Source organism: Paraliobacillus sp. JSM ZJ581 (assembly GCF_044383835.1).
GTDB lineage: Bacteria > Bacillota > Bacilli > Bacillales > Amphibacillaceae > Paraliobacillus.
Window position 1 is genome coordinate 115,344 of the sequence record NZ_JBISEP010000001.1, and the last position, 115,343, is coordinate 230,686.

Sequence of the window (115,343 nt, forward strand, 5' to 3'; positions counted from 1 at the left end):
GATTATGGCTTTCATTTTATCGGTTGAGAGGTCGTAGAAAATTTAAGCTTGTTATTTCAGTCATATCAAAGGTTTATTCGCCAAAAAAATGAATATACTCCCATCCTAAAGGTGACATGTATTTTAGTAAGGCATCTCATAAATTAGAGACTAATTTATTTTACCTTGCATATGAACCTAACTTCCTTATAATCAGTGAACCATTTGTTTCAGCATGCAAGGATCACACAAACTCCACTGAGCAGCATTAGCCATTTGGTAATAAGCAATACCAGTTATAGCATCTGCCATTTTAGTCAAACCAATACTTGTTGCTATTGCCATAAGTAAAGCCATCAAAATAGGTTTTTCCTCTTCCCTTTGGATGTACATTGGTGAAAGCATGCACCAACATTTTATTAGAACCTTCCCAGTGAGTCACCTCCATTAAGAGATCAGTAAACTTTACCTTGGGTAACATATTATACAAGAATTAACTGAAATTTCGTACTTTTTCTGGAGTATCTTTTCTAAGCGATCCAGTCTTAGTTTAGATTTTTCAATGTTTGCCCCTTCAAGAGCATCAAGATTATTTCATATCCATGTAAGTCGTTGAGTTAGTGCTTTTCTCTGTCCTTAAGGAAGCCATTTCATAATAATGTCGATTTATTGTTACCCCTTCATTATAGACCTGTTTCTTCCAACGTTTTGGAACAAACGCTATAGGAACCCCATCTCGTGCTTTTCTTTTCCGGATTTATTCAATAATTAATAATTTTAACAATATATTTAACAAAACAATCCAAATCTATGCTAAAATATGGATGTTGCCATATTTTTTACTAAATTAATATTTCTATAAAGGGAGGATTAAAAATTAACCATACTATTCAAAAAAAGATTCCTTTAGGACGTTATCTTTGAATATCCAAAGAGAATTATTTACTAGTCGAGCTAATAAGGAGAACGTTCATCATTCCAAGATAAACTGGGATTATTAAGGGAATTAGTATCCTTTATGATAGGAGCAAATGTAGATGGAATTGCTATTACTAGTAATAAAACTAAAGCCATTAACGTAATAGTATGGGGAATGAAGCTCGATGAAGGCAGTGAAATTTTGACCACTAATGCTGAACATCTAGGGAACGTTGGCAAGTTTATCTACCTTTCATAAGTTTAGAAATGTGGATATTAAGTTTTCGATTGTTATGAAAATAATATTATATTTGGAATAGATTGTTTCTTTGAAATTATCACACCAAATACAAAATTAATTGTTTTATCTCATGTTCTATGTTTGAAGCAGAACCATTAACCATTACACTATTTCTTACAGAAGTGATGGGAGAACCTACCCCAGATACAGAAATCCATTCCTATAGATGGATTGATATAGATTCACCAGAAACTAAACTACTTGGATCAGGCATCACAGAGTTGACTCTACCATTATTACGTGAGGAGTTTAGTAAATGAGAAAAATTAGTAACTTAGGAGCTACGGTAGCATTAGTAGCAAGAAGTGTCTATGGGGTAAACTCTGTTGTTGTAAAAGCTGCCCATAACAAGGGCGTTACTACATTTGATTTACTAATTTATCAATTTGTCTTTGCTCTTTTATGGTTTAGTGTAAGATATTTAATCTTCAAGAAGAAAAATAAAGCAATTACAGGTAATAGTAAATCTTTTATTACTAACCCTTATAACTGGCTAGCTGCAATTACAACCGTTTTAACTGGTCTTTTTTACTATTCATCCATTCAATTAACTGATCCTAGTATAGCTTCATTAGGTTTATTTCAATATCCATGGATTTTACTCATACTTGGAGTTATTCTTAATAAAGAAATTATATTTACAAAGAATGTTTTGGCTGTATTGTTAATATGGGTTGGGACTATTTTATTAATTGGAGGAACCACAGAAAATATTACAGTAGCTGGGTTAATTTATGGGATATCTGCTGGAGCATCCTTTGCTACATACTTATTCAGTCTACAAAAGATTTCAGATCATCCTATAACTAAATTGTTTATTTTTTTTGTAGCTACAATTTTAGTAGGCATAGTTTGTATATTCAGAATAGAAGAACTAACCGTATTTACAAAAGATGCACTAATTTATGGTTTAATAACTGCCATTCTTGGCCAAGTGCTAACATTTGAACTCATGGCATATGCCGCCAAAAAGATATCATCTGCTGTTATGGGAACATTAACGACTACTGAGCTTCCTGTAGCTATGATTCTAACATGGACTATTTGGGGACCACTTCCAAACCTTGTTAAAATAGTAGGTTTATTATTAATGCTATTTTCTATTCTATGGCTTAAGTACGAACAGTCTAATGAAGAAATAAAAAGTAATTAACGAAGTTTAGAGTCATAATGAATATTTAATGTTAATGGAGGGATAAGTTTGAAAAAATTAGTATTACTTGATTTGGATAATACATTGTTACCGTTTAGTTTTTATTGGGAACAAGCTAATATTGAGATTTTTAATTCATCTAATTTAACCAAGAACTTAGAGTATGATTCTTTTATTGGTTTATATAGAAAATATGATAAAGAATTATGGGGGCTACATACTCAACAGTTAATAACTCTAGATGAGCTCCGACAACAACGACTTATTAAAACGATGAAAGATTTCCAAATAACAGTTAGTGTGGATGAAGCGCAAAATTATTTTGATGAATTCTTCCATAATCTCATAGATCGTATTATTCCTGATTCACGAATTAATAATATGCTTCTTTCCCTACAGAAAAATTACAAAGTAGGTATATTAACTAACGGTAAAATAACAGAACAGAAACAAAAGATTGAAAAAATGAAGCTTAATGATGCTATAAGTTCTAATCAAATCTTTATATCTGACGAAATTGGCTATGAAAAGCCAGATCCTAAGTCATTCCATTACGTTTTAAATGAATTAGGTATGAGAAATGTCGAATCCATATATGTAGGTGATTCATGGGGAAACGATATTGTAGGTGCTATTGATGCTGGTTTAGAAGCTATTTGGGTGAACGAAGATAATGTACTTACTAAAAATAGCTATAACGGTTCGAAAGTAATTGAAATATCTTCCATTTTAAACTTAGAAAATGTTTTACAGTCTATTAACAATACATTGGCAAAATAAAATATTTCTTTCTAAATTACTGGTGGTGTGTAAAAGGGAGGAGAGTTTATAAAAAGCCCTCCCTCTTTTTGTTCGCCCTGCGTGAGCGAGCAAAAAATCACGAAGTTTTACCACTTCTTGATTTCTGGTCTGTCTCCCTTACTATTTCCTTTTTTAAAAGTACGTCTAGCAAGTTCTTTTTTTACTTGGTCTAGTGAAACGCCTTGTTCACTTATTAATACGAATGTATGATAGATTAAATCACTTACTTCAAGTACAACTTCTTCAGGATTTTGATTTTTTGCCGCTAGAACAACTTCTCCCGCTTCCTCAATAACTTTTTTGGATATTTTATCAATCCCTTTATTAAACAAGTAGCTAGTATACGAATTTTTTATCCGATGTTCCTTTTTTTCTTCAATCTCTGACATGATAGCTTCCATCACATTCAACGCATTTGCTGACTCAGTGTCCTGATGTTGATAAACTAGTTTAAAAAAACATGACTCCTCGCCTGTGTGACAAGCAGGGCCATTCGGCTCTACATAAATTAAAATACTATCTTGGTCGCAGTCGAGTGCAATAGATACAACATCTTGCGTATTTCCAGAAGTAGCACCTTTATGCCACAACCCCTTTCTGGTACGAGAATAAAACCATGTTTGATTCGTTTCTAATGTTTTGTTGTAGGATTCCTCATTCATGTATGCTAGCATCAGTACATCTTTAGACTTTGCATCAATAATAATTGCGGGTAACAATCCTTTTGAAAAATCAGGCTTCACGTATATTCACCCCTTGTGCTTTACAGCTTTCTTTCACTTCTGCAATGGTAAAAGTATTTTCATGGAAAATCGAAGCCGCTAATCCAGCTGACACATCTGTTGCTTGAAATACTTCAAGAAAATGATCAGGATGTCCCACACCACCTGAAGCTATGATAGGTATTCTTACCGCATCTACAATTGCTTTCATTAAAGCGAGATCAAACCCGTTTTTCACCCCATCGGTATCAACACTTGTTAATAGAATCTCTCCAGCACCACGTTTTTCTACTTCTTTCGCCCATTCTACTGCATCTAATTCGCTATCTCTCGAGCCGCCATGTGTCATCACATGCCAGCTACCTTTAATTTTTTTCGCATCGATTGCGACAACAATACATTGTGAACCAAAACGAGAGGAAGCGGTTGTGATTAACTCTGGATTATGTACTGCTGCTGAATTAATCCCTACTTTATCTGCTCCGGCTTGCAGTAATCGTGTCACATCATCAATCATTCTCACTCCACCACCAACGGTAAATGGGACAAAAACATTTTCTGCTGTCTCTCGAACAATATCAATCATTGTTTGTCGACCTTCATTCGTGGCAGAAATGTCTAAGAAAACTATTTCATCCGCACCGGCTTTAGAATATGTCTCTGCCATCGCTACAGGATCACCTAATTCTCTTAAACCAACAAAATTTGTCCCCTTTACTACTCTTCCTTCTTTGACATCTAAACATGGAATAATCCGTTTTGCAATCATAAAGTTACTCCCTTCAAGGTTACTTTTCCTTGATAAATCGCTTTTCCTACAATCGCTTCTTTAATTCCGATTTTTTCTAACGCATTAATATCACTATCGTCTTTAATCCCTCCTGACGCTACAATCGTACAGGTAACTGCTTCATGCATCTCCCTTAATCCATCAATATTTGGTCCTGACATCGTCCCATCCTTTGAGATATCGGTATAAACAATCGTTTGTACACCGAATTGCTCCATCTCTTTAGCAAAACTTATCGCATCAATTTCTGATACTGTTTCCCAACCGTGCGTAGCTACTTTCCCATCTTTTGCATCAATTCCAATCACGATCTGTGAAGCGTATTTCGCCAATGCTTCTTTTAAAAAAGAAGCATTTTCAATTGCTGCTGTACCGAGCACTAAACGATCTGCGCCAGCCTCTATTAGCTTTTCCATCGTTTTTATTGATCGAATTCCTCCCCCTACTTGCACAGGAACAGTAGCCATATTACATAATTTTTCGATTAGCTTATATTGTCGATTTTGTTCTCCTTCACGCGCCCCATCTAAATCTACAATATGAATCATTTTAGCCCCATCTGCGATAAAAGTGTTTAATTGTTCGATTGGATCATTAGCAACTTGTTCTGTTTTATTAAAATCACCTTGATATAGCCGAACACACTTTCCTTCAATTAAATCGATTGCAGGTATTATTATCATTTTGTCACCTCTTTTAAGAATACTTGTAAAATGATTTTTCCAACTTCTCCACTTTTTTCAGGGTGAAATTGTATCCCGTATATATTATCTTTTTTTACAATAGCAGTGATATCAGGTCCATACTCTGCTGTTGCCACAACATAATCCGCATTGGTTTGAACCATAAATGAATGAACAAAATAAACGTGCTGATCTTGAAAATGAGAAAAAGCAACATCATCCTTTGCTATATTCAACGCATTCCATCCTATATGAGGCAATAAATAAGATGTTTTTATTTTCTTGACACTACCAGGGATTAAATCTAGTCCTTTTGTATAACTACCCTCATAACCTTCTGTAAAAAGTAATTGCATCCCTAAACAAATACCTAAAAACGGTTTCTCTTTTGCTAATTCTATTAATATATCTCTTAAGTTTCTTTTTTCTATTTCTTCCATTGCTGCTTGGAACGAGCCAACTCCTGGCAAGATAATATGCGACGCTTTTTGTAGTTGTATTGGATCATCTGTTATCGTAACCTCATATCCTAAAGCACTAAAAGCAGTTTTTACACTTGCTGTATTCCCCATTCCATAATTTACTATAGCAATCATTCAATTAACCCCTTGGTAGAATTAACTCCTTCAATAGATGGGTCAATTTTAATCGCTTGTGCTAAGGCTCGCCCTAGTGCTTTAAAAATCGCCTCAATTTTATGATGTGTATTTAATCCATAAAGAATCCGGGCATGTAAAGTAATACCAGCTTGAACTGCAAATGCTTGTAAAAATTCTCGAACAAGCTCTGTATCAAAATCTCCTAACCTTTGATTCTCAAACGTTGCATCTAATACGAGGTATGGGCGACCGCTAATATCTAAAGAGACAAATCCTAATGATTCATCCATAGGAACATATGCGGTACCATATCGTGTGATTTGTTTTTTGTCACCTAATGCTTCTCTAATTACTTGCCCAATGACGATTGCAACGTCTTCAACGGTATGATGACTGTCTATGTGCAAATCACCATCTGCATTCACGATCAATCCAATCCGCCCATGTCTGGCAAATAACTCTAACATATGATTAAGAAAGCCAACTCCTGTTGTGATGGAAACTTGTTTGGGATTATCTAAATTAACTGATACTTCAATGGCTGTTTCATTTGTTTTTCTTGCTTTATTTGCTGTTCTCATTTGAACTACCCTCATTTCTTATTGATCCGCTTCGCTACTGCACTTGCGTGTCCTGTCAATGCCTCTTCATTTGCAATGGTAATAATATCGTTTGACGCTTCTGCTAAAGCATCCTTTGTATAATAAATAAATGTTGTTTTCTTTATAAAATCATCTACAGAAAGTCCAGAAGAAAATCGAGCTGTTCCTGATGTTGGTAAAACATGATTAGGACCAGCATAATAATCTCCAACGGGCTCTGGTGTATAATGCCCTAAAAATACGGATCCTGCGTGTTTAATCTTTCCTAGGTAAGACAACGCATTGTCTAAATGAATTTCTAAGTGCTCAGGAGCAAATTGATTGGATAAATCAAATGCTTCATTCAAGTCTTTACAAAGAACGAACGCACCTTGATTCATTAACGCAGCTTTGGCGATATTTTTTCTTGGAAGGGTTTTGCATTGTTGTTGAACTTCTATTTGTGTTTCTTTGATTAATTGCTCAGAAGTGGTAAATAAACACGCTCTAGCATTAATATCATGTTCTGCTTGCGCAATTAGGTCTGCTGCAACAAAACTTGGTTCAGCTGAATCATCTGCTATAATTGCTACTTCAGATGGTCCTGCAATCATATCTATCCCAACATCACCATAAACAAGCGCTTTTGCAGCAGCTACATAGGCATTACCAGGACCAACTATTTTATCTACACTAGGAATCGATTCTGTTCCATAAGCTAAGGCAGCAACGGCTTGAATGCCACCAATTTTGTAAATTTTGCTTACCCCTGCAATATCTGCTGCCACAGATAAAATAGGTGCAATCATCTCTCCATCTCTGGTTGGTGTTACCATAATTATCTCCTCGACACCTGCAAGCACTGCTGGGATCGCATTCATTAATACGGATGAAGGATAGCATGCTGTCCCCCCTGGAACATAAATTCCTACACGCTCGATTGGTCGAAATAATTGACCAGAAATAATGTTATCGTCACTTTGCATCATACGAGAACCTTGAAGTTGTTTCTCATGAAAAGCTTGAATGTTTTCAGCTGCACGTTGAAGTGCATCAATCGTTTTTTGATCTACTTTCTCCCAAGCTTGTTTCTTTTCATCTTCAGAAACATACCAATTCTCTGGTATAAAGTGATCAAATTTTTTAACATATTTTTTTAACGCTTCATCACCTTGTTGACGAATGGCATGAATGACTTCTTTTGCCACTTGATAATATTGATCATCTGCTTGGCTTACTTGTGTATTTGTAATAAATTTTTTTTGAAAGTCAGCCCGTTTATATGTTGGGATCATACATAGTCCTCCTGTTTTTGGAACGATGCAATAATTGGTGAAAGCACATCTCGTTTTATTTTTAATGAAGATCGATTTGCAATACACCTAGCACTAAAAGAAAAAAACTCCTCCTGCACAACTAAACCATTTTCTTTCAATGTTGTTCCGGTTTCAACAATATCTACAATTCCATCGGCTAAGCCTAATATAGGTGCTAATTCTACCGATCCCTCTAATTTAATAATGTCTACCGATTCATCTTTATTTCTAAAATATTCTTTTGTTATACCGGTGTATTTACTAGCAATCTTCTTCTTTTTGTTAGACCAAACCTTGCCCTTTTCAGTTGCTACCGCCATTCTACAATGTCCAAATGGTAATGGGAATAAATTGAATACATCTGGGTGAAACTCCGCGAGAATATCACCACCAACAATTCCTAAATCAGCAATTCCATGTTCTACATAAGTCGCGACATCTGGCCCTTTAGCAAAAATAAATTCAAAAATTTCTGTTTCAATCCGTAATTTCCTACCTTTTTTTAAAATAGGGTCTACTTCATAATCCAAAGATTCCAAAAATTCAATAAATTGATTTTCTAATCTACCCTTTGTTAATGCAATAATTGGTTTCATCTTTTATCACCTAATCGCTATTGATTTTCTACTTATTCAGATTAATTATTTTATTATACATCTCTTTATCCTTTATTTCATATTGAATATCTATATTGGCGTTACTATACTGATTGCGTAGTTGTTCCGCTTGTACATGGGTATCTTTTGAAGCCACGATACAAATACTTTCTGTTCGTTGATTATTTTTGAACTGTGTGGATAATACATCAAGATCAAACGCCAATCCTACCGCAGAAACTTGTTCATCAAATTGTTCGTATAATTTATCGTATCGTCCCCCAGAAAAGCAACTTTCTCCCTTCTCAGTTAAATAACCTCTAAACATGATGCCACAATAATATGGCAAATTCTTCACTCTGCCTAAATCAAGCAGCACTTCACCACCACCAATAGATTCAATTACGCTAGCTAATTCAGTTAAGTGATTAAATATGTTCGTTAATCGTTGATTGTTGTTCCAAATAGATTGATATTTTTCCAATTCACTAACAGTTCCATATGCATCGATCAAATCAGTCAATTGTTCAGCCTGTTGTATGGAACCACAGTTTAAAGCAATTTCATAAACGATATCTCTGCGCTTGTCGTGCATCGCATCTAATAAACGATTTTCTGTTTTTGGATCTAATTTAAGTGATGCCGTTAATTCTTCGAAAATACCTGTATGACCTAACTCAATCAGATAATTTGATATCTCAAGTTCATTTAAATATGCAACGGCTGTCAATACACTCTCTGCTTCTCCTAAAAAAGGCTCTGTTCTTATCATTTCTATGCCAGCCTGTTTAGACTCTATTCCATCTTTATCATTACGAAAAATTGATCCTTCATAAAACCACTTTGTCTGTTCTGATTTTTGATTACTAATCGCTCTTGCAACAGCAGTAGTCCAATCCGCTCGTAAAACTTCAATGTCTCCCTCTTGATTAAACCATTTCAACAAACTGTGTAGATTCATTCCGACATGTGCATTAGTAAACGTTGTCGCATATTCAACAACTGGAGTAGAAATAGCTTTAAATCCACGCTTTGTTGCAACCTTTCTAAATAATTCAATTGCTTTTGCTGTGTTATCTAAAGACAATCCGATCTCATCTTGACTACCTTCAGGTAAAAACAAAGCATCCCCTCCCGTCACTTCACTATATTACCACTTTACTTCGATAAAGTGTTTGTTTTATATACAATAGCATGAATGTAATGCTATCGTCAATAAAAAAGGCATTTAAGTTTACCTTTTTCCCTCGCGGTTCGTTGTAAAATGAGTATAAGTATTGGTTTAAAAGCCATTAATAATTGCATGATACTTGTTGATTTTTAATTTAACAATCCATAATTGAACTCAGTTAAATATGATACAACCTATTACATTTTATCTAATTTATCAGATGTATTTTGAAAGGATTTCTTAGCTTGATTCACCAATTGATTTCCTTCATTTTGAAAGTTTTTTATTTGAGTTTTAACTTTTGGAACTGACACGTCGTTAACTAAGGCATTCTCTATTTCATAAGAAATTGCTGATACTGCACTAGTTTCTTCTGTATTTGACTGAATTCCCTTATCCTTAACCTCATAATCACTCATTAATTAAATCCCCCCTAGATACTGGTTGAAAATTAATAGAATCATTAAAAAAGACGTCGATTTGTTTATCGAATGTAAATTCTAATTGTTTATACCCTACTGAGCTTCCATCTAAATCACCTCGTCCTTTTAACAATAATGTCGGTGCTTTATCTGTAGGAATATCATATTTTTCCCTTAAAGCTTGAACGTTTTTATCTTCATTAGTTAGTTCATATTCCAACTCATATATAGGGACTTCAGGATTATACATTTTTTTCATATTCTTATAAGTATTCAATTTTTTAAAATTAGCATATTGAACAAAAAACTGGAATTTTTTTATTTTTTCTGCTACGTTATTGTTATTCGAAATACTTTCCTCAAGTTGAAAGCCATCCTTGGTATATACTACAGGATATTCTTTCTCTTCAACAGGCTTACTCAAGTCATTCCATGCTGTCATAGTGTAATATTTCCCCTTTATTTTTTTTGTATTTCGATTTATTCTTACAATCATACCTTCTGTAACTAGTCCACTGTCTTCTGACTTACTTATCGACATGCTTGAATTTAATACCCAAACACCTTTGTCATTTTTATCAAATTCACTGTCTCGGTAACCTTCCATATCGTAGAAGTCTTCTAGATTTTTAGTTGGATACATCGCTAATACTTTATCAAAACTTTGTTCAATCTCTGCTTTATTTTTTGTGGCACAACCTGTTAAACTACTCATTAATAAAATCCCTCCTATGATCAAACCTATTTTTTTCTTCATTTTAGTTTCTTCCTCCTAGTAAACCTAACCATTAAGTCATTAGTTAATTTTAACCATTTTATCATGAAACACAATACACTTTCAATACGTTCAAGTGATTGTTTAAGTATGATAAAATTTTTAAAAAAAATGTTACAATAAACATAAAAAGGAGCTAGTAACTATGCGATTTAATGGGGACTTTCATATTCATACAAATTATTGTCCACATGGCTCAACAGACAGTATGGAAACATACGTTTATCAGGCAATTGAAAAAGGGCTTGATGCCATATCATTCACAGAACATGCGCCATTACCTCCTTCGTTCACTGATCCTGCGCCAAATAAAGACAGTGCGATGCAGCTTAAAGACGTAGATAAATATATTTTAGAAGGTCATAAATTAAAACAGGCATATAAAGATAAATTAAAGATAAACATTGGCTTTGAAGTAGATTATATAAAAGGATATGAATCTGAAACAAGACAATTTCTTAATCAATACGGTGAGCAAATAGATGATGCAATACTATCTGTTCATATGCTCCATACTCCAAATGATGGATTTGTTTGCCTTGATTACAGTGTAGAAGCATTCTCAGATATTATCACATTATTTAGTACTGTTGATGCAGTATATCAAGCATATTATCAAACGATTAAATCCAGCATTCTCGCTGATCTAGGTCCATACAAACCAACAAGAATTGGCCATATCAACTTAGTTGAAAAATTTTCATTACAATTTCCAGCGTCTCATAGACACGAAGAAGAATTAATCCACTTGTTACATTTAATAAAACAAAAAAATTACTCATTAGATGCGAACACCGCGGGATTGTATAAACCATATTATCAGCAAATGTATCCTTCTTCAAAAATAATGGAGGTAGCAAATCAATTGGAGATTCCGTTAGTACCTGGTTCTGATAGTCATACTGCAAGCGCAGTTACTAAAGGCTTTGATCAATATCCTTCTTCGATTATGTTATCAAACCCATCCAATATAACGTAAAAGCGAATGTCACAATAGACATTCGCTTTTCATTAATCACGGATTTGATCAATCGTACCTTCCATATAATTGTTTTGAATCTGCTGTCTTGTAATTTCCATTCCTTCTTTTTCTAATTTTTGTTGTGATTGTTCATTTTCTTGTGCACTTTTTAAGGTTTTCATTTGTTTTTTAGTCATTTACTCTATTCACTCCAATCTTATATTTATTATTGGGTGAATAAATGCTAATTATGCACGTTCAATTAATTTTCATATAGGGCATATGCTCTGTTGTATTAATCTTTCCTAACATTTTTGTGATCCATATGTCCTTCCCGCTCATCCAATCGTTAAAAGCAATCATTGTTGGAAGTCGATTTGATCCTAAAGCGATGCCAACCTCTGCTGTATCCATATCATAGAGTGTTGTATGCAAAGTTCCTGCTGATTGTGTATAATCTATTGAAAAGATATCTTTCTCAGTATTGTTAAACAACTGATAAGCTTCGGTAATTGACAGTGAAGGACTTTGATTTTTCAAAATATCTAGACGACGTTTGGAATCATTCAAATGATAACGATTAAATTCTGAAAGCATATCAAAATGATTAGTACTAAATCGATTTTCTTTTACTCGAATAGCTTGTGCTGTTGCCTCAACAATATGACGAGCACCATGTTTATCTGCTAGAACATAGTTAAAAGCAAATCGGTGTGGTATCTGCTTTATTAAAGCAATAGCTTCTTCATTTGATTGACATTGCTCTAATATGATACGTGTTATAACTGTTGGAATAAAACCATTACCTGCATTTCTTCGATTAACAAAATTGTATCCAACTACAAGCCCTTTTTCGTTCATTCCATCTGTTCTACCTATGATACGCTGCGAAGGTCCGATCGTTGCATAGCCTTGATTAGGCTGATATAAGACAAATCTGCCTTCATACGTTTTTGGGTGATAATCGTAGTTTCGTACTACAAAATGATCACCTGATAGTATCGAACAGCCTGAATCCTTCCACTCTTGCTGATAACCACTGAAATGAGTGATTGTTTGATCTAGTGAAAGCTTCAGCCCTTCAGCTAGCCCTTTTAATTCTTCTATGAAATTAGGTAATAAATAGGATAGCCAATCAAGAGCTTTTTGTTGATCAACAGTAAATGTACTTTTTTTTGTAGCAGATTGATTTGTGTATATGGTGTAAAGTGGAGAGTTTCGTAACCACTCCCCTTGCTGAAACCCAAATGCACCATGGTCACCTCTAAATTGAATAACATCTGAGTAATAAGTTTTCATTTTATTGTCCTTTGTTTTTTGAGTATTAATAGTCTCCGTTGAAGGATAACAACGGACTACTATCTTATATTTTAATATTTGCACCTTTTGCAATAAAAAACGATCACTTGTCCATTATAAGACAAATAATCGTTTCTTTTGAATTAATTTGTTTTATCTTCTTCAAAGACTTTTATATAACTTGCTTGCCTCCAACTATCGATTACGACACCTGTTTCATCCGTATCTAATATAAATGATCCGTTACTATAACGATCACTTACACTTAATTCCATTGGAAACAACGTTTGTTTGTACCCACTTTCCGTAGCTATGTGTACAGTATCTTCTTGGTTCACTAACAGTAGGTTAACTAATCGATGAGGTTTTTGCTTTAATTCACGCAACATAGCTTGGCCTCGTTTTGCCCGAGACATTTGCTCAAAATCATTTAATGTCATTCGTTTTGCTGCACCTCTTTGAGTTACCGCTACTAAATGAACGCCTTGGTTAGATGACTCCCATACCACACCATTGACAACCGATTCATTTTCTTTTAACTGTATTGCCTTCACACCAGCTGCTCGCTGACCGATTGGAGTAAGTTCTGATTCTTTGTACCACAAACCATACCCTCGATTGGAAGCAATAAAAATATTTGCCTGACCACTCGTTTGTTCGACGTTAATCAATTGATCTTCATCTTTTAAATTGATAGCGACTAAAGCTTTGGAATAACGTTGTGCTTCGTATAAAGCTAATTTACTTCGTTTAATTAACCCATTTTTCGTAATAAAGATCAAATAACTTTCATCACTGAAATTGCGAACCGGAATAGCCTTAATTATATATTCCCCTTTATCGATTGCGACAATATTTGATATATGTTGTCCAAGATCTTTCCAACGAATATCTGGTAGCGTATGGACTGGAGCAAAAATATATTTCCCTTTATTTGTAAAAAGAAGCACCGTATCTGTTGTATTCATTTCTAGTAACGCAACAAGATGATCATCCTCTTTAATTGCTAAGTCTTCCCCATTTGAAGCAGCATAAGAACGTAAACTAGTTCGCTTAATATAGCCATCTCTTGTTACAGAAAGTAATACATCTTCACTTGCTACCATCACTTCAAGGTTAATTTTTAACTCTTCAATCTTATTTTCTATTTTTGTTAAACGAGATGTTTGATATTTTTTCTTCATTTGTTTTAAATCTGATTTAATAACAGAAAATAATTTTTTTTCATCAGCAAGAATGGCTTCTAATTCTTCAATTTTAATTCGTAATGCTTCGGCTTCCTGTTGTAAAGAAGTAATATCCGTATTAGTTAAACGATATAATTGTAAATTGACAATCGCTTCGGCTTGAGCTTCTGAAAAGTGGTAAGCAGCCCTGATCCTTTTCTTCGCATCTTGCTTGTCCTTTGACGCACGGATCGTTGCAATTAATTCATCTAAAATAGATATGGCCTTCATTAAACCTTCAACAATATGAGCGCGATCTTTTGCTTTTTTTAAATCATATGTAGCTTGTCTAGTGACTACTTCTTTCTGATGAGAAATATAGGCATCAAGTAATTCGTTCAAACCTAGTAACTTCGGTGTTTTATCCTTAATCGCAACCATGTTAAAGTGGTATGTAACTTGCAAATCTGTATTTTTATAAAGATAATGTAGGATTCCTTCACTTTCAGCATCTTTCTTTAATTCGATGACAATGCGTAATCCGGTACGGTCTGTTTCATCCCTTACTTCTGCAATACCTTCTACTTTCTTATCGATACGTAATTCGTCCATTCGTTTCACTAAAGCTGCTTTATTTACTTCATATGGAATTTCATCTATGACGATCTGTTCTCTATTGCCTCGTAATTCTTGAATAACAGCTTTACCACGAACAACCACTTTTCCCTTTCCCGTTTCGTAAGCTTGTTGTAGACCTTCCACACCTTGAATGATTCCTCCAGTAGGAAAATCTGGCCCTTTAATGATTTTCATTAATTCTTTAATGGTAATAGCTGGGTGATCTATTTTTTTTATTGTTGCATCAATCACTTCGCCTAAATTATGAGGTGGTATGTCAGTTGCATACCCAGCCGATATTCCTGTAGAACCATTAACAATCAGGTTAGGAAATCGTGCAGGTAATACGACAGGTTCATCGATTGAATCATCAAAATTAGGAATATAATCTACTGTCTCTTTATCAATATCTCTTAATAATTCTCCTGATATACTAGATAAGCGCGCTTCCGTATAACGCATAGCTGCTGGTGGATCACCATCAATACTACCGTTGTTTCCGTGCATTTCTACAAGTACATTTCGAACTTTCCACGTTTGACTCAAACGAACCATTGCTTCGTATACAGAACTATCACCATGTGGGTGATAATTACCGATTACTGTACCAACTGTTTTAGCTGATTTTCTAAATGGTTTATCAAACGTGTTTTTTTCTTCATGCATGGCATATAAAATTCTTCGCTGCACAGGTTTTAAGCCGTCTCTAGCATCAGGCAATGCACGATCTTGTATAATATATTTACTATATCGACCAAATCGATCTCCAATAACTTCTTCTAAGGGTAAATCTAGAAACTTTTCTGTTGAAGCCAACTGTCTTTCCTCCTCTTACGTATGAATATTCTCATTATCCATAATATTTGCATCATCTTGTAAACCAAATTCCACATGAGACTCAATCCATTTTCGTCGTGGGGCTACTTTATCTCCCATTAATGTCGTTACACGTCGTTCTGCACGGGCAAGATCATCAATAGTGACTCGAATAAGTGTTCTTGTTTCAGGATTCATCGTCGTTTCCCATAGTTGATCTGCATTCATTTCGCCAAGTCCTTTGTATCGTTGCAGAATATAACCATTTTTTAATTTGTCAATAATGGTCTTCATTTCTTCTTCATTCCAGGCATAATGTATTACCTCTTTTTTACCTTTTCCTTTTGATACTTTATATAGCGGTGGTAATGCAATATATACTTTACCCGCTTCAATAAGCTCTCTCATATATCGAAAAAAGAAAGTAAGCAATAATACTTGAATATGTGCACCGTCCGTGTCAGCATCAGTCATAATGACAATCTTATTATATTGGACATCTTCTAAAGTGAAGTCTCCACCAACTCCTGCACCAATTGTATGAATGATTGTTGCAATCTCTTCATTTTTAAACACATCTGCTAATTTAGCTTTCTCTGTGTTAATTACTTTCCCACGTAACGGAAGCACGGCTTGAAACTTACGATCTCTACCTTGTTTAGCTGATCCTCCAGCCGAATCACCCTCCACAAGATATAGTTCATTTTTCTCTGCATTTCTTGACTGTGCTGGTGTTAATTTCCCGCTTAACAAAGCATCTTTTCGTCTTTTTTTCTTCCCATTTCTCGACTCTTCACGTGCTTTTCTTGCAGCCTCCCTTGCTTCTTTCGCACGGACTGCTTTTCTCAATAGCATGGTAGCTATTTCTGGATTTTCCTCCAAGAAATATGCGAGATTTTCTGACACAACAGCATCTACTGCAGAACGCGCCTCCGAAGTACCTAACTTTCCTTTGGTTTGTCCTTCAAATTGTAATTGTGCTTCTGAAATACGAACAGAAACAATGGCAGTAAAACCTTCTCTTACATCGTTTCCCTCTAAGTTCTTCTCTTTTTCTTTTAACAAGTTCGTTTTTCTAGCATATTCATTGAACACTCTTGTAATTGCTGAACGTGCACCTGATTCATGTGTCCCGCCATCCTTTGTACGTACATTATTTACAAAAGAGAGCATACTCTCTGCATAGCCATCATTAAATTGAAAAGCAAAATCAATTTCTAGGCTTTGTTGTTCACCCTCAAAAGACACAACCGGATGAAGTGTATCTTTTTCTTCATTCAAATAAGAAACAAATGATTTTAATCCTTCTGGATAGCAAAAGGACTCCGATTGTTCTATACGTTCATCTTCTAACACAATTTCCATACCTTTTAACAAAAATGCTGCTTCACGAAGTCTTTCAGCCAAAATTTCATATTGAAAGGTTGTTGTAGAAAAAATCGAAGGATCTGGTTTGAATTGAATCGTTGTGCCTGTTTTTTTTGTTTTCCCAATGATGTCTAAACCAGTTTTCGGTAATCCTCCTTGGTGAAAAGATTGCTGATAGATGCTCCCATCTCGATGTATAGTCACTATTAACCATTCTGATAACGCATTAACAACAGAGGCACCGACACCATGTAAACCACCAGAGGTTTTATACCCCCCTTGACCAAATTTACCTCCTGCATGAAGAATGGTCAAAATAACTTCGGGTGTTGGTCTTCCCGTACGATGCATACCAGTAGGCATTCCTCTGCCTTGATCCGTAACAGAAATACTATTATCTTTATGTACTTTTACATTAATCTTAGTTCCAAAGCCAGCAAGTGCCTCGTCAACCGCATTATCTACTATTTCAAACACAAGATGGTGTAACCCTCTTGCATCTGTACTTCCAATATACATACCAGGTCTTTTTCGAACTGCTTCGAGTCCTTCTAATATCTGAATAGAATCATCGGAATAAGCGCTTGTTTGATTATTCAACGTAAGTGCCCCTTTCTTCTAACACTAGTAACAAACACTATGTTACCATAAAATCGTTAAATATCTATATTTTAGAACGAATGTTTGATTAAATAATTCATGAAACGTAAATTTCATCAACAAAAAAATCTCTGAATTAACAGAGATTTTCAAACTTTATTTTGTTGTCGCATACGCTACCTTTATACAGTAATCCATAATAACCGTAAAGTTACGTTTTTTCAAGCATTGATATACTTCTTGATCAAAAATCCCTTGCTGTGCCCAAAAAACTTTAGCATCTGTTGTTATTGCATCTCGAGCAACATCTTTAAGAAATACGGACCGTCTAAACACATTTATAATATCAATCTGTTCTTGTACATCACCTAAAGAAGAATATGCCTTTTCCCCTAGCGCCTCATCAATTGTAGGATTAACTGGAATAATACGATACCCGTTTTCTTGCATTGCTTTTGCTACTTTATAGGATGTTTTTTCAGGCTTATCTGATAAACCTACAACTGCAATTGTTTGCGCATCTTGCAAAATATTTCTTATCTCTTCTCTATCTGGATGAATATAGTCCACTTTTCATTCCTCCAATTCATTCAACTTGCTCAATTAAAGTAATGTTTATGCTTTCGTAATATATTTCCTATTTTATCACTATTAAAACATCGTTTCTAGTTATTATAAGAATTAACTATACATTATCAGTGCATTTCGTGTTAAAATAACGATACTGTATTTTAGTAAAAGGAGTAGGCATTATGACATATGTTGTTTTATCAATTGTAGCTTATTTAATTGGCTCTATCCCATTTGGCTTAATCGTTGGAAAAGTTGGATACAATATCGACATTAGAGAACACGGAAGTGGTAATCTAGGTGGAACAAACACGTTTAGAGTGCTTGGGAAAAAAGCAGGAATGATTGTTACCCTTGCAGATATTTTAAAGGGAACATTCGCTACATTGTTACCTACACTTATTGGTGTCGGTGCAGAAGTAAGCCCATTAGTAATCGGTGTTTTCGCTGTAATCGGTCATATCTATCCTATTTTTGCGAAATTTAAAGGTGGTAAAGCAGTCGCGACTTCTGCAGGTATGTTGTTAGGAGCAAGTCCATTACTGTTCGGCATGATGCTAATAACCTTTTTCATTGTTTTATTTATTAGTAAATATGTTTCATTAGCTTCGATGGTTACTAGTGTTATTGCTATTATTACAACTGTTTTTTTACATGATCTAGGATTGCTACTAGTAACAGTTATATTAACAATATTCGTATTTTATCGACATCTTGCAAACATTAAGCGAATTATTAACAAAACCGAACCAAAAATAAAATGGATGTAGATAATAATATAAGAGATTTGCTCACGAAGAAGTTGGTGAGTAAATCTCTTTTACTATAATAGTTTATTAACCTAATAAGACATAAAAATTGAACAGGATTACTTTTTAAATTATACTTTTAAAAAGTAGTAAGCGAGAGGGGGGTTATTATGATGGGGTCAAACATAAACAAAAAAAGGGCACTACCCAATAAATATGAGAGACATAAATTATTTGGATCAGTCGAACCCGGTCCTAAAATAAAACCTACAGAAAAAGGGAAAATGGCTGATTTACAAAACACACAAAATGACTTTTTATTTGATTTGGATGCAGTAGGCATTGCAAATGTTAAATATCCAGTCAAAATAAAAAGTAATATATATCCTGCTACACAAACATCGATTGGAGCATTTTCTTTCTCTTCAACTGTTTCTAAAAATAGTAAAGGAACAAACATGAGCCGTTTTACAGAACAATTGCATGCTTATCTTATCGATGGTTCTATTGATGTGAGTCTAGAGAATTTAAAAACTTTTACTAAAGAGCTTGCAGAACGATTAAAACGAAATGACGCCTTTTTAGAAGTTTCGTTTGCTTGGTTCTTTGAACGAAAAAGCCCTTCTGTTGATTATAGCGGGTTTAATCATGCAGATGCGCATATCCGAATTAACTATAGCAAGCAATTTGGTTTTGATATTACTACAGGATTAACTGGAACAATTACAACACTATGTCCCTGCTCTAAAGAAATTAGCGAATACAGTGCACATAATCAACGCGGAAAAGTGACAATGGAAATTGAGCTAAGTGAAGCATTTGATGAGAAAGCGATTGATTGGAAAACAGTTTTGTTAGAAGCAGCAGAAAGCAATGCTAGCGCACGAATCTATCCTGTTTTAAAACGTCCAGATGAAAAAATTGTAACAGAACAAGCATATGAAAATCCCCGTTTTGTCGAAGATATGGTTCGATTAGTTGCAGCTGACTTATATGAACTTGAATTTGTGCGTGCTTTTCATGTCGCTTGTCGTAATGAAGAATCCATTCATTTACATGATGCTATTGCATCTATTACTTATGATAAAACAAACGAATAGAAGTGATTAAATGAAACATCTATTTATTGGATTAATCCGATTCTATCAAAGAGTTATTAGCCCTATTAAACCACCTACATGTAGATTTTATCCAACGTGCTCACAATATAGTTTAGATGCAGTGAAGCGATTTGGCGCTATAAAAGGTGGATACTTAATGGTTAAGCGCATTTTTAAGTGTCAGCCGTTCCATCCTGGAGGATACGATCCTGTTCCAGAAAAGAAGAAGAAAAAATGAGGTGAAGCAATCGCTTCACCTCATTTTTTTATATCGTACTTTTTAAAATTTATGATAACGATAAAATGCAGTACCATGAACACTTAAAGATAAGGCAACTAATCACAAATGAAATCGCTGTATTTGCGCATGTTGCCCTTCTTTAACAAGAATTTCCTTTTGTTTCGATCCAAACAAATCAAAATGTGGATACTTTTCATCTCGATGTATCCAGCTTGGTGATAACTGGTACGTTTCTCCCCACTTAGTTAATATCTCTAAATTATTACACCCTACTTTTGTCACCGTATTACAACCTGGAAACCGATCATCCAACCAGTAATGAGTTAAAAATGCAATCTTTCCATTGGTAACTTTGTTTTTCCATTCATTCAATTCAGATCGTTTTAATCCGAATGCCATTATTTATTCTCCCTCCAACGCTTGTAAATACGCTTGATGCCAATGTGGGAATTTTTTTCTTAATGAAGTTGGTTTAAAATTTTCTTTCTTCACAATAACATGTTTTGTTGTACCAGAAACAGCAATATTACCTTCTTCGTCAGTCACTTCATAACGATAAGTTGTACGAATACCATCATATGAATCTAGAAACGTATTTACATATGCTTTTTGTCCATAACGAATTGGCTGATTAAAGTAAACATGTGCATCAATGACTGGAGAAACAATGCCTTGCTCCTCCATTACAGCATATTCAAAACCAAGCGCTTCAATAAAAGCTGTTCTACCTATTTCAAACCAAACTAAATAATTAGCATGGTAGACGACACCCATTTGGTCTGTTTCTTGATAACGTACTTGTATTGGTGTTGTTGTTTTCAATCTTAGCCTCTTCCTTTCACTGCAAACCATGCTTTTTCAACATCTTCTTTCGTTAATAAAATAAAAGGCGCTTCATCATCTGCTTCTTGTTCCATTCGTAAAGATTGAAATTGAATTGCTTCATCAATTAAATTAACGACAAAGCGAGCGTTTCCGTTTATTTGATTATGTTTATACTGGTCCTTTAAATATGCTTCTGCTTGTTCTGCAAGTTGATATTGATATCTATTAACATGATATTGTGTTATCTCAATTAATTCTTCTACGTTATAATCCTGAAAATGAAAATATTTTTTAAATCGGGAAGCTAGCCCTGGGTTACTATCTATAAATTGCTCCATCTCTTTCTGATAGCCTGCTAATATCACAACTAAATTCTCATTATGCTTTGTCATCTCATCAACTAATGTATCAATTGCTTCTTTACCAAAGTCATTTTTCCCTCTGAAAAGTGAATAAGCCTCATCAATGAATAATACGCCACCAAGTGCTTCTCGAATTTTCTGTTTTGTCTTGATAGCTGTTTGACCTACATATCCAGCAACTAGATCACTTCTCGATGCAATAACAAAATGTCCGCGCTTTAATAATCCACACTCTTTTAGTAGATTGGAATAAATTTTTGCTACCGTCGTTTTACCTGTACCAGGATTACCAGAAAATACAGCGTGCAGTTGAATAGGTACAGATGGATAGCCATGTTGCTTGCGTTTTTGTTGCATTCTTACAAAAGAGGATAGCTTCTTTACTTCTTCTTTTATATTAGATAAACCAATTAATTCATCGAGCGATTCCATCGGATCAGTTGTATGTGTATTTTTCTTCATAAAATCTAAGTCTTGCTGATCGATCCGCATATGGTCTAACCAATTATTATTGTCACCGACAGTTTCTGCTGCACCTTTATTAAATATCCCTTTCAGAACAATATCACGGACAGTTCTAGCGTTTCCAAACGTATCATCTACTTTTGCTTGATCAATCAATGTTTCTAACCGTTTTAACGCCTCTTCGGTAAAGAAATAATCATTACTTAGTGCAGTATTCTCAGCAATATGCTTTAATTCTTCCATTTCAAAATCAGGGAGCATAATAAAGTTTTGTTCTGGAAATCTACTTCTGAGTCCTGAATTTGACCATAAAAATTGACGCATTTCTTCTGGATAACCAGCTAATATAACAGCAAATCTGTCTCCATATTCTTTACTAGTCATGGCAGAAACAAGTGTATCAATGACAGCCTGACCGTAATCATTTCCTTGCTGATCTTGCCTCTTTAGGCTATACGCTTCATCTATAAAAAGGATTCCACCTAAAGATTTTTTTATATAATTAATCGTGTTTTCTTCACTTTGCCCAAGATAAGATCCAACAAGGTGAGAACGATTGACTTCAGTAACCTCTTTTGATTCTAGTAATCCTAACTCATAATATAGCTCAGCTAGTAGTCTTGCTATTGATGTTTTACCTGTTCCTGGATTACCTGTAATGACCATATGTAATCCTTGTTCATCAACCATATGAAATCCTAATTTCTTTCTATCTTTTTGGTATTTAAGGTAGTGATAATATTTTTCAATATAACCTTTCACTTCATCTAAACCAATCATTTCATTCAATTTATCTAGTGCTGTTCTATGTTCGTTTGATTGTAATATAGAAGGAATCGATTGATATAGTTCATGTTTCAAACGAATTAATTCTCGAACATAATTGTTCAATTGTGTTACAGGTATGCCATTACGTTTATTTTGCAACAGTTTCGTTGCATTTTCTAAGTGACTTTTAAAATCAACTATGGTTTGTTGTATATTCTCATATAATTGGTTCAAATCTTTATTTTGTACAGAAATGTCATTGATCTCATTTTCTAAGGATTGCAGCATAGCATGCCATTCCTGAATCTTTTTTAATTTAGCTGGATCAAAGTCTGTCTCTCTTAACGACCATGATTGTAAATCTAACTGTTTTAACTGTAAATAAAATTGAAAATAGGATTTTATTTCTTTAACAGATTGATACGCCTCAATGGAGGAATCATGTGAACTGGCTTTGTCCAATAAAAAATCAATCAATTCATCTTCCTCTGTATGTCGTTTTAAACGATGAAATGCTAACATTGTATAAAGTGTAGCGATCGTTTTGTTTTCTAATTGTATGGTTTGCTCATTTTTTTCATTTAAAATACGTAATACATCCACCTCTGTTAAAGGTGGTAAATCATTTATCGATGTCCAGTTATGAATTGCTGCTTCATCTATTTCTTGTTTTTCTATGGATTGAGTCATATTAGCAACTCCCTTCGCTCTTTACATTCTATCATATCTCGTTCTTTTCTTTTATTATAACGATTTATTTCATTCAATTTACTACTTGTAAAGTAATTTATATCAGAAAAAAAGTGAAGGATTACCTTCACTCTAGTGAGAATTATCTTTATATTCATCTTGTATTTCAGCACGCATGCTTTCAATTGATGCTTCCCTACGCTTGTTTTTATCTTTAATTAGTTGCTTTTCTTCTTCATTTGCAAATTCCATTGTTTCATGTGAAGCTTCTATGTTAGAAATGGTGTTTTGAACCATTTCCTGTAACTTTTCAACATTATCTTCACGATTATCCGGATTCGGCTTATGTTCAGTCATATATGTCTCTCCTTATTTCCCTTTTTGATCAACCAGTTCAGGTGTATGCTCTTCTTTTAATCCCATTTGTTTAGCTTTATTCGCCTTTGCTTTCTTTGGTTGTGTTCCTAAAACATCAGGTCTGAATTGTTCACTATGCTTCTTTGGATTACTCAATTAAATTGCCTCCTTCTCCATTATAGTGTGATTCTTGATCTTTTTTTTATTCATTAAAAAGTAATTATAATTATCAGAAAAATGGAAAAGATAGTAATATAATTGATTGTGTGTTGGGGGTTATTACATGTTGAGAAAAAGAGCAATCCTGAACTTCGAATCACTAGTTGATTCAAATCGCGAGGAGATTTTAAATGATATGAAAAAATTAGCAGAAATAGAAGATCGAATAGATGAAAAAATGCATGCCACATTAAATTTAGAACAGTCATTTAAAATGAACTAAAAAATAGAGACAATTAGAAATAAATACTAATTGTCTCTAAGTTATTTATGCTTCTAACTTATTTCTTAAAACCATTTGAAGTATACCGCCATGGCGGTAGTAATCAATTTCCACTTCGCTGTCGAAGCGAGCAATTACATCGAAAGTGACTTTCTCTCCATCCTGTTTTATTGCAGTAACTTTAACAGGCTGATTAGGCTGAATGGATTCATCTATATCAACATGGAATGTTTCTTTTCCTGTTAAACCTAATGAATCTGCAGTATCATTGTCTTTAAATTGTAATGGAAGCACTCCCATCATTACAAGATTACTACGGTGAATACGCTCGTAACTTTCTGCGATAACTGTTTTTATGCCCAGAAGATTCGTTCCTTTAGCAGCCCAGTCACGTGAGCTTCCCATACCATAATCTTTACCGGAAATTACAAGCAATCCCGTATTATCTTGTTGATATTTCATTGCTGCATCATAAATAGGCATAACTTCATCCGTTGGCCAGTAGGTCGTATATCCACCCTCTGTACCAGGAGCTAATTTGTTTTTAATTCGAATATTTCCAAAAGTACCTCTCATCATTACTTCATGGTTTCCTCGACGTGAGCCATAAGAATTAAAATGGCGAGGGGTGACTCCTTTTTCTTGCAAATATTGTCCTGCTGGCATATTTTTTGCAATCGCACCCGCTGGTGAAATATGATCCGTTGTAACTGAATCGCCAAATAAACCGATAGCACGTAAATTATTTAATGCTGTCACTTCGGTTGCATCTTTTGATAAGCCTTCGAAAAATGGTGGATTTTGAATATATGTTGATTCCTCATTCCATGCATATAGTGGTTCGTCTGTAGTTTCAATCGCATTCCATTTTTCATTTGCATTAAATATATTTTCGTATTCTTTTTTGAAAATCTCAGGTGTAACTACTTTTTCTACTTCTAATCGGATTTCATCGATGGATGGCCATAAATCATCAAAATATACTGGCTGTCCGTTTGTGTCTTGTCCTAAAGGTTCATCCTTAATATCAATATCTACAGTTCCTGCTAAAGCATAAGCCACTACTAATGGTGGTGAAGCTAAATAGTTTGCTTTAACAAGCGGATGAATACGTCCTTCAAAGTTACGATTTCCAGATAGAACGGACGATACAGTTAAATCATTATCTGCAATAGCATGTTCAATTTCCGGGGATAATGGTCCGGAATTCCCAATACATGTTGTACAACCATAACCAACTAGATTAAATCCTAGCTTGTCTAAATAAGGCATTAGGCCTGCATCTTCTAAATAACGTGTAACTACTTTAGAACCTGGAGCAAGGGAAGTTTTAACATATGCTGGTACAGTTAACCCTTTTTCTACAGCTTTTTTAGCTAATAAACCAGCACCGAGCATAACATAAGGATTAGATGTATTCGTGCATGAAGTGATTGCTGCAATTGCAACTGATCCCGTATGCATCGTTGATTTTTTACCATTAGGATGTTCAATCAGTACTTCTTTTTTAAATTCGGACTTATCTAGGCCAAAACCTTGGTTTCCTGCTGGTGCAGTTATAGCGTTTTTAAAAGATTGTTTCATATTAGAAAGAGGAATTAAATCCTGTGGTCGTTTAGGCCCAGATAAATTCGGCTCTAATTCCGAGAGATTTATTTCTACAACGTCTGTAAACTCAGGATCAGGTTGTTCAGACGAATACCATAGATTATTTTCTTTACAATATTTTTGAACTAATGCAATATGTGCTTCATCTCTACCTGTTAATCTCAAGTAATTCAACGCTTCTTCATCTACTGGGAAGAAACCGCACGTAGCGCCATATTCTGGTGCCATATTAGAAATCGTTGCACGGTCAGCTAATGGCATGTCCTTTAAACCTGGACCAAAATATTCAACAAATTTCCCAACTACTTTCTTTTCTCTTAAAACTTGAGTGACTTTTAATGCTAAATCGGTTGCTGTCGTTCCATTTGGGAAGCTCCCTGTAAATTTAACGCCAATTACTTCTGGTGCAGGGAAATATGATGGTTGTCCAAGCATTCCCGCTTCTGCTTCGATTCCACCAACTCCCCAACCGAGAACACCAAGTCCATTAATCATTGTTGTATGTGAATCAGTGCCAACTAATGTATCAGGGAACGTTTCTAATTCGCCTTGCTCATTCTCAATTGCATGAACGACATTTGCAATATATTCTAAATTCACTTGATGGACAATACCAGTTGCTGGTGGAACAGCACGATAATTTTCAAACGCTTTTTGTGCCCAATTTAAAAATTCATAACGTTCTGCATTACGTTCGAACTCAAGCTCCATATTCGCTAGAAGCGCTTGTCTTGTTCCGTATTCATCCACCTGAACAGAGTGATCAATAACTAAATCGACTGGGACTTCTGGATTAATTTTATCAGGTGATCCTCCCATATCAACCATAGCTTTCCTTAGAGAAGCGAGATCTACAACAGCTGGAACACCTGTGAAATCTTGTAATATCACGCGAGATGGTTTAAATGGTACGTCTGTTTTATCTACCTTTCCCCATTGCGCCAATCCTTTTACATGTGATTCTTTTATGACACGCCCGTCAAATTGTCTAATTAATGATTCTAACAAAACACGAATTGAAAAAGGCAATCGGTCTATTTTTGCCACTCCTGCTTCTTCTAGTGCTTTTAACTGATAATAGTGATACGTTTTTTCATTTAAATGAAATTGTTTTTTAAAATTCAAATTTTTTAGATTATCTGTCATTTATTATCCCCCTTGTGATATTACTACGTATGTACTAATATATTTTAATGGAAATAGGCAAAGAAGTAAAATATTTCAGCGATTTCTAGATTACCAAGCCATTTTTGCATAAATTCATTTTATTTACACATACTTTTTATTGATGGAAGAAATTTTAAAATGAAAGGTGTAGTTAGAGTGGATAAACAGAAAAAAAATCAAAAGCCAAATCAACCTTTAAGTGGATCTAAGAAAGTTAAAAATAAAAATCATAGTCGTCAAAAACAACATAGTAAACATGATATGTAATGATAAAAATAGGGAAATATACACTAATAGTGCTTATTTCCCTATTTTTATCATTTAATCCTTATTCGGTAGCGGTAAACTAATCGAAAATATACTTCCCTTTCCGTTCATAGTTTTAATATCAATTGAACCATTGTGATTTTTAATAATTTTATTAGAGATCATCAGCCCAAGTCCTGTTCCTTCTTTTTTTGTTGTGAAAAAAGGTTCGTTAACTTTATGTATCAAATGTTCTGGTATTCCTGAACCTTGATCTATGAATTTAATATAGCACTTTTTCTCATTTGATAACACTTCAATTGTAATTGTTCCCTCTTCTGACATTGCTTCGATAGCATTTTTTATTAAATTTATAAATACCTGTTTGATTTGTGTACGATCACATAAAATGGAGATATTTTCAGTGATTTTAACATTTATAGTAATCTGCTTTCTTTTTGCCTGTGCTTTTAATAAAGTTACGATTTCATTAATCATTGGTGTTACAGATTCTATTTGTCGAATATCTGTCATAGGTTTAGATATAAATAGTAATTCTGCAGTAATCGCATCTATTTTTTCAATCTCATCAATCATAATTTTATAGTAGGCTCCTTTTCGTTCTACATCAGTTTGTAATAATTGAACAAAGCCTTTTAAAGACGTTAAAGGATTTCTAATTTCATGAGCTACACCAGCTGCAAGTTGACCAGCTACAGACATTTTTTCAGAACGAACTAGCATCTCTTCTGCTTCTTTTTTATCCGTGATATCTTTAGCTAATATCAAATATACCATTTCATTATTATTAGCAATATGAATTGAAGCAATAGATAAATCAAACCAAATAAAGTTACCCTCATAATTGCGAATATTGGCTACGAATTGTTGCACTTGGTTAGTCCCGCGATTAAAGTCACGAATAATTGTTTTTCTATGATCTGGAGAAAATAAATCGATCACTCGCTGGCCAATTAAATCAATAGTTGAAAAATTTAACACTTTCTTCACTGACGGTGAAACGTGCAATACCCTTCCAGATAATGTGCACAGTGTATAAAAATCAAATCCGTTTAATTCAATCCATTTGATTATGCTTTCTGGGAAATATGCTAGCGAGATTGAATCAGGAAGTTTTTTAATATGAAAGGTAGCGCGAGTTGTATCAAAATTTAAGACATCATTTTCAATTTCCGGCATCCCAATCACTCTCCTTATTATACAATCCGTTAAACCTTACCATTACTTGACAATTATAACATAGTCTTTATATATATATTAGCTAAATTTGAAATTTATTACCGAATGATTAACAAATTCCACAAATTTATATTTCATTTTATGAGAACGTCTACTAATCAAGAATGAATTTTATTCTTAGTAGAGCTTCGGCGCAATTTCTTAACAAGTTGCTTATATTGAAAATACATGGATAATCTCCAAGTTACAATCATACCAAATGCTAATAAAAAGAAAATTCCGCTTGTTTCACCAAGTGATATCTGAGCACTTACTAACCATTTCAAAAGCAATCTAACAAAGAGTAAACCAATTAATATAAATATAAAATATTTGGATGGCTTCAAATAAATATCCTGTTCTTTTACTTCCATATGAGTAGACTTTATTAAGAATATGGAGAATAGCATCCCAACTAGTAAGGCTAAAATAACTTCCATCGCTGGCACACGAAATTGTGGAATAAAAAACATGAATGCACCAGTGCTCATGAAAACTGGTGGTAATAATATTCGCTTCGCATTTGTTGGTCTTTTCGAAGCCCGTGCTCTTATTATTATCATTGTTGTAGCCATGAATAGGCCTATGGCAGTACTAGCTATAACCCAAAACATATGAACGATTCCTTTCTTACATTGCATGTTAAAATTTATAAATCCCTTGACACCAATAAGGTGCAAGGGATTTATAAATTGCAATGTTATCTATAATGATATTATTTCAATTCATTTTGATTATTCATTGCACGCATCATTTGATTGATTTTTTTCTGTGACGGCTTTTGCCCCATCTGCATCATCATTGTACGTAGCATTTGTTCATTAATCGGTGGGTTTTTTTTAAGATAATTCATCATGTATTTACGAGCAATGAAGAATCCTAATGCCACACCAGCAAGTAAAGCAACTATTGCAATTAAAACAATACCTAAGGTGCCCATGTCTTACTTCCTCCTTCAAATTCTCTCTCATACAGTATAGTAGACAATAAACAAGATTACAATAGTTGAATTAGGAAAGCAAGGGGTGTTTTTTCATTGTAGTTAACCAGCCATAATTACGTCCGCTTTTCTCAATAATAAAACAACAAGAATCAAATTGTTCAAGCCACTGAAAAAATTGAGTATACGCACGTTGTAATGAATCAAATTCAACTTCTACCCAACGTTTCTCGACTTGAGCTGAAGCAGAAGATTCGATCTTATTTTTTTTAAGATCATTCAGTAGTCGTGAGGATTGATGTGGCATTTCATTTTCAATAAAATGAAATAAATTATCTATTTCTATTAACCGAGTAATATAACGAAATTGTTTTTGTAAATCTCTTCGATAAGGTTGAGTGAGAAAAGAATGAAAAAATCGACATAATATATCTGATTTATAGAAATAACTTATACGTACTTCTTGTTCTAAAAAAAACAAATAATATTTTTGCATAGGCTCGTCCCCCACTTTTTTGACATAGTATACCTTATTTCTTTTGCATATACTGTCATATACTGAAGGGAAAAACAATTTATTTTGTCATGTTTAGTTGTAATAAACTAAAATAAGGGGCTGGGACAAAACAACATTTCTCAAGAGAAAAGTCGAACGTTTATTTTAATGTAGCAGAACAAACGCCGCTGTAGAAATGCACTCCCTTTCCGCAGGAGTGTCGTGTATTTCCATAGCTAAATGGTTGCTTCAAACAAAAAGACGAACCTTAATTCTTCTTTTTAGAATTAAAATTCGTCTTTTAATAATCATCTTTTACTTATGTCCCAACCTCTTACAGATTATTTTTTCATCATTTTCTCAAATCGATCAACAACATTTTCTACAGTAAATCCGTATTCTTCCATTATTCTATCACCATTAGCTGATGCTCCGAATGTATCAATAGCAAGGATATCTCCTTGATCACCAGTATAACGTTCCCAACCGAACGGAGATGCCATTTCAATTGCTAGACGTTTTTTGACTGCTGGCGGTAATACTGACTCTTGATACGCTTGATCTTGTACTTTAAAACGGTCCCAAGAAGGCATGCTTACTACACTTACATCGTAGCCCTTTTCTTTTAATTTAGCTTGAGCTTTTACAGCAAGCTGTACTTCCGAGCCAGTAGCAAGTAGTAATGCGTCTGGGGTTTCTTTTTGTGCTGGGCTAACGACATATGCCCCTTTTTTAACACCTTCATATGCATTTTCTTTTGTGCCTTCTAATGTAGGTAAGTTTTGTCTTGTTAAGACAAGCATAGTCGGTAATTTCTTTGATTCTAAAGCCAAACGCCAAGAAGCTTGTACTTCATTACCGTCTGCTGGACGAATAACGGATAAATTAGGCATTGCACGGAATGCTGCCAATTGTTCAACTGGTTCATGTGTTGGTCCATCTTCACCTACGGCAATCGAGTCATGTGTTAACACATAAGTAACAGGTAGTTCTTGAATCGCTGATAAACGCACAGCTGGGCGCAAATAATCACTGAATACAAAGAACGTTCCGCCAAATACTTTTAAACCACCATGAAGTGCCATACCATTTAAGGCAGCTGCCATAGCAAACTCACGTACACCAAACCAAATATTTCTTCCAGCATAATCTAGTTTAGAAAAATCTTTTTCATCATTAATTGTTGTTTTATTGGAACCTGCTAGATCTGCACTTCCACCGAAAAAGTATGGTACAGATTGCGCTACTCCATTTAATACTTTACCTGAAGATGCGCGAGTTGCAACGGTATCTTTCCCGGCTTCAAATACTGGCAAATCTTTTTCCCAATTGGTTGGTAACTCACCATTGATTGCTAAGTTTAATTCTTTCGCTAACTCAGGGTAAGCAGATTGATAGTGCTCAAACAATTTGTTCCATTCTTGTTCTGCTTTTTCACCTTTTCGGACAATTTTTTCGTTGAAATCTTGATAGACTTCTTCTGGCACATGGAAATCTTCATGATCCCATCCATAGTATTCTTTGGTTAATTTAATTTCATCTTTACCTAATGGTGCGCCATGCGATGCAGATGAAGCTGATTTGTTTGGAGAACCATATCCAATCACTGTTTTCACTTCAATTAATGTAGGCTGATCTGTATTGACTTTTGCTTGTTGGATCGCATCTCGAAGCGCTTCTACGTCATTTCCATCCTCAACACGAATGACTTGCCAACCATATGCTTTAAATCGATCTTCTACATTTTCTGAAAATGCTTGGTTCAATTCACCATCTAGCGAGATATCATTAGAATCATAAAGTGCAATTAGCTTCCCTAATCCTAAGTGGCCAGCCAAAGAAGCAGACTCATGAGAGATACCTTCCATTAAATCGCCATCACTTACTAAAGCAAATGTATAGTGGTCAACAACATTGTATTGATCTCTGTTATACTTTGCTGCTAAATGTGCTTCTGCCATTGCCATCCCTACAGACATTGCAATCCCTTGCCCAAGTGGACCAGTAGTAGCTTCCACACCATCCGTATGTGTTACTTCAGGATGACCAGGTGTCTTAGAGCCCCACTGTCTGAAATTTTTTAAATCATCAATGGTAACTTTATATCCTGATAAGTGAAGTAAAGAATATAATAACATTGAACCGTGTCCTGCTGATAAAACAAAGCGATCACGGTTGAACCAGCTTGAGTTTTTAGGATTATGATCCATGAAGTCAGTCCACAATGTATATGCCATTGGGGCAGCCCCCATTGGAAGTCCCGGATGTCCGGAATTTGCGTGCTCAATTGCATCTATTGCAAGGGTTCTTACTGTGTTAATTGAAAGCTGTTCGATTTGTTTCGCCATCTTTGTTACTCCTTTCAATATTTAAAAATTATGTACATATATTTATCCTATAATGAAAAAAGATATTTCACAAGCTTTCGAGACACCAAATTATAATTCATCCTCTTTTTGTAGATCTTTAACTTTTTTTGGTGTGACATCTTCTCCATTAGGATCAACAATTTTCATTCCTTTAAATTGATTTTTAAAGGATTTTCTTACGTTTTTTAAATAGTCTTTCCTTAATTCTTGCTGCTCTTGTTTTTCTTTATCAGTTAGACCATATTTCTTTGATTTGTTTGCTAATTCATTTATTCGATTGATTTTTTCTTTAGATAACACGTTGGTTCACCTTCTTTATTAGAAAATTCAAAAATTAAAAAAGACAAGGTAATCATACTTGAACCTTGTCTTTTTATTCTATATGAAATGTACCTTCTTTTTCAAGTGTTACATATTCTTGATATCTGCGATGTACAGTAGCTTTAGAAACATTATACCCTAGCCCTCGAAGAGTCGATGCGATTTCAGCAAATGTTAATTTATTTTCCTTTAGCTTTATAACTTCTTCTATTGGGAACTCTATTCGTTCACGTCCTGGCGCTTGATGTTTATGGGCGAGATTTTTTTCAGGTTGGTACCCGTTCTCCATAGCTCGCTTTATACCACGTTTAATCTTTATATTGTGAATCTTCCTTTGATATTCTTCTACGATCCCTACAATTTGTAAGACCATGCTATCTGCTTCAGATAATTGTAATTCTCCTTGATTAGACAAGGCATAAATTTTAATACCTAATTTAGAAAACTGATGAAACAATGCTATTTTAGTATTTCCTCTACCAAGCCTTGTTTCATCCTGAATTAGTATACAGTCAATTTCGCCAGATCCACACCTTTCTAGTAAGGTTAATATTCCTTGACGTTCAATCTCATATCCACTTTGTTTTTCTTCAATTATATCAATAACATCTATATTTTTATCTTGCGCAAGTCGTATTAATTCCTGTTTTTGTCTAGATAATGAAGACGCTTGTTCTTCCTTTTCTGTACTTACTCTACAATAAATTATTGCTCGCATACTCATACCTACAATCTATTAAACTATTAACTTGTTACTAATCCTACATACATAAATACTAACGTAAAAATAAATAAAATGAAATAGAATGCATCTGCTTTTGATATTTTAGTAAACATATTAAATGCCTCCTGTTTTTATAATTTAAGAACCTTTGTTCGCATCTACATATCATTATATACGAACAAAAGTTCTTGTCAACCATTTTACTCGAACTTACGTTTGTCTTTTTTATCCTTGCATGCTATACTATTACTAGTAAAAAATATGTACGGAGGTGATCGTTTATGATAAAAATATCAAAACGGCAACAAGCAATTCTTGATTTCATCAAAAAAGAAGTTTTAGATAAAGGTTACCCACCTTCTGTTAGAGAAATTGGTGAAGCAGTTGGCTTAGCTTCTAGTTCAACCGTACATGGGCACCTATCTCGATTAGAAAAAAAAGGCTACATAAGAAGAGATCCAACCAAACCTAGAGCCATCGAAGTGCTTAACTTAGAAGATGATCAATTAGGTATCTTAAAAAAAGAAGCGACTTTTGCACCAGTCATTGGAAAGGTTACAGCTGGTTTACCTATTACAGCGATTGAAAATATCGAGGAATATGTACCACTACCTCTATCACTGACTCATGGCGATGCTACGGATCAATCTATTTTTGTCTTAGTTATTGAGGGAGAAAGTATGATCGAAGCAGGCATACTAGATGGTGACATGGTAATTGTAAAACAGCAACAAACAGCTCAAAATGGCGAAATTGTTGTTGCAATGACAGATGAGGAAGAAGCAACAGTAAAACGATTCTTTAAAGAAAATAATTATATTCGTCTACAACCTGAAAATGCGACAATGGAACCTTTAATTTATCAAAATGTATCTATATTAGGTAAAGTTATTGGTCTATATCGTGACATCCATTAAACAAGCGCTTTACTCCTTTGAGTAAAGCGCTTGTTTTTAAAGCATCAATGAAAAAGTTAAAACCTTTCTTTTGTAATTGTTTCACTCTAGCATTTATATTTTCTTTAGATTAAAATGAGCCTATTACTATATATGGTTGATTTTGTTATTTGTTATATATATCGAGACTATCGTAATTATATTTTACTTAAGAGATACATGCTTTTTTCTATGATACCAGACCACATTAGCACCCCTCCTTTATTTAATATAACCACTCCCTTAAAATTGTGGTTATTTCTTTTTTGAGAATTCATAGAAAAAATAACAAAACTTTTAGATTGAGGTGAAAAAATGAAAGCTAAAACCTACAAGATAATAATTGGATTGTTTAGTCTGATATTATTAGCAAGTTGTGGAAGTGAAGACAAGATGAATTTTTATGAACAAACAAGTGATACAGAATTAAAAGAGGAATTAAATGCTATTAAAATCGGATCAACTGAATTGGAAGTAAAAGAAGCTTTTGGAGAACCAAATTCTACTGAGGAAACAAAGAATAGTATGTATTTGAAATATGGATCTCAAGAATACAAATATGCGCAATTTCAGATTGTAAACGGTATTGTTAAACGCTATTTTTTCTCTGATAAACAATATAATAAAAATAAGAAAGTAGGAATCGGCAGCTCTAAACAAACTATAATTACTGAATATGGTGAAAATTATTATATACGGGATGATTCAAGTGATAAAGTTTTAGGTTATTTTGATAAAGATAAAGGGATAAATATCGAATTTGCATTTGAAGACTCAAAAGTTATTGGTATTGAAGTATCAAAGGTTAATAAATAAGACTCTCTTAAGTTGTTACTTGCATTAATTATTTAATAACCTTAAAGCTAACTGGGAGCACAACTAAGTGCTCCTTTTTATATCATCCAAATAATTCTCCAAATGTAACCGGTCCTGCTTTACCATCTACGCCAATGCCAACATCATTCCGGAAGTATTTTACATTCCATTCTGTATCGTTACCCAAAATACCATCTATTGCAAGGCAATAACCTTCACAACGCAACAACGCTTGTAAAATCCAAGTGAGATTACCTTTACTACTACACTAGCTGCTTTTGTTTTAGAACCCCAATAACCATCAACTTTTAGACCCGCATTAAATTGTTTGTTTAATTCTGTTTGATAAGCCTCAACTAATGCTTTACGAGTATTAGGACGTGGATTATGAACTAATACTTTCTTTCATTGAATATATAATAGCTACAATAGCTAGAGTTATTAAAGATAAACCACTTCCTAAGGGTGCTTTATATTAAATAACCCGCACAAAAAAAACCTAGTTCTCGCTGGCCAGGTCCATTCGTTTCTCTGAGGTTAATCTGATAAGAGATTATTCAGTTACTATGTTAAATTAATTATTTTAACATTTATAACTATTATTTTTGATGTAATACAAAGTATAGAATTTTAATTTAAATCCGCAATTACCAATCTTAAGCTGAGGAGTGAAAAAATGAGTAATGTCAACTATTCAAAAAAAAGCAGAAGAATGAATTTAAAAACCCATGTTCAAACAATTATTAGAAAAACTTTCGGAATACTCTTGTCCCTGTTTTTCTTCTATCTTTTTGTATCGTATGAAGATTGGATGAGTATTATATATGTTAATGATTTTATTATTTTCTTAATTTGGAGCGCTGTTTCAGTAGCTATCTTTTTGCGGGGAGTTAAACTTGATATAGGTCTACAAAAAATTAAATTTCATTTTATTATTCGTCTATTCTTAATATTTTTATTATCTTTTTCTTTGTATATCAATTGTTCACACCTTATTTCTATTCAGATGACTATCTAAAGCAGGCTGGAAAACATGTGATAGAATCATATTTTGAACTTGCAAGAGATGATCTTACCCTTAAACAGAAAGAAGACATTGCTAAGTCAATATTATCGGTTTATCGTTTGAGTTTACCTATCCATTCATTACGTCATGCACACGCTGTTTTACTATTAGAAGCAGAGAATGATATGAAATTCATTCAAGAAAGATTAGGACATCGTAGTTATCAAATAACCGCAGATATTTATTCTCACATCTCTAAAAGACTTGATCAAAAATCAATGAAAAGGTATGAAGCTTATCTTGGTCAAATCACTTCTTCAAAGAGTGATTAATTTTTGTGGGTGCGCCCGTGGGTGGATTAAAAACGCTTCTACTTCCAACCAAAACAAAAACCCTCAATACAAGCAGTATCAAGGGTTTCTTTCTATTAATAAGCCTTCATGTACTGTTCACGTTCCCAAGGGTGGACTTGTGTGCGGAACATATCCCATTCTATTTCTTTTGATTCAATAAAGTGTTCGTACAAGTGTTCGCCAAGTGCATCCGACACTATTTTATCTTCTTTCAACAACTGTATTGCATGATAAAGAGTAGCGGGTAAGTCTTTTACACCATTTGCTTCCCTTTCTTCTTTATTCATCACATATATGTTTCTATCGATCGGCTCTGGAGGAGTGAGTTTATTCTTAATTCCATCTAATCCGGATGCTAATAGAACAGAAAGTGCCATATACGGATTTGCTGCTGGATCAACACTACGTACTTCAATACGTGTGCTTAATCCTCTTGATGAAGGAACACGAATTAATGGACTTCTATTCAACCCAGACCATGCAACATAACATGGCGCTTCATAACCAGGCACAAGACGTTTGTATGAGTTTACTGTCGGATTTGTAATCGCAGTAAAGTGTAATGCATGTTTCATAATACCAGCAATGAATTGATAAGCAGTTTCACTTAATTGCAAGTCTCCACTTTCATCTAAAAATGCATTTTCTCCGCCTTTAAAAAGCGACATGTTACAGTGCATGCCTGAGCCACTCACTCCGAATAATGGTTTAGGCATAAAGGTAGCGTGTAAACCGTGTTTGCGGGCAATTGTTTTTACTACTAATTTAAATGTTTGAATATCATCAGCATGTTTCACAGCATCAGAATATTTAAAATCAATTTCATGTTGTCCTGGAGCAACTTCATGGTGAGAAGCCTCCATTTCAAATCCCATTTCTTCTAATTCTAATACAATGTCACGACGGCAATTTTCGCCTAAATCAGTTGGTGCTAAGTCAAAATAACCACCGTGATCATTCAATTCTAATGAAGGCTCGCCTCTCTCATCTAATTTAAACAAGAAAAATTCTGGTTCTGCACCAATGTTAAACGCATTAAATCCTAGCTTTTCCATTTCTTTGAGATTTCGCTTTAAATTGTAACGCGGGCAACCTTCAAACGGTGAGCCATGATGATCATAGATGTCACAAATAAAACGGGCAACTCTTCCTTTTTCTGAAGTCCACGGAAATACTACGAATGTATCAAGGTCGGGATAAAGCTTCATATCTGACTCCTCAATTCGAACAAACCCCTCTATTGAAGAGCCATCAAAAACCATTTGATTATCCAGCGCTTTATCTAACTGACTAAGCGGAATTTCCACATTTTTAATTGTACCGAGTAAATCGGTAAATTGCAGACGGATAAACTTAACGTTTTCTTCCTCAATACGCTTTTTGATTTCTTTTCTTGTAAACTTTGCCATGTTGTTCACTCCTTTTATAAATTCTAGTGGAAAAACCGAGATAATTCTCCTTGACGTAAAGAAGTTCTGCCTTTATGGCCCAATTCAAATAATTCCTTTTGCAATATTTGACGGAGCTCTTTTTCTGTTAATTCAGACGGCTTATCTTGATCGATTGCTTTTTTTGTTGTAGATAATACTTTGATGGATAGCATTTGCTTTATTCCTGCCAAATTAATACCTTTTTCAATAAGTACTTTTATCTCTAACAAACGATCGACATCATTAAAGGAGAATAACCGTTGATTTCCCTCTGTACGAGAAGGATGAATCAAGCCATGTTGTTCATAGTAACGAATCTGCCTTGCTGTTAAGTCAGTTAACGACTTAACAATTCCAATCGAAAATAAGGGCATCGAACGCCTATCTGCATCGCTCATTTCATTCACCCCTTCCTATGTACTATAGTTATTTTATATCTATGATACTATAATTGTCAATGCGTGTTAGCTTTCCTTACATATATTTTTATCGTTGAATAGATACGATATCTGCACAATAAAATAACCAATTAACTTACTTTGTGCAGGGCAAAGAATCATTCTTAAACACCTCTTGCAGCATTTGAATACTCACGTTTATTCCTTTGTATTTAATGCTTTCTCCTTTAATCATAAAATAATGAGTGTTCGTTCGGGGCATAACCTTGAACGATATACACTTCCTTTTCTGAATCAAATGTTTCTTCATGTATAATAGTCTGCTGCAAAAGCGATTGTAGTAATTTACCATCTGAAGCTTGTACTATTTTCTTATAAAAATCCCAATGGTTGATAAGTAGTTTCTCTGTTTCTTTCAACAATCGTAAACGATCTAATTGGTTTAAAGCGCTCATCTTTAATGATGGTTGTGAAAAGGGAATAAAATTTTCACGTAACTTATCATTTTTATTATAGATCGTTAATATCGGTAAATGATCTACCTCTAAATCACTTAACAAGCGCAACACCGTTTGTTGATGCTGTTCTTTGTCAGGATGTGTACTATCAACAACATGATAAATAAAATCAGCTTCCTTCACTTCTTCTAACGTAGACCGAAATGCTGCAATTAATGCGGTAGGAAGGTCTTGCATAAATCCAACTGTGTCCGTAATAATCGCTTGAAAACCAGAGGGAAACTTTAATTGCCTTGACATGGGATCAAGCGTTGCAAATAATTGATCTTCCTCTAATGAATCACTTTGAGTCAAGCGATTAAACAAAGTTGATTTTCCCGCATTTGTATAACCAACAATGGCAATTTGAGTCACTTTATTTCTTTTTCTTCTCTTCCGATATTGATCTCTTTGATTTACAACTGTCTCCAATTGTCTTTTAATCTCATTTATTCGACGATTAATATGCCTTCGATCTGATTCTAATTTTGTTTCACCTGGACCTCTTGTACCAATCCCTCCACCTAAACGCGAAAGATGTTGCCCTTGTCCATGCAAACGCGGAAGCATGTATTGGTATTGTGCTAATTCTACTTGTAATTTCCCTTCTTTTGTGTATGCTCGTTGCGCGAAAATATCTAAAATTAATTGACTACGATCAATTACTCTAACTTCTAAATATTTTTGTAAATTGCGCATTTGCGTTGCGGTTAATTCATCATTGGCAATGACTAAATCAATATTATCATTTTCTATTAACTCTTGAATTTCTTCTAGCTTTCCTTTACCCATATATAAAGCGGGATGAGGGTGTTCCCGCTTTTGTAAAATTGTGTGTTTCACATTACCTTTTGCAGTGTTTGTCAAAGAAACAAGTTCTTTTAAGGAATAATGGATTTGCTCATCCGCAACAAAATGTTTTTGAATAGCAATAATTAGTACATTCTCTTTCGTCATTATGTTATGTCTCCTTCTTTACGTATCACTTTATTCTATCATAATATCTTTTGCATTTAATAACATTAAATCATCTATCGTATAGTAGTGTTTATTTAACAATCGAACAGCCTGTTTGCGCATTGACTTTTCCATAATATTCCTAACTAAGCGGCCATTGGCAAAATGTTCGAATCCATTTTCACGAATATCATTTAATAACAAAGATTTCAGTTTCCATAAGGCCTCGTTTGATAAGCAATAATCTCTTTCGTTCGCTATTCTTTTTGCAATTTCCACCAATTGTTCAGCTGTATAATTCGGAAAGTTAAAAATAAATGGAAATCTAGACCGCAAGCCTGGATTCAAGGATAAGAAATATTCCATTTCCTCAGGATAACCAGCTAAGATTAAAATAAACTGATCATGGTGATCTTCCATCTGCTTTACTAAAGTATCGATCGCTTCCTTCCCAAAATCTTTTTCTCCACCACGAGCTAATGAATATGCCTCATCTATAAATAATATCCCACCTAATGCCTTTTCTACTAAATTTTTTGTTTTCTTTGCAGTATGACCAATATACTCACCTACTAAATCCGCTCTATCTGCTTCAATCAAATGTCCTTTGGATAAAACGTTTAATTCTTGAAACAATACTGCTAATTTTCTTGCTACCGTCGTTTTTCCTGTTCCGGGATTGCCTTTAAACAACATATGCCATACTTGCTTTTCTCCTTTCAATCCTAGTTTCTCTCTTTCCTGATTGATTCGTATATTGGCATAAATTTCTTTTATATTCTCTTTTACTTCATCCATTCCAATTATGTCCGTAAATAACTTTTCCACCAATTGAAAAGAGGTATTTATATCTTGTTTTCCCATTTCCACTGTTTTTTGGCGGTCATGTAAAATGATATTAATTTGATTTTGTTTTTGAGAAGAAACTTGTGACTCCACTTCATCACCCCTAACCAATTACATTATACGTCGACATGAAAAATATTGTGACAAATGCCTAGGATCCTTTTGTCACTTATCAATATTAAATAATAGTTTGCTGATTTATTCTGCACTAACGTAAAAAGCGATTCATCAATAGATTGATGAATCGCTTAATCCTAGAGATAAAATTATTCTTTTTCTAACGTAACATTTTTTACCGGCGCAAAAGTAGAAATGGCATGCTTGAATAGCAACTGTTGTTTACCATCTGTCTCCAAAAGTACAGTGAAATTGTCAAATGCTTTTATTGTGCCACGCAATTGAAATCCATTGGTTAAGAATACGGTAACCTGAATATGATCTTTTCTTAATTGATTTAAATATTGATCTTGAATATTAACTGTTTGAGACATGTTTTTTCCTCCTCTATTCTATCTCTACTACCATAATTATTCTACTTATTGTCGATCATTCCTGCTAAATCTTTTAAAATTGTTGAAATTTTTTTGTTTTTATCATCTGAGGTGATAGTATACCAGTGAACATCCATTTTATTTTTGAACCAAGTGTACTGTCTCTTAGCATACCTTCTTGAATTACGTTTTAGCAGTTCAACTGCTCTTTCAAGTGACTCTTCCCCTTTTAAATAAGGGATAAACTCCTTATAACCAATCGCCTGCATGGATTGGCTGTTAACCAAACCTTGCTTATACAAATGGCTTACTTCTTCTAATAAGCCATTTTCCATCATTATATCCACTCGTTCGTTAATTTGTTGATATAATAGTGGTCTATCCATTTCTAATCCTATTAAAATTGGATCGTACTGGGATGTAAGTGTTTGTTTCTCATGATATGTAGCCATTGATTTACCGGTACGTTCATACACCTCCAGTGAACGAATTACTCTTCTCACATTATTCGGATGGATTTTTTCTGCTTGTTTAGGGTCAACCTCCTTTAATCTTTGATATAAAGCATATGCCCCTTTTTGTTCCACTTCTTTTTCTAGTTCTTTTTGATACGTTTCATCTCTTTTATTATCGGTAAATTGATAGTTATATAAAGCCGCTTGAATATAGAGACCAGTTCCACCAACTATGATTGGTAATTTTTTTCGATTACTAATTGCATCAATATGCTTTCGAACCATTTGTTGAAAATCAACCACGGAGAACGTTTGTTCCGGACTAATAATATCTAACATATAATGATTAATCCCTTGCTGTTCTTCTTCTGTTATTTTGGCGGTTCCTACATCCATCCCTTGATAGATTTGCATAGAATCGCCACTAATAATTTCACCATCAAACGTTTTTGCTATTTCTATACTAAGACTTGTTTTACCTACACCTGTAGGTCCAACAACCGTCACTACTTTTTGTTTCATTATGTATTCTCCTTACAAACTTAAGCTATAGATTATGTTTAATTATACAGAAATGATCAAGAATGGTGCAATATTCTTTACATAAGACGTAAAACCATGTTCATTATAGTAAATCAGTGTTAAGATCGATATAATCTTAACACTGCATAATTTTAAATCATAGGAATCTATTGTGAATCGAGTAATAAACTACATGACCCGTTTAAACATTTTTTCTAAATCATATCCAGAAAAATGAATAATAATCGGGCGGCCATGTGGACATGTGAATGGATCTGTAGACTTACGCAAATCTTCTAGCAGATGAAACATATCATCTTTATTTAGATAGTGATTTGCTTTAATTGATCGTTTACACGACATGAGAATGGCGGCATCTTCTCGTAATTTTGCTATATTAATTTTTTCTTCTTCTATAATTTGTTCTATCATTTCTCTGATGATTTCCTCTTCAAATCCTTTCGGGAACCATTGTGGATGTGAACGAACAATATAGGTTTGTTGACCAAAATGTTCAAAGAAGAGCCCCACTTCTTTTAACTGCTCCTGATGTTGATCTATTAATAACGCTTCTTGTTTAGAAAAATCAAATGTTATAGGAATCAAAAGATCTTGCAATTCATTTGCAACTTCTCCAATTACATCACGAAAGAATTCATATTTTATTCTTTCTTGTGCTGCATGTTGATCAATCATATATAGACCATTTTCATTCTCTGCCATAATATAAGTACCATGATGTTGTCCAATTGGATACATCGGCGGAATGCGTTCGGTTGATTGATTGTCTAGCTCCTGTTGCTCATTTGAACTTTCTTTTTGATTTTCGTTATCTTCTGAATCACTTGTTGTTAGAGTTATATCAGGGATGGATTGATAATCTTCTATAGACTCTAATGCTTGATTTTGAGCTGTAATGTATGTGTCCGTATTTTTCACTATGTCTTTCTCATCTTTCATTTGTTGCTTATCTTGAGTAGCTGACACGGAATTGTCTCTATTGAATTCAAAAGAAAATGTGTGCTGCGTCGATAACGGACGCTCTTTTTTTTCTTTTCTCGTTACTTCAGGAATTAATGTTTGTTTTCTTAACGCCTCTCTAATTGTCTCTTCCACCGCTTGATATAATTCCTTATCCTTACTAAATCGAACCTCAAGTTTTGCAGGGTGGACATTTACATCTACTAAAATCGGATCCATTTTAACGTGTAATACAACTAATGGATAGCGTCCAATTGGTAACAATGTATGATAACCGTTCGTTATTGCCTTATTTAGCGGAATATTTTTTATATAACGGCCATTAATAATGCTAGAGATATAATTACGTGAGGCACGTGCCACCTCTGGTTTCGCTATGTAACCCGAAATAGAAAAATCAAGCGTTTCATAGGACACCGGAATCATTTTCTTCGCTACACTAACACCATAAATTTCTGCAATAATTTGAATGATATCCCCGCGTCCTGTCGATTTAAACATCGGCTTATCATTATGAATCAATTCAAATCGGATCTGTGGATGAGATAATGCCATGCGATTAACCACATCACTAATATGCCCTAATTCAGTATGAATCGTTTTCATATATTTTAATCGTGCAGGTGTATTAAAAAATAGTGCAGCAACAGTGATCTCTGTTCCTTGTCTGGCATCTCCTTTATCACATTCAATCAACTTTCCACCCTCAAGCTTTAATATAGTTCCAGCATGTTTACCGGTTGAAGTTTTTACTGTTAGTTGACTGACCGCTGCAATCGAAGCAAGTGCTTCTCCACGGAAACCAAGTGTGCGAACATGGAATAAATCTTTTTCATTACGAACCTTGCTTGTAGCGTGACGTGCAAAAGCAATTTCAGCATCATCATCTTCCATTCCAGTCCCATTATCAATTACTTTGATTTTTCGAAGCCCTGCTTCTTCGATTTCTATTTTGATTTCTGTACTTTTCGCATCGATGCTATTCTCAACTAGCTCTTTCACAACAGATGCTGGTCGCTCGACTACTTCTCCAGCTGCAATTTTATTCGCTAATTGCTCTGGCATCTGTACTATATGCATGATTAATCCTCCTCGTTTGCTTGCTTTTGTAAGCGATACAATTCATTCATTGCTTGTAAAGGAGTCATTTCCATAATATTTAATTTTTTCAAAGCTTGAGAAATAACACTTGTTTGCTTTTTGGTGTGTTTTTTCTCTGTTTCTTTTTGTTCTGCTACAAAAAAACTTAACTGTTGTTGCTCGTCACTTACTTGACTAGCTAAATGTTTTTGATTGGATTGAGGTGCTTCTAATTGCTCTAAAATAACTTGCGCTCGTTCAATTAACACGTCAGGAAGTTCAGCTAACTTCGCCACATGAATACCATAACTTTGATCAGCAGCACCAGCTTCCACTTGGTGTAAAAATACGACTTTATCATTGTATTCTTCAGCTCTCACATGTACATTTTTTAAATATTTCAATGAGTGATCAAGGCTGGTTAATTCATGGTAGTGTGTTGAAAATAGCGTTTTCGCCTTCACATGGTTATGTACATATTCTATAATGGCCTGTGCTAATGCCATCCCATCATATGTGCTTGTCCCACGTCCAATTTCATCTAATAAGATTAAACTGTTTTGGGTTGCATTCGTAAGCGCATGGTTTGCTTCTAGCATTTCTACCATAAACGTACTTTGTCCTGAAACTAAGTCATCAGCAGCACCAATACGAGTGAAAATTTGATCGAAAATAGATAGATTTGCCTGTTCACACGGAACAAAACAGCCGATTTGTGCCATAATTGCTATTAGAGCAAGCTGCCTCATATAAGTACTTTTCCCCGACATATTAGGTCCCGTAATTAATAGAATATTAGTATCTTGATCCATAACTACATTATTTGGAACATACATACCATCTTTCATTACTTTTTCTACAACTGGATGCCTACCTTTTGTGACCATCACTTTTCTTTCTTGATTAAACGTTGGTCGTACATAATTGGATGATTCACTAATTGTGGCAAAGCCTTGTAACACATCAATCTCACTAATCTGGTGGGCTAATATTTGTAATTTAGGTATATAATCCTTTACTTGTTCACGTAATACTAAAAATAGTTCATACTCTAAATCTATACTTTTTTCTTCTGCCTCAAGAATTAAAGATTCTTTTTCTTTTAAATCTGGTGTAATATATCTTTCTGCGTTTGTTAATGTCTGTTTTCGCTCATATTTTCCTTCGGGTAATAGATGAAGGTTAGCTTTTGTTACCTCAATATAATAACCAAACACGCGATTGTAGCCAATTTTTAACGATTTAATATTCGTTTCTTGTTTCTCGCGTTGCTCTAATTCTGCAATCCATTGCTTTCCGTTTTTTGAAGCATAGCGATATTTATCTAATTGTTCATTATATCCATCTTTTATCATGCCACCATCTTTAATTGTTAGAGGAGGATCGTCTTTTACAGCTCCATCCAATAATGTGAATAAGTCATCTAATGGATTAATTTCTTGTCCTAATTGTTGCACTTCTTTGGCATTAAAAGAGGCTAGTAATTGTTTTAAGTGTGGAATTTTTTCTACGGATTGCTTTAATTGTAACAAATCACGTGCATTTACATTCCCAAAAGCAACTCTACCAGATAATCTTTCTAGATCATAAATGGATTTTAAAGCTTCTCTTAGTTCTTCTCTTTTAATAAATTGATCAATAAAACCTTCTACTAGTTGGTAACGCGACTCAATGGAAGATTGATTTAATAATGGACGCTCAAGCCATTTTTTTAGCTTTCTTGCACCCATCGCAGTTACTGTTTGATCTACTACCCACAACAAACTTCCTTGTTTTCCTTTACGCATAATTGTTTCGGTAAGTTCTAAATTGCGCTTAGAATACATATCTAGTTTCATATATTGTTTTAGTTCAATTTCTTCTACAGGTTGTAAGTGGTCTAACGAACGTTGTTGTGTTGATTCGATATAGCACAATAATCGACCAAACGCTTCTTTTGCTTGTTTGTCAGTAATATTTTTAAATAAATAATTAAACTTAGTATTAATTATAGTTGTCTCATTATACGAAAGTGTCACATTAAGACGTTCAGCTAATGCTTCTTGATAGGTTGCTGGAAGCGTTTCTGATATAACAATTTCTTTAATTGGACGATTGTATAACTCACTGATTACTTGCTCCCAACCGAATTCAATTCGTGCAATGCTATTTTCACCAGTGGATAAATCATTATAGGCAATAACAAAAGTATGTTGATCAAATTGACTAATACTAGCTAAATAATTATTTTCTTTTTCGTCTAACATTGCTCCTTCCATTACGGTACCTGGGGTAATTAATTGAACAACTTCTCGTTTCACTACTCCTTTAGCGGTTTTTGGATCTTCCACTTGCTCACAAATAGCTACTTTAAATCCTTTTTCCACTAAATTTTTTATATAGTTGGAGGCAGAATGATATGGTACACCGCACATTGGTATCCGTTCCTCTCCTCCACCGTCTCTGCTTGTTAATGTAATTTCTAACTCTCTAGATGCCTTGACTGCATCATCAAAAAACATTTCATAAAAGTCTCCTAACCGAAAAAATAGAAAACTATCTTTATAAACTGCTTTAATTTTTAAGTATTGTTCTATCATTGGCGTATAATTTGGCATTTTTCTTCCCCCAACGCATTAAATCTCATTTTCTCATTATAGCATAATTGATCATTTTTTTAAGTGTTTGGTGTAATGATAGAAGAGTAGATTCAGTTTATATCAATATAATGGCTAGTTACGTATAAATATCACTTCATATTATTAAATACTATTAATAAAGTAACCGAATAATAGCACTAGAGTAGAAAAAAACAAAAGGGTTAATGCAACAATAACAACTAACCAGTTGACTATCACAATTTTTCCATTTTTCGCTTTTAAGACTGCGATAAGAGCTAACAAAAAACTAATCAAGGAAAAAATCACTGTAATAAAAAGTGGATGCACGTCTAATTTCACTAAAAAGAAGCTGTGAAATGCTTGTGAAAAAGAAGATGTAAGTAAAAGTAATAAACAAATAGCCAAGAAAAACATATTCACTATTGTGATATTTAAGCCTGGTTTTTCCTTCAACTTAAATGGGCTCCTTTCTTTACTTAAATCAGCTTTTAGGTTTCAACTTTTATGATTATGTAAAATATAAACTTCATCTTGATTTTTACCGCTTAATTCCTTTTATATTATACCATATTTTGGATTATGTTTGGTAATGCATCGAAATTCTCATTTTCATTTTCTTAAAAAACAGCAAACAAAAACACCTATAGACGAAACAACCTTTTTCAAGTGTTCGATCTATAGGTACCATGCTAAATCCAACTTACTTACACTAATCTTTCTGATTTTTAGATAAAAAATCTGTATCGACACTGTCAAACTCATCATCTGATAACTCTAAATCTAAATCATCATCATCTAATACCATACCATTAGGGTCAACCTTTACAGTCACTTTTGTATCACCGATTACCTCCACAAGAAATTCACGTTCTGCTTCAACTACTATTTTTTTATCATGTTGAGAAATATTACATTCTAGACAATTCGGTTGTTGTAGTACTTTTGCGTAAACTTTTTCTTCATCACCTAATGTATGTTTATCTTTAACAGCTAGTTTGATTAGGTCTTGATAAGATATACGCTCAGTTACTACTTCTGTCTTCGTATTATCATTGTACGAATACCATACATTTACGTCATAGCTTCCATTCACTTCAACTAATCCGTCACCTTTTCTTTTTGCATGATATAAGTGATTAATGATCCAACAACCTAGAATACTCGATGGCTTGTGCGTTGGTGTAATTGTATTCGTATCTTGTGTAAATTTACGTCCTTTTCCTATTACTGCTTTTGTAATGATTTCCCGAAATTCTTGATCAAGAAAAGACATAGAACTAAAACCTCCTCCTTATTCATATTCAGTTTATGCAAATTACCCACCTTAAGTGCGAATTAAATAGGTGAATAACATGTCATAGGTTTCTAGTTCATGGTATGCATTTGCCTAGAAAAGGTGCTACACTTTCATATGATTAAGCTAAATAATAAAAACACTGTTGCTAATGGAAATGACTCGCTCCTAGCAACAGTGTTTTTTTATATTATTTCTTATCATCGAAAAGCTGCTCCATCGATGTCTCTACTTCATTTGAGATGATTTGTGAGACACGTTGAAGTAAATCATTGACAACTATTTGCGATTCTTTAAACTCTTGAACAATTGGAATAGCATCAATTTCCTCTTGGATTCGATCAATTTCTAAATCAACTTTCTTTAATGCCTCTTTTTTACCGTATGCTTGAAAGTTGACAGCTTGCTTTTGTAATGCTTTCATATTATTAATTAATTCTTTTAATTTTTTATTTTGATTCAAACGTCTTTCAATTTCTTTATATCTACTTACTTCTTCTACATCCGTCATCTGTTTAGCAAGCATATTTGCTTGAGTCAAGATATCTTCTTTACTGTACGTAGTCATTTATAATACTCCTGCAGTTTGTTCCGCAAGCTCACCATCAAGTGACCATGTTTTTGCTTTTGTAATTTTAACATCTACAATTTTGCCAATAAGCGATTTAGGCGCTCTAAAGTTAACTAATTTACTTCGTTCTGTATATCCAGACAGCACATCGGGATTTTTCTTACTTTCACCTTCAACAAGTACTTTAACGATTTCGCCTTCATATTTCTCCATCGCTTGTTTCGCCTGCTCATTTACTAAAGCATTCAACCGTTGCAGTCTTTCTTTTTTCACTTCCATCGGGATATTGTCTTCCCATCGAGCTGCTGGCGTACCTTCTCTTGGAGAATAAATAAAGGTATATGCACTTTCAAACCCGACTTCTTTAACTAAGGTCATCGTTTCTTCAAATTGTTCGTCTGTTTCATTTGGAAAACCGACAATGATGTCTGTTGTTAATGTTGCATTTGGCATTGCTTTTCGTATTTTGCTTACTAACTCTAAGTAGCTTTCTCTCGTATAACGTCGAGCCATTACACGCAATACAGCTGAACTACCTGATTGTACCGGTAAATGAATATGATCTAACAGATTTCCACCTTTTGCTAAAACTTCAATCAAACGATCATCAAAGTCACGCGGATGCGATGTTGTAAAGCGTACTCGAGGAATATCAATTTTACGGATCTCATCCATTAGATCGCCAAGACCATATTCAAAATCTAAGTCTTTTCCATAAGCATTAACATTTTGCCCAAGTAAAGTAATCTCTTGATAACCTTGTGCTGCTAAATGACGTACTTCCTGTATAATATCTTCTGGTAGGCGACTACGTTCTTTTCCACGAGTATACGGTACGATACAATAGGTGCAAAATTTATCGCAACCATACATAATATTTACCCAGCCTTTAATTCGACCCTTTCTAACTTTAGGTAAATTCTCAATTATGTCGCCTTCTTTGGACCACACTTCTACAACCATTTCTTTGCTAAACATCGCTTCTTTTAATAGACTTGGTAAGCGATGAATATTATGTGTACCGAATATCATGTCAATAAATGGGTGTTTCTTGAGAATGCGATTGACTACTGCTTCCTCTTGAGACATACATCCACATACACCGATAATCAAATCAGGGTTTTCTAATTTCAATGGCTTTAAGTGACCGATCTCCCCAAACACTTTATTTTCAGCATTTTCACGAATCGCACATGTGTTTAACAAAATAACATCTGCTTGCTTTGTATCATCTGTTAATTGATATCCCATATCCGTTAATAAACCAGCCATTACCTCTGTGTCATGCTCATTCATTTGACATCCATAAGTACGAATGAGAAATTTCTTTCCGTCTCCAATAGACTGCATTTCTTTTGGAATTGAAAAGTCATAATGAATATCCACATCTTTTTTTAGACGTTTTTTGGCTTTTTTTAAGTTCGGGGGCTCATACGTTGTTTGGAAATATTTTCCGATCATTTCATCAGAGTCCATATTTTTTAATCGATCCAAGTTTGCATCCGAATCGGATTTTACGTCCGCTGGATTTCCTTGTTTTATTTGACTTGCTTGCTTTCGTTGCTGTTCATTCATCTGACATGACTCCTTTCTACTATATTGCTTAGGTAGTCTTTTTAGCTACTACTTCAATTCTACCATTATAGCAAGAATTCAACTCAAAAACAAAGCCTTTTCAGATTAAACTTAGTTTATTCTAGGGAATTTATTTATAAAATTTTGATATGCGATATTTGTCCATTGTCTTGATGTAAGGATCGATTGTAATTCATCTGCAAGTGTTTGATATTGCTCGATACTTTCCAACCCTTCAATATATTCATCAATGCCATCAAAATCTGATCCAAATCCTAAACACGATTCTGCACCAGCATCAATATAATACAGTACGTGTTTGATAGTATCATGATAAGTAACGGTTGTCTTTTTATTTGTAAAGGACGGAACGAATGTCACACCTATCCAGCCATCTTTATTAATAATTGCCTGTATTTGTTGATTATCTAAATTTCGTCGATGTTGGCATATTTGATACACGTTAGAATGCGATGCCATTATATATTTTGCTTGCTCAATAACGTCGAAAAAACCTTGATAAGATAGATGAGAAACATCAACCCAAATTCTTTCTTGGTTCAATAATGCGATTACTTTTTCTCCAAAACTACTTAATCCAGCCCCTCTCTTTTCACCGATACCATCAGCTACACCATTCGCTTGATTCCAAGTCAACCCAACCGCTCGAACACCTAACCGTAGCAATGTCTTCAATTTATTTATGTCTCGCCCTATTACATGACAGCCCTCTAATGTAAGCATTGCACCGCGTTCGTTTTCTTTCAATTCAATCAGGTCACTTTTACTCTGAATAAATTTAATATCTTTATTCGGTTCGATAATTTGCTCAAAGAAAATAGTTATCATTTCTAATGCAACTTGAAATTGCTCCTCCTCTGATACTTCAGGAGGAACAAATATGGCAAAGCATTGAACTTTGACTGGACTTTCTCGCCACTTACGTAAATTAACCTGTAGCTTGTCACTTGTTTTAAAATCAAGCTTATCTGACCATAGTTTCAATAACACATCACAATGCGCGTCAATAATCAAATTGTTCTCCTTCTTCCATAAAAATGTATCTTACATACTGAAAAATGTATCTTACATACTGATTGAACAAAAATCCTGTTTGCTAAGTAGCAAACAGGATTTTTGACATACTATCTTGGTTCGACAATTAATTTTATTGCTGTACGTTCTTCATTATCAATGATAATATCAGTAAAAGCTGGAATACAGATTAAATCAACTCCACTAGGTGCTACGAATCCTCTAGCAATCGCTACTGACTTTACGGCCTGGTTTAATGCACCAGCACCGATCGCCTGAATTTCTGCTGAACCACGTTCTCTTAAAACATTTGCAAGTGCTCCTGCTACTGAATTAGGATTTGATTTTGCTGAAACTTTTAATACGTCCACTTTTGCTACCTCCTTCATTAACTAAAGTAGTTCCACTTTTACTATATTCTCACAGATAATAGTTATTCCACTTAATTTCATTATGAAGGAAATTATCTTAACATTCAAACGCTATACAAAGAAGGGATGATCATCATTGATCATGATTCGTTTTATTTGTTTTGCTTTTCCGCTCGTATCATCTATATCGATTAATACTGCATTTAGCTGTACTTTTCCCCGCTTAGTGACTTCGAATCTAACAGGTAGATTAGTTAAAAAACGTTTAATAACTGCCTCTCGATCTGTACCTAAAATGCCATCATAAGGTCCTGTCATACCAACATCAGTAATATAAGCTGTTCCATTATCTAAAATGCGTTCATCTGCTGTTTGCACATGTGTATGTGTTCCAACTACCGCACTAACCCTGCCATCTAAATACCATGCTAAAGCCTGTTTTTCGCTCGTTGCTTCTGCATGGAAATCAACAAAGATAATAGATGCTTCTTTTTTTGCGAGTTCTACTAGCTCATCTGCTTTTCGAAATGGATCATCAATTGGAGGAAGGAACGTTCTTCCTTGTAAATTAATCACCGCAATTTTCACACCATTACAATCTATTATTTGAAAACCTCTTCCAGGTGTTCCTTCTGGAAAATTCGCGGGACGAATCATATTTTTTGCATCATCAATAAATTCAAAAATCTCTCTTTTATCCCAAGTATGGTTTCCCATTGTAATCACTTGTGCGCCCCAACTTAGAAATTGCTTGTATATCTTTTCAGTCATTCCTTTACCTGAAGCTGCATTTTCACCATTCACGATCGTTAACTGTGGTTGATATTTTTGTTTTAATTTAGGTAAATATGCTTCTAATTGATTTCTTCCTGGTGAACCTACGACATCACCGATAAATAATATTTTCATGTTTAATCTTCCTTGTCTATATAATTAGTATCAGTTTCACATAAGTGCATACAAATGTCAAAGTATCAAAGGTTTAATATTGATTCGATTAAATAAAATAAAGCGACCGATTGGTCGCTTTATTTTGCATATTCGATAGCTCTTGTTTCTCTGATTACCGTTACTTTTATGTGACCTGGATAATTCAACTCACTTTCAATGCGTTTTTTGATCTCTCGTGCAATACGCAATGATTCCAAGTCATCAATTTCTTCTGGTTTCACCATGATTCTAACTTCACGTCCTGCTTGAATTGCAAACGATTTTTCAACCCCCGCATATGATTCAGAGATTTCTTCTAGTTTTTCTAATCGTTTGATATAATTCTCTAGTGTTTCGCTTCGTGCACCAGGGCGTGCAGCTGACAGTGCGTCTGCGGATGCAACAAGAACAGCAATAATGGATGTTGCTTCTTCATCACCATGATGCGAGGCAATGGAGTTAACTACAATATCATTTTCTTTATACTTTATCGCTAATTCTTTCCCTATTTCAACATGACTTCCCTCTACTTCATGATCGATAGCTTTTCCAATATCATGTAACAAACCAGCACGCTTAGCAACAGTAACATCTTCACCAAGTTCTGCGGCAAGTAGTCCTGAGAGATACGCAACTTCCATCGAATGTTTTAATACATTCTGACCATAACTTGTACGATATTTTAATCTTCCAAGTATTTTCACTAAATCAGGATGAAGTCCATGAACACCAATATCAAAAGTGGTTTGCTCTCCCACTTCACGAATATATTCATCTACTTCACGTCTTGATTTATCAACCATTTCTTCTATACGGGCGGGATGGATTCTACCATCCTGTACTAGTTTTTCTAGTGCAATTCGAGCAGTTTCCCTCCGTATCGGATCAAATCCTGACAAAATGACAGCTTCTGGCGTATCATCAATGATTAAATCAATTCCGGTTAACGTTTCAAGTGTACGAATATTTCGTCCCTCTCTACCGATTATACGACCTTTCATTTCATCATTCGGAAGGTTAACAACCGATACAGTTGTTTCCGCCACATGATCTGCTGCACAACGTTGCATTGCGATAGAAAGAACTTCTTTTGCCTTCTTATCTGCTTCTTCCTTTGCACGGTTCTCCGCTTCTTTAATCATCAATGCTGCATCATGTGTCACTTCTTTTTCTACTCGATCTAGAATAATTTGTTTGGCTTGGTCAGTTGTATATCCTGAAATGCGTTCTAGCTCAGCTTGTTGCTCGCTTAATGTAGCTTCCACTTTGCTTTCCGTTTCTTCAATTTGTTGTTGTTTTTCTGTTAGCGAACTTTCTCTTTTCTCTAACATGAGCTCACGCTTGTCTAGCGTTTCATCTTTTCGGTCCAAATTCTCTTCTTTTTGCAATAGACGATTTTCTTGTTTCTGAAGTTCCACTCTTCGTTCTCGAAGATCTTGATCTACTTGCTGGCGAATTTTATGACTCTCATCTTTCGCTTCTAGCAGTGCTTCTTTCTTAGCCACTTCAGCATTTCGATGTCCTTCTTCAACAATTTGCTTAGCTAATTCTTCCGCACTAGAAATCTTCTTTTCTGCAATAGACTTACGAATCAGATAACCAACAACAATACCGACGATTAGGAGCAAAATGGAGATGACGATGTCTATGCTTTCCATGGTTTCACCTCCTCTTGCTATAAATTTGTACAAAACAATTTAAGTCGGCATGTACAGTTTTACCAATATAAATGCATAATTAATCAAAAATGTATAATAAAATTATACATTTTAATTTTAATCTTGCTAGTTTGTTATGTCAAGGAAACGTCAAATATTATCAAAAAAACTGATAACAATGTTATGTTATCAGTTTTTTAATCGTTGATTATTATTTTTCACTTTGATCCGATTCTTCAGTTGGTGCAGGCACGTCCATACCATAGTGATTGCGAACTTTATTGTAGATTTCCTCTGTGATAGCAGTATTTTCTTTCAAAAACTGCTTAGAATTTTCTCTACCTTGTCCTAAACGTTCTTCATTATAAGAATACCACGCACCACTTTTTTGAACAATATCTAAATCGGATGCAATATCAAGTAGTTCACCTTCTTTGGAAATGCCTTCTCCATACATAATATCTACTTCTGCTTGCTTAAATGGTGGGGCTACTTTGTTTTTCACTACTTTAATTCTTGTTCTATTACCTACCATATCGTTTCCTTGCTTTAGCGTTTCCGCTCGACGTACTTCTAAACGTACAGATGAATAGAACTTTAGTGCGCGCCCACCAGGTGTGGTTTCGGGGTTACCAAACATTACACCAACTTTTTCACGAATTTGGTTGATAAAGATCGCAGTCGTTTTCGATTTATTTATTGCACCAGACAATTTTCGTAAGGCTTGAGACATTAGTCTTGCTTGTAAACCTACGTGGGCATCACCCATTTCACCTTCTATTTCAGCTTTAGGAACAAGAGCAGCAACAGAATCAATAACAATCATATCAACTGCGCCACTTCGCACAAGAGCTTCAGCAATTTCTAACGCTTGCTCACCAGTATCCGGTTGAGATAATAATAGTTCATCAACATTGACGCCAAGATTTCTAGCATAAGTTGGATCTAATGCATGCTCAGCATCGATAAATGCTGCTTGTCCTCCTTGTCTTTGCGCTTCTGCGATAGCATGTAAAGAAACGGTTGTTTTACCAGAAGACTCAGGTCCATAAATTTCGATAACACGACCTCTAGGATATCCACCTACACCTAAAGCGACATCCAATGCTAAAGAACCACTTGAAACAGTAGCTATTTTTTGTTCTGCTTGCTCACCTAGCTTCATAATGGAACCTTTACCAAATTGTTTTTCTATTGATTTTAACGCCATGTCTAAGGCTTGTTTACGATCACTCACATTATCTTCCCCCTCGAAATTTAAACTATTACTATCATAACTTGTTTTTTGAGATTTAACAAGCAAAAAGCGAATAAATGTTCGATAAATTTCTGTTCAATTCAGATATGTAAAATAGTTTTTTATATCAAACAAACAAGTTATTTATTAACTGTAAAGTATCCTAAATTCAACTTTTAGTTATTTTTTAATAAATGGTATAAAAGTTCAAATCCTTTTTTTACTGATCGCTTACGAATATAATTACGATCACCAGAAAAATAAAATTCACTAGTTTGAACATTTGCCTTGGCAAAATATATACTAATAAACACTGTCCCAACTTCTTTACCCTCTAAATTATTCGGACCTGCAACACCTGTGAAACTAATTGCTATATCTGAATTAAATTTGTCCGATGTTTTTTTCGCCATTTCTTCAGCACATTTTCTACTGACAACACCATCGTTCTCTATCGTTGTATCTGAGACACCTAGTACATTTCTTTTTGCATTTACTGCATAGCTAACTATGCTACCCAAAAACACATCACTTGCACCTGGATTTGCCACCATGGCATCCGAGAAAAGTCCACCTGTTAAACTTTCCGCTCCAGCAATTGTTTGATTTTTCTCTTGAAGTAAACTTAGGACTGCTTGTTCAATCGTTCGATCATCATAACCGTAAAAATGGTCACCTACAATTTGAAGTAACTCGTCCTCTTGTTGTTGAATGAGCTGATTAGCTTGTTCTGTTGTCTCTGCTTTTGCAGTGATACGAATGGCTACTTCACCGTCAGTAGCTAATGGAGCAATTGTAGGATTATCTTGTTTTGAGATAATTGTTTGAATCTTGTCTTCCAATTGGGATTCGCCTATGCCAATAAACCGAAGCATTCGAGAACGAATAATATCTTGTAGCATAAAGTGATCTTTTAGATAATCCATAACAAACGTTGTCATCATTTTTTTCATTTCTCGAGGAACACCTGGCATCAAAATAAACGTACATCCATTATAAGTGGTAATCATTCCTGGCGCAGTACCAATCGAATTTGGGATAATGACAGCATCTTTAAAAGCCATTGCTTGTCTGTGATTATTAGTAGTCATTTGCCGTTTGTTTTTTTTGAAAAAGTTAGATATAGCAGCAAGTACTTGTTCATTCAGCACTAATTCTTTGTTCGAAAGTTTTCCAAACGCCTCTTTAGTTAAATCATCTTCTGTTGGTCCAAGTCCTCCAGTGACAAACACAAGATCGGATCGACTAGAAGCTTCTTTAAAACAACCTATGACACGATCCATGTTATCACCGACTACTTGGTGATAAAAAGTGTTAATACCTAAATTAGCTAATTTTTCAGAAATCCATTCCGCATTTGTATTTGCAATCTGCCCTAATAGAAGCTCTGTTCCAACCCCAATAATTTCAGCATTATATGATTCACCCATTATTTGGACCCTCTCATCACATGCCAATTTTTCACAAAATAATCTATTCCAGAAATTACAGTTAAGATTAATGCGATATATAATGTTAGTATGTCAAACGGGAAGTTGATGAAAGAAAACGGAAAATTATGCAATAATAGCGCCGCGATGGACACAAGCTGAAAAGTAGTTTTCCATTTACCCATGTTTCCAGCTGCCAACACAATTCCTTCTCCTGCTGCAACTAAACGTAGGCCTGTAACAGCAAATTCTCTACTAATGATAATGATAACAATCCAAGCAGGTATCATGCCCATTTCTACTAAAAGAATAAAAGCTGATGAAACTAATAATTTATCTGCCATTGGGTCTAGAAATTTCCCTAAATTCGTTACTAATTGGTGTTTTCTTGCATAATAACCATCAACCCAATCGGTACCCGCTGCAACAATAAATAACATAGCGGCAACAAAATCTACAATTGGTAAAGTAGATGCACCAATTGTCCATTCCCCGAAATCTAATGGTAAAGTTAAAAGCAAAATAAAGATCGGGATTAAAAAAATTCGAGATAAAGTAATTTGATTAGGTATATTCATATGTATTCTCCTTTAATTTACAACATAAACTGAATTTTCTTTTAAATGATAACCCCTCCTCACCGTATGATGAAAAGGGGTTGTTTCATACTCTATTCCTGTTTCTGATTCATATTAATCCAAACCTGTTGAACTGCTGTTGGACTACTAATATCCTCAGATAGTTCTAACGGCATCCCATTCAATTCGATCGAAATAGTCGTTGGTTCACCAAATCTTAAATATATTTTTTCATTATTAGAAACATCTAATTCCATTGGTGAATCAGACTGTTGAAAAGTGCCGTAATAGAGACTTTTTCCATTGCTATCTTCTACTTCCAACCAGTTTTGTCCTTCTGTATTAAATGTTACTGTTACTTGATCTTCGACAGAAGTAAATTCATAAGTAGACTGATCATTTTCAAATTCTATCAGTTTCAATTCTAATTTTTGAACACTGTCATCTTCTGGATTTTCTTCTAGTGTCTCATCATCTATACTCGCTTCCGAATCTGGTGATTCCGGTTTATCTTCTGATTCAGGAGGTAATCTTACTTCATCCCCTCCGTTTTGCTCAGAAGAAGGTGCGGTTCCGTTCTCTTTCCCATCATTAGAAAAATAATCACTGGTTATTAAATAAATAATAAAAAATACACCGATGATTAATATTCCTGCAATCACAGTTGGTAATAAAGAGGAGATGGGTGATTTTTTTTGTGAGAAGTTAGTATTTTTCTTACTACGTTGCATGCGAGTATACTCTATTGTTGTATCTTTATTCGCGGACGGTAGCTCATGACTATACTCTTCTAATAATTTACTTGAATCTAATCCTAAAGCTATCGCATATTCTTTAACAAACGCCCTTGTATAAAACGTGCCGGGTAACAGTGAAAATTCACCTTTTTCAATCGCATGTATATACCTAGCTTGTATTTTAGTCATCTTCTCAATATCTTTGATGGATAACCCTTTTTCTTCTCTAACTTCTTTTAATCGTATTCCAATTTCCATGTTAACACCATCCAATTAAATAATAACAGGTATCTATAGCTTTTCACACTATTCTTATCATAAATGATTTTAATAATTTATGAAAGATAAATGACATTACTTTTTTATTTCTATGTCTATTGTATATGATAATTTATAAGATGGATAGTAGTTACAAGTTAAAATTTGAACGATTAGTAAAAAAATATAAAAAAGCCTTGCTTTAAAAGCAAGGGCTTTTGGATTAACGATCTGTACCTTCATTCTGCACTAATTTTACCATCATGTTTGCAATGGCATGCTGCTCTTTTTCATCTCCTGCATTCCACAGCTCTTTGATAACAGCTTCTTTGTCATTTTTAGCATCCACATTGTTAGATAAATAATTACCAATATCATATGCTAAATCCGAAATTGCTTCTTGACTTATTCCTTGTGCTTGTGCTTGGTGTAATCGATCACCAAGAAAATCCTTCCATGATTCAAAATTGTCTAAGACTGACATATATACTTTTCCTCCTTAATATAGATTGCATTGTTATGGTGTGAAGAAATATAGAAAAATATACATCGCCGCCTATTTACCATGCAACAACTATCTTGAATCATTTCACTATTACTCGAAATAAGTCGTTCAGGATGTATCTTGAAATAATCTAATTAACGATTGTTAATATGTGTAGGTTTTAAAAAGCTATGGATTAAATCAACTTGCGTATTCCTGTTGCTATATACAAATCAGCTTCATTACTTTCATTACAACCGATACTGATGACTTTTGTGTCAATTATTAATTCATTTGCTCGTTTCTAATATTATGCAGATATAGTAAATCTTTCGTTTACCATTTTGAACTGAAATTTACTTACTAATACCTCCACTGTCCCCTAGCTATTAGACAATGCTTATGCATTACTTGTCTTTTTTAGCTGGCATAACTTGAAAAACAGTAAGGTTATCATCATTGATCCAATTTTGCAAAAAGGTGTTCGCCTCTTCTATCGTTAATTTATCAAGTGTAGGTAGTAACTTAAAATAATCAAATCCTAATGTTTTATAATGTATGAATTGTTGAGCCGTTGCTTCTAAACTATTCATGCTACTTAAAATCCCTCCAGTTTTTTTTCGTTTCATTCGTTCAAATTCTGAAGGTGTTAAAGAAGTATTGTTCCATATTTCGAGTTGCCTTTTTATCACATCAGCTAATTGATCTGGTTTAGTAGTATTCCCACCAAGTATAGAGAATGCAAAATTCTTTTCTCTATTGGATTCAAAAGAAAAGCTGTCATCAATTAGATCCTGATCATATAATTCATTATAAAACGCTCCACTCTTCGAATAGAAATGATCCATGAGCATATCTGCTAACAAGTCATGCTTCATAAAATCACCGTCAACGTGTTGTAAGTTCTCCTTAATACCGACCATACATTTCGGGACAGATACAGGCATTTCTAACACCTTATTACGTTCAGCCACATTTGCTGGTTCTTTAGCGAAAGAACGTTCTATTTTGTTTAATGGTTGAAATGTCTTTTTCTTTTGGTTCACTTCAATTAATTCCATCATCTGCTCAGCTTGAAAATTACCTGCAATAAATAAAATCATATTTGACGGATGATAAAAGGTTTCATAGCATGTGTACAAATCTTCTTTTGTAATTGCCTGAATCGAATCAACTGTACCAGCGATATCTATTTGCACAGGATGATTGTGATACATATTACTAATTGTTCCGAAAAAAGCACGCCAATCTGGTTGGTCATCATACATCCGAATTTCTTGTGCTATAATACCTTTTTCTTTCTCAACTGATTGAACAGAAAAATAAGGTGCTTGTACAAAATCAAGTAATGTTTCAACATTGCTTTCTATTTCTTCTGTAGCAGAAAAAAGGTATGCTGTTTTTGTAAAGGATGTAAAAGCGTTTGCTGAAGCGCCACGTTTAGTGAAATCTTGAAAAACATCACGATCTTCTTTTTCAAACAGTTTGTGTTCTAGAAAATGAGCAATCCCATCAGGAACCGTAATTATTTCATTTTGATTGATTGGCGTAAAGGACTGATCGATCGAACCATAATCTGTCGCAAAAATAGCAAATGTTTTCGACATCTCTGGCTTAGGTAACAAATATACTTCTAGACCATTAGCTAAATGATTGGAATACAACGTTTCTTTTAGTTGCTCATAATATTGTTTATTCATGATTATCCCCTTCCTGAGTTGTCAACAAATAAACGGTATCTAAATGTAACTTATTCGCTACTTCAATCAGATCGGACTTAGATACACGATGTATTTGCGTTAAAATTTCTGAAGGTGTAAGCTCAATGTTTGCTAATACTTGATGGTAAAATAGTTCAACAAGTCCATTCGGATGATCAATGGTTTCTTTCCATTGGTTTTCCACTTGTTTTTTTGATTGCTCCATATCCTCTTCAGTAAACTCACCTTTTTTCATCGATTCCATCTGCTCCAAAATAATCTGCTTCGCTTTTTGATAATCTTCAGGTGCAATTCCGCTAAAAACAAGTAATAAACCTTTGTGACTTTCAAATCTTGAAGCTGCGTAATAAGCTAGACTATTTTTTTCTCTTACATTAATAAAGAGCTTAGAACTTGGAAAACCACCAAAGACACCATTAAATACTTGGAGTGCAGGATAAAGCGGATCGCCATAAGTAATGTCCGTCCTAAATCCAAGATGTAATTTTGCTTGTTGCACATTTTGTTGCTCTACAATCTCTTTTGGAGAATTAACACGATGGGATTCCACACTAATATTTATCTCATTCATGCTTCTTACTTGGTTAAAGTATGAGCTGATTGTATCTTCTACATTTATAGATGATAAATCACCTAAAACATAGATATCCATTTGATCTTGATTGAGTAACGTTTGATAGTAAGCGTATAGATTTTGTTCATTAATATGCTCCAAATCATCTTCATACCCATGAACATGCAAGCGATAGTCTTCTTTTTGACACATTTCATCAATTAATCGCATGTTTGCATAACTCATTTTATTATCAATAATAGAGTGAATCTTTTGTTTTAATGTCTGTTTCTCCCTAGCTACAACAGTTTCATCAAACGATTCATCAGTCCGTTTCGGTGAAAAAATTACCTCATGTAAAAGTTTAACTGATTCATCAAAGATATTAGTAGTCGTGTTTAGGTAAGATTGATTAGCAATTTCCATTCGGAATGTCAGAATATGATTGTTTCCTTTTTTTGCTCCATCAATATTTAGTTCTGCTCCATAAAGGTTATCTAATGCTTGGCGAAGCTCATTTCGACTAGGGTTGGAGCTAGTTCCTTGCTGTAAAACAAACGGTAATAATGCCCTTTTTGTTATCGATTCTTTTATAAGCGGCGCTCTAAATTTTAATACGATATGAATCGTTTTAAATTTTTTCGTATTGACCATGTGTAATCGAAAACCATTCTGTTTAACAATTGTTTCATTTAAAATAGACAACTTGATGCCTCCTTATCCTTCATACAGATTCCAAATCTTTTTTCTTATTATACCCTTAGAACTCATTCTATCGAAAAAAGAGCCCGGTAACAATTACCAGACTCTTTTTCTCATCAATATATTTAACGTGTCCCTTTAATATAAGGCTGGCCGTTAGCTTTCGGAGCCTCTGCTCGTCCAATAAATCCTGCTAATGCAAGAATGGTTAATACGTATGGAGCAATCGTCAGATAAACTTTAGGTACATCAGCTAAAAACGGTACATTTGCACTAATAACACTCAAGCTTTGTGCAAAACCAAAGAACAATGCGGCACCTAAAGCACCTAAAGGATGCCATTTTCCAAAGATTACTGCCGCCAAAGACATGAAACCTTGTCCCACAATGGTTGAAGCCGAGAAATTAAGTGCGATTGTAAGTGCAAAGACAGAACCACCTAAACCACCAAACGCACCGGACAACATCACAGCAATATAACGCATTCTATATACATTAATCCCATTTGTGTCTGCAGCCATTGGGTGTTCCCCTACAGATCGGAGCTGTAAACCGAAAGCAGTCTTATAAAGAACAAACCAAGAAATAACTGCTAAAGCAATTGCTAGAAATGAGGTGTAATACGCCCCTGAGAAGAACATATCTCCTATAATTGGTATGTCAGATAAGATAGGTACATTTTTAGAGTAGAAAGGCTGAGTTACCATATCTGTTTGTCCTTTACCATACCATTGCTTCGTTAAGAATACACCTAAACCTAACGCAAGAAAGTTGATTGCCACACCACTTACTACTTGATCTGCTCGTAAAGAAACAGATGCCACAGCATGCAATAAGGAAAAGATAGAAGAAACAATAGCAGCAACAAGAATGGATAGCCAAGGTGTAGCTGCACCAAACATGTCAGCAAACGTCAAGTTGAATACGATCCCGACAAAAGCACCCATCACCATTAAACCTTCTAAGCCAATGTTTACAACACCAGATCGCTCACTAAATACTCCTCCAAGTGCTGTAAAAATTAGTGGAGCAGAATAGAACAATGCAATTGGTATAATTGATTGTAATATATCTATAATTGCCATTTATTTCTCCTCCTTTCTCATGCGTAATAAAGCCCAGCGAATAATATAACTTGATGCGACAAAAAAGATGATTAATGCAATAACGATCTCTACTAGTTCAGACGGCACACCAGCAGACGTAGGCATATTCAACGCCCCTATTTTTAATATACCGAATAAAAAAGCTGCAATTACCGTCCCAAAAGCTGTATTACCTCCTAATAATGCAACAGCAATCCCATCAAAACCTAAGTTAGTAAAAGCAGAATGCGTAGGCATATAACCAAATGTCCCCAATCCTTCCATTGCACCTGCTAAACCAGCGAATGCACCTGAGATTACCATAGATATGATAATGTTTTTCTTAACATTCATACCAGCATATTTGGATGCATGTGGATTAAATCCAACTGCTTTAAATTCATAACCAGAACTCGTTTTTTCTAGAATAAACCACATAATAAACGCCATAATAAATGCTACAATAATTCCATAGTGCATCCTAGAGTAATCAGTCAATTCCATAATCCAATTGGATGCAAGCGATGCTGTATCCGCAACACGATCGGAAGCATCTCCACCGTCACTAATTACATTTCTGATCATGTAATTAGAAACGTGCAAAGCAATATAATTCATCATAATCGTTATAATTACTTCATGGACACCCTTCGTCGCCTTTAATAATCCAGGTAAAAATCCCCAAAGTGCTCCAGCGAAGCCAGCAGCTAATATAGCTAATGGTAAATGAATAATCATAGGAGCTTCAATGCTCGATCCGACCCATACAGCCGCAACCCAACCAACGATAACTTGCCCCTCTGCTCCAATATTAAACAAACCACTTCTAAAAGCAAAGGCAACAGCTAATCCAGTTAGAATATATGGTGTAACTTGACGAATGGTTTCGCCAAAGAAATAACTGTTACCAAAAGCACCGTCCCATAATGCTAGATAGCCTTCAATAGGATTATATCCAAAAGCAAACATGATAATCGCACCAGCTACCAACCCAAGTAATACGGAAATGATTGGTACTAATAGGTTAAATAATCGATTAGAAAACATTACCGGTCACCTACCTTCTGCTTCTTACTTCCAGCCATTAACAATCCAAGTTCTTGTTCATCAGTTTCTTCAGGCTTAACATTTGCAACAATATTCCCATCAAACATTACTGCAATTCGATCACTAACGTTTAGAATTTCATCTAATTCAAAAGATAAAAGTAAGACAGCTTTTCCTTTATCTCTTTCTTCAATTAACTTTTTATGAATGAATTCAATCGCACCAACGTCTAATCCTCGAGTAGGCTGAGCAGCAATTAGTAAATCTGGAGAACGATCAACTTCACGTGCTATAATCGCTTTTTGTTGGTTTCCACCAGATAATGCTTTAGCTTGTGTATATGGACTTGGTGTTCGAACGTCATACTCATCAATCAAACGATTAGCATAATCATATATTTTCTTAAAAGATAAAATACCCATATTTGAAAAAGGTTTTTGATAATAGCTTTGTAAAACCATATTCTCACCAATTGCATAATCTAATACAAGTCCAAATTTATGTCGATCCTGTGGAATGTGAGCAATACCTGATTCTGTAATCTTTCTAGGAGATAAGTTAGTAATATCTTTCCCACCAAGATTTATTTTTCCTTTTTCGACTTTTCGAAGTCCAGTTAATGCTTCGATTAATTCTGTTTGACCATTTCCGTCAATACCAGCTATCCCAACAATTTCTCCAGCTTTAACAGATAGGTTAAGGCCTTTAACCATTAAGGCATTACGAATATCTTTCACTTCAAGGCCTTCTACTTTTAATATTTCTTCTTTAGGTTGTGCTGGCGTTTTTTCTGTTTTGAAGCTTATTTCTCTTCCTACCATTAACGAAGCTAATTCATTTGGATTGGAATCCTTCACATTAACTGTACCAATTCCTTCCCCTTTTCGAATAACAGTACAACGATCACACACTTCCATAATCTCTTTTAATTTATGTGTGATTAAAATAATTGAAATGCCTTCTTTAATTAAAGATTTCAATATTTTCATCAATTCCTTAATTTCTTGTGGGGTTAAAACCGCCGTTGGTTCATCAAGAATTAAAATTTCCGCACCACGATAAAGCGTTTTTAAAATTTCAACACGTTGTTGCATACCTACGGATATATCACGAATTTTGGCTTTTGGATCGACGTCTAACCCATATTTTTCGGACAATTCAACAATCTCTTGTTCCGCCCGTTTTGTATCAACAACTAAACCATTTTTAGGTTCGCTACCTAAAATAATGTTTTGAGTTACAGTAAAGGTATCAACGAGCATAAAATGTTGATGCACCATTCCAATCCCTAGCTCATTGGCAATATTTGGATCAGTTATTTTAACCGTATCACCTTTTACACGTATCTCTCCTTGCTCTGGTTGGTAAAGACCAAAAAGCACGTTCATTAATGTAGACTTACCAGCCCCGTTTTCTCCTAAGAGAGCGTGAATCTCTCCTTGTTTCACTTGAAGGTTTATATTATTGTTAGCAACGATACCAGGAAATTCTTTACGTATTCGAAGCATTTCAATTACATAATTCTCCATCCATCTTCACTCCTTATACGGAAAATGTATGATAAAATCACCAAATGAAAAGGGGAGAGTAATTTCTTTTCATTTGAAGACTTCACAGATTAGTAGAGATAAAAAAGGCTAGAAAATCTCTAGCCTTCAGAAAATTTAAAGCATGTTAAGATTTGTTACATATTATAATGCTTCAAGATATGTTTTTAATTCTTCATCAGTAGATGGAACAGCTACATCACCATTAAGAATTTTTTCTTTCCAATCTTGAACAGCTGTATCAATTTCGTCTGTGTAAGCTTCTTCATTCGTATCCGCTACACCAATACCTTCTTCTTCAATACCAAATGTAAGAATTTCGCCACCTGGGAATTCACCATTAAGTGCTTGATTAGAAACAGTTTGTACAGCAGTATCCACACGTTTTATCATAGAAGTAAGTGTTACGTTAGTATCATTAATTGCACCTTCATCATGTTGGTCACGGTCTACACCAATTACCCAAACGTTTCGATCAGGATCGCCATTTTTAATATCTTTCGCTTGTGCAAATACACCATTACCAGTAGCACCAGAAGAGTGATAAATTACATCAACATCATTGTTATACATATTTGCCGCAATTGCTTTACCTTTATCAGGAGCTGCAAATGATTCAGCATAATCTACTTCTACTTTAATTTCGGGATCAACGGAAGCTACACCAGCAACAAAACCAGCTTCAAACTTCTTGATCAAATCACTTTCTTCCCCACCAATAAAGCCAACTTTTCCTGTTTCAGATTTCATTGCAGCTGCAACACCAACTAAGAATGAACCTTGATGCTCAGCAAATGTAATACTCGCTATATTGTCGCCTTCAACAACAGAGTCGACAATTGCAAAATGTGTATCTGGATTTTGACTAGCAACCTCATCTAATGCCTCCGCTAATTTAAAACCTACACCAAAGATTAAATTAAAATCTTGCTTCACTAAACGATTTAAGTTAGGTAAAAAATCTGCATCTTGATCAGATTGTGCATAATCGTATCCAACCTTCTCCTCTAAACCATGCTCCTCACCAAATGCTTCTAAGCCTTCCCACGATGATTGGTTAAATGATTTGTCATCTACTCCACCAACATCTGTAACCATAGATACTTTAAAATCCGTTGTTTCTTCTGATGCTTTTTCGTCTGATCCATCTGTACCTTCGTCTTTCTTGTCAGTATCATCTGAACCGCCGCAAGCACTTAAAACTAAAACAGCACTAAGCAGTAAACCAAACAATAATAATAAACGATTTTTCTTCATTTCTATACCCCCAATGATATTGTTAAATTTAAAACAAATAAAAAATGTTAGTTATACCCGAGATTGATGCAGACACCACCTCCTCAAAGTCAACTAAAATCAAATTCTTCTCCGAACGACATAGAACTGAAATACATCTGGTCTAAAATAATTCTCTGATATAAGAATTGGTTCGTCTGATTCGGTGTAATGAATTTGCTTTAGCAGCAATAATGCTTGGTCTGGTTGACAGTTTAATATCGGTGAAATATTCGAGTCAAAACTGATTGGTTCAATAAACGCTACAGCATAAGTGATTTTCTTGTTGCTGTAATCTTCTAACAGTTGAAAAATGGAATGTTTACTATGTATTTGCTCCATCGGCATCAACTTATGATCAACTTTATCAATACAATAAACAACAGGTTCTCGATCAGCCGTTCGCACACGCTCTATTTTCGCTATATTGCCAAGGGTACCGTCCTGAAAATGTTTTAAATCGCTGTTGTCTGGTTCGACAATTTCCGCAGACACATACTGTGTACCCGGCGTTTTTCCAGCGTTGCTAATCATTTGAGTGACACTACCTAATTGTTCAATTCCTGAAGAGAAAATGGGCTGTGAGTTAACAAACAATCCTACACCTGCACGATTTAAAATAATTTGATCTTTCATTAACTGCTGAAGGACTGCTTTCATCAGCTGTTTTGAAACACCATACCTTTCAGCAAGTGTAAGTACTGATGGCAGCTTTTTTTTCCTTTGAATTGCATTGTTTTCTATATCTTGTTTTATTGCCAACGATAGTTTTTGAAATGCATCATCCCATTTTGTTTCTATTGACATTCATAAACCTCCAGTATTTACACCGTATCAATATTGTCAAACATTAATATAACATTATTAATTCGATAAATAAATACTAAATAGAACATGTGACTGATGAAAACGATAACATTCGTCATAATCATAATGAAAGCGCTGCATTTTTAGTAGGACGTCCAACGTCATCATTGTTTTGAAAACGGTATCATCGTTACAATTACATTTTAAAGGTTGGACGTCTGATAAGTCAATATATTTTACTATTCTTTTTCTATTTTTTAAATAAAAAACACTACCTTAATCATTAAGGTAGCGATTTTTACATACTTAACTTGATTTTTGTTCGTCATATTCTGTCACTAGAACAGATCTAGGTTTTGATCCTTCATATGGCCCTACAATACCTCGGTCTTCCATTGCATCTATTAATCTTGCTGCTCGTGTATAACCAATTCGAAATCTTCTTTGGAGCATAGACACACTTGCACTTTGCATTTGGACGATTAGTTGAACAGCGTCATCAAATAATACATCCTCTACTTCATTTTGTACTTCCGTTTCTTCCTCGGGTATCATTTCTTCTTGATATTGTGCTTTTTGTTGCTCAATACAATGATCAACAACCTGTTCCACTTCTTCATCAGAAAGGAACGCTCCTTGGATACGTGTTGGTTTAGAAGAACCTACTGGTATAAATAACATATCACCTCTACCTAGTAGTTTTTCTGCACCACCAGAGTCTAGGATTGTACGAGAATCGGTCTGAGAAGAGACACTAAAAGCAATTCTGGAAGGTATGTTTGCTTTAATCACTCCAGTAATAACATCAACAGAAGGCCGTTGTGTAGCAATAATTAGATGAATACCAGCCGCTCTTGCCATCTGTGCAAGTCTAGTAATTGCATCTTCTACGTCACTAGAAGCTACCATCATTAAATCAGCAAGTTCATCTACTAACACGACAATGTATGGCAAAAGTGGTTGTTGCTCTTCGGTATTCGTCGTATTATTATAACGCTTAATATATTCATTATACCCTTCAATATTTCGATTACCTGTATCTGAAAATAGTTCATACCTTCTTTCCATTTCTGAAACTACTTTCTTTAGTGCTCTTGATGCTTTTTTCGGATCGGTAACAACAGGTGTTAACAGATGGGGTATTCCATTGTAAATATTTAATTCAACTTTTTTTGGATCAATCATCATCATTTTTACTTCATGTGGTTTAGCACGCATCAAAATGCTTGTAATAATTCCATTAATACATACACTCTTACCACTACCTGTCGCTCCAGCAACAAGTAAGTGTGGCATTTTATTTAATTCAGCAACTACCGGATCTCCTGAAATATCCCTTCCCAAAACGAAAGATAAGATCGAGCCATTGTTCGCTTGATTTGTCTCTAATACTTCACGTAAAGACACTGTCGCGATTTCTTGATTAGGGACTTCAATTCCTACAGCTGATTTACCAGGTATCGGCGCTTCAATTCGAATATCTTTTGCTGCTAAAGCTAACGCCAAATCATCATGTAGATTAACAATCTTTGAAACTTTCACTCCTGCTTCAGGATAAACTTCATATTTAGTTACAGCTGGACCTACGTGTACATGGGTAACTCTCGCTTTCACACCAAAACTTTGAAAGGTGCGCTCTAGTTTTCTTACAGTAGCTTGAATTTCTCCTTTGCCTTGTTGGTGATGTTGATTTTTAGGCTCATCTAACAAGTCAAGCGTCGGAAGTTGATAATCGATATTCTCCATTTCTGTTAAAGGTAATGCTTGCTTTGAATCTGTTGTATCACCATCAGTCTCTGAATGGTTTTCCTTTGTGTCATTCCCTTTCAAATGCTGAGTTGGATATGCTACATCGGTAAATTCCTGAATGACCGGCTCTGACACTATGTCTTCATCATGGCTTTGGGTTTCTTCTTGAAATGCCCCATCAATTTCTATCTTTTCAGAAGTAACTGACACTTTTTTTTGCTTCTTTTTCGCTTTTTTGTATTTAAAAAGCTGATTCATACGTGATTTAAACCCTTTTAAACGGTTTTCTAAAAAAACACCGATTGAAAAATCCGTAATAAAAACAACACCGATTAAAAAAGAAAAAAACGCTACAATTTGGGCTCCCGTAGCTGAGAAAAGAACGTATGTAAACGCAAATAGTATACCTCCTATTAATCCTCCCCCTAAACTAGATGCAGGCATTTCGCCATTTAAATAACTAACGTAATGAGACCATGTTAACTGTAAGACAGAGGCGTTTTGCGCAACAGCTGACTCAAATTTTTCAATATGGGTTACTAATAATAAAGAAAGGAAAACAATCATGATTCCTATTAATCTACGGTTCAATAAGGTTGGTAATTGTCGCTTAATCATTAAATACAAACCAAATCCTAATAAAGCGATGGAAGCAATAACATACCAAATACCGAACAGTAATCGAAACAATAGTTCTAACCAATTTGGAATTGCTCCTTCACTGATTGCACTTGCTCCACTTCCTAAAATGGCAAGGAAAATAAATAAAATACCTAATAATTCATATTTCAATTGTTGTTGTAACTTTTTTTTATTTTTTCTCTTTTTACGTTTTGCCATTTCCCTCACCTCACATTTATCTATCATTCTAAATTCTTTTCATTATTTATTCTACTTCATAAAAATGATAATAGAAACCCTCGCCTACAAGACAAGGGCTATCCATTTTTCTAAAAAACTATCCATATCATGATAGCTCGGTACAAAAAAACTTCGCTTGGATGATAGCATCAGACACTATTCTCATTTCACAGTTACATGTCTATTATAGCACAAGTGTTTGTTCTTGTTATGCATTTTGTCATCTATTGGTTGCATTGACGTGCTGTTAGAAATTATCTAGCTATTTAATATTTCTCCCGGTTGCAATGATGTCTCTAAATAGTCTTTTGGGTTTGTTGATAATAGTTGAACCACTCGATAGGTTCCATCATTTAAACAATCAACCAAAAGACGTTTTCCTGCTATTTCAATCATTTTTTGCTTATCATATTGCTCCTGTGTGGTTACAAATATATCGTTATGTGTTAAAGGAGTATAAAGTATCATTGGATCATCCCTTTGTTTTCTTTATACATTTCAATTTGTTTATTTAAATGTACCATTGCCTCTTTCACTCCACCAACAGCATCAATTAATCCATATGATACGGCATCTTTACCGACTACGTTTGTCCCGATATCTCTAGTTAGATTTCCTTTTTCAAACATTAGTGATTTAAATTTTTCTTCACTAACTTGTGAGTGGGTTGTTACAAACTGAATAACACGTTCTTGCATTTTATCAAGGTATTCAAATGTTTGCGGTACACCAATGACTAATCCTGTAAGACGTATTGGATGAATTGTCATTGTAGCCGAAGGAACAATAAATGAATGATTTGCTGCCACAGCAATAGGAACACCAATTGAATGACCGCCTCCTAACACTACTGATACCGTTGGCTTAGATAGTGAAGCAATCATTTCTGATAAAGCTAATCCAGCTTCAACATCTCCGCCTACTGTATTTAATAAAATAATTAACCCTTCTATTTTAGGGTTTTGCTCAATCGCTATTAATTGGGGTAAAAGATGTTCATATTTGGTTGTTTTGTTTTGTGGTGGCAGTTGCACATGACCTTCTACCTGGCCAATAATTGACAATACATGGATATTAGAATCAGGCGCATGTGGTATCGTGCTTTGACCTAATTGTTGAATTTTCTCAACTAAAGAGGACTGTTTCTGCTCTTCTTCTTCTTGTAATTTATCTGGTTTAGACATTAGCTTCAGCTCCTTTTTCATATCTTTTACTAGTATGAACATATAAATTCACATCATACAAAAAGATAGCAAAATAAAGAGCCTTCACTTGTAGTAAGTAAAGGCCTAAAAAAGCTAATGTATAGCATTCATTAATTCTTTAATTAATTGTTCTTCTATTTCAGAAAGTGGCACTAATGGTAAACGAACCTTACCAGTGTCTATGCCCTGTAATTGTAATGCGTATTTTACAGGAGCGGGAGATGGCGCAACGAACAATCCACGCATAATCGGTAGTATTTTTCGATGAATGTTAGCTGCTTGTTGCACCTTTCCGTGATCGAAATAGTCTAGCATTTGTTTCATCTCTTCACCAATAACGTGTGAAGATACAGAAACAACACCATTTGCTCCAATAGATTTTAAAGGTAAAGTTAAACTATCATCTCCACTATAAACAGTAAAGCTTTCATCCGTTTGTTCAATAATTTGTGAAATTGCATCTAAATTACCGCTAGATTCTTTAATTGATACAATATTATCGATTTGTGACAAAGAAACAATTGTCTCAACAGATAGGTGAACCATTGTCCTACCTGGTATGTTGTATAACATAATAGGTAAACTAGTTGATTCTGCTACTGCACGAAAATGCTCATATAATCCAGACTGATTAGGTTTATTATAATATGGTGTCACTAATAAAATACCATCGACACCCGCCTTCTCGGCTTTTTTAGTTAATTCAATTGTTTCTTGCGTATTGTTGGATCCTGTCCCTGCAATAACAGGAATTCTTCCATTTACTTTTTTTACTGTTAATTCAAATAATGCTACTTTTTCTTGTTTGGAAAGTGTTGGTGACTCTCCTGTAGTACCTGCTACGATTAATCCATCTGTTTTGTGTTTGATTAAATGTTCAATTAATTTTTCAACTTGTTGATTATCCACGTGATTTGACTGATCAAATGGTGTCACCATTGCAGTCAATAAACTTCCAAAATTCACGATAGTCACATACTCCTTTCACACCTAGTGATCAATTTAAGTTCCAACTATTTGGCTATACTATTTAATTCAAAGCTTTTGTGTAACGCATTAATAGCTGGCACAAGATCATCATGGTGAATAAGAACCCAAATTGTTGTATGGCTATCCGCAGACTGTAAAATTTGTATACCAGCTTTTGATAAAGTTTGCACAATTTTTGCTGTCACACCAGGTACACCTGTCATACCAGCGCCAACTAAAGATACTTTTGCACAATGATGGATCATTTCAGGGTGATAATCTAATTGGTTTAACGACTGCTTTGCCTGTTGTGAGAATGCTTCAGGAATTGTATATATGACACTGTTAGGTAAAATATTAATAAAATCAACTGAAATACCTGACTCGGCCATTGCTTTAAATACATTTGAATGTAGTTGATCTACATTTTCTGTCGTATCTACTTTTATTTGTGTAATACCTGACATGTGAGCAATACCTGTAATTAATCGATCAGATATATCCTTTCCTTTTGTCTCATCTAAGGAAGAGGTAACTAATGTACCGATCTCATCGGATACAGTAGAACGTACTCGCATAGGTATTTTTGCTTGCATTGCAATTTCAACAGCTCTTGGATGGATCACTTTTGCGCCTTGATAAGCAAGGTTACAAATTTCATTATATGTGACAACATCTAACGTTTTAGCATCTTTTACTACTCTTGGGTCAGCTGTCATGATACCAGCTACATCTGTAAAAATATCAATGTAAGCCGCATTCAGTGCTGCTCCTAATGCTGCAGCAGAAGTGTCACTTCCACCTCTACCCAATGTAGTAATTTCACCGTTTTTAGAGATCCCTTGAAAACCCGCAACAACTACTACTTGATGGCTGTTTAACTCTTGCTTCAGACGATCCACTTGTAATTCTTTTATTTTTGCTGAATTAAAATTTTCAGTAGTTAAAAAGCCTGCTTGTGCCCCTGTAAGTGCAATAGCAGAAATATCATGTTGTTTTAACTCATTAGAAAATACAACAGATGATATTACTTCACCACAAGATAATAACAAGTCTTGCTCGCGATTTGAAATATGTGTGTTAGGAAAATCAACTAAAGCTAATAATGAATCGGTTGCATAAGGCTCAGGGCTTCTTCCCATAGCCGAAACAACTACAACCACTCTATATCCTTGTTTAACAGATGCTTCAATGCGGTTGATTGCCTCTTGTCTCACTTGTTTATTTTGGACGGAAGTTCCGCCAAACTTTTGTATGATTACTTCCATGTTGCCACCTCGTCATTACAACCAGTTATTTTTGATTAATGATTCAGCAATCTGAACAGAATTCCAAGCTGCACCTTTTAATAAATTATCTGAGACAACCCATAAATGAAACCCTTTTGGTTGATCTAAGTCTTTACGAACTCTTCCAACAAATACATCTGATTTTCCTGCTGCCTCTAATGGAGTTGGATACACTTGATTTGTAGGATCGTCTTCTAGTACAATCCCTGGTGCATTAGCTAATACTTCTTGTATCTCATCAACCGTTATCTGGTCTTTTTCTACTTCAACATAAACACTTTCAGCATGTGATGTAAAGAATGGTAATCTCACACATGTTGCTGCAACAGATAATTTGTCATCATGTAAAATTTTCTTTGTTTCATTTATCATTTTCATTTCCTCAAAGGTATAGCCATTCTCTTGAAATACATCAATTTGAGGAAGTGCGTTAAATGCAATCGGATAATGATTTTTTTCACCACTCACCGGTAAAACTGCAGGTTCAAGCTCCTCACCATTTAAAAACGCTTGTGATTGTTCAGACAGTTCTTCTACTGCTTGATTTCCAGCTCCTGATACAGCTTGATAGGTAGATACCAAGACACGCTTTAACCCAAATGAATCTTTGATTGGCTTTAGTGCAGCAACCATTTGTATTGTTGAACAGTTTGGATTAGCAATAATACCACTGTGTTTTTGGATATCTGATTCATTCACTTCTGGAACAATAAGTGGTACACCTTCAGCCATGCGAAAAGCACTTGTGTTATCAACCACAACAGCACCACGATTTACTGCTTCATGAGCAAGTGCTTTCGATACAGATCCTCCTGCAGAAAACAGTGCAATATCAACACCTTCAAAGCTTTCTGGTTTTGCTTCTTTCACGGTATAAATCTGATCATTAAATTTTATATTGGTTCCGGCAGAACGTTTCGAAGATAAAAGAATTAATTTCCCTATTGGAAACTGTTTTTTTTCTAATGTTTCTAGTATTTTCTGACCTACTGCTCCTGTAGCTCCAACTACAGCAACCTGATATCCTTTAAATTCAGACATTAAAAAACCCCTCTCCAATGCAATAAATTACCCTAGAATATAATTGTAATCATTATTTTAACATAGAATAGGGGAAAAAAGTAATTATAGCAATGAAACTTGCATTAAACTCTTCTAATTAAGACTGGTTGTAATTGTTTAAACCGCAATGCCTCTGCAATAGTTTCTGGTATCATTGTCATATCCGCTACTAATGAGTTTGGTTTTTCGACTGGATCATCTTGACCAAATGGTACAAAATATATTAGTTTTGCTGTCATTAAACGCATTAAATTGACACCATTTAACCCTAAAGCATCGTTTGTAGATATGCCAAGTACGACAGGATTACCATTTCGCATAGTTGCTTTTGTAGCCATTAAAACAGATGAATCAGATATTGCATTAGCCAATCTACTCATTGAGTTTCCGGTCAGTGGTGCAATAACCATACAATCAAGTCGTTCAACTGGACCTAATGGTTCTGCGTCTACAATTGTTCGAATTGGCTCTCTACCTGTTATTCCTTCTATTTTCTTTAACAAATCATCCGCTTTACCGAATCGAGTATCTGTTTGTTGTACTGTATCTGACACAACAGGTACAATTTCTGCTCCAAGGTCAATCAATTGCTCTATTTGAGGTAATACCGCTGCGTAGGTACAATGTGAGCCCGTTATCCCAAAACCAATTTTTCTCCCTTTCAACACAAGAAATTCTCCCCTTCTATATTTTAATGTGTAAATATTAGTTGGCTTATGATATTCGCAAGTATCTCTCCGGCTGTTCTAGGTGCTACCATTCCGGGAAGGCCTAGTGCATGAATCGCATGTATTCCTCTCTGTTTAGCATATTCAAAGTCAACTCCACCTGGCTTTGAAGCTAAATCAATAATTAATGCATTAGACTTTAGCGGATTTAACACTGGCGCTGTAACTACTTTTACTGGAATCGTGTTAATAAGAATATCACACTGTCCAGTATATGCAGCTAAGTCATTCATGTGAAAGTTGCCCATCCCCATTTCATTTATTCTTGCAAAATCTGCTGTTTTTCGTGCTCCAACAAAAACATTAGCTCCTAATGCTTTAAATTTGCTTGCTACACTCATCCCTACCCTGCCAAAACCTAATACTAAAACGGTGGATTCATGCACAGTAAAATTTGTATTTTGAATCGCAAGCATGATTGTTCCTTCTGCAGTTGGTATGGAGTTATAAATTGCAACATCATCTCGATCCATTAACGGAATTAACTTTAGTTTATTCATTTCTTTCATTTTTTCTAAATAAGGCGTAGATATACCTGTAAATACAACAGAAGATTCTTGAATCCTTGAAAACCAATGCTCAGAAAGGTAAATTTCTTCATTTGAAAAGACAGCATGTAACGAACCAGTTTTATCGATTCCTGGTATAGGCAAAATGACTGCATCTAGTTTCTCGACTTCTAATGACGAAAAGTCTGTCTGTTTTATACCAGTAAAGCCTTGATTTAATTGATTGAAACCAACCAATTCCATTTTAATTCGTCTATCTTCTGACAACTTTTTAATCATTTCAAGATACCTAGCATCACCGCCCAGTATCGCTATATGAAGTTGATCCATTTCTCCACCTCTTCTTTTATAAGATTAACCATTTTTCGTAATATCATATGAGCAACAGAAATCAAAGTGAAGGTACATGTACCCATCAGCGTAATCTACCCAAATGTACGTTAAGCATATTTACTCTGCTTAGTCCTCTTTTAAATTGAAATACGATATAAAAAAACTGTTTAAAGAAAAAAATCTTTAAACAGTTTTAAGTAATGGTAACTTCAAAAAAGAGTCATTTGAATCATTTATTTAGAGATAGGCGTTTGCCGTATCATGATCATATCTTCACCAATTTTTTCTATATCTGACCATAAAATACGCAAATTCTCATCTTCCTTTTTCATGCCGAACCAACTATAGTTAGGAATAATAAATGCAACAATTTCACCTGTTTTTTCATCTAATTCTATGTCTGTTTGCCCGAGAATTCCTAACCTAGTACCAGTTTGAATATCTACAATTTCCTTACTGCTCAAATCACGATATCGCATGACACTTCCTCCCTTTTCTATCATTAGATTATGATAAGAAAAAGCGATCTATTCCGTTTAAATAAAACATTATGGGCAAATTAATGCAGTGGAATAGCTATGATTAAACACTTGGTGTAATACGTGATTTGTTGATTCCTTACTTACTTGATCAATTTCTTCTGATAATTCATCTAAGCTTCTATGTTTACCGAGCATTAACTCATTTTTTCCATTTCTACTCATTCTACTACTAGTACTTTCTAGACCGAGTAACAAATTCCCTTTTAACTGTTCTTTACTATTAACAAACTCTTTTTCAGTTAATCCATTTGAGACAAATGTGGCAATCGTTTGTTGAATTGTTTCTTGCAGTGTTGATAAATGTTGCTTGCCTGTACCAGCATAGATTGTCAATAGCCCATTATCTACAAAAGAGCTATGATACGAGAAGACAGAATAGGCTAACCCTCGTTGTTCTCGAATTTCTTGAAATAATCTAGAACTCATACTTCCGCCCAATACGTTATTTATAATAATTAAACTGAAAATATCTTTATCCTCAATCGGTAACCCTTGATATCCGATACACAGATGTGCCTGCTCTGTTTGCTTTTGTCTCATTAATTCAATTGGTTCAAACTGTGGCTCTACTAATATCTTTGAACAATTTTCATTATCAAATTGATTAAACTGTTCCTCAACTTCATTAATAAATGATGCTTCTACATTACCAGCTATAGAAATAACAATATTATTTGGCGTGTAATGTGCATGTTTATAATGAATTAATTCTTCACGAGTAAAGTGCTGTATCGTGTCTTCCTTTCCTAAGATAGGATAACTTAATGCATGTTTACCATAAGAAGCTTCCGCTAATAAATCATGAACAATATCATCTGGTGTATCTTCTGCCATTCTTATTTCCTCTAGAACTACATTTTTCTCTTTTTCTAGCTCTACTTCGTCAAAAGTAGAGTGGAAAAACATATCTGATAAAAGTTCGATTGCCGTATTTTTATGTGTATCCAGTACTTTAGCATAGTAACATGTATATTCTTTAGAGGTAAATGCATTTATTTGACCACCTATTGCATCAAATGCTTCTGCAATATCTTTTGCCGTTCTTTTCTTCGTTCCTTTAAAAAACATATGCTCTAAAAAGTGAGAAATACCATTATTTTCACTTGTTTCATCTCTGGAACCCGTCTTCACCCATATACCAATTGTTACTGATCTGACAGTTGGAATTGATTCTAAGATAATACGCAAACCATTCGTACAATAATTTTTATGTAGCATCATCATGCTCCTTCCTCACTTGTTGTAATAAGTAAGAAAAGAAACTGGAGAGCCAGTTTCTTTTTGATTACTTGCTTTCTTTATTTTGTTGTTCATCGAGCAATACGGCTTTGCGTGACAAATTAATCCTACCTTGACGGTCAATTTCTTTTACTTTAACCATAATTTGATCTCCAATAGAAACAACATCTTCTACTTTATTAATTCGTTCTAGAGCCATTTCTGAAATATGAACAAGTCCTTCTTTTCCTTTGAACAGCTCAGCAAAAGCACCAAATTTCTCAATACGTTTAACTGTTGCGAGATATAGTTGACCGACTTCAACTTCACGAACAATATCTTCAATGATTTTTTTCGCTTTTATATTCATTTCATTGTCTGTTGATGAAATAAATACATTTCCATCTTGTTCAATATCTATTTTCACACCAGTTTCTTCGATAATCTTGTTTATTTGTTTCCCGCTAGGTCCAATGACATCTCTGATTTTGTCGGGGTGAATACTCATGGTTAAGATTTTTGGTGCATACGTAGATAATTCTTGTTTTGGTTCTTTAATGGTTTCTAGCATATGACTAAGAATGTGCATACGACCTTTTTTCGCTTGAGATAAAGCCTCTTCTAAAATTTCTTTAGATAGACCGTCAATTTTTATGTCCATTTGAAGTGCAGTAACACCATTTGCTGTACCGGCAACTTTAAAGTCCATATCACCAAGGAAATCTTCCATTCCTTGAATATCACTCAAAATCGAATAATCTGCTCCCGATTTAACAAGGCCCATCGCAATACCAGCTACAGGTGATTTAATCGGAACACCCGCATCCATCATCGCTAATGTACTTGCACAAATGCTTGCTTGTGAAGTAGAGCCATTTGACTCTAACACTTCTGATACAAGTCTTATCGTATAAGGGAATTCTGCTTCAGAAGGGATTACCTTTTCTAAAGCACGCTCACCTAGTGCACCATGTCCAATTTCCCTACGACCTGGTCCACGAATAGGACCAGTCTCTCCCACACTGAAAGATGGGAAATTATAATGATGCATAAATCGTTTTGACTCTTCTAAATCAAGACCATCCAGAATTTGAACATCACCTAAAGCACCTAATGTACAGACACTTAATGCTTGTGTTTGACCACGTGTAAATAATCCTGATCCATGTGTGCGCGGTAAAAGACCAACACGAGAAGTTAACGGGCGAATCTCATCTATTTTTCTTCCATCTGGACGAATTTTTTCTTTTGTAATTAAACGGCGTACTTCTTCTTTCACCATGTTGTCTAACACAGCTTTAACTTGTCCAATTGTTGTTTCATCTGCATCATTTTCTTCATAAAAAGCTAGAACTTCAGTTTTAACTTGTTCAATTGCTTCTTCTCTAGCATGCTTTTCATGAACTTGAATAGCAGATACTAGCTTATCATGCGCTTGGCTTTCCACTGCTTTACTAATTTCTTCATCTAACGAAAATAGTTTTACTTCCATCTTTTGTTTACCGACTGCAGCGATAATTTCTTCTTGGAATGCAACTAATCGCTTAACCTCTTCATGACCAAACATGATTGCTTCAAGCATTATCTCTTCAGACACTTCATTTGCGCCTGCTTCTACCATGTTGATAGCATCTTTTGTTCCTGCAACTGATAAATCAAGATCACTCTTCTCTCTCTGTTCAGTAGACGGATTAATGATAAATTCTCCATCCACGCGTCCAACAATAACACCTGCAATTGGACCACCAAAAGGAATATCTGAAATACTAAGTGCAATGGATGAACCAATCATAGCAGCAATTTCAGAAGGTGCATTTTGATCTACACTCATTACTATACTAATTACTTGTACGTCGTTTCGATACCCATCAGGGAATAGAGGGCGAATAGGACGATCTATTAGACGAGAAGTTAATACTGCTTTTTCACTCGGTCTTCCTTCACGCTTAATAAAACCACCTGGAATTTTACCAACTGCATATAATCTTTCTTCATAGTTAACTGTTAATGGGAAAAAAGGCAAATCTTTCGGCTCTTTAGACCCCGTTGCTGTAGCTAAAACAGATGTATCACCGTAATGTATCATACATGCACCATTTGCTTGCTTTGCTAGCTCGCCAACTTCTACAGAGAATGGCTTACCAGAAATTTCTGTTGTGAATACTTTTTTTTCTGATACCATGTTTTTTGACCCCTCTCAAATACCACTTTAAACATTATTTATCTAAGCTAGAGGGTAGAGGCTATCTTATTCATAAATACTTTATATCCTTTTGCGTCTCATTTTTTATTTTGCTCCATCCTGATCAAACAGTTGAAACAGTATTTTCAGCTGTTTGATCAGAATCGAGCGAAAGGACCATAAGAATGATAGCTACGTTATTACACTTCAAGCTTGACATTTGAAAAGTGGTTTAATTAAATACTTTCATTCATATATTTTACTAAAAAAATAATTCTAAACATACAGAAAAAGCGGGAATATTCCCGCTTTCATGTAGATTATCGGCGTAATCCAAGTTTTTTAATTAACTCGCGGTAACGTGTAACATCTTTATTACGTAGGTAATTTAAAAGATTACGACGTTTACCAACCATTTTTAACAAACCACGACGTGAATGATGATCTTTTTTGTGGAAACGTAGATGCTCATTCAAGTTAGTGATTTCTTCTGTTAGGACAGCGATTTGAACCTCTGCAGATCCAGTATCGTTATCATGTGTTTTGAACTCATTAATGATTTCATTTTTACGTTCTTGAGTGATTGCCATCCTTTTTCACCTCCTATAACTATTGTAAAACCCCGATCACCTAGCAAACGGCGGAGAGTCGTGTTGCCAAGTAGATGGTTTCCGTTAATTAGATTACATCTTTTTAGCTTAAAATGCAAGTGTTTATCCATAAATCACGAAAAGAATTGTCGAATTTGTTGTTCGTCTTGTTTTAGTTGGTTAATTAGTAGATTAACAGTAGCAAATTTTTGTTCTTCCCTAATAAAAAGATGCCATTCGATTTTAACTAAATCACCATAGATTATTTGATCAAAATCAAATAAGTGAACTTCGACCGTTTGTTCCGTTTGATCATTTTGCTGATGAAAGGTTGGTTTGTAACCAATATTAGCCATTCCATAAAAAGATTGATTATTTATTAAAACTTTCACACCATAAACACCTGCTTTAGGTAGAGCATACGCTGAATCGGGTAAAACATTAGCAGTTGGATATCCAATTGTTCTTCCCCGCTTTTCACCTTCAATCACTGTTCCTAAAGTTAATAATGGTCTGCCCATTAATTCATGAACCTTTTCTACATTACCTTCCGTGAGTAAATGGCGAATTCGCGTTGAACTGACTTTTTCATTCTCTTTCTCATACTTATCTACAACAGAGATTTCAAAACAGCCATCAGCATCTTCTAGTAATGTATGTATATTTCCTTTTCCTTTGTACCCATATGTAAAGTCAAATCCAGTGATTAAATGTTTAATATTGAGCCCTATAATAAAATGATCGATAAATGCTTTTGGTGATAATTGAGACAAAGTTTCATTAAACGTAATAATATATAACAGATCAATTGTCATATCCGCTAAAATAGACTGCTTTTCCGGTAACGGTGTTAAATAATGGACATCTTGCTTTTTCTTGTTTAGTACGACAGAAGGATGTGGTGAAAAAGTAATGACAGCACTTTTTCGATCTTGTTGCTTAGCAAGCGTTTTTGTTTTTTTAATAAGTTGTTGATGCCCTTTATGGATACCATCAAAAAATCCAATTGCTGCAACAGCTTCTTCTTGTTCAATCGCTTGTAAATGATGTGGGTAGCTTAACGTTATCACTTGCACGTATATTACCTACTTTCTTTTATTACTGAAATACTCGAACAGGTTTAATTTCATAGTCATTGTCTGGATGTTTCTGATAAATCGCTAATAAATCATCTTGATATTCTATACAAAATGGTTGATCCGACGGTACCGAGGTAGGTCTAGGTAGTTTTTGGCCATTCACAACCTTAGTAGCTGTTTTCTCATCAACCTGATAGCTAGCTAAATGCTTAACTCCATAAGTAATAGGAAAAATTAATTCATTTAAGTTGTTTTCTTCTTTTTTCTTTTTTATCTCTGCTAGCGTAACAGACTGATCTTGTGTAAATCCACCTGTTTCTGTACGAACTAATGCAGACATATGGGCAGGATAACCTAATGATGCTCCAATATCAACACACAACGTCCGAATATAGGTTCCTTTGGAGCAAGTGACTTCAAAGGAAAAACGTAAAAGATCTGTTTCTTTTTTTATTGAAAGTGGTATAAAATTGATCGATTCGATTAATACTTGTCTTGATGGTCGATCAACAGGTATATTATTGCGAGCGTACTCATATAATTTCATCCCATTCACCTTAACAGCAGAATATAGCGGAACGGTCTGTGTAATATTACCAACAACATTTTGTAATGCATGATTAATTGTTTGCTCTGAAATTGTTTCATTTACCGATTTTTTTGTGACAATTTCTCCTGTAAAGTCCTCTGTTTCTGTACTATAACCGAGAGTAACTTCAGCAAGATACGTTTTTTTTGTATCGGTTAAAAAAGGAACAATTTTAGTTGCTTGATTAATGCAAATAGGTAAGACGCCCTCGACTTCAGGATCCAATGTCCCTGTATGCCCAACTTTTTTAGTTTGACAAATACGTCTTAATTCCATCACGTAATCATGCGATGTTTTTCCTTTTTCTTTCCATACTGGGATAATCCCGTCCATATCGTTTTCCTCCATTGCCTGTGCCAATTATTGTTCGGTACAAACAAAACCCTTGTATCATTATAGAACAAGGGTTTTGTGAAGTAAATATCATTGATCTTTATTGTGTAAGTCGCGTAAAAGGTGTTCAATTCTATTTCCCTTTTCAATTGTTTCATCAAATTCAAAAAACAATTCAGGAACTTTACGTAGGCGTATTCTACTGCCAATTTCTGAGCGAATAAACCCCTTTGCTTTAGCTAGCCCAACTAACGATTCTTGTTTTTGTTTTTCTTCGCCTAAAACAGAAATAAAAATCTTTGCTTGCTGTAAATCACCTGTCACTTCTACATCAGTAATGGTCACAAAGCCCACACGAGGGTCTTTTATTTTTCGACTAATAATATCTCCTAGTTCTTTTTTCATTTGCTCTGCAACTCGATTTGCTCTCATATGATTCATCAAAATCACCTCTTATGATTGAAAACATTTAAAGCCATTGCTTCTCGGTTATTGTTCGTTCAATCTCTGGAAAGGAATCAATTAAATGAAGACATTGATCCAATATTTTCTCCGCTTGCACTTTTGAATTTGAGACCGTCACAATACCAAACATTGTTTTTTGCCATAGCTCTTGATAAGCTAATTCACTTATTGATACATTGTAATCATTTTGTATCCGGTGAACAATCCGTTTAACCACCGAACGTTTTTCTTTTAATGATTGTTTATCATAGATATGACAAGTTACTTCTAAATAACAAATCATTTACGAGTAATCTCTTCCATAACATAGGCTTCGATTACATCTCCCTCTTTGATATCATTAAAATTCTCGATCGTAATACCACATTCATAATTTTGAGCAACTTCTTTTACGTCGTCTTTAAAACGCTTGAGTGTATCAATTTCTCCTTCGAAAATGACAATACCATCACGAACAATACGTACGCCCGCATTTCTGGTGATTTTTCCATCTGTTACATAGCTACCAGCAATAGTTCCAATTCTAGACACTTTAAACGTTTCACGAACTTCTGCTTGACCGATAACCTTCTCTTCGTATTCTGGATCAAGCATCCCTTTCATTGCTGCTTCTATTTCTTCAATTACTTTATAAATGATTCGATGTAGTCGAACATCTACATTTTCAGATTCAGCAGCTTTCTTAGCATTTACATCAGGACGTACATTAAAACCAATAACGATTGCATTGGAAGCTGAAGCTAAAATAATGTCTGACTCTGTAATAGCACCAACACCAGTATGAATAATATTAACTTTCACACCTTCCACATCAATTTTTTCTAATGAGGAAGCTAGTGCTTCTGCGGATCCTTGTACATCGGATTTAAGAATTAAATTAATATCTTTTATGTCACCTTGTTTGATTTGTTCAAATAAATCGTCTAAGCTCACTTTCGCTTGATCACCACGACGTGCTTCTACTTGTCTTTGTTGACGATCCTCTCCAATACTACGCGCTTTCTTTTCATCTTCAAAAACAACAAAACGATCACCAGCTTGAGGAACTTCATTCAAACCTGTAATTTCAACCGGTGTAGATGGTCCAGCTAGTTTTACACGTCTACCGAGGTCATTGACCATCGCTCTCACACGACCAAAAGTATTACCTACTACAATAGGATCACCAACATGCAACGTACCATTTTGAACAAGAAGGGTTGCTACTGAGCCACGTCCTTTATCTAGCTCCGCTTCTATTACTGTTCCAACTGCAAGACGACTAGGATTTGCTTTTAATTCTTCTACCTCTGCGACTAATTGAATCATTTCAATCAAATCTTCAATTCCTTCACCCTTAACCGCAGAAAGTTGAACAAATATTGTACTTCCACCCCAATCTTCTGGGATTAACTCATGTTCAGTTAATTCTTGCATTACTCGATCAGGGTTAGCTGCTTCTTTGTCCATTTTATTTACCGCAACAATAATAGGAACTTCTGCTGCCTTTGCGTGATTAATTGCCTCAACAGTTTGTGGCATTACACCATCGTCAGCGGCTACTACTAAAATAGCAATATCTGTTACTTGAGCCCCTCTGGAGCGCATGCTTGTAAATGCGGCGTGTCCCGGCGTGTCAAGAAATGTTATTTTTTTGTTATTGTTCTCAATTTGGTAAGCCCCAATATGCTGTGTGATTCCACCAGCTTCTCCTTCAGTAACTTTCGTATGTCTAATAGAATCAAGCAACGTTGTTTTACCATGGTCAACGTGCCCCATAATAGTAACAACAGCTGGTCTTTCAATAACATCAGCTTCATTATCTTCAACGGATATATATTGATCAAGATCGGATTCATCTACTTCTACTTCTTTTTCTGCTGTCACACCATATTCTTCACAAATTAATTCAATGGAATCATTATCAAGATCTTGATTTTTAGTTGCCATCACACCTAAAAACATCAATTTTTTAATTAATTCACTTGTGTCTTTTCCTAATTTTTCTGCTAATTCACCAACAGTTAATGACCCTGTATAGGTAATTTTTGATGCATCTTGTTGCTTTAGCTGGTTTTGAGTATTTCCAACTGGATTTGCTACTTGTTTCTTCTTGTTTTGTTTCTTCTTGTTTTTATTTGAATGTTTTTTTGATTTTTCTTTACTTTCAGTAGCTGCCTTTGTTTGATTAACTGCCTTCTCTTTTTGAGAATGACCTTGTTTTTTCTTGCTATTGAAAAATTCATCTAATTTTATTTTTGTTTCAGTCGTGATAGTAGACATATGATTCGTTACTTCCACATTTAATTCTTTTAACTTATTAATCACTTCTTTGCTTGCTACATTCATTTCTTTTGCGTATTCGTATATGCGTATTTTACTCATACATTCACCCCCGAATTTATTTAATCGAGTAACGAGTTCAGTTTAGAAGCAAAGCCATCATCATTGATAGCAATAGCTACTCTTCCAGTTTTTCCAATCGCATGAGAAATCGTATCTCGGTCATCCACGATACAAATTGGTACCTGATAATAATCGCATTTATCCATTAACTTCTTTTTGGTTTGTGATCCGATATCATTAGCAAGTAAAACTAATTTTGCTTTGCCTTTTTGAATATCTCGTATAATCGATTCTTCGCCTATCGTAATTTTTTTAGCACGATAAGCTAATCCTAATAAGTTCAAATATCTTTGATTCTTATTCAATTTTCTTTCCCTCTATAACACGTTCTAGTTGTTGATAAATCACATCATCAATTGTGGTTTGTAATTGACGTTCAAGCACATTTGATTTTCTAGCCTGTTCAATAACACTTATCTCTTTTGAGATATATGTTCCACGTCCATTTTTTTTACCAGAAGGATCTACAAAAACGTCACCTTCTTTTGTACGAACAATTCGAATTAACGATTGTTTCGGCTTCATTTCTTGTGTCATGACACATTTTCGAAGAGGTATTTTTTTATTCTTTTTTGGCATGATCTATTCCCCCTTAATCAAATAAATCTTCACCTGTATCAAATAACGGTTCTTCCAATTGATCGTTTACTTCTTTTTCTTCAGCAAGTAAACCTACCTTTTTTGCTTCCGATTCACTTTTAATATCAATTTTCCATCCAGTCAACCTAGCTGCTAAACGTGCATTTTGTCCACGTTTTCCGATAGCTAGTGATAACTGATTATCTGGTACAATGACCGTTGTTGCTTGCTCTTCTTCGTTTACTAGTACTTTAACAACTTTAGATGGACTAAGTGCATTGGAAACATAAACTACTGGATCGTCTGACCATTCAACGATGTCAATTTTTTCACCCTTCAATTCATCAACAATCGTTTGAACACGCTGTCCACGTTGACCAACACAAGAACCAACTGGATCAATTTCTGGATTCGGTGCATGTACAGATATCTTTGAACGATCACCCGCTTCTCTTGCAACAGAACGGATTTCTACAATACCCTCATAAATTTCAGGAACTTCTATCTCAAATAGTCGCTTTAATAAACCAGGGTGTGAACGAGATACAAAAATTTGTGGCCCCTTATTTGTATTTTCTACTTTTGTAACAAATACTTTAATACGATCATGCACATTATAAACTTCTGTTGGCATTTTTTCTCCTTCAGGTAACTTTGCTTCTACTTTACCTAAATTAACATAGACGAAACGTGGATCAACACGTTGGATAATGCCATTCATTATGTCCTCTTCACGATCAATATATTCATTAAATATGACACCACGTTCCGCTTCACGAACGCGTTGTGTTACTACTTGTTTGGCTGCTTGAGCTGCAATTCGACCAAAATCCCTTGGTGTTACTTCTAACTCAATTACATCTCCAATTTCATAATTGGGATTTATTTGTTTTGCTTCTTCCCAGTCAATTTGTTGTTGACTATCTTCCACTTCTTCCACAATTTCTTTTCGTGAAAATACATGCATACTTCCTGTTTGTTCGTTTATATCTACACGAACATTCGTTGCGGATTTAAAATTCTTTTTATAAGCGGATATTAAAGCGGCTTCTAACGCTTCCATTAATACTTCTTTATTTATCCCTTTCTCTTTTTCCAAATACTGAATGGCATCAAAAAGCTCACTACTCACTACTCTTCCCCCTTTAATTAAATGTAACTGCTAAACGAGCCTTTGCAATTTTCTTAAATGGAATTTGCACTGTTTTGGTACGGGTTTTTACTGTTATTTCTATTGTAACAAACTCGCCATCAAATGCGGTTAGTTTTCCTTCAAATGTTTTTGAACCTTCATAGGGCTCATATAAAGAAACAAAAACAGATTTACCTATACTTTCATTGAAATCTTGCTCTTTTTTTAGTGGTCTCTCAGCACCTGGCGAAGACACTTCTAAATAATAAGGGACAGATACGGGGTCCTGTTGATCTAATTGTTCACTTAATTGTTCTGACACGATACCACATTCTTCAATGTCTACACCTTCAGGCTTATCAATAAACACACGTAAAAACCAATGTTTCCCTTCTTTTTCAAACTCGATATCCACAAGTTTTAAATGCATGTTATCTAAAATCGGTTGGACAAGTTCTCTTGTTTGATCAGTCACTTTTTTTCCCATTATCGTTACCTCCTTTGTTGAACATATTTATCTTCATAGGGTTCCGTGTTCAGTCGTTTTCGTTTATATTTTTCTACTTAGCTTACGCTTTTTTCCTACTTTTCATTATTACAATTGTATAATTATAAAACCCTTGCCATTATTCGGCAAGGGAAGCTGCTGTCTAAGTAAGATCGTGACTTGTCGTCCTTACGTTTCATACGACACTCCGTGTAACAAAGATATTATGTGTAAAGAAAGAGTGGGTTTCCCCACTCTTTCTTTACCATATATCTTCTTAACAAAAATAACTATAGCATAAACGATGTAATTATGCAAATAATGCCTGTAATGCTTGTATGAATCATTTAAAATAAAGATAATTGGTTTTTTTCTTCCATTCCCTCTAAACAACCATGATTATCTAAATATTCTAACACAGTTTTTGATATTCTACTTCTTTCTCTTAAATCTTCTTTTGAAAGAAATTCTCCTTGCTCTCGTGCTTTTACAATATTTAATGCAGCATTTGTACCTAAACCGTCTACTGCATTAAATGGTGGAATTAGCGTATTTCCTTCAACTAAGAAGTCTGTCGCATCTGATCGATATAGGTCTACTCTTTGAAACGCAAAGCCTCTTTTATTCATTTCCAACGATATTTCTAAAACCGTTAACAAGTTTTTCTCTTTTGGTGAGGCATCATTACCTTTTGCCAGAATCTCTTCTATTCTTTTCTTTATGGAGTCACCACCTTTAATCATCGTATCTAACTCAAAGTCGTCAGCCCGCACAGAGAAATATGCAGCATAGAACAAAATAGGATGATGAACCTTGAAATATGCAATGCGAATCGCCATAAGCACATAAGCTGCCGCATGCGCTTTAGGGAACATATATTTTATTTTTTTACATGAATCGATATACCAATCTGGTACGTCATGCTTCTTCATTTCAATGATCCACTCATCTTGTAGACCCTTACCTTTACGAACAAATTCCATAATATTAAAAGCTAGAGATGCATCTAGGCCTTTATGCATTAAATATACCATGATGTCATCGCGACAACCGATCACATCTGGCAACTGGCATATCCCATTATCTATTAATTCCTTTGCATTCCCTACCCATACGTCCGTACCATGTGACAAACCTGAAATAATTACTAATTCTGCAAATGTTTTCGGTTTAGTATCTTCTAACATTTGTCTCACGAATCGTGTGCCGAATTCAGGTACTCCTAATGTACCTGTTTTACACATAATCTCTTCGGAAGTTACACCTAACACCTCAGGACCTGAAAATATTTTCATTACATCAGCATCGTCTGTAGGGATTGTTTTTGGATCAATTCCACTCAAATCTTGTAGCATTCGAATAACTGTAGGATCATCATGTCCTAAAATATCCAATTTTAATAAATTATCATGAATGGAGTGGAAATCAAAATGCGTTGTGCGCCATTCTGAACCTCTATCATCGGCTGGATATTGAATCGGCGTAAAATCATAAATTTCTTTATCATCTGGAACAACAATAATACCACCTGGATGCTGTCCCGTTGTACGCTTTACACCAGTACATCCCTGTACTAATCGATCAACTTCCACATTTTTGAATTGTAATTGGTTATCACTGGCATAGCCTTTTACAAAACCATAGGCTGTTTTTTCAGCTACCGTACCAATTGTACCAGCTCGATAAACTTTATCTTCTCCAAATAAAACTTTTGTGTAATTATGCGCTTTAGGCTGATATTCACCAGAGAAGTTTAAATCAATATCTGGAACTTTATCTCCTTTAAACCCTAAAAAGGTTTCAAATGGGATATCTTGACCATCTTTTCTTAAATCCGAACGACACTTCGGACATTTTTTATCTTGTAAATCAAATCCACTTCCGACTGAACCATCTGTAAAAAATTCATGGTATTGGCAATCTGGGCAAACATAATGAGGTGGTAAAGGATTCACTTCTGTAATTTCTGTAAGCGTCGCGATTAAGGAAGAACCAACTGAGCCACGTGACCCTACTAAATATCCATCGTCCAACGATTTTTTTACTAGCTTGTGTGAAATCAAATAGATAACAGCAAAACCGTGACCGATAATACTCTTTAATTCTTTTTCTATTCTATTTTTAACGAGTTCAGGTAAATCATCACCATAGATACTTTTTGCAAAGTTATAGCTCATTTCACGAATCTCTTCTTCAGCTCCATCAATATTTGGTGTATATAAATCTTCTTTAACCGGTTTTACGGAATCTATTTTATTCGCCATTTCTTGTGTATTCGTTACTACGATTTCTTGCGCTTTTTCATTACCAAGGAAAGCGAAGCAATCTAACATTTGATCTGTTGAACGGAATTCCACATCCGGTAATGACTGACGGCTTAATGGATTACCACTTTGAGATTTAATTAAAATTTTCCGATACATTTTATCCTGTTGTTCAAGATAATGAACATTACCAGTCGCAACACAAGGTTTGTTTAGCTTAGTTGCAAGCTCAACTAAATTACTAATGATATCAAGAATTTGCGCTTCATTCTGAACTAGCTCCCTACTAATTAATGGGTAATAATTCGCTGGAGGCTGTACTTCAATATAGTCATAAAAAGCAGCAACTTTTTCAGCTTCAGCTTGTGATTTTTGCATCATTGTTTCAAATACTTCACCTTTATCACAACCAGATCCTACTAAAATCCCTTCTCGATACGCTTGTAATTTAGACCTTGGTATTCGTGGTACACGATAGAAATAATCAATATGTGCTAAAGAAACAAGCTTGTAGATGTTTTTTAACCCTACTTCATTTTGTGCAAGTAATGTTGCATGAAATGGCCTTGCTCGCTGATAAGCATTTCCTTCACCCATATGAAGATTAAATTGATTATGATTTTCAATCCCTTTTTCTTTTGCTTCTTTCACCAGTTTCCATAACAAATAACCTGTTGCTTCAGCATCATATATTGCACGGTGATGTTGCGTTAACTCGATATCAAATTTTTTACATAACGTATTTAATCGATGGTTTTTTAAATTAGGCAATAAAAACCTTGCCAGTTCCAATGTATCAATGACCGGATTCATAGATTGTGGAATGTCAGCCTTATCAAATCCTTGATTCAGAAACCCCATATCGAAGCTTGCATTGTGCGCAACTAGAATATCTGAACCCATCCATTGATGGAAATCGCGGAGAACCTCACTGACTTCTGGTGCATCGCTTACCATGTCATCTGTAATACCTGTTAGATCAATTGTTGTTTGTGATAAAGGATGATGTGGATTAGCAAAAGATTCAAATCGATCGACTATGTCTCCATCTTTAATTTTCACAGCTGCTAACTCGATAATTGTATCGTATACGGCAGATAAACCTGTTGTTTCAACATCAAAAACAACATAAGTAGCCTCTGCAAGATCAATATCATGTTCATTATAAGCAATTGGTACACCATCATCTACAATATTAGCTTCTAAACCATAAATAACTTTTATTCCATGTTTTTGACTAGCTGAGTAAGCTTCTGGATAGGATTGGGCAACTGCATGATCCGTAATGGCAATGGCTGGATGTCCCCATTTTGCAGCCTGTTCAACTAATTTGGAAGCAGACACTACAGCATCCATTTGACTCATTGTAGTATGTGCATGTAATTCTACTCTTTTTTGATCGGCAGGTGCTTTATCTTCACGCATTCTGGCCTTTATTTCATTTAAGTCACTAATCATCATCGTTAATTCATTGCTAAAGGTATCTGTTTGAACAGTCCCGCGCGCTTTGATCCACATGCCTTTTTTTGCACGTTTAAAATTGTCTACATCTTGCTCTCCTTTAGAGAACATTTTTAATGTGAAGGAGTCTGTGTAATCTGTTGCTTTTAAAATTAATAAATGTCTCCCAGATCTTAACTCACGAATATCTATATCAAAAACATAACCTTGCATGGTTATACGTCTTTCTTCCTCAACAATTTCTTTCATTTCTATTGGTTCGTCATTGATCGGATAACCAAGTACTAATGGTTGATTATTTTGTTTACTTTCTTCTTTCTTTGCTCTCTCTTCCTTTTCTTTTACTGCTTTTTGAACCATTTGTTGATCTTCAAGCGCTGTTTGTTCTCTAAATCTTTGAATATCTTCTTCTGCAGTTTTTGTTTCAACAGTTAATATAAAACTAGATGAACCAATTCTATTGCAATACGTTTGAAAAGCTGGTTCTAATCTTTTTTTCAAAGCATTTGCTTCCGCTTCATTTCTTGCTATTAACTTTATTTTATTCCCTTCTATAACAGGAACTTGCTGGTGAATCAAATCATGATAAGCAGGTGAAAGATTTTCTGTCGATATAAGAAATTGTCTCCAATACGAGCAAACTTCTTCCGCATCCATTGTAGTATCAGTTGCATATAGTGTTAATTGAACAGACGCAATATGCGAAAATGTTTCTTGAAGTTTTAAATAAAAAGTTTGATAAAGCTTTGCAGGTAATACTTTTGGAATAGTAATATGAAAATGCCATTGCTTTTCTTTCCTAAACACCTCTAATTTAGTTAATGTACTACCGTTAAAAAAAGTTTTATCCGTATCAGCTAACTGGATTTGCTCTAATAACAGGTTCATTTTTTCATTACTCGATATAGCCATCTTTTTTCCCCCTATCTATCCATAGTCATGACGGTATATTTATCCCTATATGATGACGAATAAACACCCATGTCATAACCTGACAAGGGTGCTTATCACTTATGAAACATTACTTTCATATCGTTTTGAGGTTTTATGTCTACTATTCAAATGCGTTATGAATGTAATCAATTACTTCTGTATGATAAAGCTCTGATTGCTCGCCATTCTCTCTTAATTTGCATTCAACATAACCGTCGTTTGCCCGTTTACCAACAGTAATTCGGACTGGAATACCAATCAAGTCACTATCAGCAAATTTAACACCAGCTCGCTCTGAACGATCATCATATAATACCGTAATACCTTTTGATTGTAATAATTGATATAGATTATCAGCTAACTCATTCTGTTCTTCTTTTTTACTATTCATTACTAACAAATGGACTTGGAAAGGAGTCACTTGTTTAGGCCATACTATGCCTTTTTCATCATGATACTGCTCAACAATCGCCGCTAATGTTCTTGATACCCCAATGCCATAGCAGCCCATTATTAATGTCATTGCTTTCCCTTGCTCATTCAAAAAATTAGCATCTAGTTTTTCTGCATAGAATGTGCCTAATTTGAAGACTTGTCCTATTTCAATTCCTCTAGCAAATTGAAGATTTCCTTTTCCATCTGGAGAGGGATCACCTTCTGTAACAAATCGGATATCAGCATATTGTGTCACATCAAAATCTCTTCCTGGATTTACATTCACATAATGATACCCCTCTTCATTCGCTCCACAAGTAGTATTGCGAACATATTTAACAGCATAGTCTGCAACAATCTCTATACCTTTGACAGATTGAATCGGTCCTAATGATCCAAATCCCGCACCTAATAATTCTATCGCTTCCGCTTCTGAAGCCAATTCCACAGTGGATGCTTGATACAGGTTTTTTAATTTAACATCATTTACCTCATGATCTCCTCTTGTAAGTACTAACACAAAGGATTGATCTATTTTAAACAATAGTGTTTTTAAACCTTGTTCTAATGGATGACCTATAAAATCTGCTACTTCTTGCATTGTTTTCTGGTTTGGTGTAGCTAATTTATTTAACGGTAACATCTTCTTTTCTGATTCTTGATAGGAATCAACAGTAGGAGCCATTTCAATGTTAGCAGCATATGACGATGTATCTGAAAAGGCTATTACATCTTCCCCTACATCAGATAGCGCCATAAACTCATGCGTATCTTTTCCACCCATTGCACCAGAATCAGCAATGACTGCTCTAAAGTTCAATCCTAATCGTGAAAAAATTCTAGAATAAGCTTGATACATTAATTCATATGCTTCATCTAAACTTTCATAAGAATCATGAAAAGAGTATGCATCTTTCATAATAAACTCTCTTCCACGCAATAAGCCAAATCGAGGTCGCTTTTCATCACGATATTTTGTCTGAATTTGATACATCGTAATCGGTAGTTTTTTATAACTATTTAATTCATCTTTAATTAAGCTCGTAATTACTTCCTCGTGTGTAGCACCTAAAGCAAAGGATCGATCGTGACGATCATTTAATCGCATTAGCTCTGAACCAAATGCATGCCATCTTCCTGTTTGATGCCATAATTCAGCAGGTTGTAAAGCTGGCATTAACATTTCATTTGCTCCTAGTGCATCCAATTCTTCTCGAATAACAGTCTCTACATGCTGCAAAACCTTTTTTCCTAAAGGAAGAAAACTATATATGCCAGAAGCTGTCTGTCTAATAAAACCAGCTCGCAGTAATAGCTGATGACTAACTATATCTGCTTCAGCAGGTACTTCTTTCGTTGTGGGAATAAATGCTTGACTTTGTCGCATAATATCTAACCTTTCTTTACCAACTCATACAACAAACAAAAATGAATCCATACTGCACTAGTAAAATTAATAGGCAAGCTAACTTATAAAGCTGTTTATTGTGACGGTATAAAATTGTATTATAATGTTATTTCATTTTATGTTATGTTCTCATACAAAAATCATAAAAATAGTCGTTGAATGTCGTTCCATGTTACAACAATCATTAATAGCATAAGTAATGCAAAACCAATAAAATGTACAATACCCTCTTTCTCTGATGACATTGGTTTACCTCGTACGGCTTCAATACCAACGAATAATAATCTTCCTCCATCAAGAGCAGGTAATGGTAACAAGTTAATTATTCCAAGATTAACACTTAAAATTGCTGTCCAAGTAATATAATTAGTAAACCCAGTTTGAACAACTTGATCTGTTGCATCATAGATACCAACAGGGCCTGAAAGCATATCAATCGAAAACTGACCTGTTACCAACTTACCCAAATTGACAAGAATTAACTTAGAGTATTCATAAGTTTGACTAAAACTATAAGGGATAGCACGCCATGATGAGCTATCTAACGTTTGCATTACACCTAATTGACCTATATCTCCTTCTGGACCTTCGATTGATCGTGGTATAACTGTTAACGTTTCCTGCTCGTCACCGCGCAGTACGATCATTTCGATCTTTTCAGCTGGATTAGCTCGAACAATCTCTTGAAACTCTTTCCAAGTAGAAATTTTTTGATTGTTTATTTGGATTACTTTATCTCCAGCTTGAAAACCCGCTTGTTCTGCAGGACTATTTTCTTGGATAGATGCTAATTTGGCTTCTTCAGAGGGCACTCCTTGTATGAATCCAAGAATAGCAAAAATAACTATTGTAAGAATAAAATTCATTAATGGACCCGCAAACAATTGCATAGCTCGTTGACGTTTTGTTTTTGAAGCAAATTGACGATCATAAGGAGCAATTTGTGTTTCCATTTCATTCATTACAAAGTTAGCAGTTGGCTCAATCGAAAACGTAAGTAACACTTCTTCATCAATATCGTAGCCTTTAATAAATAAATCATGCTCTAAGTCTGCCTTTTCAACTTCAATTACCTGTGCATTTGGATGTTTCGACTTATTATTAATAATAATTTTTGAAACGGTTCCTTTACTTGTGAATTCTAAGCCAATATGTTGACCAGGTTTTATGTCGATTATTTCTGGGTCTTCGCCTGCTACACGTACATAGCCCCCCATTGGTAAAAGTCTAATTGTATATAACGTTTCGTTCTTTTTTATTGAAAACACTTTTGGTCCAAAACCAATAGCAAACTCTCTAACGAGCATTCCCGTTTTTTTAGCGAAAATAAAATGTCCAAATTCATGTACAAACACAAGCAATCCAAACATTAAAATAAATGCAATAATGGTATTCAAAACAACACACACTCCTTTCCAATCAATTGAATAATATTCATTCTTTACTTATAACGTTTTATTATAACAAACGATTTATCACATGTCATAATGAACCATTTAAAGTACAAATAACAATAACTAATAGATTTGCTGAACGTCGTACATCATAGAACTAAGTTATTTTTTTTGATACTCCAAGTATCTTTTACGCTTCAATTTGAGTCTATGAAATAAATTGAATAAAATGCAAAAATGGAAAAACAAACAACCAGCTATCAAAACGATCTAATATGCCACCATGACCAGGTAACAAATTTCCAGAGTCTTTTACATTATAATAGCGTTTAAAAGCTGATTCAACTAAATCACCAATTTGACCACATACACTAGCAAGTATAGTAACAATGATGACAATAAGTAAAGATGAATGCACTGGTGCGAAAAACTGAAAAATGATTGCAACTAAGCAAGCTAAAATTATTCCACCAATCGCCCCTTCAATGGTCTTGTTCGGGCTAATCTCAGGCCAAAGTTTGTGTTTACCAAATGCTCGTCCAAAAAAATAAGCTCCAGTATCTGTAGCTAATATAACTAGAATGCCATAAAAAATATATTCTAAACCCAATGCTTGTGTTTCCATAAAATAATAGAATCCCAAGCCGACGTAAATAGCTGATAAAACTAAAAAACTCGCATCTTCAAATGTAAACTTATTTTTAACTAAAACAGTATAGCCCAATAAAATAAGTACGATGAACAAGGTTAATTCAGATTTATTAGTATCTATTCCGCTAAAGATTTGATTATTATTTGGCAAAAGTAATATCCATAATAAAATAACGGTAAAAAATACCGGTATTGGGTAATTTGTCATTTTTCGCATGTTTAATAATTCAATTAATCCAATCGAACCTATTAAAAACATCACGATATAAAAGGGAATTCCTCCAATAAAAACAAAAGGAAAAAATAACAATATTGCTATAATAGCTGTAATAATTCGTTGCTTCATTTCTTCACACCTATTCTTGTTTCGATTTATTATTTGATAGTCCACCAAATCTTCGTTTGCGATTTTGGTAATCACTTAAAGCTTTTTCAAACACATTTTCATTAAAATCCGGCCAGTATACATCGGTAAACCAAAACTCAGCATATGCCACTTGCCATAGTAAAAAATTACTTAATCGTTGCTCTCCACTTGTTCTTATAACCAAATCGGGATCTAATAAGTCTTTGGTATATAAATAATTAGAAATAACCTGTTCATTCAGTTCTTCAAGATTCAACTGATCTGATTGCACATCTTTCGTTATTTGCTTAATTGCTTGCACCATTTCATATCTGCTTCCATAGTTTAATGCTATATTCAAAATTAAACCATCATTTTTCTCTGTGCGTTTTTTTGCTTCTTCGACAGCTTCTTGTGTATGTGCTGGTAATAAATCAAACGCGCCAATTGTTTTTATTTGTACATTTTCTTCAATTAATTCTGGTAAATATATATGTATGAATTCTTTTGGAAGTTTCAAAATGTAATCCACTTCACTTTTTGGACGTTTCCAATTTTCTGTAGAAAAAGCATATAAGGTCAGTATTTTCACACCATATTTATTAGCAGTACGAACAATAGTCCGAATATTATCCATACCTTGTTTATGACCTGCTAAACGTGGTAATCCCCGCTTTTTCGCCCATCTTCCATTTCCATCCATAATAATGGCTATATGTTCTGGGACATTATCTATTGTAGCTATTTTTTGTTTTTGTTTTTTATTCAAAAAAGGTAGTCTAAACATGTATCTTTTGATCCTCCAGTATCTAAATCCTAAGCTAAGCGATTATTACCTTTTATCAGTTTACCATGTAATTCTCTCATAAGCACTAGCAAATTTTTTGTATGAATTAATCAGTCGCTTATCAACTCTTCCAGTATACGATTTATAATAAATCCAGGTTGACAATGTAATGCTTGGCAAACAGCTTTAAATGTTAAGAGCCTTATTGCTTTATAAGGTTTAAAAATAGAAAAAATCGCCATCATACTGGCTTTTTTCAAAAGCTCTGTAACACGTATTTTTCATTTTCTAGCATACATCTATATTACATACGATTTCAATTACACGATAACGACGTTCTCTAACTTTATCACATCAATACATGTATACTACATTTTTGTTTTAACATGTCATTGGTTTTAATTATTGTATTATTGTTTGTCAATTAAAATAACAAAATTAAGTTGAGAACAAAAGCGCAAATATCGGATTAACGATGGATAAACTGGACTAAACGAAGCATAGCACCATGAGTAGCGAATATTAGCCTATCGATGGAGATAATGGAAATCTTACGAATAGATCGGTTAACTATTCTAGCATTAATCCACGTTCTGCGAACAATTTCGGCGCACACGATTACGTTCGCTTAATTGTTGTCATAGGACGGGCTGGCTCAGCTTGTATAAGTTCCTACAGGACGAGAAACATTTCAGCAGTCATGTATCACTAGCAGAAAATAGCTTTTGATTGATGAGTGGTGTCTCATATTTCCTCCGCCAAATCTTTAACTCTAAATAAGAAACGAACTATAACCCAATGTTTGGAATCATAGTTCGTTTGCTATTTCGTCTAATTCGGCTTTATCCTGGAACTATTTTCGTGCTACTTCCAAATTAATATGAAGTATAGCAACTATAGACAAATATAGTCTACATTACACTTCCATAATTTCAGCTTCTTTGTCTTTAACTAAAGAATCAATTTCCGAAATATATTTATCTGTTTCTTTTTGTACATCATCTTGAAAACTTCTTAAATCATCTTCGGTTAAATCACCGTTTTTTTGATCTTTCTTTAATTGATCATTAGCATCTCTACGAATGTTTCTAATTTGAATTTTGGATTCTTCAGCATATTTACCAACAACCTTGACTAATTCTTTACGACGTTCTTCCGTTAGAGCTGGTATATTAATACGCACTACATTTCCATCACTTGATGGTGAAAGTCCAAGATCTGCTTTCTGAATTGCTTTTTCAATTTCTGAAATAGAAGACTTATCAAAAGGTGTAATTAATAATAGCCTAGCTTCAGGAACAGAAATCGTAGATAATTGATTTAAAGGTGTTGCGGCTCCATAATAATCAACAAAAACGCTATTCAATAAGGCTGGATTGGCACGCCCTGCTCGTACAGTCGCTAGTTGTTTAGAAAAAGATTGAACCGCTTGTGACATTTTTTCTTTTGCTTCTTTAATAACTTGTGACATAGATTATTTCCCCCTTATAATTGTTCCAATTTGTTCGCCTAATACAGCACGTTTAATATTACCCTCTTCAGAAATAGAGAAAACAAGCAATGGTATCTTATTATCCATACAGAGTGAGGAAGCTGTGGAATCCATTACCCCAAGACCTTCATTCAACATTTGTAAATAAGATAATTCTTCATATTTTTCTGCATGTTGATTTTCTTTTGGATCCGCAGTATAAACTCCATCAACATTGTTCTTAGCCATTAAAATGACATCCGCTTCGACTTCTGCCGCTCTTAATGCAGCAGTTGTATCTGTTGAAAAATATGGGTTTCCAGTACCCGCAGCGAATATAACTACACGCTTCTTTTCTAGGTGGCGAATTGCTTTACGTCTAATGTATGGTTCAGCAACTTGTCGCATCTCGATCGATGTTTGTACTCTTGTTGGAATTCCGAAATTTTCTAAACTATCTTGTAGTGCAAGAGAATTCATCACAGTTGCTAACATTCCCATATAATCTGCATTAGCGCGATCCATTCCCATTTCACTACCTACTTTACCTCTCCAGATATTACCGCCACCTACAACAATGGCAATCTCTATACCCAATTCCGCAATTTCTTTCACTTGCAAAGCAATGGATTGAATGACACTCGGTTCAATTCCATAGCCTTTTTCTCCACTTAATGCTTCTCCACTTAATTTTAACACAATTCTTCGGTAGCGGGCAGTAGTCATAATAACCTCCATTTATGTAGTTTTATTACATAGTAATATAAAATTATCTCATTTTTCAATTCTTAAGAAAAGGGAACACCTCGTGTCCCCTCTGTTTTAATTTCACAAAAAATCAAGTATTTTTTGCTAGAAATAATTATTTTTTCACTTGACTCATTACTTCTTCAGCGAAGTTATCTTCTCTTTTTTCCATTCCTTCGCCAACTTCATAACGCACAAAGCCTTTTACAGTAGCCCCTTTATCAGCAACTAGTTTTTTCACTTTGTGATCTGGATCTTTTACATAGCTTTGCTCTAGTAAGCAAATTTCTTCAAAGAACTTTCCTAGACGACCTTCGACCATTTTCTCTACAATGTTTTCCGGCTTACCTTCATTCAGAGCTTGTGTTTTTAGCATTTCACGTTCTTTTTCCACTTCTTCAGCAGAGACGGCATCACGTGACACATAACGAGGGTTAACAGCTGCGATATGCATAGCAACATCTTTTGCAAAGGTTTCATCAGTTGTACCTTCTAGTATTGTTAATACACCAATGTTTCCACCCATGTGCACATATGCACCAAATGCATCTGCATCTGTTTTTTGAAAAATGCTAAAACGACGTAATGATAATTTTTCACCAATCTGCGCAATTTTAGAATTAATAAATGATTCTAGCGTTTCTCCATTACCATGCAATGGTTGTTGTAATGCTTCTTCCAGATTTGCTGGTTTTTGTGATAAAAGGTGGTTACCTAAATCTGCCAACAATACTTTGAACTGATCATTCTTTGTTACAAAATCTGTTTCACAATTCATTTCTAATAATACTGCATTATTTCCATCTACCGCAACATATGCAGAACCTTCAGCAGCAATTCGATCTGCTTTCTTCGCTGCTTTAGAGATACCTTTTTCACGAAGATAATCTATTGCTTGTTCCATATCTCCATTTGTTTCAGTTAGTGCTTTTTTACAGTCCATCATTCCAGCACCAGTTTTTTCACGTAGTTCTTTAACCATTTTTGCTGTTACTGCCATTATGTTTCCTCCTCATAGGATTTGTTTATTAAACGATCTACTACAAGCTACAAGCTAAAATTAGTAACGTAGAGATATATAATCACGCTGGATGGTTTCATATCTCCTATTTGTTTTTCTTTTCAAAAAAGGTGATAAAAAGGTTCCCCTCTTATCACCCCTCGTAAACCTTTTTTTATTCTTCTACTTCTACTGCTTCTTCTTCTGTTTCTACTTCTTCTGTTACTTCACCTTGTTTTGCTTCTAAAATAGCATCTGCCATTTTACCAGTTAGTAGTTTAACTGCACGAATGGCATCATCGTTTGCAGGGATTACATAATCAATCTCATCCGGATCGCAGTTTGTATCTACAATTCCAACAATTGGAATGTTTAGTTTGTGAGCTTCTGCTACGGCAATACGCTCTTTACGTGGGTCAATAATGAACAATGCATCAGGAATTTGCTTCATTTCTTTAATTCCACCAAGAAACTTAACAAGACGATCCTTTTCTTTTAATAATCCAACAACTTCTTTTTTAGGAAGCACATCAAATGTACCGTCTTCTGCCATACGCTCAATGTCTTTCAAACGATTAATACGTTTACGGATCGTATCGAAGTTTGTTAATGTACCACCTAACCAACGTTGGTTAATATAATACATACCTGAACGAATCGCTTCTTCTTTTACAGATTCTTGCGCTTGCTTCTTTGTACCTACAAAAAGTACATTTCCGCCTTCTTCTGCAATCTGTTTAATAAAGTTATACGCCTCATCAACCTTTTTCACTGTTTTTTGTAGGTCAATGATATAAATGCCGTTTCTCTCCGTGAAAATATACTTCTTCATCTTTGGATTCCAACGACGAGTTTGGTGGCCAAAGTGTACACCAGCCTCAAGTAGTTGTTTCATTGAAATAACTGCCATTAATATTTCCTCCTAAAATTGGTTTTATGCCTCCGCTTATTTCATCTTTACAGAAAAACTAATACTTATTAGCACCTTTTCTATAATCCATAAGCGTGTGTGATTAACACCAAGAATTAATATATCATATACCACTGATCCATTCAAGCAATTTACTTATTTTTTTGTTGGAATTTCACCAATAACTCAACTTCTGTCTTACCACAATTCAATTTTCGAGCAATGGTCTCCACAGTATTCCCTTTATCATATAATGAAAGTACTTTGGCTTGAAATGATGGTTTAAATGAACCCTCAACCTCTTCAATCTTTGGTGGCTGGTAATCCATCTCTTGTTCATTTAATAACTGCTTTTCATCTGCTTTGTTTGCTAGGTTATTATTATCATCTTTGTTATACAATGCTTCTGATCTATCTGTTTTAAAAGCTTGCGGTTGTTTTTTTGATTGTTCCACTGGCTGTTGCAATGTTTCTACTAGTTTTTCATTTTCTTCTCTAATCTCTAATAAATAAACTGCAAGCAGTGCTTCTATTTCTTTTTTTTGCTCTGCTTGCTTCTGTAATAGTTCTTCCGAGCTCAACACCCTATTATTCACTGTTTTCAAATAAATAAAAGTAATCATATGAATGAAAAAGCTAATGAAAATTAGTAAATATAACATCATTCACCCCTCTTAACTATTTATGTCAAATCGCCCACCTAAATATGGATGAGGTATTTTCGATTCAAGTACATGTTTCTCATTTTTCTTTTTTGACATTGCTTGACTTTTTTGCTTACGATCATTTTTTAACTTTACATTTTTTTCAGATTGATTCACATTTTTGCGTCTTAACTCATCTTGAATTAACTGTTTAGTTGCTAGTGTATCTTGTATGAACTGACCTCGCTGCTGTATTTGCTCTTGAATCTTACTAGCATCTTGTACTCTAGGTAATGCAACTTGCATTTCAACAGCTTTCCAACTCATTCAATTCACATCCTTAGTTTTATAGTGACTGTATAATTATTTCACCATCTTCTAAATATATTTGTGAATATTTTCGTGGTACAGTAATCGTTTTTTTATATTTACCAAAACTCAATTCTACATTTGGATACATCGTACCTTTCACAATTAAACGGACTTCTTCCTCATCCCCTAAATCAACTTGTAGCGTGTCTAATTGTGCATCAATCTGTTCCATTTTTTCATTGCTTTGTTTTAACGAATTACGTTGTTTTAATAATAAAATACGTTCTTTCACATTCATTTCATTTGATGGCTTTGCTTTTAATTTATCACCAAGAATATGTAATTTTTTTATGTTATCAGCTAAATCCTGCTTCTCCTTATTCAACGCATTCTCTAATTCATAATTCTTTTGGTTAATCCCAATCGATATTTCAGTTTTGGTAGACATTTTATTACCTACATCTTTCACTTGAATCGATTTACCAGAAGAGCAAGATCCCCCAATAATATGACCAGAGTTACAAATAATACGTTCTTTTGCAACACAACGGCTATGCATAATCGAATTCTTAATAATGATATCTTTACCAGAATCAATAATTGCTTGATTTGCGTAACCAATAGTCACATCTCCATTAGCTATCACTGTACCTTTACGTAAACCAGCTATACCTTCAGAAATAAAAATATTCCCTTTTGCTTCTAAGTAAGCACCTTCGACTAAGCCATATACATAGATATCTCCTTCTGCTTCAACGCGATATCCTGTTGGAACATTTCCTCTTATTACAATAGAGCCAACAAATTTTAAATTACCAGTTTCTAATGATAAATCAGTATTTAGCTCATATGTATCAAATACATGAATAACTTTATTACCAATACTCAATTGACCATCAATAGCTGCGTAAAAAGATTGTTCTTTTTCACTATATACAACATTTTTACCTGCCCTAATCTTTACCGGTTTCCCTTGTTTTGCTTGTACTTCTTTGTCGGAAACTGTTCTACCATTTTTTCCAGATGTAGGAGAAGAGATAACAGCTATTTTTTCACCTTTTTTTAAAGAAGGAATTTTCTTTACATCACGAAAATCCCTTCTTTCTTCATGTTCAACTATTTCATTCTGTGTACATACATAGGTTATTTGTCCATCTTCCCCATCTTCAGCAGGAAGACCAGCAGCTATTTGCATAGGAAAAGTAAGACTATTTGCCTCATTATTGACCAGTTTTTTAATTAATGCCTGATTTATTCCGTATTCAACATGATGAGCAGCTAAGAAAGATAAGATAGTCTGTTCAGTCAATACTTCCTTTTCATAGTCTTGCTTTTGATCGAGTATTGCAGACATCTTATCTTTAGATATATCTACTTTAAAGATTTCATATAGAGATTCCATCGTTTTATCCCTCTTTTATTATAACAAGTTTTTAAAAGCTGTACTTAAAGATTTCTTCAATTTAAAAATGGCTTGTTTATGTATTTGTGATATACGGGAAGTCGTTAAACCTAAAACTTTTCCTATCTCTGTGAATGTCAACTCTTCTTTGTAGAATAGACTAATAACCATCTGTTCATTTTCATTCAATAATGTAATACATTCTGCCAAATCATTTAAATTCTCTGTATTAACTATTGTTTCTTCTGGTGAAGGATTACGATCATCTGGAAGATTGTAACCGATGCCTTCTTTATAGTTATCTTGATGCTCCGTTGATTTATCTTCAATAAACAATAAATTGGAAAATAATGAATCTTTAATGACTTCTTCTACTTCACTTTTGCTTAATTGTAAATACTCGGCAACTTCAGAAGCAGAAGGCTCCCGATATAAACGTTGTTCTAGGAATTGAATCGCTTGTTCAATTTTTTTTGCCTTGTCACGAGTCGAACGTGGTAACCAATCTTCTTTACGCAATCCGTCCATGATTGAGCCACGTATACGAAAGGACGCATAAGTAGCAAATTTAAGATCTCTCGTATGATCAAATTTGTGTAACGCATCAAAAAGTCCAAACAATCCAAGGCTTCTAATATCATCTTTCTCTATACTTTGTGGCAAGTGAGCAGCAATTCGTTGAGTATGATAATGAACAAGATAAAGGTAATGTTCAACGAGTTGATTCGCTATTTCATTATCTTTACTTTTTATCCATTGATCCCATAGCACATCAATTGTCGGGTTCGAAGTAGACAAGCTTATCACCTCATTGTTAGCTAATTTCTATTGAAACTAAATCTGTTGTTCACCCATATTAACGGTTCTTATATTTAAAATACCAGTTGATAAAATAAACTCAATTGTTCTACCGCTACTTCCACCAACATCTTCTGCAATAATTGGTATACCAAGTTGTTTTAAGGCATGTTTTACTGCTTCTTCATTACGTTTTCCTATTTTTAACATATCATTTGTTGAACTAAAAGAAAACATTTGTGCTCCACCAGCAATTTTAGCTTTTAAACCATATTTTCTCGCGCCTAAGCTAATTAATTGGTTCATTAGAATGGGAATAGCTGTATCCGCATATTTCAATTGATTAAATTCACTTTTTTTTGATAAAGTTGAATCTGGTAACATGATATGAGCCATTCCTGCTATTTTCATTGACAAATCATATACAACCACACCTACACAAGAACCTAAACCAGAAGTCCGTAAATGATGTGCCGGATTTGTGACTGTTTTTAAATCAGCAATACCAACTTTAACGATATCTATTGTTTGTGTAGCCATTATTTCGACACACCTAGTTGATCAAAAATTTTAGGAAAGGACTCGGGATCTGGCAAAAGAAAAAAATGTCCTTTGATTGGTTCTCGTTCGCTATCAATATCGTTAATAAATGTGTCAATGATAATTGCATAATCACTTTCCTGAGACAATTCAATTAATCCTTGTGTTAAAATCGCTCCTGCCATATCAATATGCAGTAATGGTACTGATGGTTGCATTAAGATATGAATGAAATCAGATAAAGCAGATAAATAGGATCCAGCTAAGATATTCCCCATTTCTTGAAGAGCTGATAGTCCCATTTCATCAAAAGGCGGTTGCTTTATAGAGAAATCTTCCATTCCTGTCATTTCTTTCACGAAGGATTCTGCCTCATCTGGTGATAATACAAAAAACATATTCCCAGGGGCTTCACCGTTAATTCTTAGGAAAACAGACACAATAAGTGTATCTGGTCCACCAACCAAATCCATCATTTCATCAAAATTCACTACTCGAACAGCAGGGACTTTCATGTCTACTTTTCGATGCAAAAGTGTAGAAAGGGATGTAGCTGCATTTCCTGAACCAATATTACCAACTTCTTTTAGCGCATCTAATTGGTTGTCATTTAATGATTCAATATAAGACATGTAATCACCTTCTAACTTTCTGTAGAGTATTGATCTTTGGACTCAACTATATTTAATACTCGATCCATATCTAACAAAATAAGTAAGCGATCGTTCAATTTCGCAACACCATGAATATAGTCTACTTGAACTGAGCCAATTACTTCTGGCGAAGGTTCGATCGCATTTTTAGGAATATCTACAACATCATAAGCAGCGTCAACAATTAAACCAACTTCCACATCTTTGATTTGTAATATTATAATTCGGGTACTTTTTGTATTTTTATAATTTGAAAGCTCAAATCTTTCTCTCAAATCAATAATAGGTGTCACAACACCACGAAGGTTGAATACACCTTTAACATATTTAGGAACCCCAGGAACACGTGTAATAGGCAACATCGTTTCAATTCCACCAACATAGGAAACAGGCAATGCATACTCTTCATTGTTTAATTGAAAAACGATAGATTTTAACCGTTCATTTTGCGCTTCTATTATCGTATCTGTCATTTTTAACATCCCCTTTTATTTAATTAATGCATTTGTATCAACAATTAAAGCAACTTGACCGTCACCTAATATAGTCGCTCCCGAAATCGCAAATACATCTGTTAAATAATTGCCTAGTGATTTTAATACAATTTCTTTTTGCCCTATGAATGAATCAACTATTAAACCAGCCATTTTGTCTCCTTGTCTAATAATTACAATAGAGTGGAACGCTTCATCTTCTTTATCACCAGGGATTTCAAAGATATCGTGTAAAGAAATTAATGGTACCACTTTTCCTCTGAAATCAATTACTTGTTTATTGTGTGCATGCATGATTTCATTTTTATTTATTATCGCTGTTTCAATAATAGAGGATAAAGGAATGGCATACTTTTCCTTACTAACTTCAACTAACAGTACTGAAATAATAGATAATGTTAGTGGTAACTGAACAGAAAATAGTGAGCCTTTACCATACTCAGATTCAATTTCGATCGATCCGCCTAATGATTCAATTGTATTCTTGACAACATCTAAGCCAACACCACGACCAGAAATGTCAGAAATTTGGTCTGCTGTCGAGAAGCCACTTGCTAAAATTAATTGATGTATTTGCGAATCAGACATTGTTGCTAATTGGTCTTCGTCAATTACACCATTGCTAAGTGCTTTTTTAATAACTTTTTCTTTATTTATACCAGCACCATCATCAGATATCTCAATAAAAACATGGTTTCCACTGTGATACGCATTTAATTTTAATGTTCCTTTTTCTGACTTTCCTTTCTCTACTCTTTCCTTTGGAATTTCAATACCATGATCCAATGCGTTACGAATAAGGTGAACTAAAGGATCTCCAATTTCGTCTATCACCGTTCGATCTAACTCTGTTTCTGCTCCTTGAATGGATAGTTCAATTTGTTTGTTTAAATCTTTTGCTAATTGACGTACCATGCGTGGAAAACGATTAAACACTTGATCAATTGGTACCATGCGCATATTAAGGATAATGTTTTGCAAGTCTCCGGAAATTCGTGTCATATGTTCTACCGTTTCTTGTAATTCTGCATGTTTCATCGTCCCGGCAATTTGTTCTAAACGGCCACGATCAATAACTAATTCTTCAAATAAATTCATTAAAGCATCTAATCGATCAATGTTTACACGAATCGTTTTACTTGTTAGCTGGCTAGTTTTACTATTTTTTTTGCTCTTAGCCTCTTTGTTACTTGTACTACTTGATTTTTGCTTACTTGCTTCAAGTGAGACGTTCTCTGTTGCTTCTGGTTCAAAAGATTGTTTTACATCAAACGTTGAAACGATGACTTGTGAAATCTCCGACACTTTCATTATTTTCTGTTTGACTGTTTCTTTATCTTCTTGGGTAATAAGAAGTACAGCAAAATCATTTTCAAAGTTTTCTTCCTCTAGTTCCGCTACAAGTGGTTCAGATTTGATGATTTCACCCATCTGTTCAAGTACTTCAAAAACCATATACACTCTAGCAGCTTTTAATAAACAACCTTCATCTAATTGAATATTCACTTGAAAATTGTTAAATTTCTTTTCTAATGACTGTTGTAGTACGGTTGTTTCAAATTGGTCAAGCGAACCAATCTTTATCGTTTGTGTTCCATTTTCAGAAGCATCTACTGGATTTGAATCGTTTGTTTTAATATGTCGAATTGGTTCTCCTTCTTCAATGGCTTTTAATTGTGCAACTAAGTCAGAGACATCTTTCTTTCCATTTCCTCCATCAATAATATCAAAAACCATAAATTCCAATTGATCTACAGCTTCAAAAGCAATATCAATAATAGTTGAATCTAGTTGGAGCTTGTCATTTCTAACAGCGTCTAATACATTCTCCATTTTATGTGTTAGATCGGCTAAATCTTGATACCCCATTGTTGCAGACATCCCTTTTAGCGTGTGAGCAGATCGGAATATTTCATTAACTGTATCCATGTTTTTCGGATCTTTTTCCAACTCTAACAAATTACTATTTAACGATTGGATGTGTTCTTTACTTTCTTCAATAAAAACATCTAAGTATTCATTCATTTCCATTGATTTCACCTCTGGATTTCATTTGTTTAATTAGCACATGACTGATCTCGGGTAATTCCGCAACAAAATTTACTAGATTCGTTTTCTCAGCAGCTTGAGGCATACCGTATACAACACATGTTTCTTTAGATTCAGAGATTGCAATTGTATTTTTCTTTTTATTTTTCAATGTGATTAATCCATTTGCACCGTCGTTTCCCATACCAGTCATTAATACGGTATACACTTGATAAGAACTTAATGTCGCCAATGATTCAAATAGCACGTCAACAGATGGTTGATGCCCATTTCTTGGGGCTTCCTTGTTGATGCGGATAATGTTTGCACTTCCTCTACTTTCTACGCGCATTTGATAACCGCCTGGCGCGATATAAGCAGTGCCATTTCTAAGTATTTCTCCATCTTCTGCTTCTTTCACTTCAATTTTCGACATATTATTAAGGCGTTTAGCTAAAGATTGAGTAAAGCCAGCTGGCATATGTTGAACAATGACAATAGGAGATGGGAATTCTTTTGGTAATTGTGTCAAAACTTGTTGTAAGGCTCTAGGTCCTCCCGTTGAAGTACCGATTGCTACGATTGATTTTGTTTTCCTTACGTTCAGTTTGACTTGTTGTGTAAATGTGGAAACAATAGGTGCTTTTTTTTGTTTTTCGGCTAAATTCGGTATATTAGCATGAACGGCTTGTAATACTTTAGTCTTTATCTCCTCTTCTTTTTCCCTTATATTTAACGAAATAGATCCTGAAGGTTTTGTAATAAAATCAACTGCACCAAACGAAACAGACTCTATTGTTCTATCTGCCCCTTCTTTTGTTAAGCTAGACAACATTACTACTGGGCGGGGTTTTTTTGACATAATCTCCTTTAACGTAGTTATACCGTCCATTATTGGCATTTCGACGTCTAACGTTACAACATCAGGATTATAATCGTCTATTTTCTTTAATGCATCCTTCCCGTTACGCGCGGTACCTACCACATGAATTCTAGGATGTGATTGAAGTATATCTGTAATTATTTTACGCATAAACGCTGAGTCATCAACAACTAAGACATTTATTGTATTCATGGCAGTCTACCTTTCTTTTACAAATTTTATTAGCTTGTTTATAAAAGCTGAAGGACCGTTGTTCTGATTCTTTATACCCCCTGTTTCATACTGTGCAACTAACTCATCTAGTGCACGAGTGATTTTAGCTTTAGGATCAAATATTGAAAATGGCGTCTGTGTTAAAACTGCTTTTGAGACTACTTTATCTTTTGGTAATATGCCTAATGGAATAATATCTTTTTGTAAAAAACGCTTCATTACTTGCTGTAAGCGCTTTGTTGTTTGTTCACCCTCTTTATTTGATTGAGCTTGATTGACTAATAGATACATTAAGATGCCGTGATCATAATAATGAATATGTTTCATCATTGCATAAGCATCCATCATTGATGTAGGTTCAGGTGTTGAAAGGATAATAATTTCATCTGAAGCTAACACATAACGCATAGTATCCAACGATGCACCTGCACCCATATCTAGAATGATATAGTCATACTTAAGGATAAGTTCATCTAATTGGTTCAGAAAAAAATTCTGTTTCTTTTCACCCATGTGAAATAATTCTCTTAAGCCTGATCCACCTGCAATATAAGATAATGAATAAGGTCCTGATTCCATAATATCATAGACAGACAACTCTTTTTCATATAAATCAACAATTGTTTGTTTAGCTTGTACCCCCATTAAAATATCTATATTACCCATCCCTATGTCTAAATCGAATAAAAGAACTTTCTTATTCATTTTTGAAAGTGTAATAGCAAAGTTTAATGAAAAATTAGATTTACCAACCCCACCCTTACCACTAACAACCGCAATTGTTTTTGCTTCTTTGCTACGATTCATTTGATTGATTCTTTTTCTTAGATTTGTGGCTTGATCAAGCATTTTCAGTCGCTCCAACTACTAAATGACCAACCTTTTCACCAGTCACCTCGAAAATATCATCGGGAACATCTTGACCTGTCGTAATATAGGCAATACCAACATTATTAGGAATAGTAATATTGAGCATAGAGCCATATGAGGCTGTTTCATCCGTTTTCGTAAAGATAATTCGTTTTAATGGTATCGTATTAAATTGTTGATAAATCGAAACTAGATCACTTGATTTGGTTGTTAATGATAAAACTAAATAGGTGTCAATGTCATGTTTTAAATCGATAACTTCTCCTAACTCTTTCACATATTTAGGATCCCTAAAGTTTCTCCCAGCTGTATCAACTAAAACTAGATCATAATTTTTAAATTTTTCTTTTGCTTTTTTATAATCATCTAGTGTGTAAACAATTTCTATTGGAACATCTAATATCTTTGAATAAGTTTTTAATTGTTCAATTGCAGCAATTCGATACGTATCAGTAGTAATAAGTGCAACATTTTTTTTGTCTTGCAACATACAATTAGCAGCAATTTTGGCAATCGTTGTCGTTTTCCCAACACCTGTAGGGCCAACTAAATGGATGAATTGTTTATCGTACGTTACACCACCACAGCCTATATGCTCTAACTCTGTTTTAATTTCCACTTGTATGAGCTGCTTTACCTGATCAACAGTCATATCTTCATCATGGAACTGCTGCTCGACACGTGACACAAGTTCTTGCGCCAATGATTCATCTACATCTTGTTCAACCAATAAGGTATAGACTTCTTCATAAACTTGCGGAAAAGCACTTATCTGTTGACTAGCATTATTTTTTTCTACCCATTTACGTAGAGAACGAACCTCATCCAAGACTAGTTGCTGGTTATCACTAGCTTGATTAGTCTCAGGAAAGGCAGACTTTGAAAATGGTAAGCCTTCATCCCTTTTCAATTCATTTGTAGCATTGTTTTGTGCAAGATCAGGATCAATCGCAGCAATGATTTCAATGTTTCTTTTTTTAAATAAACCTAAAAATCCACCTGTGTGAATTACTTTAGAATTAAGTATTACCGCATCATTTCCAAGCTCTTTTCGAATTTTCGACATTGCTTCTGGCATCGTAGGAGCAATATACTTTTTTACCTTCATGCTACATTCACCACCCCTATACTTTGAACGTCAAGATCTGGTTCAAGCTCATTAAAAGACAGTACAACAACATGTGGGAAAAACCGATCAAGCAATTGTTTGACAAACATTCGTATAGTAGGTGAACATAATATAATAGGTGTTTCTTCCTCTAATGAAACATTTTCCACCTTTTCAGTAACAGATCGTATAATTTTCTGTTGTGTATTAGGGTCTAATGCTAGATAGCTCCCATGTTCCGTGTTTTGAACATGATCAGCAATCAATTGCTCCACCTCACCTGCAATTGTTATTACTTTTAGTGTACCACCTTGTTGCATATATTGTTTCGTTATTTGAGGAGCTAATGCCTGTCTTGCATATTCTCCTAACAGCTCTGTGTCATTTGTCATCTTTCCAAAGTCAGCTAATGTCTCAAAAATAACTGGTAAATTACGAACGGAAACTTGTTCACGCAATAATTTAGATAAAACCTTTTGCACATCTCCAATCGATAATGGTTCAGGTGTCACTTCTTCAACTAAAATAGGATACGACTCTTTTAAGTGATCAATTAATTGCTTCGTTTCTTGTCTACCTAATAGCAAGTGTGCATGTTTTTTAATCACTTCCGTAATATGTGTAGAAACGACTGATGGAGGATCAACTACCGTATAGCCAGATAATTCTGCATTATCTTTGTCATCTTCATTAATCCATTTAGCAGGCAGTCCAAATGCTGGTTCTGTTGTGTTAATTCCGTCAATTTCATCATCGTCATCTCCAGGAATCATCGCTAAATAATGATCTAACATTAAATCACCTTGAGCCACCTCATTCCCTTTAATCTTTAATTGATACGTATTTGGACTAAGCTGAATATTATCCCGAATACGGACCACGGGAATAACAATTCCTAATTCAATAGCCAATTGTCTACGAATCATCACGATTCGATCCATTAGGTCTCCTCCTTGATTCGTATCTACTAATGGGATAAGCGAATAGCCAAATTCGAATTCAATTGGATCCATACTTATTAAATCAACTACATTTTCAGATGATTGCATTTGTTCACTTTCTGCTTGTTCTTCTTCCATTTCATGATCAACAACTGGTTGAGATGTCTGGCGAGATAACCAATATGCACTAAAGCCTAAGATGGATGCAATAGTAGTTGTTAACAAGAAATTTATTGGTGTGAAGCCAAATAAAAATATTGTTCCAGCTGCAATGTATAGGAGCTTAGGGTAGCGCAATAATTGCGTTGTTACATCACTACCAAGATTCCCTTCGGAAGAAACTCGAGTGACAACAATACCAGTAGCTGTGGAAATTAATAATGCTGGTATCTGGCTTACTAGACCATCTCCAACGGTAAGCTGCATATATGTACTAATGGCTTCTTGAAAACTCATTTCCTTTTGCATCATACCAATGATTAATCCAAATATAATATTGATAAGAACGATAATGATTCCGGCTATTGCATCACCTTTTACAAATTTACTAGCACCATCCATTGAGCCATAAAAATCAGCTTCTCGCTCAATTTTTTCACGACGTGCTTTTGCTTGTTGCTCATTGATCATTCCAGCATTTAAGTCGGCATCAATACTCATTTGTTTACCGGGCATGGCATCCAAAGTAAAACGAGCAGAAACTTCAGATACACGCTCACTCCCTTTGGTAATAACTAAAAATTGAATAATAACTAAAATACTAAACACAACAAAACCGACTAGAGGATTACCGCCAATAACAAATGTCCCAAAAGTGTCTACAACACCACCAGCATCTGCTTCAGATAAAATAGATCGAGTTGTTGATACGTTTAAGCCTAGTCGAAATAGTGTTAAAAGAAGTAATAATGAGGGAAAGATAGAAAACTGTAACGGCTCACTTGTATTCATAGATACAAGAATAACGATTAAAGCTAAAGAAATATTAGTTAATATAAGAACACTTAATAGCCATCCCGGTAAAGGAATAACTAACATCACAATAATTAAAATAACACCTAATATTACGGATAGATCACTTACTTTCATTATTTCCTCTCCTAACTTATATCTCTCACGCCTTTTTCTCCATTTGATAAACATAGGCTAAAACTTCTGCTACTGCTTGAAAGAATGTTTCGTCAATGATATCGCCAATTTCAACATTGGCATATAATGCTCTTGCTAAACGTCGATTTTCCACTTGCACCACTTGATTTGCATTTGCAATTTCTCTTATTTTCAATGCAACAAAATCAACACCTTTAGCAACAACATAAGGAGCATCTGCTTTTTCTTCATCGTATTTAATCGCGACAGCGTAATGCGTTGGGTTTGTTATAACAACATCAGCATTAGGAACTTCACTCATCATTCTTCTCATTGCCATTTGACGTTGACGTTCCTTAATTTTTGCTTTAATTTGTGGATCACCTTCAATATTCTTATGTTCATCTTTCAAATCATTTTTTGACATTCTGATGTTTTTTTCATAATCATATCGCTGATAAGCATAGTCAATTACAGAAAGAAGTAATAATGCAATGGAAGAAAAAATTCCCATTAATACTGTAACATTGCCAAAAAAGGCTAATGCACCATCTACACTTTTTCCCGCTAACATCATCATTTCATCTTTGTTCATCCACAAAATAGAAAAAGTGATCGCAGCAATTACAACAATTTTCAATAGCGATTTAACTAATTCAACTAAAGCTCTGGCCGAAAAAATTCGTTTTGCCCCTTGAATCGGGTCAATTTTATTCAATTGCATCTTCAACGGTTCTCCTGTAAAAAGAAAACCAATTTGCATAAAGTTTGCGGCAAGTCCGGCAACAATAGCAACCACCATAACGGGAGCCAGTGTTTTAGCTATATAAGCCGTCACTTCCACCATCATGGTATGAAGGTTATTTTGTGTAACATCCCAATGTATGTATTCTGTAAATGACTTTTGATAGAGGCCTGTCATTTGATCCTTCCACATACCACCAATTACAATAAATAATAAAAATACTAAAAATAACAAAATTGCTGTATTAACATCTTGACTTTTGGCTACTTGCCCTTTTTTTCTAGTATCTTGACGCTTTTTTGGAGTTGCTTTTTCTGTTTTTTCACCAGCAAAGAACTGCAGGTCCAGCTTTAATTGCATGTTCATCAAGCTCCTCCAAATAATTTAATCAATACTTGTATCGCTTCGAGCATAAGCGTAAATAAATCCTTCACAATCGAGATGTACATAACTATAAACATTGATATAACAAACAGCGCAACTAAAATCTTAAGTGGTAACCCTACTACAAAGACATTTAATTGAGGAACTGTTCTAGCTATAATTCCTAATGCAACATCCACTAAAAACAAACATCCAACAATAGGAATAGCTAATTGAAAAGCAATCAAAAATAGTTGATTAAACGTATCAACAATAAATAGTGCGATATTTTCATTATTAAAATTAATGAATTGATCTAATGGAATCATTTCAAAGCTAAACATCGCGCCATTAAGAAGCAAATGATGTCCATCAACAGTCAACAAAAAAAGGATAGCTATCGTGTAAAAATATTGACCTACTAAAGGTCCTTGTGCACCTGTTTGAGGGTCAATGACATTGGCAATAGCAAAGCCCATTTGAAAATCAATAAATCCTCCGGCAATTTGGACAGCCGCTAAAATCATGTAAGCGATAAGTCCGAGTAGTAAACCAATCAGTGCTTCTTTCCCAATTAATAATAAATAGGAA

Annotated in this window: 115 protein-coding genes (1 of these 115 only partly in view); 13 read left to right on the top strand and 102 right to left on the bottom strand. The window is 34.6% G+C overall.

Annotated elements, in window-relative coordinates:
* Positions 1–192: 192 nt before the first annotated feature.
* Positions 193–372, bottom strand: coding sequence for a Tn3 family transposase (locus tag ACH6CY_RS00645; RefSeq protein ID WP_374065265.1), 180 nt, complete (start codon positions 370–372; stop codon positions 193–195).
* Between the two features lie 595 nt (positions 373–967).
* On the opposite strand from ACH6CY_RS00645, the gene ACH6CY_RS00650 reads away from it, so the two are divergent.
* The 4 genes from ACH6CY_RS00650 to ACH6CY_RS00665 all read left to right on the top strand — a co-directional run bounded on the left by ACH6CY_RS00650 (position 968) and on the right by ACH6CY_RS00665 (position 3,131).
* Positions 968–1,156, top strand: a complete 189-nt coding sequence (locus tag ACH6CY_RS00650; protein ID WP_374065492.1) for an aminotransferase class V-fold PLP-dependent enzyme — start codon at positions 968–970, stop codon at positions 1,154–1,156.
* Between the two features lie 119 nt (positions 1,157–1,275).
* Positions 1,276–1,458, top strand: coding sequence for an NUDIX hydrolase (locus tag ACH6CY_RS00655; RefSeq protein ID WP_374065266.1), 183 nt, complete (start codon positions 1,276–1,278; stop codon positions 1,456–1,458).
* Positions 1,455–2,351, top strand: a complete 897-nt coding sequence (locus tag ACH6CY_RS00660) for a DMT family transporter (RefSeq protein WP_374065268.1) — start codon at positions 1,455–1,457, stop codon at positions 2,349–2,351. Before ACH6CY_RS00655 ends, ACH6CY_RS00660 begins: the two co-directional genes overlap by 4 nt.
* A gap of 48 nt (positions 2,352–2,399) precedes the next feature.
* A complete protein-coding gene (locus ACH6CY_RS00665; RefSeq protein ID WP_374065269.1) occupies positions 2,400–3,131 on the top strand; it encodes an HAD family hydrolase in 732 nt (243 codons plus the stop codon).
* Positions 3,132–3,238: 107 nt separating this feature from the next.
* On the opposite strand, the gene hisIE is transcribed toward ACH6CY_RS00665, so the two are convergent.
* The 10 genes from hisIE to ACH6CY_RS00715 all read right to left on the bottom strand — a co-directional run bounded on the left by hisIE (position 3,239) and on the right by ACH6CY_RS00715 (position 10,789).
* The gene (gene hisIE / locus ACH6CY_RS00670) at positions 3,239–3,895 is read right to left on the bottom strand and encodes a bifunctional phosphoribosyl-AMP cyclohydrolase/phosphoribosyl-ATP diphosphatase HisIE (protein ID WP_374065270.1); all 657 of its coding nucleotides are present in this window, start codon (positions 3,893–3,895) and stop codon (positions 3,239–3,241) included.
* Complete coding sequence (gene hisF / locus ACH6CY_RS00675) at positions 3,885–4,643, bottom strand: imidazole glycerol phosphate synthase subunit HisF (RefSeq protein ID WP_374065271.1); 759 nt, start codon at positions 4,641–4,643, stop codon at positions 3,885–3,887. Before hisF ends, hisIE begins: the two co-directional genes overlap by 11 nt.
* Positions 4,640–5,347, bottom strand: a complete 708-nt coding sequence (hisA, locus tag ACH6CY_RS00680) for a 1-(5-phosphoribosyl)-5-[(5-phosphoribosylamino)methylideneamino]imidazole-4-carboxamide isomerase (protein ID WP_374065272.1) — start codon at positions 5,345–5,347, stop codon at positions 4,640–4,642. The genes hisF and hisA overlap by 4 nt, the downstream gene beginning before the upstream one ends.
* Positions 5,344–5,943: an imidazole glycerol phosphate synthase subunit HisH gene (gene hisH, locus ACH6CY_RS00685; protein ID WP_374065273.1), complete on the bottom strand. Its 600-nt coding sequence runs from the start codon at positions 5,941–5,943 to the stop codon at positions 5,344–5,346. The genes hisA and hisH overlap by 4 nt, the downstream gene beginning before the upstream one ends.
* The gene (hisB, locus tag ACH6CY_RS00690; RefSeq protein ID WP_374065274.1) at positions 5,940–6,527 is read right to left on the bottom strand and encodes an imidazoleglycerol-phosphate dehydratase HisB; all 588 of its coding nucleotides are present in this window, start codon (positions 6,525–6,527) and stop codon (positions 5,940–5,942) included. The genes hisH and hisB overlap by 4 nt, the downstream gene beginning before the upstream one ends.
* An 11-nt stretch (positions 6,528–6,538) precedes the next feature.
* Positions 6,539–7,822 (bottom strand): histidinol dehydrogenase, encoded by a 1,284-nt coding sequence (gene hisD, locus ACH6CY_RS00695; RefSeq protein WP_374065275.1) that lies wholly within the window; start codon positions 7,820–7,822, stop codon positions 6,539–6,541.
* A complete protein-coding gene (gene hisG / locus ACH6CY_RS00700) occupies positions 7,819–8,439 on the bottom strand; it encodes an ATP phosphoribosyltransferase (protein WP_374065276.1) in 621 nt (206 codons plus the stop codon). The genes hisD and hisG overlap by 4 nt, the downstream gene beginning before the upstream one ends.
* Before the next feature lie 28 nt (positions 8,440–8,467).
* Positions 8,468–9,562: an ATP phosphoribosyltransferase regulatory subunit gene (locus ACH6CY_RS00705; protein ID WP_374065277.1), complete on the bottom strand. Its 1,095-nt coding sequence runs from the start codon at positions 9,560–9,562 to the stop codon at positions 8,468–8,470.
* 245 nt (positions 9,563–9,807) lie between these two features.
* Positions 9,808–10,029: a hypothetical protein gene (locus tag ACH6CY_RS00710; protein WP_374065278.1), complete on the bottom strand. Its 222-nt coding sequence runs from the start codon at positions 10,027–10,029 to the stop codon at positions 9,808–9,810.
* Entirely contained in the window at positions 10,022–10,789 is a 768-nt protein-coding gene (locus tag ACH6CY_RS00715) for a tandem-type lipoprotein (protein WP_374065279.1), read from the bottom strand. The genes ACH6CY_RS00710 and ACH6CY_RS00715 overlap by 8 nt, the downstream gene beginning before the upstream one ends.
* A 163-nt stretch (positions 10,790–10,952) precedes the next feature.
* Between ACH6CY_RS00715 and hisJ the strand changes: the two genes are divergently transcribed.
* Positions 10,953–11,786, top strand: a complete 834-nt coding sequence (gene hisJ / locus ACH6CY_RS00720; RefSeq protein WP_374065280.1) for a histidinol-phosphatase HisJ — start codon at positions 10,953–10,955, stop codon at positions 11,784–11,786.
* 32 nt (positions 11,787–11,818) lie between these two features.
* Here the strand turns inward: hisJ and ACH6CY_RS00725 are convergent, their stop codons facing one another.
* The 5 genes from ACH6CY_RS00725 to ACH6CY_RS00745 form a co-directional block, all read right to left on the bottom strand.
* Entirely contained in the window at positions 11,819–11,965 is a 147-nt protein-coding gene (locus tag ACH6CY_RS00725) for a DUF4025 domain-containing protein (protein ID WP_374065281.1), read from the bottom strand.
* Between the two features lie 61 nt (positions 11,966–12,026).
* Positions 12,027–13,067: a C45 family autoproteolytic acyltransferase/hydrolase gene (locus ACH6CY_RS00730; RefSeq protein ID WP_374065282.1), complete on the bottom strand. Its 1,041-nt coding sequence runs from the start codon at positions 13,065–13,067 to the stop codon at positions 12,027–12,029.
* Positions 13,068–13,210: 143 nt separating this feature from the next.
* Entirely contained in the window at positions 13,211–15,667 is a 2,457-nt protein-coding gene (gene parC, locus ACH6CY_RS00735; protein WP_374065283.1) for a DNA topoisomerase IV subunit A, read from the bottom strand.
* 15 nt (positions 15,668–15,682) lie between these two features.
* Positions 15,683–17,635 (bottom strand): DNA topoisomerase IV subunit B, encoded by a 1,953-nt coding sequence (gene parE, locus ACH6CY_RS00740; RefSeq protein ID WP_374065284.1) that lies wholly within the window; start codon positions 17,633–17,635, stop codon positions 15,683–15,685.
* 156 nt (positions 17,636–17,791) lie between these two features.
* A complete protein-coding gene (locus tag ACH6CY_RS00745; protein WP_374065285.1) occupies positions 17,792–18,205 on the bottom strand; it encodes a CoA-binding protein in 414 nt (137 codons plus the stop codon).
* A 182-nt stretch (positions 18,206–18,387) separates the two neighbouring features.
* Between ACH6CY_RS00745 and plsY the strand changes: the two genes are divergently transcribed.
* The 3 genes from plsY to yidD all read left to right on the top strand — a co-directional run bounded on the left by plsY (position 18,388) and on the right by yidD (position 20,292).
* A complete protein-coding gene (plsY, locus tag ACH6CY_RS00750) occupies positions 18,388–18,975 on the top strand; it encodes a glycerol-3-phosphate 1-O-acyltransferase PlsY (RefSeq protein ID WP_374065286.1) in 588 nt (195 codons plus the stop codon).
* A gap of 152 nt (positions 18,976–19,127) precedes the next feature.
* Positions 19,128–20,054, top strand: coding sequence for a GTP cyclohydrolase FolE2 (gene folE2 / locus ACH6CY_RS00755; RefSeq protein ID WP_374065287.1), 927 nt, complete (start codon positions 19,128–19,130; stop codon positions 20,052–20,054).
* 10 nt (positions 20,055–20,064) lie between these two features.
* Positions 20,065–20,292: a membrane protein insertion efficiency factor YidD gene (gene yidD / locus ACH6CY_RS00760; RefSeq protein WP_374065288.1), complete on the top strand. Its 228-nt coding sequence runs from the start codon at positions 20,065–20,067 to the stop codon at positions 20,290–20,292.
* A 102-nt stretch (positions 20,293–20,394) separates the two neighbouring features.
* Here the strand turns inward: yidD and ACH6CY_RS00765 are convergent, their stop codons facing one another.
* The 5 genes from ACH6CY_RS00765 to sspN all read right to left on the bottom strand — a co-directional run bounded on the left by ACH6CY_RS00765 (position 20,395) and on the right by sspN (position 23,918).
* Positions 20,395–20,694 carry a hypothetical protein gene (locus ACH6CY_RS00765; RefSeq protein ID WP_374065289.1) on the bottom strand — a complete coding sequence of 100 codons (300 nt, stop codon included), beginning with the start codon at positions 20,692–20,694 and terminating at the stop codon, positions 20,395–20,397.
* Positions 20,695–20,697: 3 nt separating this feature from the next.
* Positions 20,698–21,147: an acyl-CoA thioesterase gene (locus ACH6CY_RS00770; RefSeq protein ID WP_374065290.1), complete on the bottom strand. Its 450-nt coding sequence runs from the start codon at positions 21,145–21,147 to the stop codon at positions 20,698–20,700.
* Positions 21,120–23,405 carry an AAA family ATPase gene (locus ACH6CY_RS00775; protein WP_374065291.1) on the bottom strand — a complete coding sequence of 762 codons (2,286 nt, stop codon included), beginning with the start codon at positions 23,403–23,405 and terminating at the stop codon, positions 21,120–21,122. Before ACH6CY_RS00775 ends, ACH6CY_RS00770 begins: the two co-directional genes overlap by 28 nt.
* A gap of 132 nt (positions 23,406–23,537) precedes the next feature.
* Positions 23,538–23,762 carry a small acid-soluble spore protein Tlp gene (tlp, locus tag ACH6CY_RS00780; protein ID WP_374065292.1) on the bottom strand — a complete coding sequence of 75 codons (225 nt, stop codon included), beginning with the start codon at positions 23,760–23,762 and terminating at the stop codon, positions 23,538–23,540.
* Between the two features lie 12 nt (positions 23,763–23,774).
* Positions 23,775–23,918, bottom strand: coding sequence for a small acid-soluble spore protein N (gene sspN, locus ACH6CY_RS00785; RefSeq protein ID WP_374065293.1), 144 nt, complete (start codon positions 23,916–23,918; stop codon positions 23,775–23,777).
* Between the two features lie 127 nt (positions 23,919–24,045).
* Between sspN and ACH6CY_RS00790 the strand changes: the two genes are divergently transcribed.
* Positions 24,046–24,204 (top strand): FbpB family small basic protein, encoded by a 159-nt coding sequence (locus ACH6CY_RS00790; protein WP_374065294.1) that lies wholly within the window; start codon positions 24,046–24,048, stop codon positions 24,202–24,204.
* Between the two features lie 45 nt (positions 24,205–24,249).
* Here ACH6CY_RS00790 and acnA read toward each other — a convergent pair whose 3' ends face one another.
* Positions 24,250–26,958, bottom strand: a complete 2,709-nt coding sequence (gene acnA, locus ACH6CY_RS00795; protein ID WP_374065295.1) for an aconitate hydratase AcnA — start codon at positions 26,956–26,958, stop codon at positions 24,250–24,252.
* Between the two features lie 159 nt (positions 26,959–27,117).
* On the opposite strand from acnA, the gene ACH6CY_RS00800 reads away from it, so the two are divergent.
* Entirely contained in the window at positions 27,118–27,246 is a 129-nt protein-coding gene (locus ACH6CY_RS00800) for a small acid-soluble spore protein P (protein WP_374065296.1), read from the top strand.
* 54 nt (positions 27,247–27,300) lie between these two features.
* Here ACH6CY_RS00800 and ACH6CY_RS00805 read toward each other — a convergent pair whose 3' ends face one another.
* The 7 genes from ACH6CY_RS00805 to ACH6CY_RS00835 form a co-directional block, all read right to left on the bottom strand.
* The gene (locus tag ACH6CY_RS00805; RefSeq protein WP_374065297.1) at positions 27,301–28,425 is read right to left on the bottom strand and encodes an ATP-binding protein; all 1,125 of its coding nucleotides are present in this window, start codon (positions 28,423–28,425) and stop codon (positions 27,301–27,303) included.
* Between the two features lie 158 nt (positions 28,426–28,583).
* Positions 28,584–29,078, bottom strand: coding sequence for a CcdC family protein (locus ACH6CY_RS00810; protein WP_374065298.1), 495 nt, complete (start codon positions 29,076–29,078; stop codon positions 28,584–28,586).
* 101 nt (positions 29,079–29,179) lie between these two features.
* Positions 29,180–29,404: a YneF family protein gene (locus tag ACH6CY_RS00815; protein WP_374065300.1), complete on the bottom strand. Its 225-nt coding sequence runs from the start codon at positions 29,402–29,404 to the stop codon at positions 29,180–29,182.
* A gap of 70 nt (positions 29,405–29,474) precedes the next feature.
* Positions 29,475–29,900, bottom strand: a complete 426-nt coding sequence (sirA, locus tag ACH6CY_RS00820; RefSeq protein ID WP_374065301.1) for a sporulation inhibitor of replication protein SirA — start codon at positions 29,898–29,900, stop codon at positions 29,475–29,477.
* A 341-nt stretch (positions 29,901–30,241) separates the two neighbouring features.
* The gene (gene tkt / locus ACH6CY_RS00825; RefSeq protein ID WP_374065302.1) at positions 30,242–32,248 is read right to left on the bottom strand and encodes a transketolase; all 2,007 of its coding nucleotides are present in this window, start codon (positions 32,246–32,248) and stop codon (positions 30,242–30,244) included.
* Positions 32,249–32,338: 90 nt separating this feature from the next.
* Complete coding sequence (locus tag ACH6CY_RS00830; protein ID WP_374065303.1) at positions 32,339–32,569, bottom strand: DUF896 domain-containing protein; 231 nt, start codon at positions 32,567–32,569, stop codon at positions 32,339–32,341.
* 73 nt (positions 32,570–32,642) lie between these two features.
* The gene (locus ACH6CY_RS00835; protein ID WP_374065304.1) at positions 32,643–33,308 is read right to left on the bottom strand and encodes a YneB family resolvase-like protein; all 666 of its coding nucleotides are present in this window, start codon (positions 33,306–33,308) and stop codon (positions 32,643–32,645) included.
* A gap of 287 nt (positions 33,309–33,595) precedes the next feature.
* Between ACH6CY_RS00835 and lexA the strand changes: the two genes are divergently transcribed.
* Positions 33,596–34,231: a transcriptional repressor LexA gene (gene lexA, locus ACH6CY_RS00840; protein WP_374065305.1), complete on the top strand. Its 636-nt coding sequence runs from the start codon at positions 33,596–33,598 to the stop codon at positions 34,229–34,231.
* A gap of 333 nt (positions 34,232–34,564) precedes the next feature.
* A complete protein-coding gene (locus ACH6CY_RS00845) occupies positions 34,565–35,065 on the top strand; it encodes a hypothetical protein (RefSeq protein WP_374065306.1) in 501 nt (166 codons plus the stop codon).
* A gap of 82 nt (positions 35,066–35,147) precedes the next feature.
* Here the strand turns inward: ACH6CY_RS00845 and ACH6CY_RS00850 are convergent, their stop codons facing one another.
* The gene (locus ACH6CY_RS00850) at positions 35,148–35,294 is read right to left on the bottom strand and encodes a peptidoglycan-binding domain-containing protein (RefSeq protein WP_374065307.1); all 147 of its coding nucleotides are present in this window, start codon (positions 35,292–35,294) and stop codon (positions 35,148–35,150) included.
* An 806-nt stretch (positions 35,295–36,100) separates the two neighbouring features.
* Here ACH6CY_RS00850 and ACH6CY_RS00855 point away from each other — a divergent pair.
* Positions 36,101–36,403, top strand: coding sequence for a tyrosine-type recombinase/integrase (locus tag ACH6CY_RS00855; RefSeq protein WP_374065308.1), 303 nt, complete (start codon positions 36,101–36,103; stop codon positions 36,401–36,403).
* A 95-nt stretch (positions 36,404–36,498) separates the two neighbouring features.
* Here ACH6CY_RS00855 and glnA read toward each other — a convergent pair whose 3' ends face one another.
* The 72 genes from glnA to fliR form a co-directional block, all read right to left on the bottom strand.
* On the bottom strand, positions 36,499–37,833 hold the full coding sequence (glnA, locus tag ACH6CY_RS00860) for a type I glutamate--ammonia ligase (RefSeq protein ID WP_374065309.1): 1,335 nt from the start codon (positions 37,831–37,833) through the stop codon (positions 36,499–36,501).
* A gap of 23 nt (positions 37,834–37,856) precedes the next feature.
* Positions 37,857–38,252: a MerR family transcriptional regulator gene (locus tag ACH6CY_RS00865; RefSeq protein ID WP_374065310.1), complete on the bottom strand. Its 396-nt coding sequence runs from the start codon at positions 38,250–38,252 to the stop codon at positions 37,857–37,859.
* 227 nt (positions 38,253–38,479) lie between these two features.
* On the bottom strand, positions 38,480–39,706 hold the full coding sequence (hflX, locus tag ACH6CY_RS00870; RefSeq protein WP_374065311.1) for a GTPase HflX: 1,227 nt from the start codon (positions 39,704–39,706) through the stop codon (positions 38,480–38,482).
* A 30-nt stretch (positions 39,707–39,736) separates the two neighbouring features.
* The gene (locus ACH6CY_RS00875; protein WP_374065312.1) at positions 39,737–40,645 is read right to left on the bottom strand and encodes an AAA family ATPase; all 909 of its coding nucleotides are present in this window, start codon (positions 40,643–40,645) and stop codon (positions 39,737–39,739) included.
* 173 nt (positions 40,646–40,818) lie between these two features.
* Positions 40,819–41,043, bottom strand: a complete 225-nt coding sequence (gene hfq, locus ACH6CY_RS00880) for an RNA chaperone Hfq (RefSeq protein ID WP_374065313.1) — start codon at positions 41,041–41,043, stop codon at positions 40,819–40,821.
* A gap of 41 nt (positions 41,044–41,084) precedes the next feature.
* Positions 41,085–42,020 (bottom strand): tRNA (adenosine(37)-N6)-dimethylallyltransferase MiaA, encoded by a 936-nt coding sequence (gene miaA / locus ACH6CY_RS00885; protein WP_374065314.1) that lies wholly within the window; start codon positions 42,018–42,020, stop codon positions 41,085–41,087.
* A gap of 189 nt (positions 42,021–42,209) precedes the next feature.
* Positions 42,210–44,081 carry a DNA mismatch repair endonuclease MutL gene (gene mutL / locus ACH6CY_RS00890; RefSeq protein ID WP_374065315.1) on the bottom strand — a complete coding sequence of 624 codons (1,872 nt, stop codon included), beginning with the start codon at positions 44,079–44,081 and terminating at the stop codon, positions 42,210–42,212.
* Positions 44,082–44,083: 2 nt separating this feature from the next.
* Positions 44,084–46,678 carry a DNA mismatch repair protein MutS gene (gene mutS / locus ACH6CY_RS00895; RefSeq protein WP_374065316.1) on the bottom strand — a complete coding sequence of 865 codons (2,595 nt, stop codon included), beginning with the start codon at positions 46,676–46,678 and terminating at the stop codon, positions 44,084–44,086.
* Positions 46,679–46,822: 144 nt separating this feature from the next.
* Entirely contained in the window at positions 46,823–47,134 is a 312-nt protein-coding gene (locus ACH6CY_RS00900; protein WP_374065317.1) for a hypothetical protein, read from the bottom strand.
* Between the two features lie 256 nt (positions 47,135–47,390).
* A complete protein-coding gene (cotE, locus tag ACH6CY_RS00905; RefSeq protein WP_374065318.1) occupies positions 47,391–47,954 on the bottom strand; it encodes an outer spore coat protein CotE in 564 nt (187 codons plus the stop codon).
* Between the two features lie 211 nt (positions 47,955–48,165).
* The gene (locus tag ACH6CY_RS00910; RefSeq protein WP_374065319.1) at positions 48,166–48,543 is read right to left on the bottom strand and encodes a YlbF/YmcA family competence regulator; all 378 of its coding nucleotides are present in this window, start codon (positions 48,541–48,543) and stop codon (positions 48,166–48,168) included.
* Positions 48,544–50,121 carry a tRNA (N6-isopentenyl adenosine(37)-C2)-methylthiotransferase MiaB gene (gene miaB, locus ACH6CY_RS00915; protein WP_374065320.1) on the bottom strand — a complete coding sequence of 526 codons (1,578 nt, stop codon included), beginning with the start codon at positions 50,119–50,121 and terminating at the stop codon, positions 48,544–48,546. It lies immediately after the preceding gene.
* A gap of 111 nt (positions 50,122–50,232) precedes the next feature.
* Complete coding sequence (locus ACH6CY_RS00920; protein WP_374065321.1) at positions 50,233–51,156, bottom strand: dipeptidase; 924 nt, start codon at positions 51,154–51,156, stop codon at positions 50,233–50,235.
* A 110-nt stretch (positions 51,157–51,266) separates the two neighbouring features.
* On the bottom strand, positions 51,267–51,527 hold the full coding sequence (locus ACH6CY_RS00925; protein ID WP_374065322.1) for a stage V sporulation protein S: 261 nt from the start codon (positions 51,525–51,527) through the stop codon (positions 51,267–51,269).
* 111 nt (positions 51,528–51,638) lie between these two features.
* The gene (locus tag ACH6CY_RS00930) at positions 51,639–52,436 is read right to left on the bottom strand and encodes a TIGR00282 family metallophosphoesterase (RefSeq protein ID WP_374065323.1); all 798 of its coding nucleotides are present in this window, start codon (positions 52,434–52,436) and stop codon (positions 51,639–51,641) included.
* A 119-nt stretch (positions 52,437–52,555) separates the two neighbouring features.
* Positions 52,556–54,115: a ribonuclease Y gene (gene rny / locus ACH6CY_RS00935; protein WP_374065324.1), complete on the bottom strand. Its 1,560-nt coding sequence runs from the start codon at positions 54,113–54,115 to the stop codon at positions 52,556–52,558.
* A 211-nt stretch (positions 54,116–54,326) separates the two neighbouring features.
* The gene (gene recA, locus ACH6CY_RS00940) at positions 54,327–55,352 is read right to left on the bottom strand and encodes a recombinase RecA (protein ID WP_374065325.1); all 1,026 of its coding nucleotides are present in this window, start codon (positions 55,350–55,352) and stop codon (positions 54,327–54,329) included.
* Positions 55,353–55,528: 176 nt separating this feature from the next.
* Positions 55,529–56,782, bottom strand: a complete 1,254-nt coding sequence (locus ACH6CY_RS00945) for a competence/damage-inducible protein A (RefSeq protein ID WP_374065326.1) — start codon at positions 56,780–56,782, stop codon at positions 55,529–55,531.
* Positions 56,782–57,360 (bottom strand): CDP-diacylglycerol--glycerol-3-phosphate 3-phosphatidyltransferase, encoded by a 579-nt coding sequence (gene pgsA / locus ACH6CY_RS00950; protein ID WP_374065327.1) that lies wholly within the window; start codon positions 57,358–57,360, stop codon positions 56,782–56,784. Before pgsA ends, ACH6CY_RS00945 begins: the two co-directional genes overlap by 1 nt.
* A gap of 92 nt (positions 57,361–57,452) precedes the next feature.
* Positions 57,453–58,355 (bottom strand): helix-turn-helix domain-containing protein, encoded by a 903-nt coding sequence (locus tag ACH6CY_RS00955; protein ID WP_374065328.1) that lies wholly within the window; start codon positions 58,353–58,355, stop codon positions 57,453–57,455.
* Positions 58,356–58,578: 223 nt separating this feature from the next.
* A complete protein-coding gene (locus ACH6CY_RS00960) occupies positions 58,579–58,839 on the bottom strand; it encodes a DUF3243 domain-containing protein (RefSeq protein WP_374065329.1) in 261 nt (86 codons plus the stop codon).
* Between the two features lie 407 nt (positions 58,840–59,246).
* Positions 59,247–60,539 carry an EF-P 5-aminopentanol modification-associated protein YfmH gene (gene yfmH, locus ACH6CY_RS00965; protein WP_374065330.1) on the bottom strand — a complete coding sequence of 431 codons (1,293 nt, stop codon included), beginning with the start codon at positions 60,537–60,539 and terminating at the stop codon, positions 59,247–59,249.
* Positions 60,532–61,818 (bottom strand): EF-P 5-aminopentanol modification-associated protein YfmF, encoded by a 1,287-nt coding sequence (gene yfmF / locus ACH6CY_RS00970; RefSeq protein ID WP_374065331.1) that lies wholly within the window; start codon positions 61,816–61,818, stop codon positions 60,532–60,534. The genes yfmH and yfmF overlap by 8 nt, the downstream gene beginning before the upstream one ends.
* 122 nt (positions 61,819–61,940) lie before the next feature.
* Entirely contained in the window at positions 61,941–62,900 is a 960-nt protein-coding gene (locus ACH6CY_RS00975) for an ABC transporter permease (protein WP_374065332.1), read from the bottom strand.
* Positions 62,901–63,947, bottom strand: a complete 1,047-nt coding sequence (locus ACH6CY_RS00980; RefSeq protein WP_374065333.1) for an ABC transporter permease — start codon at positions 63,945–63,947, stop codon at positions 62,901–62,903.
* Entirely contained in the window at positions 63,947–65,476 is a 1,530-nt protein-coding gene (locus tag ACH6CY_RS00985; RefSeq protein ID WP_374065334.1) for an ABC transporter ATP-binding protein, read from the bottom strand. The genes ACH6CY_RS00980 and ACH6CY_RS00985 overlap by 1 nt, the downstream gene beginning before the upstream one ends.
* A gap of 162 nt (positions 65,477–65,638) precedes the next feature.
* Positions 65,639–66,751 carry a BMP family lipoprotein gene (locus tag ACH6CY_RS00990; protein ID WP_374065335.1) on the bottom strand — a complete coding sequence of 371 codons (1,113 nt, stop codon included), beginning with the start codon at positions 66,749–66,751 and terminating at the stop codon, positions 65,639–65,641.
* Between the two features lie 99 nt (positions 66,752–66,850).
* Positions 66,851–67,576: a GntR family transcriptional regulator gene (locus ACH6CY_RS00995; protein ID WP_374065336.1), complete on the bottom strand. Its 726-nt coding sequence runs from the start codon at positions 67,574–67,576 to the stop codon at positions 66,851–66,853.
* Positions 67,577–67,882: 306 nt separating this feature from the next.
* A complete protein-coding gene (locus ACH6CY_RS01000; RefSeq protein WP_374065337.1) occupies positions 67,883–70,165 on the bottom strand; it encodes an FtsK/SpoIIIE family DNA translocase in 2,283 nt (760 codons plus the stop codon).
* A 279-nt stretch (positions 70,166–70,444) separates the two neighbouring features.
* Complete coding sequence (locus ACH6CY_RS01005; RefSeq protein WP_374065338.1) at positions 70,445–70,654, bottom strand: YlzJ-like family protein; 210 nt, start codon at positions 70,652–70,654, stop codon at positions 70,445–70,447.
* Positions 70,651–71,370, bottom strand: coding sequence for a ClpP family protease (locus tag ACH6CY_RS01010; protein WP_374065339.1), 720 nt, complete (start codon positions 71,368–71,370; stop codon positions 70,651–70,653). The genes ACH6CY_RS01005 and ACH6CY_RS01010 overlap by 4 nt, the downstream gene beginning before the upstream one ends.
* Before the next feature lie 114 nt (positions 71,371–71,484).
* Positions 71,485–72,357, bottom strand: a complete 873-nt coding sequence (gene dapA / locus ACH6CY_RS01015; RefSeq protein WP_374065340.1) for a 4-hydroxy-tetrahydrodipicolinate synthase — start codon at positions 72,355–72,357, stop codon at positions 71,485–71,487.
* Between the two features lie 47 nt (positions 72,358–72,404).
* Positions 72,405–73,628: an aspartate kinase gene (gene dapG, locus ACH6CY_RS01020; RefSeq protein ID WP_374065341.1), complete on the bottom strand. Its 1,224-nt coding sequence runs from the start codon at positions 73,626–73,628 to the stop codon at positions 72,405–72,407.
* Positions 73,629–73,643: 15 nt separating this feature from the next.
* Positions 73,644–74,690 carry an aspartate-semialdehyde dehydrogenase gene (gene asd, locus ACH6CY_RS01025; protein ID WP_374065342.1) on the bottom strand — a complete coding sequence of 349 codons (1,047 nt, stop codon included), beginning with the start codon at positions 74,688–74,690 and terminating at the stop codon, positions 73,644–73,646.
* A 104-nt stretch (positions 74,691–74,794) separates the two neighbouring features.
* Complete coding sequence (locus ACH6CY_RS01030) at positions 74,795–75,376, bottom strand: dipicolinate synthase subunit B (RefSeq protein WP_374065343.1); 582 nt, start codon at positions 75,374–75,376, stop codon at positions 74,795–74,797.
* Between the two features lie 26 nt (positions 75,377–75,402).
* Entirely contained in the window at positions 75,403–76,278 is an 876-nt protein-coding gene (dpaA, locus tag ACH6CY_RS01035) for a dipicolinic acid synthetase subunit A (protein ID WP_374065344.1), read from the bottom strand.
* A 236-nt stretch (positions 76,279–76,514) separates the two neighbouring features.
* Positions 76,515–76,760: a YlmC/YmxH family sporulation protein gene (locus ACH6CY_RS01040; protein ID WP_374065345.1), complete on the bottom strand. Its 246-nt coding sequence runs from the start codon at positions 76,758–76,760 to the stop codon at positions 76,515–76,517.
* A gap of 69 nt (positions 76,761–76,829) precedes the next feature.
* Positions 76,830–78,041 carry a M16 family metallopeptidase gene (locus ACH6CY_RS01045; protein ID WP_374065346.1) on the bottom strand — a complete coding sequence of 404 codons (1,212 nt, stop codon included), beginning with the start codon at positions 78,039–78,041 and terminating at the stop codon, positions 76,830–76,832.
* A 67-nt stretch (positions 78,042–78,108) separates the two neighbouring features.
* Positions 78,109–80,223, bottom strand: coding sequence for a polyribonucleotide nucleotidyltransferase (gene pnp / locus ACH6CY_RS01050; RefSeq protein WP_374065347.1), 2,115 nt, complete (start codon positions 80,221–80,223; stop codon positions 78,109–78,111).
* Positions 80,224–80,543: 320 nt separating this feature from the next.
* A complete protein-coding gene (gene rpsO / locus ACH6CY_RS01055; protein WP_374065348.1) occupies positions 80,544–80,813 on the bottom strand; it encodes a 30S ribosomal protein S15 in 270 nt (89 codons plus the stop codon).
* Between the two features lie 134 nt (positions 80,814–80,947).
* Positions 80,948–81,889: a riboflavin biosynthesis protein RibF gene (gene ribF, locus ACH6CY_RS01060; protein ID WP_374065349.1), complete on the bottom strand. Its 942-nt coding sequence runs from the start codon at positions 81,887–81,889 to the stop codon at positions 80,948–80,950.
* A gap of 22 nt (positions 81,890–81,911) precedes the next feature.
* Positions 81,912–82,814, bottom strand: a complete 903-nt coding sequence (truB, locus tag ACH6CY_RS01065; protein WP_374065350.1) for a tRNA pseudouridine(55) synthase TruB — start codon at positions 82,812–82,814, stop codon at positions 81,912–81,914.
* Positions 82,815–82,904: 90 nt separating this feature from the next.
* A complete protein-coding gene (rbfA, locus tag ACH6CY_RS01070; protein WP_374065351.1) occupies positions 82,905–83,255 on the bottom strand; it encodes a 30S ribosome-binding factor RbfA in 351 nt (116 codons plus the stop codon).
* A 28-nt stretch (positions 83,256–83,283) separates the two neighbouring features.
* Complete coding sequence (locus tag ACH6CY_RS01075; RefSeq protein WP_374065352.1) at positions 83,284–83,562, bottom strand: DUF503 domain-containing protein; 279 nt, start codon at positions 83,560–83,562, stop codon at positions 83,284–83,286.
* Complete coding sequence (gene infB / locus ACH6CY_RS01080; RefSeq protein ID WP_374065353.1) at positions 83,559–85,643, bottom strand: translation initiation factor IF-2; 2,085 nt, start codon at positions 85,641–85,643, stop codon at positions 83,559–83,561. Before infB ends, ACH6CY_RS01075 begins: the two co-directional genes overlap by 4 nt.
* 20 nt (positions 85,644–85,663) lie before the next feature.
* Positions 85,664–85,969 (bottom strand): YlxQ family RNA-binding protein, encoded by a 306-nt coding sequence (locus ACH6CY_RS01085; RefSeq protein ID WP_374065354.1) that lies wholly within the window; start codon positions 85,967–85,969, stop codon positions 85,664–85,666.
* The gene (rnpM, locus tag ACH6CY_RS01090; RefSeq protein WP_374065355.1) at positions 85,962–86,243 is read right to left on the bottom strand and encodes an RNase P modulator RnpM; all 282 of its coding nucleotides are present in this window, start codon (positions 86,241–86,243) and stop codon (positions 85,962–85,964) included. Before rnpM ends, ACH6CY_RS01085 begins: the two co-directional genes overlap by 8 nt.
* Before the next feature lie 13 nt (positions 86,244–86,256).
* Positions 86,257–87,375: a transcription termination factor NusA gene (nusA, locus tag ACH6CY_RS01095; protein ID WP_374065356.1), complete on the bottom strand. Its 1,119-nt coding sequence runs from the start codon at positions 87,373–87,375 to the stop codon at positions 86,257–86,259.
* A 13-nt stretch (positions 87,376–87,388) separates the two neighbouring features.
* A complete protein-coding gene (gene rimP / locus ACH6CY_RS01100) occupies positions 87,389–87,862 on the bottom strand; it encodes a ribosome maturation factor RimP (RefSeq protein WP_374065357.1) in 474 nt (157 codons plus the stop codon).
* Between the two features lie 347 nt (positions 87,863–88,209).
* Positions 88,210–92,499 carry a PolC-type DNA polymerase III gene (locus ACH6CY_RS01105; RefSeq protein ID WP_374065358.1) on the bottom strand — a complete coding sequence of 1,430 codons (4,290 nt, stop codon included), beginning with the start codon at positions 92,497–92,499 and terminating at the stop codon, positions 88,210–88,212.
* 142 nt (positions 92,500–92,641) lie between these two features.
* A complete protein-coding gene (locus tag ACH6CY_RS01110) occupies positions 92,642–94,342 on the bottom strand; it encodes a proline--tRNA ligase (protein WP_374065359.1) in 1,701 nt (566 codons plus the stop codon).
* A 161-nt stretch (positions 94,343–94,503) separates the two neighbouring features.
* Positions 94,504–95,760, bottom strand: coding sequence for an RIP metalloprotease RseP (gene rseP / locus ACH6CY_RS01115; protein ID WP_374065360.1), 1,257 nt, complete (start codon positions 95,758–95,760; stop codon positions 94,504–94,506).
* Positions 95,761–95,965: 205 nt separating this feature from the next.
* Entirely contained in the window at positions 95,966–96,754 is a 789-nt protein-coding gene (locus tag ACH6CY_RS01120; protein ID WP_374065494.1) for a phosphatidate cytidylyltransferase, read from the bottom strand.
* A 10-nt stretch (positions 96,755–96,764) separates the two neighbouring features.
* Positions 96,765–97,541 (bottom strand): undecaprenyl pyrophosphate synthase, encoded by a 777-nt coding sequence (locus ACH6CY_RS01125; protein WP_374065361.1) that lies wholly within the window; start codon positions 97,539–97,541, stop codon positions 96,765–96,767.
* Positions 97,542–98,457: 916 nt separating this feature from the next.
* On the bottom strand, positions 98,458–99,012 hold the full coding sequence (frr, locus tag ACH6CY_RS01130) for a ribosome recycling factor (protein WP_374065362.1): 555 nt from the start codon (positions 99,010–99,012) through the stop codon (positions 98,458–98,460).
* Between the two features lie 3 nt (positions 99,013–99,015).
* Positions 99,016–99,738: a UMP kinase gene (pyrH, locus tag ACH6CY_RS01135; protein ID WP_374065363.1), complete on the bottom strand. Its 723-nt coding sequence runs from the start codon at positions 99,736–99,738 to the stop codon at positions 99,016–99,018.
* A 136-nt stretch (positions 99,739–99,874) separates the two neighbouring features.
* Complete coding sequence (gene tsf, locus ACH6CY_RS01140; protein ID WP_374065364.1) at positions 99,875–100,759, bottom strand: translation elongation factor Ts; 885 nt, start codon at positions 100,757–100,759, stop codon at positions 99,875–99,877.
* Positions 100,760–100,934: 175 nt separating this feature from the next.
* The gene (gene rpsB / locus ACH6CY_RS01145; protein WP_374065365.1) at positions 100,935–101,669 is read right to left on the bottom strand and encodes a 30S ribosomal protein S2; all 735 of its coding nucleotides are present in this window, start codon (positions 101,667–101,669) and stop codon (positions 100,935–100,937) included.
* Positions 101,670–101,821: 152 nt separating this feature from the next.
* Positions 101,822–102,331 (bottom strand): DUF6115 domain-containing protein, encoded by a 510-nt coding sequence (locus ACH6CY_RS01150; protein ID WP_374065366.1) that lies wholly within the window; start codon positions 102,329–102,331, stop codon positions 101,822–101,824.
* A 12-nt stretch (positions 102,332–102,343) separates the two neighbouring features.
* Entirely contained in the window at positions 102,344–102,640 is a 297-nt protein-coding gene (locus ACH6CY_RS01155) for a hypothetical protein (protein ID WP_374065367.1), read from the bottom strand.
* A gap of 19 nt (positions 102,641–102,659) precedes the next feature.
* Positions 102,660–104,027 (bottom strand): flagellar assembly protein A, encoded by a 1,368-nt coding sequence (locus ACH6CY_RS01160; RefSeq protein WP_374065368.1) that lies wholly within the window; start codon positions 104,025–104,027, stop codon positions 102,660–102,662.
* An 18-nt stretch (positions 104,028–104,045) separates the two neighbouring features.
* The gene (locus tag ACH6CY_RS01165; RefSeq protein ID WP_374065369.1) at positions 104,046–104,825 is read right to left on the bottom strand and encodes a FliA/WhiG family RNA polymerase sigma factor; all 780 of its coding nucleotides are present in this window, start codon (positions 104,823–104,825) and stop codon (positions 104,046–104,048) included.
* 36 nt (positions 104,826–104,861) lie between these two features.
* The gene (locus ACH6CY_RS01170) at positions 104,862–105,365 is read right to left on the bottom strand and encodes a chemotaxis protein CheD (protein WP_374065370.1); all 504 of its coding nucleotides are present in this window, start codon (positions 105,363–105,365) and stop codon (positions 104,862–104,864) included.
* Positions 105,365–105,997, bottom strand: coding sequence for a chemotaxis protein CheC (locus ACH6CY_RS01175; protein ID WP_374065371.1), 633 nt, complete (start codon positions 105,995–105,997; stop codon positions 105,365–105,367). The genes ACH6CY_RS01170 and ACH6CY_RS01175 overlap by 1 nt, the downstream gene beginning before the upstream one ends.
* A gap of 11 nt (positions 105,998–106,008) precedes the next feature.
* Positions 106,009–106,491 (bottom strand): chemotaxis protein CheW, encoded by a 483-nt coding sequence (locus tag ACH6CY_RS01180; RefSeq protein ID WP_374065372.1) that lies wholly within the window; start codon positions 106,489–106,491, stop codon positions 106,009–106,011.
* A gap of 15 nt (positions 106,492–106,506) precedes the next feature.
* A complete protein-coding gene (locus tag ACH6CY_RS01185; RefSeq protein ID WP_374065374.1) occupies positions 106,507–108,543 on the bottom strand; it encodes a chemotaxis protein CheW in 2,037 nt (678 codons plus the stop codon).
* Positions 108,530–109,615 (bottom strand): protein-glutamate methylesterase/protein-glutamine glutaminase, encoded by a 1,086-nt coding sequence (locus ACH6CY_RS01190; protein ID WP_374065375.1) that lies wholly within the window; start codon positions 109,613–109,615, stop codon positions 108,530–108,532. Before ACH6CY_RS01190 ends, ACH6CY_RS01185 begins: the two co-directional genes overlap by 14 nt.
* 6 nt (positions 109,616–109,621) lie before the next feature.
* Positions 109,622–110,485, bottom strand: a complete 864-nt coding sequence (locus ACH6CY_RS01195; protein ID WP_374065376.1) for a MinD/ParA family protein — start codon at positions 110,483–110,485, stop codon at positions 109,622–109,624.
* Entirely contained in the window at positions 110,478–111,614 is a 1,137-nt protein-coding gene (gene flhF / locus ACH6CY_RS01200; protein ID WP_374065377.1) for a flagellar biosynthesis GTPase FlhF, read from the bottom strand. Before flhF ends, ACH6CY_RS01195 begins: the two co-directional genes overlap by 8 nt.
* The gene (gene flhA, locus ACH6CY_RS01205; RefSeq protein WP_374065378.1) at positions 111,611–113,644 is read right to left on the bottom strand and encodes a flagellar biosynthesis protein FlhA; all 2,034 of its coding nucleotides are present in this window, start codon (positions 113,642–113,644) and stop codon (positions 111,611–111,613) included. The genes flhF and flhA overlap by 4 nt, the downstream gene beginning before the upstream one ends.
* 25 nt (positions 113,645–113,669) lie before the next feature.
* Positions 113,670–114,749: a flagellar biosynthesis protein FlhB gene (gene flhB / locus ACH6CY_RS01210; protein WP_374065495.1), complete on the bottom strand. Its 1,080-nt coding sequence runs from the start codon at positions 114,747–114,749 to the stop codon at positions 113,670–113,672.
* A 5-nt stretch (positions 114,750–114,754) separates the two neighbouring features.
* Positions 114,755–115,343, bottom strand: the 3' portion of a protein-coding gene (fliR, locus tag ACH6CY_RS01215; RefSeq protein WP_374065379.1) for a flagellar biosynthetic protein FliR. The gene runs 191 nt beyond the window's last position; 589 of the gene's 780 nt are visible here — the last part of the coding sequence; the start codon falls outside the window, past its right edge; its stop codon occupies positions 114,755–114,757.

Coding starts and splice junctions, on each gene's coding strand:
- ACH6CY_RS00955 (WP_374065328.1), bottom strand. CDS start 58,355: ATGGAAATTGGAATACGATTAAAAGAAGTTAGAGAAGAAAAAGGGTTA.
- hisJ (WP_374065280.1), top strand. CDS start 10,953: ATGCGATTTAATGGGGACTTTCATATTCATACAAATTATTGTCCACAT.
- ACH6CY_RS00645 (WP_374065265.1), bottom strand. CDS start 372: ATGTACATCCAAAGGGAAGAGGAAAAACCTATTTTGATGGCTTTACTT.
- ACH6CY_RS00725 (WP_374065281.1), bottom strand. CDS start 11,965: ATGACTAAAAAACAAATGAAAACCTTAAAAAGTGCACAAGAAAATGAA.
- ACH6CY_RS00835 (WP_374065304.1), bottom strand. CDS start 33,308: ATGCGAGCAATAATTTATTGTAGAGTAAGTACAGAAAAGGAAGAACAA.
- ACH6CY_RS00960 (WP_374065329.1), bottom strand. CDS start 58,839: ATGTCAGTCTTAGACAATTTTGAATCATGGAAGGATTTTCTTGGTGAT.
- flhA (WP_374065378.1), bottom strand. CDS start 113,644: ATGAAAGTAAGTGATCTATCCGTAATATTAGGTGTTATTTTAATTATT.
- ACH6CY_RS01005 (WP_374065338.1), bottom strand. CDS start 70,654: ATGATACTTTATACTCCTTTAACACATAACGATATATTTGTAACCACA.
- rbfA (WP_374065351.1), bottom strand. CDS start 83,255: ATGAATCATATGAGAGCAAATCGAGTTGCAGAGCAAATGAAAAAAGAA.
- ACH6CY_RS00765 (WP_374065289.1), bottom strand. CDS start 20,694: ATGGCATTCGGATTAAAACGATCTGAATTGAATGAATGGAAAAACAAA.
- ACH6CY_RS01110 (WP_374065359.1), bottom strand. CDS start 94,342: ATGCGACAAAGTCAAGCATTTATTCCCACAACGAAAGAAGTACCTGCT.
- ACH6CY_RS00910 (WP_374065319.1), bottom strand. CDS start 48,543: ATGACTACGTACAGTAAAGAAGATATCTTGACTCAAGCAAATATGCTT.
- ACH6CY_RS00790 (WP_374065294.1), top strand. CDS start 24,046: ATGTTGAGAAAAAGAGCAATCCTGAACTTCGAATCACTAGTTGATTCA.
- ACH6CY_RS01075 (WP_374065352.1), bottom strand. CDS start 83,562: ATGATTTGTTATTTAGAAGTAACTTGTCATATCTATGATAAACAATCA.
- hisH (WP_374065273.1), bottom strand. CDS start 5,943: ATGATTGCTATAGTAAATTATGGAATGGGGAATACAGCAAGTGTAAAA.
- ACH6CY_RS01155 (WP_374065367.1), bottom strand. CDS start 102,640: ATGAGTTGGAAAGCTGTTGAAATGCAAGTTGCATTACCTAGAGTACAA.
- plsY (WP_374065286.1), top strand. CDS start 18,388: ATGACATATGTTGTTTTATCAATTGTAGCTTATTTAATTGGCTCTATC.
- ACH6CY_RS00775 (WP_374065291.1), bottom strand. CDS start 23,405: ATGACTCAATCCATAGAAAAACAAGAAATAGATGAAGCAGCAATTCAT.
- ACH6CY_RS01170 (WP_374065370.1), bottom strand. CDS start 105,365: ATGGCTACACAAACAATAGATATCGTTAAAGTTGGTATTGCTGATTTA.
- truB (WP_374065350.1), bottom strand. CDS start 82,814: ATGGACGGGATTATCCCAGTATGGAAAGAAAAAGGAAAAACATCGCAT.
- pnp (WP_374065347.1), bottom strand. CDS start 80,223: ATGGTATCAGAAAAAAAAGTATTCACAACAGAAATTTCTGGTAAGCCA.
- ACH6CY_RS00845 (WP_374065306.1), top strand. CDS start 34,565: ATGAAAGCTAAAACCTACAAGATAATAATTGGATTGTTTAGTCTGATA.
- ACH6CY_RS01125 (WP_374065361.1), bottom strand. CDS start 97,541: ATGTTTAGACTACCTTTTTTGAATAAAAAACAAAAACAAAAAATAGCT.
- ACH6CY_RS00975 (WP_374065332.1), bottom strand. CDS start 62,900: ATGGCAATTATAGATATATTACAATCAATTATACCAATTGCATTGTTC.
- rny (WP_374065324.1), bottom strand. CDS start 54,115: ATGGAAAGCATAGACATCGTCATCTCCATTTTGCTCCTAATCGTCGGT.
- mutS (WP_374065316.1), bottom strand. CDS start 46,678: ATGCCAAATTATACGCCAATGATAGAACAATACTTAAAAATTAAAGCA.
- sirA (WP_374065301.1), bottom strand. CDS start 29,900: ATGCAAAAATATTATTTGTTTTTTTTAGAACAAGAAGTACGTATAAGT.
- yidD (WP_374065288.1), top strand. CDS start 20,065: ATGAAACATCTATTTATTGGATTAATCCGATTCTATCAAAGAGTTATT.
- hisF (WP_374065271.1), bottom strand. CDS start 4,643: ATGATTGCAAAACGGATTATTCCATGTTTAGATGTCAAAGAAGGAAGA.
- lexA (WP_374065305.1), top strand. CDS start 33,596: ATGATAAAAATATCAAAACGGCAACAAGCAATTCTTGATTTCATCAAA.
- flhB (WP_374065495.1), bottom strand. CDS start 114,749: ATGCAATTAAAGCTGGACCTGCAGTTCTTTGCTGGTGAAAAAACAGAA.
- ACH6CY_RS00715 (WP_374065279.1), bottom strand. CDS start 10,789: ATGAAGAAAAAAATAGGTTTGATCATAGGAGGGATTTTATTAATGAGT.
- rpsO (WP_374065348.1), bottom strand. CDS start 80,813: ATGGCAATCACTCAAGAACGTAAAAATGAAATCATTAATGAGTTCAAA.
- tsf (WP_374065364.1), bottom strand. CDS start 100,759: ATGGCAGTAACAGCAAAAATGGTTAAAGAACTACGTGAAAAAACTGGT.
- hisB (WP_374065274.1), bottom strand. CDS start 6,527: ATGAGAACAGCAAATAAAGCAAGAAAAACAAATGAAACAGCCATTGAA.
- frr (WP_374065362.1), bottom strand. CDS start 99,012: ATGTCACAAGTTATTAAAGAAGCAAAAGAAAAAATGTCACAAGCGGTT.
- dpaA (WP_374065344.1), bottom strand. CDS start 76,278: ATGGATCAACTTCATATAGCGATACTGGGCGGTGATGCTAGGTATCTT.
- miaA (WP_374065314.1), bottom strand. CDS start 42,020: ATGAAACAAAAAGTAGTGACGGTTGTTGGACCTACAGGTGTAGGTAAA.
- ACH6CY_RS01045 (WP_374065346.1), bottom strand. CDS start 78,041: ATGCTACATAAAAATTATTGTACGAATGGTTTGCGTATTATCTTAGAA.
- ACH6CY_RS00815 (WP_374065300.1), bottom strand. CDS start 29,404: ATGGGCACCTTAGGTATTGTTTTAATTGCAATAGTTGCTTTACTTGCT.
- ACH6CY_RS00980 (WP_374065333.1), bottom strand. CDS start 63,947: ATGTTTTCTAATCGATTATTTAACCTATTAGTACCAATCATTTCCGTA.
- ACH6CY_RS00810 (WP_374065298.1), bottom strand. CDS start 29,078: ATGTTTTGGGTTATAGCTAGTACTGCCATAGGCCTATTCATGGCTACA.
- ACH6CY_RS01040 (WP_374065345.1), bottom strand. CDS start 76,760: ATGCGATATCGTGATTTGAGCAGTAAGGAAATTGTAGATATTCAAACT.
- miaB (WP_374065320.1), bottom strand. CDS start 50,121: ATGAATGAACAGCAACGAAAGCAAGCAAGTCAAATAAAACAAGGAAAT.
- glnA (WP_374065309.1), bottom strand. CDS start 37,833: ATGGCAAAGTTTACAAGAAAAGAAATCAAAAAGCGTATTGAGGAAGAA.
- hfq (WP_374065313.1), bottom strand. CDS start 41,043: ATGTCTCAAACAGTTAATATTCAAGATCAATATTTAAATCAATTAAGA.
- yfmH (WP_374065330.1), bottom strand. CDS start 60,539: ATGAATAAACAATATTATGAGCAACTAAAAGAAACGTTGTATTCCAAT.
- pyrH (WP_374065363.1), bottom strand. CDS start 99,738: ATGACTACTGCCCGCTACCGAAGAATTGTGTTAAAATTAAGTGGAGAA.
- hflX (WP_374065311.1), bottom strand. CDS start 39,706: ATGACGAAAGAGAATGTACTAATTATTGCTATTCAAAAACATTTTGTT.
- tkt (WP_374065302.1), bottom strand. CDS start 32,248: ATGGCGAAACAAATCGAACAGCTTTCAATTAACACAGTAAGAACCCTT.
- ACH6CY_RS01190 (WP_374065375.1), bottom strand. CDS start 109,615: ATGAATACAATAAATGTCTTAGTTGTTGATGACTCAGCGTTTATGCGT.
- ACH6CY_RS00865 (WP_374065310.1), bottom strand. CDS start 38,252: ATGAGCGATGCAGATAGGCGTTCGATGCCCTTATTTTCGATTGGAATT.
- ACH6CY_RS00805 (WP_374065297.1), bottom strand. CDS start 28,425: ATGCCGGAAATTGAAAATGATGTCTTAAATTTTGATACAACTCGCGCT.
- ACH6CY_RS00800 (WP_374065296.1), top strand. CDS start 27,118: ATGAAAGGTGTAGTTAGAGTGGATAAACAGAAAAAAAATCAAAAGCCA.
- ACH6CY_RS01180 (WP_374065372.1), bottom strand. CDS start 106,491: ATGACAGATACGATAATAGAAGCGCAAAATGAACGGTTAAAATCTATC.
- hisA (WP_374065272.1), bottom strand. CDS start 5,347: ATGATAATAATACCTGCAATCGATTTAATTGAAGGAAAGTGTGTTCGG.
- ACH6CY_RS01105 (WP_374065358.1), bottom strand. CDS start 92,499: ATGGCTATATCGAGTAATGAAAAAATGAACCTGTTATTAGAGCAAATC.
- mutL (WP_374065315.1), bottom strand. CDS start 44,081: ATGCATATAGTACAGATGCCAGAGCAATTAGCGAATAAAATTGCAGCT.
- ACH6CY_RS00945 (WP_374065326.1), bottom strand. CDS start 56,782: ATGGGTGAATCATATAATGCTGAAATTATTGGGGTTGGAACAGAGCTT.
- cotE (WP_374065318.1), bottom strand. CDS start 47,954: ATGTCTTTTCTTGATCAAGAATTTCGGGAAATCATTACAAAAGCAGTA.
- ACH6CY_RS00985 (WP_374065334.1), bottom strand. CDS start 65,476: ATGGAGAATTATGTAATTGAAATGCTTCGAATACGTAAAGAATTTCCT.
- ACH6CY_RS01000 (WP_374065337.1), bottom strand. CDS start 70,165: ATGGCAAAACGTAAAAAGAGAAAAAATAAAAAAAAGTTACAACAACAA.
- ACH6CY_RS01010 (WP_374065339.1), bottom strand. CDS start 71,370: ATGTCTAAACCAGATAAATTACAAGAAGAAGAAGAGCAGAAACAGTCC.
- flhF (WP_374065377.1), bottom strand. CDS start 111,614: ATGAAGGTAAAAAAGTATATTGCTCCTACGATGCCAGAAGCAATGTCG.
- rimP (WP_374065357.1), bottom strand. CDS start 87,862: ATGGGAAAAAAAGTGACTGATCAAACAAGAGAACTTGTCCAACCGATT.
- ACH6CY_RS00995 (WP_374065336.1), bottom strand. CDS start 67,576: ATGTCAATAGAAACAAAATGGGATGATGCATTTCAAAAACTATCGTTG.
- pgsA (WP_374065327.1), bottom strand. CDS start 57,360: ATGAATATACCTAATCAAATTACTTTATCTCGAATTTTTTTAATCCCG.
- rpsB (WP_374065365.1), bottom strand. CDS start 101,669: ATGGCAGTTATTTCAATGAAACAACTACTTGAGGCTGGTGTACACTTT.
- ACH6CY_RS01195 (WP_374065376.1), bottom strand. CDS start 110,485: ATGCTTGATCAAGCCACAAATCTAAGAAAAAGAATCAATCAAATGAAT.
- ACH6CY_RS01175 (WP_374065371.1), bottom strand. CDS start 105,997: ATGTCTTATATTGAATCATTAAATGACAACCAATTAGATGCGCTAAAA.
- hisD (WP_374065275.1), bottom strand. CDS start 7,822: ATGATCCCAACATATAAACGGGCTGACTTTCAAAAAAAATTTATTACA.
- ACH6CY_RS00930 (WP_374065323.1), bottom strand. CDS start 52,436: ATGAAAATATTATTTATCGGTGATGTCGTAGGTTCACCAGGAAGAAAT.
- rnpM (WP_374065355.1), bottom strand. CDS start 86,243: ATGCCAAAAAAGAATAAAAAAATACCTCTTCGAAAATGTGTCATGACA.
- dapG (WP_374065341.1), bottom strand. CDS start 73,628: ATGGAAGTAATCATACAAAAGTTTGGCGGAACTTCCGTCCAAAATAAA.
- folE2 (WP_374065287.1), top strand. CDS start 19,128: ATGGGGTCAAACATAAACAAAAAAAGGGCACTACCCAATAAATATGAG.
- ACH6CY_RS01185 (WP_374065374.1), bottom strand. CDS start 108,543: ATGGAAATGAATGAATACTTAGATGTTTTTATTGAAGAAAGTAAAGAA.
- tlp (WP_374065292.1), bottom strand. CDS start 23,762: ATGACTGAACATAAGCCGAATCCGGATAATCGTGAAGATAATGTTGAA.
- ACH6CY_RS01150 (WP_374065366.1), bottom strand. CDS start 102,331: ATGTTATATTTACTAATTTTCATTAGCTTTTTCATTCATATGATTACT.
- ACH6CY_RS00710 (WP_374065278.1), bottom strand. CDS start 10,029: ATGAGTGATTATGAGGTTAAGGATAAGGGAATTCAGTCAAATACAGAA.
- ACH6CY_RS00660 (WP_374065268.1), top strand. CDS start 1,455: ATGAGAAAAATTAGTAACTTAGGAGCTACGGTAGCATTAGTAGCAAGA.
- ACH6CY_RS00990 (WP_374065335.1), bottom strand. CDS start 66,751: ATGAAGAAAAATCGTTTATTATTATTGTTTGGTTTACTGCTTAGTGCT.
- ACH6CY_RS00730 (WP_374065282.1), bottom strand. CDS start 13,067: ATGAAAACTTATTACTCAGATGTTATTCAATTTAGAGGTGACCATGGT.
- ACH6CY_RS00655 (WP_374065266.1), top strand. CDS start 1,276: ATGTTTGAAGCAGAACCATTAACCATTACACTATTTCTTACAGAAGTG.
- ACH6CY_RS01160 (WP_374065368.1), bottom strand. CDS start 104,027: ATGGAATCTCTATATGAAATCTTTAAAGTAGATATATCTAAAGATAAG.
- infB (WP_374065353.1), bottom strand. CDS start 85,643: ATGAGTAAAATACGCATATACGAATACGCAAAAGAAATGAATGTAGCA.
- asd (WP_374065342.1), bottom strand. CDS start 74,690: ATGTCTGAATTTAAAGGATATCAGGTTGCTGTAGTTGGAGCTACAGGA.
- hisG (WP_374065276.1), bottom strand. CDS start 8,439: ATGAAACCAATTATTGCATTAACAAAGGGTAGATTAGAAAATCAATTT.
- acnA (WP_374065295.1), bottom strand. CDS start 26,958: ATGACAGATAATCTAAAAAATTTGAATTTTAAAAAACAATTTCATTTA.
- ACH6CY_RS01120 (WP_374065494.1), bottom strand. CDS start 96,754: ATGAAGCAACGAATTATTACAGCTATTATAGCAATATTGTTATTTTTT.
- ACH6CY_RS00770 (WP_374065290.1), bottom strand. CDS start 21,147: ATGGTTTGCAGTGAAAGGAAGAGGCTAAGATTGAAAACAACAACACCA.